The following is a 112,809-nucleotide window of genomic DNA, read 5'->3' as shown; positions in this document are numbered from 1 at the left end:
TCCAGTCTTCGGGCGTCATCTTCAGGAACATGCGGTCCCGCGTGATGCCGGCGTTGTTGACCAGCACGTCGATGGGACCGTGCGCAGCCTTGGCGGCCGAAAACGCCTCGACGGTGGATTGCCAGTCGCCGACATTGCCGACCGACGCATGGAACTCGAAGCCCAGGGCCTTCTGCTCGGCCAGCCATTTGGCATGGTCGCGCGTGGGGCCGCAGCCTGCGATGACGGTGAAGCCGTCCTTGTGCAGACGCTGGCAGATGGCAGTTCCGATGCCACCCATGCCTCCGGTGACATATGCAACTTTCTTGCTCATGAAATTTTCCTTGATGTGTACGAAGCAAAAGCCTGAACGGCCACCTTCACTCTAGCGAATTTCAAGCCACCCATCGCTGAGGAAAACACTGAGCCAAGCTGGCAAGCAGCTGTCAATGCAGGGCCGATGTGCAACCATATGCATGAGTCTGTACCTTCTTGCGCATCAAGGGCGCCTTCAAGGAGTTCGAAAGTATGAGTTTGCGGGCTCTCGATATGGCGCGCCGGTCACCCGGTCATGCTTGACGTACCGGCTCCCGATTTCCAGGAGACTCGAAGGGTTTTCGACCTGCAGCTCCATCGAATGAAGACCTGAACGCTTGGGTGCCCAGCACCGCCAGGTAAGGTAGATCGTCGCCACATCCGAGGTCAGGTCCACATGGATGCCGTCGAGCATCAACGCCAATGAGGCGGTGGTTCCGTCATGCCAATGCGCAGTGGTCGACAGTTGCACGCCAGGCAGCCAGACCTGGATGTGGGTATGGTCCGGGTGCATGTGGAGGAGCTGCAGTTCCTCGTCGCCAGCCAGGCGCTCCCGGTGGATGAGATCCGGCGCTGCGTACTGGTAGAAGCGGTAGTCGAAATCGTCGGGCAGCAGCGGATGCTTCTCTGCGAGCCAGGCATCGTCGTAGGTGCCTGCGTACTGCTGCCGGGAACGCCAGACCGGCGGAAGCGGAGCGAAGCCCTGCGGCACATGGTCATGGCGACGCCAGTCGAGCACAGGGTCGGCGGGGTCCTCGATGGAAGGCGCGGCGATGTCGGCGTCCGCGGGGCTGTGGTCGGCATCGACGATACCGCGACCGATGGGGTTGAAGCGGTGGACGTCGATGGGCGTTTCTTCGTCGCCCGTTCCAGGGATCGGGCCGCCGAAGGCCTGGCACCAGCCGAGCGAGACGGCCCTGGCGGGGTGGGCTGGCGAAAGCGTCCAGTCCTTGCCGGTCGATCCGCTCTTTTCGCCTTCGACCGCGACGGGTTGCCACGCCCTCGGGCCATGGACGCGCACGACCTTCTCGAGCCTGCCCAACCGCACGCCCGTGATCCATGACTGCGCCTGTGCGCCACGCGGTGCCCAGCTCGAGCCCAGGATCGTCAGGTCGGCGGCGGGCTTGAAGGGGACGAGGTCGCAGGTGCGCACCAGCAGCCCGCCGGCGGGATCGCCCTCGTAGCGATCGGCGAGCTCGACCTCGTCCTGCCGCGGCGCGAGCACCAGCGGCGCGTCGGGCACGACATGGAAGGTGCCGCGCACCGAGAGCACGGCCATGTCGGTGCCGTCGCGGTGGAACTGCGAGAAGGCAAGAGCAGAAAAGGGCGTGCGGTTCTCAAGCGTGGGGGCCATGCCGGGTCCTGGGCAGTGGAAGGCTGCAAGGCAATGCCGTCATTGGCGCAGCAGGGTGAAGATGACGCGATCGTCTTCGCGCCGGATGTCGAAGAGCTGGGCCGGGAGCGAGGCCACCGCCTCCTGCACATTGACGATCGCCGCGGGGTCGTCCGTCACGAGGACCACGACCTGCCCCGGCATGCTGCGGACCACGGCCTTGCGCAGCCGCAGGATGGGCACCGGGCAGCGCGTGCCGCAGGCATCGACATGAACGACGTCGCCGGCATCGGGCGCCTCCGGCACCGGCCGGGCCGGCAGGAAGGGCGTGCCCGGTGGATCCGCTGGCGTGTTCGTCACGCGACGCCCGCGCCCAGTGTGCGGAAATCGGGCATCGCAACGATGCGCTGCAGATGCAGGTGCTCGATGCCCGCCAGCGAGGCCTTGAAGCCGACGCCGACCACGCGGCCGTCGGGCAGGTAGTGAACGATGCGCCGATGACCGTCGCGCGGATCGCCCGGGCGGCCGAGGGCCGTGTCGTTCGAGAGCTTGCGCCTCGCGCCCTGGGGAGTCTCGCGGCCGGCATCGAGACCGAAGGGCAGCGGAAGCCTGGCCGCATCGATCTCGAGTTCGTAGAGCACCCACGCCTGCGCATCGGCGCCCGGGGCGCGAGCGGCGAAGGGGTAGTGAAGCGTCATCTTCACGCCGCGCGACAGGCTGGCGTAGTCGGCCTTGCGATTGGGCTTCGACGGTGGGCACTCGGCGGGCGTCAGTTCGGCCCAGGTCGCGAACTCCGGCAGCCATGCGGCCAGGCCGCAGCAGCCGATGCGCTGGGCCGCCTCGCCCACCCAGTCCACGTCGCGTTTCCACAAGGCCATCGGGCCTACGCGATCGGCGGGTTGCCCGGGAACGGAATGCGCTCCCACGCCTGGCCGTCGAAGCGTGCGATGTCCGCATAGCCAATGGACCACAGCACGCCGTCGACCACCTGCAGCACGTGGCCGTCGCGGTACTCGGGCACCAAGCCCGTCACGACGGGCTCGATGACTTCGTTCTCGCGGACGAACAATCCTTCGGGGGCCGCCAGGTAGACCTTGCCCGCGTAGATCTTCACGTCGCTGTAGTCACTGACGTTTTCGGTTCCGGAGACGTCGAGGAACCCTGTCTTCTGGTTTCCGCGCAGCAAGGTTCCGTCCTTACCGCAGACCCAGACGGTCTCGCGGTCTTCGACGCACAGGCCGTTGAGCTCGGCCGTTTCCACCTGGATCTTTTTCCAGGCGTCGCCCTCGCGAAAGAACAGCAGGCCCGCGTCGGTCTTCGAGTCCCAGCCCGCGGCATAGATTTCGCCCTCCCCTGCGCCGTCGACGGCGTTCATGAAGACGTTGTGCACGCCGTCCGGTTTCTGCAGAAGGCCATCGTCGATGTGCTGCCAGGTGCCGTCCTCCGCACGCCGGTAGATCTGACCCCCACCCCCGTAGACATGCAGGTGCTCGCCGATCTGGCGCGCACCCGTCAGATAGCCCCAACCTTCGGAATCGTCGTTCCACAGGCCGGAACCCACCACGCGCTCCATGACCGGACTTGCATCGAGCGGCAGGCGAAAGACATCGCCGTCCTCCGCGACCAGGGCCAGCGACGCGGCCGTTGCCGCGGAAGGGTGGAACGCCGCGCTGGCGCTGATGGTCAAGGGGAGATCGAAGTAATGCCATGGCACCTGCGCACCGGCATTGAACACGCAGACGCGGGCGAACCCCTCGAAGCGATCCTCCTTCTTCGAACAGGAAATGATCAGGAAGTCTTTCGTCGCCGCGACGCCGGTTTCGACCCTGAGTTCGGGTTTCTCGGGGGGGGAATCGAATTGCTCCATGGGTGATGCCTGGGTGGTGTGCCTATTTGGGCGGATTGAGGGGGCGGAGTTTTTCCCACGCCGATTCCAATGTCTGGAGTGCCTTGTCCTTGATCGCTTTCGGGGCCGTCTTGAAAGCGCGAGCCAACGCATCTTCGGGGACCTTCTTGAAGTATTCATCGGTCGCCGCTTCGAATTTTCCCTTGCAGTCCTTTTTCGCTGCTCCCAGCGCTTCGTAGGCGATCTGCTTGGCTTTTTCGAAGGACACCGTTCCGGCATCCCCGCCGGCGGCCTTGATTGCACCATCCATCAGTTGGTGCACGCGCGCATGCTCCTTCTCGGTCAGGCAGATCGCGGGGCCGTCGTCGAGCGAGGGAGCACCCGGCAGCCGCGCACCCGGCTCCCTGCGGGTTCCGAGCCGCATGATGTAGTCCGCAATGATGTGATGTGAATCCTGGCCGGGCGGGCAGTTGTTCTTGCCGTGCGCCCCGGGGTTGCAGGGGTCGGGCTGGCCTTCGACGCGTACGCCGGCCTCAGGAGCCGGATTCGCCTGGGGCTGCGAGGACTGCGAGGGCTGCTGCTGTTGCTGCTGCGCGCGCGTGCGCTCTTCGGCGATCTGGTCCTCGACGGCCTTGCGCACCTCCGCGTCGAACTTGTCGGAGCCCGTGGGCCACCACGAGTCGTACACGCTCGCCTTGTATTCGGCGAGATGGTCCACCGCCTGGTCGTAGATTGCCTGCTCCTGCGGCGTCTGCGGGTTGATGCCCTCCAGGACGCGCTTCGCCGCGGCCTTGCCGAGGATGAGGTTGTCGCCCGGCATCGGCGCACCCTGGACGATCCAGAGCAGGAACAGCATCTTGCCCGCCGCGCCGGCCGCCTTGCCGGCCATCCCCGTACTGCCACCGGGGCGGGGCATGCCCGCGGGCGGACGGAAGTTGTTGTCGTTGGCCGCTGGGCCAGGCTGGAAGGTCGGCGTCGGCGCCGGCCGCGTCTGCGGGATCGCGCCGGCGCGCGCGTCGCTGACCGTCGCGTTGGGCATCTGCTGCAACTGGGCCTGTGCCAGCAGGATCGGCTTTTCGCCCATCGTCGTGCGCACCAGGCTCGCATAGTCGGCCATGCTCGACGCGGGAATGAGGCGCGCCTTGCCGGTCTTTTCCTGGTCCGTCTCGTAGTAGTCGATGGCGGCGCCATCGGCCTGCGCCCGCGCCAGCAGCGCCTCGGCCTCGCTGTCGTCGATCGCGCTGGCGTCGGCGGCCGGCCAGTAGGTGCTGCGGTCCTTCTTGTAGTTCAGTTCGCCGACGGTGTTGCGCTTGTTCATCCAGAACGTGTCGCCGTCGCGCACCAACCACTGGCCGTTGACGCGGACGACGGTGGAGGCCGTCTTCGGCTCCGCGATGTCGCCGACCGTGCCCGACTTGATCCCCTTGGCCGCGCCCGGCTCGTCGCCCTTGACGTTCGTGACGACACTGTCGAACTTGAAGGCCTTGAGGCCCGTGAGAAACACGTTCTGCGAGGTGTTGGCATCGTCGCCGAGCTTGCCGGTGATCTGGTAGGGAATGGGCGGCGTCGAGGAGCCGATGGGCGTCTTGCAGACATCGGGCGCGGTGCACACCACGATCGCCTGGCCCACATCTCGCCCGCCCTCGGGCGGCGCTTCGCTCGCGGGCGTCTTCGGTGCGGGCTTGCCCACGATCACCGCGAGGCGCGCAATCCGGCCCGCGCCCAAGCCACCCGAGAGCGTGCCGCCCGGCGTTGCGAGCGAAGAAGCCGCCGATGCAGTGGCCTTGGGGTCCAGCGCCATGAACGGTGTCTTGTTCTTGAGGCCCGGGCCTCAGCAGAGGTCGATGACCTTGCCGTTGATCCGCACCGCGCCGGTGGCACGGAAGTCGAACTTGGCGCCGGTCAGCGTCACCTGTCCATCCTTCGTCATCTCGAGCCGGCTCTTGCCGACGGTGATGACAAGCTTCTCGCCCACGTCGAGCGAAAAGTCCTCGCCGATGGTTTCGTTCTTGCTCTTGCCCACGGCCACCGTCTGGGTGAGTCCGACCAGCGAGGTCTTCGCGATGCCGACCTCCTCCGACGAGGTGAGCGCCACGAAGCGATTCATGTTCTGCAGCACGGTCAACAGCTCGTTGGCCTTGATCGTCTCCATGCGGTTGTTGCCGATCGTGATGGTCTCGTCGTGGTCCACGGTCTCGGTGCGGTCATGTTTGACGTGAACCGTCTCGTCATGGTCGATGGTCTTGCTGCGGTCATGGCCCACCCAGTGCGTTTCGTCCTTCTCGACTTCGATGTCCTGGTTGCGCTCCGCATGTAGCCACACCTGCTCCTGCCCCTTCTTGTCCTCGAAGCGCAGCGCGTTGGCGTTGGCATCCGTCGCGCCTTCGGAGCTGCGCGTGAGCAGGCCGCTTTGCGTGGCGTTGTCCGGCAGCTTCCACGGCGGCATGTTGTCGGCGTTGTAGACGCGCCCGGTCACGATGGGACGGTCGGGATCGCCGTTCTCGAAATCGACGATCACCTCCTGGCCGATGCGCGGAATCTGGATCCCGCCGAAGTGGGTGCCGGCCCAGGGCGAGGACACGCGCACCCAGCACGAGCTGTTCTCGTCCTTGGTGCAGTAGCGGTTCCAGTGAAAGCTCAGCTTCACGCGGCCGTATTCGTCGGTCCAGATCTCACGGCCCGCGGGGCCGGTGACGATCGCTGTCTGCGGGCCCGTGGTGCGCGGCCTGGGCACCAGCGGTGCCGGCGCCCGGAACACCTTGCTGCTTGGAATCACCTCGAAATCCACGCGGCACTCGAACTCCTGCTGGTCGCTGGCATCGCCCACATCCTGCAGCCGCAAGTGGGCGCCGGTCACCAGGTACTGGCGGTTCGACTCGTTCTGGGGATGGCGCTCCAGCGTGAGCAGATACCCCGGCACCACCGCACGGAGATTGCCCGAGCCGCTGGCGCGCTCTCCCTGGCCACCGGTCTCTTCCATGCGCGTGCGCACGAGTTGCTCGCCTTCGGCCTCCACCACGTAGTCGCCCGGCCAGCCATAGCGTTCCCAGGTGTTCTGCGCGGTCTTGCGCGGCATGGCGCTGACCTGCTGCAACTCGGCCTTGGGGCGCTTGAAGTCGAAGTCGTCCGTGACCCAGCGGCCGCTTTGCAGCTCCTCGCAGGCATTGAAGCGGTCGCAACGTTCCTCGCGCACGGTGGCGTCGGCCGCATGGAAGGGAATGCGCTGGTAGCCCGCATGGGCGAAGGGCTGGTGCGACGCCATGTCGTCGACGATGACCAGCTTGTGATTGCCCTCTTCGTGCTCGAAGTAGAAATACAGGCCCCACTCGTGCAGCAGCCGCGCGACGAAGTCATGGTCGCTCTCGCCGTACTGCACCTGGAACTCGCGCGGCGGATAGCTGCGGGTGGCCCGCACGTCGAACGGAAAGCCGTACTTGCCGAGCACCTCCCGGGCGATGTCCAGCACGTTCTGGTTCTGGAAGATGCGGTAGTCGCTGGTGCGCATGGCCAGGGTGAGCCAGGGTTCGATCACGGCTTCGTACAGTGCGCGCCGGTTCTCCAGCCGCAGGAAGCGCACGCGCGTCACCAGGCCCGAGATGTGGCGCCGCTGCGGCCCCGCACCCGGACGCCCATCGAGCACGATGTGGGCGGTGAGGCCCTCGCCCACCAGTTGCTTGATGGCCACGTTGGCGGCCTGGCGCTCGTTGTAGCCGGGCTGCTCCGGCGTGGCCAGGGTCAGGGTGTAGCGAAACAGGCGGCTCAGCCCTTCATTGCCGTCGATGGCAATGGGCTCCAACGCCGGCTCGCCGCCCAGCGTCGGCATGGCGGACGACGAAATGCTGAGAACACGCGCAAGCTGCGCCGAGCCTGTTGGCATGAGATCTCCCTGAGTTGGCCCTACGGAAAGAGGCGTGGCCGGGATGCCCGGGACCTCATGCGCGATGAGGCCCTGGAGGCATCGAACGACGAGAGGCTCAGGCCTCCTTGTTTTCCTTGATGTTCCAGCCCAGCACGGTCTCGGCGCCCTTGCCGCCCTTGTCCGTCTGCTCCCAGTACTGCTGCTTGACCTTGGCGGCCTGGAACGCGAACTGCACCAGCACCGCATCGCTGCCCTGCTCGGCCGTGTACTGCACCGAGGTCACCAGCACTTCTTCCAGCGTGACGCGCGTGTATTCGATCTGCGAGCCCCCGGCCTTGCACACCGACACCTCGACCTTGCTCAGGTGCTTGCCGCTGGCGCAGTTCTTCATGACGGACGGGGCCGCCTTGTCGATGCGCGCAAGAACCTGCAGGTCGTTGAAGCTCGCCTTGCCCACACCGCCGCCACCGCCGCTGACCATGTTTCCAGGCTGCGTCGCTCCCCATGCAAACGACTTGATATCCGTCCAGTCCTTATGGTTCGAGTCCTTGGATTCGCCGTTTGCGCCCTCGACGCGCATGAACATGTCTACTGCCATGATGAATTCCTCCTGGAGTCCTTGAAAACGAGATTGCCCAAGGTGGGCAGTGCGATTCGACAGGCATGCAACTGGCTTTGCTGCAATGCCTCTCGGAATCCTTGGATTCAAAGTTAACTCTAGTTAGGAACAGTTACTTGTTTGTGACTTGAATCAGGGCAAATGATCTTTTAGCCTTTGTTCGCGAATTTTTTCCATAAGACATATGGCGTAATTTCGAGTCGGTATTTGCTTAAGGATTAATTTTCACGGGCTAATTGCGAATGTGCGAACGCCGCTCCGTCAATCGTTATTGCGTTCGCATTTGCGCGCGTTGACGAGACAGCCGGCATAGTCGGGGTCATGCTTCAGCAGGAACATGGCGCGCGCGGCAACGGCGGTGTCCGCGAAGTCGCTGAACAGGCCGTCCACGCCGGCCTCGTAGAACGCCAGGTACTCGTTGATCGGATTGCCTCCGAAGCTTCCAGTCAAGCGCTTCTGTTCGCTCCTGAAGGTGTAGGGGTGCACCAGCAACCCCAGCTTGTGCGCGTTCGCGATCACGTCGCTCGGCGGCAGCAGCACGCGGTCGCGCTCGTCCACCACGCCATCGCCCGTGACGTCGGCGCATGCGCCACCCTGGATCGACTTGCAGGCGCTGGAGATCAGATATGGCTTCCATGGCCCGATGCCGTCGGCATAGCCCCTTACTTCCTGCAGGCCGCGCGGCGTCAGCAGATCCTTGAATTGGCCGTCGCGGTTCGACACCACCCAGTCGTATGGCTTGTCGTAGGGCTTGCTGAAGTCCAGCGAACCATCGGGCTTGACGTCGTTCGCATCGACCAGCTGAATCAACCGCACGCTCGTCTTGCTGCGCAGGTAGCGAAGATTGGCGGTTTCGAAGGACTGGATGAAGACCGGGGCGTTGCGCTGGTTCCAACCCGCCGCACTCAGTACGCCCAGCAGCCGGTCTTCCAGCGGCAGGCCGATGCCCTGGTGGTAGGTCGGATGCTTGGTCTCCGGATAGATCCCGATGCGCCGCCCCTCCTCCCGGGATTTGCGCTTGGCGAGTTCGATCACTTCGACCAGCGTCGGAATCTGGAACCTGCCGTTGAAGCCCTGGTCGCGCTCCGGAAAAGACTGCACGGCGCGCAATTGCTTGATCTCGGCCAATGTGAAGTCGCTGGCGAAGAAGCCGTCGGTCGCAACACCGTCGAGCATGACCGTGCGCCGCCGATTGGCGAACTGCGGCAGGTCCTTGACGTTGGTGGTGTCGATCAGGTTGGGTTCGTGCCGTGCGATCAGATAGCCGTCCTTCGTGGCGACCAGGTCCGGCTCGATGTAGTCGGCGCCCAGCGAGATGCCCAGCGCATAAGCCTCCAGCGTGTGCTCGGGCAGGTAACCGTTGGCGCCGCCCCGGTGTCCGATCACCAGCGGTGCATTGTCGGCACGACGCCGCGCGTTCTCCTCATGCGCCGCGACCGGTGTTGCCGCGGCAAGCAACATGGCCAGGCCGAAAAGGGAATTGCAGACTTTTCTCAAGCTGTTCAAGGGAGTCTCCTCGTTGGTGAGTGAATGCAGTCAGGCGCCCCTGCATGGCAGACCTGCGCTATGTGGGCGCATGCTAGAAACCGACGATGACGCGGCGGTGACTCCCGTTCCGGGCGCGCGCAATCTCCGCGGCACTGCCACTGTTGTTGCGAAGGCGCTCTTCCTCTACCAAGGAGTTCGAAAGCATGAATTTCGGGATCATCATCTTCCCCGAGGTCGCCGGCACGGTCTACGCCAGCACGGCGAGCCGCGAGCGGGCGCCGGCGTACATGCGGCGGTTCAATGCCTGACATTTCCGGCCTCGAGCCGCTCTCCGTGCTCGCCGCCCGCGTCGGCGCCACGCTGCGCGAGCGGCGCCAGACGGTGGCCGTGGCCGAATCTTCGGCCGGCGGCCTCGTGTCGGCCGCCCTGCTAGCCATTCCCGGCGCATCGGCTTTCTTTTTGGGCGGCGCGGTCGTCTACTCGCGGCGCGCCGCCAAAGCGCTGCTGGGGCTGACCCCCGAAGACATGACCGACGGCATGCGCGCCGAGACCGAACCCTATGCCAGGTTCATCGCGGGCAGGATCCGCGACGGCCACCGCGCCACGTGGGGAATCGCCGAGAGCGGCGCGGCCGGCCCGTCCGGCAGCCCTTACGGCGACGCGCCGGGCCATGTGTGCGTGGCCATCGCGGGTGCGGCCACCGCAAGCAGGACCATCGAGACCGGCGACGCGGACCGCGTGTCGAACATGGACGTGTTCGCGCGGCAATTGCTCTTGCTGTTCGACGAGACGCTGCGGGCGCAATCCTCGGCAGGCTAATCCGCCTGCACGCCCGCCGCCCGGATCACCTTGCCCCACTTCTCGGTCTCGGCCGCCAGGTGCTTGCGCAGCGCCTCGGGCGTCACCTTGTCCATCGGCACGGCCTCGGTGCTCAGCTCGGCAAAGCGTTGCTTCACCATGTCGTCCTGCAGCGCGGCGCGCAGGGCCGTGTTGAGCTTTTCCATCACGGCTGGCGGCGTGCCCTTGGGTGCGTAGATGCCGTGCCACACCTTCACGTCGAAACCCTTCAGGCCCTGCTCGTCGAGCGTGGGAACGTTGGGCATGCTGGACAGGCGCTTGGGCGTGGTCACGCCGAACACCTTGACCCGGTTGCCGTCCTTGATGACCGGCGCGGTCTGTGTGGTCTGGTCGCACAGCAGATCGACCTGCCCGCCCATCAGGTCGTTGAGCGCGGGACCGGCGCCCTTGTAGGGCACGGTGGTGAGCTGCACGCCGATCTGGTGCGCGAAGAGCATGCCGCACAGTTGCGACACGGCACCGATGCCGGCGTTGGCGAGTGTCACCTTGTCCTTGTGGGTCTTCACGTAGGCCAGCAGCTCCTGGAAGTTGTTGGCCGGAAAGTCCTTGCGCGAGAGCAAGGTCATGGGCACGTCCATCACCTGGCCGACGTATTCGAAGTCTTTCAGCGGGTCGTAGTTGAGCTTCTTGTAGAGCGCGGGCGCGGTGGCCATGCCCATGTGATGGATGAGGATGGTGTAGCCGTTGGGCGCCGCCTTGGCCACGCGGCCGGGTGCGATGGTGCCGCCCGCGCCCACGGTGTTCTCGACGATCACGGTCTGCCCGAGCGACTTGCCCATGGGAATCGCGAGCATGCGCGCGACCACGTCGGTGGGGCCCCCGGCCGAATACGGCACGACCATGGTGATGGGCTTCTCGGGCCACGGGGCCTGCGCCGCCGCGGGCGATTGGACCGCCAGCAGGCAGGCGCCCAGCGCAGCCGCATGCATTGCCCGTGATTTCCAGTTGCTTGTTGCGTTCACTTCGTTGTCTCCTTTGTCTTGATGTAAATCTGCGGCGCTCGTCAGGGCACCGTTTACGTATCGAGCGCGAGCAGCCGCTCGGCCAGGCGCACCACGGGTGCGTCGACCATGCGCCCGTCGAGGCTCGCCACGCCGCCGCCGGCGGTGCGGGTCGCATCCATCACGCGGCGCGCCCATGCCAACTCATCGGCGCTCGGGCCGAGGGCGGCGTGCACCGGCGCCACCTGGTCGGGGTGAATGCAGAGCTTGGCGCCGAAGCCGCCGCGGCGTGCACGCGCGGCGTCGGCCGCGAGCCGCGGCGCATCGCGCCAATCGGGCGTGACGCCATCGATGGGTGCGGCCAGGCCGGCACGGCGCGAGGCCAGCACCAACGCCAGGCGCACCGGCACCAGTTCGGCCTCGTCCGCATCGCAGGCAAGGCCCAGGTCGGCCTGGAAGTCGAGGTTGCCGAACGCGAGCCGCAGCACCTGCGGCGCGGCCGCGAGTTCGGCGGCGGCTTCGAGGCCCGCGGCGGATTCGATCAAGGGCACGAGCAGGCCCTTGGGGCCGATGTCCGCGGCGAGCCGATGCAAGTCCGCAGCGCGTTCGGCCTTGGGCAGCACCACGCCGGCAATCAGGCCTTCGGCGGCAAGCTCACCCACCAGCGCGCGGTCGCCGTCGTGCCACGGTGTGCCATGGGCATTGATGCGCACCAGCAGGCGCCCTCTTTCCGCGGCCGACAATGCAGCGAAAGAAGATTTCAGCTGCTCGCGCGCCGCCACCTTGCGATCGGGCGCCACGGCATCTTCGAGATCGACGATGACGCCTCCCGCACCGGTGGCCAGCGCGCGCGCGTGGCGCTCGGGCCGGTCGGCGGGCACGAAGAGAAAAGTGCGTGCCAGGGCCAGCGGCGGATTCACAGCCGTGCTCACACCGCCCCCGCCTCGCGCAGCGCGGCAATCTCGGCATCGCCGCGCCCCAGGCTGCGCAGGATGGATTCGGTGTGCTCCCCAACAGCCGGTATCGCGTCCATGCGGTAGTCGAAGGCGCTCTGGCGCCCCGCCGGCAACAGGGCCGGAATGTCGCCTGCCGGCGAACCCACCTGCCGCCAGCGCTCGCGCGCCTGCAATTGCGGATGCGCCCAGAGGCCCGCCATGTCGTTCATGCGCGCATTGGCAATCTGCGCGGCATCGAGGCGCTCCACCACCTGCACAGTGCCGAGCGCGCTGAAAGTTTCCACGATGATCGCGCGCAGCGCATCGCGGTTTTCGTTGCGCCGCGCGTTGCTGTCGAAGCGCGCGTCGGTCGCGAGCCCCGGCTGCAGCAGCACCTTCTCGCAGAACACGCGCCATTCGCGCTCGTTCTGCAGGCCCAGCATCACCGTGCCGCCATCGCCCGCAGGAAACGGCCCGTACGGGTAGATGGTGGCGTGCGAGGCGGCGCTGCGCGGCGGCGGCGGCGCGCCCCCGTAGGCGTAGTACATCGGGTAGCCCATCCATTCGGCGAGCGACTCGAGCATCGACACGTCGATGTGCGAGCCCTTGCCGGTCTTGCCGCGCTGGAGCAGCGCCGCGAGGATGCCGGTGTAGGCGTACATGCCCGCCGCAATGTCGGCGATGGAATTGCCCGACTTGCACGGATCGTCCGGCGTGCCCGTGACCGACAGGAAACCCGCCTCGCTCTGGATCAGCAGGTCGTAGGCTTTCTTGTCGCGGTACGGACCGTCTTCGCCGTAGCCGGAGATGTCGCAGACGATGAGCCTGGGATGCTTCGCCTGCAGCGCTTCGGCGCCCAGGCCCATGCGGGCGGCCGCGCCGGGTGCGAGGTTCTGCACCAGCACGTCGGCCTCGGCCACCAGTTCTTGCAGCACCGCGAGCGCGGCGGGCTGCTTGAGGTCGAGCGTGAGGCTTTCCTTCGAGCGGTTGACCCACACGAAGTGCGAGGCCTCGCCGCCCACGCGTGCGTCGTAGGCGCGTGCAAAGTCGCCGACGCCGGGTCGCTCCACCTTGATGACGCGGGCGCCAAGATCGGCCAGCTGGCGGGTACAGAACGGTGCCGCAATCGCATGTTCGAGCGAAACCACCGTGATGCCGTCTAGAGGTCTGGTCATGGGCTTGTTCTTCCTGTTGTTCATGCGAGCACGGCCGTGGCCTGCATCGTGAGCCAGCCATCGGCGTCTTCGCCCCAGAGGCTGAAAGTCTTGCCGTCCGTGCTGCCTTCGGCCGGCTTGCCATGCACGCGGAACGGCGCGATGTCGAAGGTCGGCCGCACGGCGCGGAATTCAAAGCGCGCGAGCTGCGCGCCCGGCGCGTTCCGGCGCAGCAGGTCGACCAGCAGCGTGGCGATGAGCGGCCCGTGCACGATCAGGCCTGGATAGCCCTCGACCTGCGTCACGTAGCGGCGGTCGTAGTGGATGCGGTGGCCATTGAAGGTGAGCGCCGAGTAGCGAAACAGCAGCACGTCGTCGGGCACGATCTCGCGGCTGAAGGCGGCGTCCTTCGGTGCCGGCGTGGGCGGCGGGGTCTTCTCGCCGGGTGCGGCCGCGGCGCGGTAGACGATGTCGTGCTCTTCGGTGAGAGCAAGGCCGCGTTCATTGCGCACTTCATGGCGCACCAGCACGAACACCAGCTCGCCGCTGCGGCCCGCCTTGTGGGTGACCGAGGCGATGGTCGAGGTGCGCTCCACCTTGTCGCCCACTTGCAGCGGATTGCCTTGCTCCCATGCCAGCCGCCCGCCGGCCCACATGCGGCGCGGCAGCGGCACGGGCGGCAGGAAGCCGCCGCGCTTCGCATGCCCGTCGTCACCGATTTCGGACTGGCGATGGTGCGGCAGGAAGTAGAGCCAGTGCCAAAGCTCCGGCAGGCGCGTGCCGGCCACAGGCAGCGCATCGTCGCGATCCAGCGTGGCGGAGAGAGCACGCACGGGCGCGGCAGTGACCTCGTCGGCCAGCGTTTCGCTGCGGCCCTGCCACGCCTGGAGCCTGGCCAGCGCATCGCCGTCGATCAGCGCGGAAGAAGTTTCATGCATCGAATCGTTCATGGTTCTTTCAATCCACCGCAGCGCCGGATGCCTTGACGATGCGTGCCCACTTGGCAAGGTCGTCCTGCAGCAATTTCGAGAATTGATCGGGCGTGGTGGGCGCCGCGATTTCGACGCCCTGCTGGTCGAGCTTGTCGCGCAGGTCCTTGGCGGCCAGCGCCTTGCGCGTTGCATCCTGCAGCGTGGCCAGCACATCGGCCGGCACGCCCGCGGGCGCGAACAGGCCGATCCACAGCGTGCCGTTGTAGCCCGGCACCGCCTCGCCGATGGCGGGCACGTCGGGCAGCACGGGCGAGCGCTTGTCGCCGCTCACGGCCAGCGCCCGCAGCTTGCCCGCCTTGATGTGCGAGAGCGCCGACGGCAGGCTCGCGAACACGATCGGCAACTGCCCGCCGAGCACGTCGTTGATCGCAGGCGCCACGCCCTTGTACGGCACGTGCTGCAAAGAGATGCCGGCCATGCTGTTGAGCATTTCACCGAGCAGGTGGTTGAGCGTGCCGTTGCCGGCGGAGGCGTACTGGTAGTTGGCGCCCTTCTGCCGCGCGAGCTTCAGGAACTCGTTGAAGTCCTTGGCCGGAAACGAGGGGTTGACCAGCAGCACGTTGGGCACCGCGCCGATCAGGCCCACGGGCTTGAAGTCTTTCACCGGGTCGAAGCCCGGGTTCTTGTAGAGCGCCGGATTGATCGCCTGGCTGCTGCTGATGGTCATGAGCAGCGTGTAGCCGTCCTTCGGGCCCCTGGCGACCAGTTGCGTGCCGATGTTGCCGCCCGCGCCGGGCCGGTTGTCGACCACCACGCTGGCGTTGTTCATCACCTCGCCGAGCTTCTGCCCCACGAGACGCCCGACGATGTCGTTGGTGCCGCCCGCGGCCTGCGGCACGACCAGCGTGATGGGCCGGGAGGGATAAGGCTCTGCGCCCGCCGGGCTCATCGCAAGCACAAGCGCGGCCGCCAGCGAAAGCAGCGCGCCGACGCGGAATTTGAGGTTCATGTGTGTTGTCTCCATGCCCGCATGGTCGTTGGCCCCCCGCCTTCGCGCAATCTGCGATTTCGGAACCCAGCCTTCTGAAATCCCGAAGGCTTGGGTACGATGGCGCCATGCTTTTCGACCTGACCGACCTGCGCCTTTTCGTTGCCACGGCCGAACTCGGCAACCTCACGCGGGCGGCCGAGCGGCAGCATCTGTCGCTCGCGGCGGCCAGTGCGCGCATCAAGGCGCTCGAGACCCAAGCCGGGTTGCAGCTGCTGCAGCGGGAAGCCCGGGGCGTTCGCCTGCTGCCGCCGGGAGAAGCCTTCTTGCATCATGCGCGGCTGGTGCTGCACCAGACCGAACAGCTGCGCGCCGACCTGCTCGAATACGGCGGAGGCCTCCGCGGCCATCTGCGCGTATTTGCCAACACCACGGCGGTGACCGATTTCTTGCCTGAAATCCTGCCCGGCTTCCTTGCGCGCAATCCGCGCATCAACGTCGACCTTCAGGAAAAACCGAATGCTCAGATCCCGCGCGGCGTGCTCGACGGCCGCGCCGACATCGGCATCGTGGCGGGCCGCGTCGACACGCTGGGCCTGGAAGCCATCCACTTCAGCACCGACCGGCTGGTGCTTGTCACCTCGCGCAAGCACCGCTTCGCGAAGCGCCGCAAGATTTCATTCGCCGAGACGCTCGACGAAGACGCGATCGGCATGCAGCAGGGCAGCACCTTGCAGGCCTTTCTCGCGCAGATCACCGACAACCTGGGCAAGCGGCAGAAGCTGCGCATCCAGCTCGGCAGCTTCGACGCCATGTGCCGGATGATCGGTAGCGGCGTGGGCATTGGCGTGGTGCCGGAGTCGGCGGCACGGCGCAACCAGGAGAGCATGCAGCTCGCGCTGATCGATCTCAGCGATGCGTGGTGCGTACGGGAGCGGTATCTGCTGGTGCGGGACCGGGCGGCGCTGCCCATCTATGCGCAGGCGCTGGTCGAGACGCTATGCCGGCACTATGCCGGCGAGCAGGCGGCCATCGCCTGATGGCCGCTCCGTTCTACTGAAAACAAGGGCTTGCAACCGAATCGTGAAGAAGCGCTTGCCGTCCCCAATTTCCGTGGACAACTTTGGGGATAACTGATGTGCTTCCTTGTAAACGCGATTTAAGTCGTTGTTTTATATAAGAAATAATCAGTTTGCTCAAAATTTGGGCGGTGCACAAAGTGCGCCGCCCGATGAACGACCTATCGCTCGATCGTCAGCGCCACGCCCATGCCGCCGCCGATGCACAGCGAGGCAATGCCCTTCTTGGCGTTCTGGCGCTGCATTTCATGCAGCAGCGTCACCAGGATGCGGCAGCCCGACGCGCCGATGGGGTGGCCGATGGCGATGGCGCCGCCGTTCACGTTCACCTTGTTCACGTCCCAGCCCATTTCCTTGTTCACGGCGCAGGCCTGCGCGGCAAAGGCTTCGTTGATCTCGAGCAGGTCGAGGTCGGCGGCCTTCCAGCCGGCGCGCTGCAGCGCCTTGGTCGACGCGGGCACCGGGCCCATGCCCATGATGGCCGGGTCGAGGCCGGCGGTGGCATAGCTCGCGATACGGCCCAGCGGCTTGAGGCCGAGCGAGGCGGCCTTCTTGGCGGTCATCACCATCACGGCGGCAGCGCCGTCGTTCAGGCCCGAGGCATTGCCCGCGGTCACGCCACCGGCCTTGTCGAAGGCGGGACGCAGGCCGGCCAGGCCTTCGGCGTTGGTCTTGCGGTTGATGAACTCGTCCTTGTCGAAGACGATGGGATCGCCCTTCTTCTGCGGAATGCTCACACCGACGATCTCGTCCTTGAACTTGCCGGCATCCTGCGCGGCCGCGGCCTTGGTCTGGCTGCCGAGCGCGAGCTCGTCCTGCGCGCTGCGGTCGATGCCGAACTTCTTGGCCACGTTCTCGGCCGTGATGCCCATGTGGTACTGGTTGTAGACGTCCCACAGGCCGTCCACGATCATGGTGTCGACCAGCTTCCAGTCGCCCATACGCTGGCCGTTGCGCGAGTTGGGCAGCACGTGCGGCGCCATGCTCATGTTCTCTTGTCCGCCGGCAATCACGATTTCGCTGTCGCCCGTGGCCACGGACTGCGCCGCGAGCATCACGGCCTTCAAACCCGAGCCGCAGACGGCGTTGATGGTGAGCGCCGGGGTTTCCTTGGCGCCACCGCCCTTGAGCCATGCCTGGCGCGCGGGGTTCTGGCCCGCGCCGGCGGCCAGCACCTGCCCCATGATCGCTTCGCCGACCTGGTCGGCCGTGAGATTGGCACGCGCAATCACTTCCTTGATCACGAGGGCGCCCAGCTCCGTGGCCGCAATGCCGGCGAGCGAGCCGCCGAACTTGCCGACCGCCGTGCGTGCAGCCGAAACGATGACGATGTCTTCCATGAGGTTCTCCGTTGAAGTGATTTGAAGTGAGTGAACGAGTGCGTGTGCCGGCCAGTCAGGCCCTGGCCTTGACGTAGCGGCCCGGGGCCGGCTCGATGGCCTTGTATTTTTTTCCGTCGCCGTATGCCTTGGGCGCGGGGATCTGCTTGCCCGCATGGCCCTTGAGCCATTGTGCCCAGTCGGTCCACCAGCTGCCGGGATGCTCCTCTGCGCCGGTCAACCATTCGGCCTGCGTCTTCGGAAACTTGCCGTCGTCGCGGATCCAGTGGCTGCGCTTTTTCTTGGCGGGCGGATTGATCACCCCGGCGATGTGGCCCGAGGCGCCCATGACGAAGCGCTTCTTGCCCGGCAGCAGTTGCGTGGAGGCATAGGCGCCGCCGATGGGCACGATGTGGTCTTCGCGCGAGCCGTAGATGTAGGCCGGGATGTCGATCTTGCCGAGGTCGATCTTCTCGCCGCAGACGGTGAGCGCGTTCGGCTTCGCCAGCTTGTTCTCGTGGTACGTGTTGCGCAGGTACCAGGTGTAGAACGGGCCCGGCAGGTTGGTGGCGTCGCTGTTCCAGTAGAGCAGGTCGAAGGGAGGCGGCGTCTCGCCCTTCAGGTAGTTGCCCACCACGTAGTTCCACACCAGATCGTTCGGGCGCAAGAAGCTGAAGGTCGAGGCCAGGTCCATGCCCGGCAGCAGGCCGCCCTTGCCCAGTTGCATTTCGCGGTACGCCACCATGGCCTCGTCCACGAAGATGTCGAGAATGCCGGTGTCGCTGAAGTCGAGGAACGTGGTGAGCAGCGTGACCGACGCCGCCGGCTTTTCGCCGCGCGCCGCGAGCACGGCCAGCGCGGTGCTGAGGATGGTGCCGCCCACGCAGAACCCGAGCGCATTGACCTGCTTGCTTGCGCTGATCTCCTGCACCGTGTGGATCGCCTTGATGACGGCGTTCTCGATGTAGTCGTCCCAGGTGGCGTTGGCCAGCGATTCGTCAGGGTTGCGCCAGCTCACCACGAACACGCGGTGGCCTTGCTCGTTGGCATAGCGGATCAGCGAATTCTCGGGCTGCAGGTCGAGGATGTAGAACTTGTTGATGCAGGGCGGCACCAGCAGGAAGGGCCGCTCGTACACCTTGGCCGTGAGCGGCTTGTATTCGAGCAGCTGGAACAGCTCGTTCTCGAACACCACCGCGCCTTCGGTGGTCGCCACGTTGCGCCCTACTTCGAAGGCGCTCTCGTCGGTCATGCTGAGGTGGCCTTGCTTCACGTCGTGCAGCAGGTTCTGGATGCCCTTGGCGATGCTCTCGCCCTGCGTCTCGATGGCTTTTTTCTGCGCCTCGGCATTGAAGGCGAGCGAGTTGCTCGGCGACGAGGCGGCCATCCATTGTTCGATCGCAAAGCGCAGGCGCGCCTTGGTCTTTTCGTCGCCGTCGATGGCCTCGGCCATGTTCAGCAGCGTGCGGCCGTTGAGCAGGTAAACGGCCGCCGAAAAAGCCGCGAGCGGATTGCTGCCCCAGGCTTCGGACGCAAAGCGCCTGTCGCCTTCGGGCTTGGCGGCGGGGCCCTGGCGCCAGAGTTCGGCGGCCTCGGCCACGTACTGCTGCTGGATGGATTGGAGCTTTTCGGGGTCGATGGAGATCTTGGGCAGCTCGGGCATCCTGGCCGACGACGGAATCTGCCACAGGGGCGTGCCGCCGGTGACATTGAAGGCCGAAGCCCCCTGTGCGGCGGATTGCTGGAACGATTCCAGCGCCTTGTTCCATCCCTCTGAAAGTGCCTGCTGGAAGGGCGCGAACGCATCGGCCCCCGTCGCTTGTTGCTTCATCATGTCTCCTGGTCCTCGCCTGAGTCTGTACGGATGGCTGCTCGTGTTTTGAGTATGCTGCATTTCACGAGGCGCTCACAACGCCGCCCACTCACTTACCGACTGAAACTTGTTGTGTTCATCCACCTGATCGTGATCGGCTGGCTCTACGTCGCCGTGATGATGGCCGTGGCCGAAGCCACCAACACCACGGGCACCGTGCTGGGCGCCATCTTCACATTTCTTTTGTACGGATTGGCGCCGGTGGCGTTGGTGGTTTACCTGATGGGAACGCCGGGCCGGCGCCGCGCCATGAGGCAGCGCGAGGCCGAGGCGCAGGAAGCGGCACGCCAGGCCGCCGCCGCGGCCGCGGCCGCGGATGCAGCGGCAGCCAAAAATGATTCAAACCTTCCAGACCAGGGCAGCGAAGCGCCCGCTGACGCCGTCCCGCCGGTGCGAAAAGAACCGTGACGGGTTGGCGACGGTGCACCAGCCGTCGCTGCCGTCATTGCCGTACACGTCCTCCACGCCGGCCGCGCGCAAGCGCTGACGCGCGAGCGCTGGCAGGTCGGCGAGCCATTTGCCGGCGGCCGTGGCAGGTTGAAAGCAGCTTGCGGCCTCGGGCCCATGAGCCTCGAACGCCGCCTTGACCTCTGGCCCGACTTCGAAAGCCTTGGGCCCGATGCAGGGGCCGAGCCAAGCTATGACTTTGCTAGCGCCGTGCGGTGGACCGGTTTCAGGCTCGGGCGTGAAGCACCGGGCAGTGGCTTCGAGCACACCGCCGGCAAGGCCGCGCCAGCCGGCGTGTGCGGCTGCCACCCGTTCGCCCGATCCATCGGTGAAGAGCACGGGCAGGCAGTCGGCGACCATGATCGTGCAGGCCGACCCGACGGCGGTGGCGGTGCAGGCATCGGCCGCCGTGCCGTCGCGCACGACGCCCGCCGATTCGGCCTCATCGAGCGCCGCGACACCGATGCCGTGCACCTGCTGCAGGAAGACCGGGTGCGCGCCGATGGCTTGTTCGAGAAGGCGGCGGTTCTCGGCGACATGGTCGGCCAGGTCGCCCACGTGGTCGCCCAGGTTGAGGCTTTCATAGCGGCCCTGCGAAACACCGCCCTGCCGCGTGGTGCACACGGCCCGCACGTTCGGTGGCGCCGGCCAGTCGGGCACGAGCCAGTGCGCGTCCATCATGGCGGGCCCCGTCACTCGTTCAGGCTTCCGCGTCGGGCGCCTGCGAGGGCTGGGCGCGCTGGAAGGCGTCCAGTTCCATGCAGGCCTCGTAGGCCGCCATGGTGCGCGGCAGGCCGCTGAAGTCGCAGTCGAAGCGCTTGCCGTTGAAGATCTGCGGTACCAGGCAGCAGTCAGCCAGCGTGGGCGTATTGCCGTAGCAGAAGATGCCGCCGGGATGCAGCGCCAGCTGGCGCTCGAAGGCCAGCATGCCGTCGCGCACCCAGTGGCGATACCAGGCATTCTTGGCGGCGTCGTCGAGCTTGAGTTCTTTCACCAGGTACTTGAGCACCCGCAGGTTGTTCAGCGGATGGATCTCGCAGGCGATCGACTGGGCCAGCGCGCGCACATGCGCACGGCCGACCGGGTCGCTCGGCAGCAGCGGCGGCTCGGGGTTGGTCTCGTCGAGGTATTCGATGATGGCCATCGATTGCGAAAAGCGCTCGCCCTCGTCTTCGAGCAGCGGCACCAGCATGTCGGGCGAAATGGCCGAGTAAGGCCCGGTGCGATGGTCGCCACGGGCAATGTGCACCGGCACGTAGTCGAACTCCAGGCCCTTGAGGTTCAGCGCAATGCGCACCCGGAACGATGAAGAGGAGCGGAAGTAGTTGTGCAGCTTCATGATCCGGAGAGCATAGCGCTCACCGGCAGCCCCCGCCTGCCTCTGGCACACTGCCGTTTTTTCCAGTTTCGCTGAAAGGGACCGTCGCAATGGCTTCCGAGTTTGTTTTTGCCCCGCCCGCCACCGTTTCGGTTCCGGTGGTCGGCCAGCCGGCCCGCTTTCCGGTGCACCGCATCTACTGCGTGGGCCGCAACTACGAAGATCACGCCAAGGAAATGGGCTTCACCGGCCGTGAACCGCCCTTCTTCTTCATGAAGCCGGCGGACGCCGCGGTGGTGGTCGATGCGGGACAGACCGGCACCATTGCCTACCCCACCCTGACCAAGAACCTGCACCACGAGATCGAGCTCGTGGTGGCCATCGGCACCGGCGGCCGGAACATCCTGGCCGCCGATGCGCACAAGCACATCTTCGGCTACGCCGTGGGCCTGGACATGACGCGCCGCGACCTGCAGAACGACATGAAGAAGCAGGGCCGCCCCTGGGACATCGGCAAGAGCTTCGAGCAGAGCGCGCCCATCGGTCCGATCGTGCCCGTGGCCGCGGCCGGCGACGCCGAAAAAGCCGAGATCTCGCTGCAGGTGAACGGCACCGACCGCCAGCGCAGCACGGTCGCCAAGCTGATCTGGAACGTGGCCGAGACCATCGAGCATCTGTCGGCCGCCTGGGAGCTGCAGCCCGGCGACCTGATCTTCACCGGCACGCCCGAAGGCGTGGCCGCGGTGGTGGCGGGCGATACGCTGGTGGGCGAAGTGGCCGGACTGCCCAAGCTGACCGTCAAGGTCGTCTGAGCCCCCTCTCTTCATGATCCTCCGCGTACCCATCAAGCACTGCAAGAACTGCGGCACCGCAGTGGTCTACCGCGTTCCCGACGACGGCGACACCAAGGAGCGCGCGGTCTGCCCGGCCTGCAGCACCATCCACTACGAAAACCCGCTGAACGTGGTGGGCACCATCCCCGTTCTCGGCGACAAGGTGCTGCTGTGCAAGCGCAACATCGAGCCGCGCTGGGGCAAGTGGACACTGCCCGCGGGGTTCATGGAGCTCGGCGAAACCGCGGCCCAGGGCGCGGCCCGCGAGACCGACGAAGAGGCCGGTGCCCACTACGAGATGCAGGGCCTGTTCGCGGTGATCAGCGTGGTGCGCGTAGGCCAGGTGCATCTGTTCTATCGCGCCCGCCTGCTGGACGACCGCTTCGACCCCGGCCACGAGACCATCGAGGCCCGGCTTTTCACGGAGGAAGAAATTCCGTGGGAAGAAATTGCCTTTCGCACCGTGCGCGAGGCGTTGGAGCACTTCTTCGAAGACCGGCGGCGCGGCAGCTTCGACCGCGTGCATGAACTCAGCATCGTTTGAAACGCATGACCCAGGCACCCCTCACCACCGCCACCTCGACCATCTTGCTGCGTCGCGGCGCCCTCGCCTGCAGCCTTGCCCTCGGCGCGGGCCTGGCTGCAGTGGCGCACGCTGAAGTCGTGGGCGACGTCGACACCGCGTTCAAGCTCATCGGCCCCGACCACAAGATCGTGGTCGAGGCCTATGACGACCCCAAGGTCAACGGCGTGACCTGCTACGTCTCGCGTGCCAAGACGGGCGGACTGGCCGGCGCCTTCGGCGTGGCCGAAGACAAATCGGAGGCCTCCATTGCCTGCCGCCAGGTCGGCCCGGTCAGCGTCACGCAGCCCCTGCCCAAGCGCGAGGAGGTCTACACCGAGCGGCTGTCGATTCTCTTCAAGCGGCTGCGGGTGGTGCGCATGGTCGACCCCAAGCGCAACACGCTGGTCTACCTCACCTATTCCGACCTGCTGATCGACGGCTCGCCCAAGAACAGCGTCACGGCGGTACCCATCGACCGCGGCACCCCGATCCCGCTCAAGTAGTTTCACGTCCGGGCCCGGCGGTCCGGCCCCCTCGGGCAGCTTTCGAGAGTTTGCTAGCATGCCCCGCGGTGGCTCGCCCGGCGCGCCGACCCGAAGGAACCCTCCGCAACGAAATCGTTCCAACAGAGCCATGCACCTTCTAGATCTAGCTTTTCGTACCGGCGCCGCGGTTCTCGTGGCGGCCGGCCTCGCAGCCTGCACCACGCCGCAGCCGCCCGGGCGGCCGGGCCTGCACATACCGCCGCCGGTCCAGCAGCCGCAGGCCATGTTCATCCGGCCCGCCAGCGGCACCACCATTGCCCGGTTCGACGGCGTGCGCAACAAGGGGCTCGACATTGCCGGCAATGCCGGCGATCCCATCGTGGCCTCGGCCGACGGCCGAGTGGTGTACGTGGGCGGCGAGCTGCGCAGCTACGGCAACATGGTCATCATCAAGCACAACGAGACCTTCCTCACCGCCTACGCCCACGCGCAAACCATCCTCGTGAAGGAGAACGCGGTGGTCCGGCAGGGCCAGAAGATCGCCGAAATGGGCAAGAGCGACGCCGACCGCGTGAAGGTGCACTTCGAGATCCGCAAGAACGGCACCGCCGTCGATCCCGAGCCCTATCTGAGCGGGCGCCTGCAGCAGTAGCAGAGAACGCGCCTCAAAGCAGGCTCTCCGGCACCAGCGGGGCGAGCAGCTCCAGTTTCCAGCGCGACCAGAAATCCGTTTCCGGCTCCACGTGCAGGATGGTGTCGGCCGCGTCGCCCGACGCGGGGCTCACCCATTCGATGCCGCCGCGCGGCCCCAGCTGCAGTTGGTAGGCGCCGTCCAGGCGGATGAAACCGATCAGGCTGGTGAGCTGCTGCGCAATCTGCGGGCTGAAGATGAAGATGGCGATCTCGGTGTTGTGCAGCATCGAGCGCGGGTCGAAGTTCATCGAGCCGATGAAGACGATGTTGCTGTCGACCACGGCCGACTTTCCGTGCAGCCGGCCGCTGGCCGAGCCGTAGATGCCGAAGCGCCTGGTTTCTTCGACGCGCTTGGGGCTCAGCTCGTAGAGTTCCACGCCCAGGCCCAGCATCTCGGGCCGGTAGCGGCGGTAGCCGATGTGCACCAGCGATTCGTCCGTGGCCGCCAGCGAATTGGTGACGATGGTGTAGCTCACGCCCCGCTGCCGCACGAGGCGCATCGTCTCCATGCCGCCGCGGCCCGGAATCAGATAGGGCGTGGTCTGCAGGATGTTCTGCTGCGCGCCGCGCAGGTAGCGCCGCACGTTGTAGAGCACGCTGTCGGTCGATTCGTCGGCCGGCAGCCCGCGGGCCTCGTCCGTGGGCCCCAGTGCCTTGGCGGGCGCGTCGGCATACGCTTCGGCGCGCGCCCAGACGAGGGACAGCACGCCCTCGTCCAGGTCCTTGGCGAGCGCATTGTTTCCCAGCAGGTCGGTGGAAACAATGGGCTCGGGGTGCAGCGTGTCCGGCGTTCCGGTCAGCTGCTCGAAGCGCTCGCGCAGCTGCTGCGGCGTGGCGCCGCCGGTCGAGACCAGCGACTCGACGGGATACACATAGGGGCTGTTCCAGTACATGTCGAACAGCGACGAGAGCCGCGGCACGACGGTGCCGGCCACCAGCGTGTCGATGTCGATGAAGTTGGAGCCGCCATCGCGCAGAAAGTATTCGTTGGCGATGTTGCGCCCGCCCATCACCGCCATGGTGTTGTCCACCACGAACAGCTTGTTGTGCATGCGGCGGTGCACGCGGTCGAAGTCGAGCAGCGACGACGCCCATCGCGTTCCCAGCCGGTCGCGCCCGGCCGGGAACGGATTGAACATTCGCACCTCGACGTTCGGGTGCGCCGCGAATCCCGCGAACAACGGGTCGGCGCCGGCGGTGTAGAGGTCGTCCACCAGGAGCCGCACGCGCACGCCGCGCTCCGCCGCATCGCGCAGCGCACGCAGCAGGTAGCGACCGGTTTCGTCGTTCTGCACCAGGTAGTACTGCACGTCGATGGAGCGCTGGGCCCGGCGCGCGAGCTCGATGCGCGCATGCAGCGAATACTGCGGCATCGGCAGCAGCCGGAAGCCGCTCAGCCCCTGCCCCGGCGGCGATGCCGCGGCGACCATTCGGCCAAGCTCCGTGTCGGCGCCGTCCGTGATGGCCACCGACGGTTTGCGTTCCACCCCCGACGGCAGGCCTGCGCAGCCGCCCATGACCAGCAAGGCAAGGCCAAGCAGCAGCCACAGCGGCCACTGCGCCCAGGAGCGGCGCAAACCGGCGCTGCCGGCCGTCTCTGAAATTCGCGGGTTGAGGTGTTCTGACATCGGGTCGATGCGGTGCGCGACGCGCGCAGGGTGGCCGGTTTCTACCATGAAGCCGCGGCAAGCTGCGCGCATGGAGTCTTCCTACACCATTGGCAAAGCCAAGCTGACGCACCCGCCATTGCGGCGGCGCCACATTGGGGCTGAACCGAAGCAGGCACCGGCATTTCGGATGCCCGGCCGGTGCCACTCAGCGAGGTATGCGGATGACGACGAAGAAGAAGAACAACAACGAATTGCTGGCGCGCCTTGGCGGCAAGCTGACGATGATCGGCTTCGGCTCCATCGGCCAGGCGCTGCTGCCCGTGCTGCTGCGTCATTTCGATCTCAAGGCCTCGGACATCAAGATCGTGAAGGCCGGCGAAGACCGCAGCGGGCTGGCAAAAAAGCTGGGGGTCGAAGTCATTCCCACCCGGCTCGAAGAAGGCAATTTGGCCGCCGTGCTCGAGCCGTTGCTCGACAAGGGCGACTTCCTTGTCAACCTGTCGGTCGATGTCTCCAGCCTCGCGCTCATCAAGCTCTGCCGCGAACGCGGTGTCTTCTACCTCGACACCTGCAACGAACCCTGGGATGGCCGCTACGACAACCCCGGCCTTCCCCCTTCGCGCCGTTCGAACTACAGCCTGCGCGAGGAGCTGCTGGCCTGGCGCCTCGACAAGCGCAGCGGGCCCACGGCGGTCATCACGCAAGGCGCCAATCCCGGCGTGGTTTCGGCCCTTGTCAAGCAGGCGCTGCTGAACATCGCGGCCGACACGCACGCCGAAATCGAATCGATGCCCACCAGCTACGAAGGCTGGGCCGCGCTCGCGCAGCGGCTCGAGATCAAGGTGATTCACATTGCCGAACGCGACTCGCAGGTTGCCAGCCAGCGCAAGCAGAGAAACGAATTCGTCAACACCTGGTCGATACGTGGCTTCGTTGACGAAGGGCTTCAACCCGCCGAACTGGGATGGGGCACGCACGAGCGGCACTGGCCGGCCGACGCGGCGCGGCACGGCTTCGGCAGCGATGCGGCCATCTACCTCGAGCGCCCGGGCATCGGCACGCGGGTTCGCAGCTGGACGCCGCTCGAAGGCCCGTACCACGGCTTCCTGGTCACGCATGCCGAGTCGATCTCCATTGCCGACCACCTGACGCTGCGCAAGGACGGCGAGGTGGTTTACCGGCCCACGGTGCACTACGCCTATCACCCCTGCGACGACGCCGTGCTCTCGCTGCACGAATTGGCGGGAAAGAACTGGCAGCTGCAGCACCGCCAGAGAATCGTCCGCGACGAAATCGCCCAAGGCATGGACGAACTCGGCGTGCTGCTGATGGGCAACCCCAAGGGCGTCTACTGGTATGGCTCCCGGCTCACCATCGAACAGGCGCGCGAACTCGCGCCCGCCAACAGCGCCACCAGCCTGCAGGTGGTGGCCGGCATTTTGGGCGGAATGCTGTGGGCGCTGCAGAACCCTGATGCGGGCCTGGTGGAGCCGGACGACCTCGACCACCGCGTGGTGCTGGAGGCCGCCATGCCCTATCTCGGCGAAGTGGTGGGCGTGTATGGCGACTGGACGCCGCTGAAGGACCGCTGTCCGCTCTTCAAGGAGGAAATGGACAGGGAAGATCCGTGGCAGTTCCTCAACTTCCGGGTGACGTGATTGCTGCTGCGCAAGGAACTCGGCGTCGTCGAGAATTCATACTACGAAGCCAGCGTGCAGCGGGCGGCGCGGTTCGAGGCCACGCGCCCGCTCGAAGGCATTGCCACCGCCGACGTCTGCGTGGTGGGCGGCGGGCTCGCAGGGCTCTCGGCAGCGCTCGAACTTGCCTCGCGCGGCTTTGCCGTGGTGCTGCTCGAAGCCCAGCGCGTGGGCTGGGGCGCTTCGGGCCGCAACGGCGGACAGGTGATCGTCGGCTTCGGCTCGGACGGCGAAGAAGCGATTGAAAACCAGTTTCCGCCCGAGGACGTGCGCCGCGCCTGGAACATCTCGGTCGAAGGGCTGGATCTCATGCAGGACCGGATTGCGAGCTACGCGATCGACTGCGACTGGCAGCCCGGCTATCTCAACCTTTCGGTCAAGCCCTCCAAGTCGCGTGCGCTTCGCGAATGGATGGACCACGTGCACCGCGTGCACGGCTATCCGCTCCAATGGCTGGGCCCCAAAGACGTTGCGGAGTGCGTGGCCAGCGAGCGCTTCGACGCCGGCACCTTCGATGCGCGTTCGGGCCATCTGCATCCGTTGAAATATTCGCTGGGCCTTGCGAGCGCCGCGCGCGCCGCGGGTGCTCAGTTGCACGAGAACTCGGCGGCGCAAATGATCGAGCGCGGGCCCCACCCCGTCGTCAAGACCGCTCAGGGCGAGGTGCGGTGCAGCTACGTCGTGCTGGCGGGCAATGTCTACCTCGCCGAATACGGGGACGACGTGGCGCCCGAGGTGTCGTCGCGCATCATGCCCGTGGGCACCTACATGATCGCCACCGAACCGATGGACAAGGCGCGCGCGGATTCGCTCATGCGAGGCAGGCCGGCGGCATCGGACACGAACTTCGTCCTCGACTATTTCCGCCTGAGCGCTGACCATCGCCTGCTGTTCGGCTCGGGCGACAGCTACAGCGCGAGGACGCCGCGCAACCTCATCGAAAAAATCCGCAGGAGCATGCTCGCGGTGTTTCCCCAACTGTCGGACCTGGGCATCGACCACGCATGGGGCGGCTTCGTCGACATCACCATGAACCAGGCGCCGGATTTCGGGCGCATCGGAAGCAACATCTACTACCTGCAGGGCTTCTCCGGCCATGGCCTGGCGCTCACCGGCATGGCGGGCAAGCTGGCGGCCGAAGCCATTGCGGGACAGGCGGAACGCTTCGATCTCTTCGCCCGCATCGGGCACCACGCCTTTCCCGGCGGCACCATGCTGCGCACCCCCGCGCTCGTGCTGGGGATGATGTATTACCGCCTGCGGGATCTTCTGTAGCGCGCCTCTTTCTCCCCTTAGTCGTCGCCCGCCACCAGCACGCCGAGTTCGCGTGCCGGATGCCGATGCTTCGCGAGCGCCGCGACGAAGGCCTCGACCGCGGACTCGAAATTCTCCGCCCCGGCGCGCAGCACGCCCGGATCCGGATCGCCCGAAGGCAGGGTCTCGGGAATCTTCGCTTCGGCCAATAGGACGGCGGACGCGCCGAGCGCAAGAATCGTCTTGCCGTGCTGGAACTGATCCTTGATGAACGGCTCGGTGTGGGGATTGGCGGAGAGAAGCTCCACGCCGCCTGCTCCATCGGGCAGCACGAGCGCGTCGAACAGGAAGCCGGGCTCGTTCTCCATCGATGCATCGGCTTCCATCGTCTCGCCCTCGGCGGTGCGGAACGGGCCGATGCGCGGGCCCACCAATCGGCCCACGGCGCCTTCGGCCAACAGCGCCGCCTGGATGGTCGCGATCTGCTCGCCCTGTATGCCGTCCGCCACCAGCAATGCCACCTTGCGCGTTCGCACCGATCCGTCGCCGGGCCGCGCCATCAGCGAGAGCGAGGGCGAGCGCGTCACTTCCGGCTTCACGGGCTGCTCGAGTGCCTTGGGCAGCGCGGGCGGCAGCGGCATGCCCAGCCCATCGGCCACCTGCTGCGCCAGCAGCGGCGATGCGTTGACGAGGCTCGCCACCATGCGTTCGCGCACGGCAGGCACGGAGCACTTCGAGAGCTCGAAGCGAAACGCCGCCGCGATGTGAGCCTGCTCGGTGGGCGTCTGGCTGTCGAAGAAAAGCCTGGCCTGCGTGTAGTGATCGGCAAATTTCTCGGGCTTGCCGCGCACCTTGTCCTGCTCCACGCGCTGCGGAAAGGTCATGAAGCCCGCCGAAGCGCCGGCCTGGAACGGACAGCCGCCGCCCAGCGAGTTGGGCTCGTAGGCCGCGCGCCCGCGGTGGACGGCCTGGCGGTGCATTCCGTCGCGCTGGTTGTTGTGCACCTGCGCCATCGGCGCGTTGATCGGCAGCTCATGAAAGTTCGGTCCGCCCAGCCGCGTGATCTGCGTGTCGACATACGAGTGGATGCGCCCGGCCAGCAGGGGGTCGTTGGTGAAGTCGATGCCCGGCACCACGTGCGCGGCACAGAACGCCACCTGCTCCGTCTCGGCAAAGAAATTGTCGGGATTGCGGTTGAGCACCAGGCGGCCAACCGGCGTGAGCGGCACCAGTTCTTCCGGCACGATCTTCGTGGCGTCGAGCACGTCGAAACTGAAGGCATCGGCCTCTTCCTCGGTGAAGATCTGCAGGCCGAGTTCCCATTCCGGAAACTCCCCGGCCTCGATGGCCTCCCACAGGTCGCGGCGATGAAAGTCAGGGTCGGCGCCCGAGATCTTCACCGCCTCGTCCCACACCAGCGAATGGGTTCCGAGAACAGGTGTCCAGTGGAACTTGCAGAACACCGAATCGCCGGCTTCGTTCACAAGCCTGAAGGTGTGCACGCCAAAGCCCTGCATCATGCGAAAGCTGCGCGGAATGGCGCGGTCCGACATCGCCCACATCAGCATGTGGGTGGACTCGGGCATGAGCCCGACAAAATCCCAGAAGGTATCGTGCGCGCTCGCGGCCTGTGGCATCTGGTGATGCGGCTCGGGCTTCACGGCGTGAATGAGATCCGGGAATTTCATCGCGTCCTGGATGAAGAACACGGGCATGTTGTTGCCCACCAGGTCCCAGTTGCCTTCGTCCGTGTAGAACTTGACGGCGAAGCCGCGCACGTCGCGCGCGGTGTCCTTGGAGCCGCGCTCGCCCGCCACGGTGGAAAAACGCACGAAGACCGGTGTGATTTTTCCCGCTTCGCGCAAGGGGGCCGCCTTGGTGAACTGCGGAATGCCTTCGTAGCATTCGAAAAAGCCGTGGGCGCCCGAGCCGCGCGCGTGCACGATGCGCTCTGGAATGCGCTCGTGGTCGAAGTGGGTGATCTTCTCGCGAAGAATGAAGTCTTCCAGCAGCGCGGGGCCGCGCAGGCCGGCCTTCAGCGAGTTCTGGTTGTCCGCGATGGGCACACCCTGATTGGTGGTGAGCCGCTGGCCACCCGAGTCCACGCGCACCCGGTCGAGGGATTCGATGGTGGCGTTCAGGCCCGGCATGGCCATGCCGCCAGCCTTCTCCGAGCCGATCTCTTCCGAAAGCGTGCTGGCCGTTGCCGCGGACGACAACGGCTCGGCTGTCTGGCCGGCTTGGGGGTGAAGCGCGTTGTCGTGTCCATGCTCGAGCGGCTTGTTCGCGTTGAACGGTATCGAAGCCGCAAGCGCCTGCGTGTGCGCGGCCTTCTGCGATGGTGGGTCGGGCGGTATTCCGCCCGGCAGGTTCGCCGCGCCGCTGTCGGTGTTGCGGGCGGCTGCCGCAGCGCTGGTGGTGGCGCGGTCGGAACCGGGAGGCGTCTTGGAAGTTGGCATGAAAACTCCATTCAATGACTTGCGTCGCTGTCGCAGCAACAGAGTGCGTGCTCCGGCGTGCTCAGGCGCGCGCATGCCAGCGCCGGTGGCCGGAGCGCCGTGCCAGCAAGAGCCCGGCAGCGGCCAGCCCGACCATCGCGATGGCCGCGGTGTTGCCCGAAGCCGCGCGGCCCATGTCCAGGGCGATCTCGCCGGAGCGCGGCCCGGCAAGCTGCAGCCGGCGCTTGGTCATCTGCGCGCCCATTTCGCCGAGCTTGTCGGCCAGCAGTTTCTCGGCCGCGGGCAGCAGAATCGTTTCTTCGTCCGCGACGTGATGCATCACGTCGCGCATCAGCGACGACAGAGTCTCGTCGTAGTCGTGCGCTTCGGGCTCCATGGTGCGCAGCAGGCTGATGAGGCGGCGCATCTCCGAATGCTCGTCGAGCGCCTTCGTGATGCGCTCGTCCTCGCAGACCTTGCGCATCTCGGGATAGAAGATTTCTTCTTCGAGCTGCGCATGAATTTCGAGTGCAGTGCAGATGGTGTTGACCAGGCCCTTTTTCACGCGGGACGGCGCACTTGCCTTGTACTGGTGAAAGGTGGAAAGCACATGCGTGTGGTCCAGGCGAATCATGTTGGTCGCCGTGGGAAACAGCCGGGAGACGATGCTTGTCATGGTGAGCTCCAAGGCGAGAGGGAAAAAGCGGGGGCGCCCGGCCGATGCCGGCCGGGCGTCGGGATCGTCGGGATCAATGGCCAAAGGCCGGGTCGGACCGCCCGCTCAGGCGGCCACGCCCGTGAGCTCTTCCATCAATTCTTCCTTGCGCGTTGCAAGCTGCTCGCGCATGGCCATCAGGTCCAGGCCCTTGGCGGCGCGTGCCTTGACGAAGATCTCGTTGCGCTCTTCCTTCACGTGGTGGTCGATGTACTCGCCCAGCACGATGACCTTGGCGTCGAACTTGTCGTCCACGTCGGTGGCCGATTCGATCTGCGCGATCAGTTCCTTGGCAGTGCCGTGCTCGACTTCGGCCTCGTCCAGCAGATCGGTTTCGCTGATCGCCTTGCGCAACGCCGGGTAGAAAATTTCTTCCTCGATCTGCGCGTGAACGGTCAGCTCGGTGCAGATCTGGTTGGCAAGCTCGCGCTTCTTCTGCTGCGCATCGGCAGCTCGCGAATGGGTCAGTTCCTCGTACTCCTTGAACATCTTCTTGACGTTGCGGTGGTCGGTGTCGAGAAGGCTGCAGGCATCGGGTGCTGCACGCTTGGTGGAGGTGGGCATCGTGGGCTCCGGTTGGGTTGATGGAAGCTGAACGATGAAAGGACAGCAAACCCCGCCACGTAGGAAAGCTCCTTGAGTGCACGTAGCACGGCGCACTACCCGTGCGCTCCCGCCCCCATCAAGCCTGGTCGCGCCCGCGCTGCGCCAGCAGGCAGCCGGCCGCCAGCCCCACGGCGAAGAGGCCGTAAACGATGCCCATCGAACGTTTCGAAAGGTGATGCTCGAAACCCGGCGTGAGCCGGCGCGGGGTGATCGTGTAGTCGACCGCGCAGGCCACCGCCGTGGCGGCACCGGCACTGGCGAGCGCCGCGGGCACCGACTGCGCAGGGTGCCGACTCGCGTGCAGCCAGGCATAGAGCAGCGCCCAGAAGATGGCGCTCGCGTGATGCGTGGCGTATCCAATGGCCGTGTGCTTCAGCGTAGGTTGTCGCACCGCAAAGGCCTGGTCGCCCCACAGCCAGTGGCTGGTGGCATTGGTGGGCGCCACCATGCTGCCGGCCTCGCGGCGGCCGCACAGCATCAGCGCCCCGGTGGAGGCAAGGCTTGCCAAGGTGCCGGCCACCAGGCCGGTTCGCAACACCTGCAGCTGCCGCGGGCTTGCAGACTTCATGGGGTTCATAGGGCCTCCTACGCAGGACTCGCGGCCACGGGCCGCGTCATGGCGCCGGTCGCCCTGGCGCCGATGGTCATCTCGGTCATCCAGGACACGAGCAGTTGCCCGTAGGCCTGGCGGTGCGCCTGTTTGGAAAGCGCATGGTCGGCGCCCGAGAGAACCCGGTACGTCGCCGAGCGCACGCGCTTGAACGCACCCAGGTAGTTCTCGATCACCGGGTGCGGCACGATCTGGTCGTGCTCCGACTCGACAATGAGCACGTCGCCCACGAACGCCTCGCATGCCGCCAGCGCGCGGTTGTCGCGCGGGCCGACCAGCGTGCGCCGGTAGGCCACGAGGTCGGGCCTGCTCAATTGCCCCTTCGGGGCCAGCCATTCGCGGTCCCTGTAGAGCGCCGGCGCGCGCAGCGCGAGCCAGCGCACCGGCCGCATGGCGCTGACCAGTGCCGCCAGGTAGCCGCCGTAGCTGCTGCCGACGATGGCAATGGCGCCGGGGTCGACGGTCGGGTGGCTGATGAGCGTGTCGTAGGCCGCGAGCACGTCGCGCAGGTTGTCCTCGCGGGTGACCTCCTGGCGCAGCGAGGCGTGGCGCGCATGGCCGCGGAGGTCGAAGGTCAGGCACACGCAGCCGAGCGCGGCAATCTCGTGCGCGCGCGCGATGTACTGCTCCTGGCTGCCATCCCAGCCGTGGACCAGGAGAACGCCGGGCACCATGGTGGAGGCGGCAACCAGCGTTCCGGCAATGTGCTGACCGTCTACGGATATGTCTATGAAGTTATGTCGGGTCGCTGTCATACGGCTTTTGCAATGCGTATTTGGTGAGGTGTCCTGCCTGTTTGTCGATACCGCGGTAGTGCACCTTTGCATCGGCCGGGATCGGCGCTTCCGCACCATACGCCTCGAAACAGGAAACACGCACCCGGTCGAGCGTCGGGTCGCCCCAGAAGAGTTCGAGCGCGACCATTTCGGCGCCGGTCGCGCCGCCGACGCGCCACGACTGCTCCAGCACGCCCGAGCGCCAGGTGCCGCCCGCGCCCACGCCCTGCGCCACGTCGTAGTTCACGCGCGAGGCAAAGAAACCCGGGAAGCAGTCGATCACGGCCTGGTTATAGTGCCGCGCCTGCTCGATGGCCAGGCACAGCGCCGGTGGCGGGCTGGTCATCGCGAGCAGCGCATCGAAGTTGCCCCGCACGAGCGTCAGGTCGGAGCCGCCATAGACGCTCTGCCCATCGTTGCCGCGGGTCATGCGCTGGCGGCCGTAGTAGCTCATGATCAGGTGATCGACCAGCACCTGCCCCACGCTGTAGGTCTCGGGGTTCTCGAGGTTCTCTTCGAGCACCACGCCATGGAGCGCAATCTCGCTCTCTTCCATGGCGGCAAGGCAGCGGTCCAGCGCCTCGGCGTCGGTGACCATGGTCTGGCCCCGGCCACCGGTGGCGCACACGGGCTTGACGCGCACCGTGCCGTTTTCCAGCAGCTGGCGCCCGGCCCATCGCGCGTCCTCGAGCGAAAACACGGAGAAGCCGTCGAGCACCGCATCCGATACGCCGGAGGGAAAGGCCGGCGTCCACCCCTCGGGACAGGCGGCCGCGCGGCCGGCAAGCGGGTGCGTGATGGCCTTGGTGGCCACGAAGGGGTACGGAACCACGCCCCCGAACAGGTCGTGCAGCGTCGAGATGCCGAGCGAGCGCGCCAGTTGCGTGCTGGAGACGGTGTCGCTCGGCACGAAGTACAGCGGCGTGTTCTCGTGGGCGCGCGAGGCGTCGTATTCGCCGGCAAAGCGGTACTGCTTCAGCGCCGCCAGCCGCTGCGCAAAATTGCTGCGCGTGGCGCGTTCATGGTCGCTGGCATAGGCCTGTGGATCCGCGCTCCAGACCACGACGCTGCCGCCGGTGCTCTTGCGAACCGTGTCCACGACGGCGACTCCGGACCCGAAAAGGGTGTCCATGGGATCGGCCCGGGTTCAGCGGTGCTGCGCCGTGCCGGGCCCGGCCAACCAGCGGCGTCCCCATTCCGGGCCGATGCCGGACAACGCGCCGGCGACGATGGCAGAGGGCCGGCTGAGATCGGTCGTTTTCATCGGGGCAGCTCCTTGTGAACGGTGGCTGGGGCGCGCGGCGGTGATCCGTGCATGTCGATGGGTCCGGCTCCTACAAGAACTCTTCGTGCGCGGGTCTAGTTTTGAATTTACTGCAGCATGCAGAAACCGTCATCCTCCTCGCCGCCATGGTTGAACAGCTTTCGTCCCGGCAGGGCGGGATAACGCGCGTCGTCGTGAAAGCGGCCTCCTACGCGCCGCCAGCCCCCACCACTTTAGTGATATCCGGGCGCATACTTCATTGCGTTTGCAAACCAAGGACGAACATGGTCGCTCCAACCACCTCGGAGTCCCGCGCGCTCGCCAAGCTGGCGTGGGAGGCCGCTTGGGAACGGCTGGGCAATGCGCTGCAGCCGCCACCCGGCTATCCCGCGGCAACGGCCGAGCAGATTTCCGAGTGCTTTCACGTCGCGCAGGCGCGGCTCGACGAGATGCGCGCTGCGTTCGGCGTGCCCGACGACCGGTGAGCGGGCCTCCCGTACTTGCACCCGTTCCCGCGGCCGGCCATACGGCCCTGCTGATCATCGACATGATCGGCTGCTGGGATTTTCCCGACGCCGAGAAGCTCCTGCCCGGTGCGCACGCCATCGCCGGGCGGATTGCGGCGCTGAAGGCACGCTGCACGCGCGCCGGCGTGCCCACCATTTACGTTAACGACAACCGGGGGCGCTGGCGCTCGGACTTTCCAAGGCTGGTGGAACTGTCGCTGGCCGCGGGAGGTGCCGGCGCCGAGATCACTTCGGCGCTCCTGCCCGAGGAGACGGACTATTTCGTCCTCAAACCCAAGCAGTCGGCCTTCTTTGCCACGCCGCTCGAATTGCTGCTCGCCTACCTGAAGGCCAACCGGCTGATCGTGACCGGCGTGGCGAGCGACCAGTGCATCCTGGCCACCGTGGCCGATGCGGGCATGCGCGATCTGCAAGCCGTGGTTCCGCGCGACTGCGTGGCCTCGCAGACGCCCGCGCGCAACCAGCGCTTTCTGCGCCAGGCGGAGGAAGCGCTGCGGGTCTCCACCACGCCCGGCTCGCGCATCCGGCTGCCCGCGAAGCGCTGAAAAAACCGGCAAAGGCCTCGCTCAGGACGAGCCTCCACCCGCAGGCCCGCTTGCCGCGGATTGCTTCGAGCGGTCCGGTTCGGCCGGCTGAGAAATGATGTTGAGCGTATCGCCCGCTTTGCCGGCGTCGCCCTTCGCCGCCACGTCGCCGAGCGAGAGAATGCCCACCAGCCTGCGGTCGCCATCGACCACCGGCATCCGGCGAACCTGGTAGCCGGCCATCTCGTCCATCACCGTTTCGACGTTGTCGCTGTCTCTGCACCACTTGACGTCCTTCGACATCACGTCGGACAACGCGGTCTCCGGCGGAAGCTTTTGCGCCACCACGCGAAGAACGATGTCGCGGTCGGTCACCATGCCCATCAGCCGCTGGCCGTCGCACACGGGAACGGCGCCGATGTCCAGCTCGTCCATGGCCTGGGCGGCCAGTGCCACCGAGTCCGAGGGCGACAGGGTTCGAACGCCACGGGTCATCAGTTCAGATACGCGAGTCATGGGGAATCTCCTGGGTTCATCGGCTCAGCCGCTGCGATGCTCGGCGTTGCGCTTGCGGGTGGCGGCCGCTTTCTTGGCAGAGGCCGAGCGCTCGGCGGCGGTGCGCGATGCCGCCGCAGCGCCGCCCTTGTGCCCGCCCTTGCGCGAAGGCGCGTGGTTCTCGGCCTTGCCGCGCCCGCTGCCGCTCTTCTTGCCACCGCCGGTTTCGGCATTGACCGTGGCCCATGCGCGCTTCTCGGCTTCGGCCTTGCCCACGCCGCGGTGCTCGTAGCCTTCCTCGATGTGCTCGGCCTTGCGTTTCTGCTTGTCCGTATAGGACGACTTGTCACCTCTTGGCATGTTTGCTCTCCTGAAGTGTGATGGGATTGCATCGTGCGCCGCCCACTCGCGACGAGGGTCGGAAGATGCAGGACCTGTACGTCGGAGCAGTCTGGCGGGCACGCAAATGCCATGCGGCCCGCCGGCCCGATGTGGGATTGCGCCGACGGCCCCTGAAGCCGATTGCACGACACCCGGCACCCTCGCATGCGCGGAACATTTCGAGTGCAGGTGGCCGCCCTCGCCGCCGCCGAAGGGCGTATATGAACCTGTCCGATCTGTTCTCCCCCGACCAGCCGCTGCTCGAGATGGTGGTCCGCGGCAGCGTCATCTACTGGTTCCTGCTGATCGTCTTCCGGTTCGTGCTGCGGCGCGACGTGGGCTCGATGAGCATGGCCGACCTGCTGTTCATCGTGCTGGTGGCCGATGCGTCGAGCAATGCCATGCAGGGCGAATACAGGTCCGTCACCAACGGCATCGCCCTATTGGGCACGCTGATCGGATGGAACTACCTGCTGGACGTGCTTGCCTACCGCTTTGCAAAGGTCGCGGCCTTTCTGGAGCCGCCGGCCGAACCGCTGGTGAGGCACGGCAAGTTCGTGGCGCGCACGCTGCGCAAGGAGCGCATCACCGTCGAAGAGGTGCTGGCAAAGCTGCGCGAAGAAGGCATCGACGACCTGAGCGTGATCAAGATCGCGCGGCTTGAGGGCGACGGAAAGGTCAGCGTCATTCGCAACGACTAGCTTCCCGATGCCTTGATACCGGCGCGGGCCTTCGATTCTTCGGCGCTGGCGCGTGAAAGGCATTCGGCCTTGTCCCTGCCCTGGCGGTCGTTGCACTTCTCGACGGCAATCTCGTAGTTCACCGCCACTCTCATTTCCGCGAGCCGGCGGGCATTGGCGTCGCTCGGATTGCGCTGCTGATCGAGTTCAGCCAGGGCGATTTTTTCACGGCCCTGGGCTTCCTTGATGCAGACGATGCGGCCCGGCCCGGCCAATGCCTCGCACTGGCCCAAAGCCACCTTGGAAGTGGCGCCGATCCGTTCCCGGGCGGCGCTGTATTCGACGAGGGTGGGGTCGATCTCGGCCGGATGCGGCGGCGGGGTCTGCGCAGCCACTTGAACCACGGCCGCGCACATGACCCAGATGGCAACGAACAACGCGTGAAGCTTTTGCATGGCGATCTCCTGTGGATTCGCGTTCAGGCAGTGTGCGCCCCGCACCAGCCCGCCCGGTAGGACGGGGCGCATCGCCTGCGGCGGCGGGTGCCGACGACCTGCCCGCCAGACGACGCCATGCCCAAGCGTCGGCATGTGCTTACGGCCGCTCCGCGAAGCGTCCTACCGGCGCAGGGCCGCCGGCTTCTATATTGATTTCGACGCCGGAGCCTCCGTTGCAATAAAAACCCCCGCGCGTCCAGGAGATCACACCATGAAGAGACTGTTATTGATGTGTGCCGCAGCTTCCTGCCTGACCGTCGTTCAGGTGCATGCGCAAGTGAACCCCGCGCCTCCGGCCGATCCGGCAATTGCCGAATTCAAGGCTGCCCGCGACAAGATCGAGGCCGACTACAAGGCCGCCAAGGCTGCCTGCGATGCAATGAAGGACAACGCCAAGGACGTCTGCATCGAAGAAGCCAAGGGCAAGGAAAAGATTGCCAAGGCTGAACTCGACCAGAAGCAGAAGCCCAGCGACGGCAACACACGCAAGGTCGCCGAAGCCAAGGTGGAGGCCACCTACAAGGTCGCCAAGGAAAAGTGCGACGACCTGAAGGGTGATGCCAAGAACGCCTGCGTGAAGGAAGCCAAGGCCGAAGAGGCAAAGGGCAAGGCCGACATCAAGGCAATGAAGAAATAATGAATGGCGGAAAGAACCAGCGCTCCAAAGACGAAACGGTGAAGCCATTGCAGACGCTTGCCATTTCGGAAGCCCTGCGCGCCCAGTTGTCGGCGGAAAACCTCCTGGCCCTCAATTCGCACGGCCAGGAGGTTCTTCACGGCCTGGACTTTGAAGAGTCGCAGCTTCTCGTGGACTGCAGCGATCGGCCTTCGGCGGACGCATCCGTGCAGCGGCGATGCGCCGAGCTCGTCATCAAGCACGAGCGGGCCCGGCTGCGGATTGCCACGGTCGACGACGAGCGCATCACCGCCAAGTACTAGGGCCTGTTCACACTACTAACGGAGTCGCGAAGGCATGCCAAAGCGGACAAATCAAGGCGCACGACGATGCGTGTGCGTCGGCACACGCAAGGAGTGCAACGCGGAGTTGGCCGCTTTGGCATGCCTTCCCTTCGGGTTGTTCGGCAAAGGGGCCGTCTGCGGCGTTGCCCGCGCTTGCAAGGCACAAGCCTTGCTGCGCACGGGCGCCTTGCAGCCAGCCCCTTTGCCGAACAACGCGATCTCCGTTAGTAGTGTGAACAGGCCCTAGCCAGCATCACCGCAGCGTTGCCAGGTACGCGGCAATGTCGCGCGCGTCCTGCTCCGTCACGCCCATTTCCGGCATGGCCGTGAGGGGGTCGACCCCATGCGTCTGGCGCAGCCAGCGGACCATGTTGTCCGGCGTGTTGGCGAGTTTTCCCGCGATGAGCGAACGGCCGCCGATACCGGCGAGTGGCGGCCCCACGTTGGGAGACGAACTCGTGATGCCCGGAATCGTGTGGCAGGCGTTGCAGGCGTATTGAAAGAGCGCCCGCGCGCCACGCCGCACATCGCCCGCATGGACCGGCGCCGGGCCGGCCACGGCCCCGCATGCCGATGGGGTCGGCGCGCCCTCTGCGCCCGTCGCTTCCACGTGCGTGGCTTGCGCATACTGCTGCGGCGTGAGATCGGGCAGGCGCGCCAGGAACGCCACCACCGACCAGAGCTCTTCGTCGGACATCCTGAACTCCCACGCCGGCATGCCGCTCATCTTGATGCCGTGCCGGGTGATCCAGTAGAGCTCGCGCGGTTTCCAGTGGAGCCGCGCATCCACCAGCGGGCCTGGCAGGGGCTGCATGCTCTTGCCGATGTCGCCCTGCGCAACGCCCGGTGCGCCATGGCATTGCACGCACTTGTCGCGAAAGCAGGCCGCGCCGCGCATCACGAGCTGCTCGTCGTCGAGCCGCGGCGTTTTGATGTTGCGGGCGCGCAGCTTCACCGATTGGTGCATGGCCGTTTCGAGCAGCGAATGGACCGGCTGCGTGTGCTGCACCGTCGCGGCCACGTTGTACAAGCCGCCGTACACCACCAGCGCAGCCACCGCCGCGCCTCCTAGGCCCAGCACGGCAACGGTGAGAAGAACGGTCTTCGGCGCACCCATCGGCAGCAATCAATTGGCGGCATTGTCCGACGCGCACCGGCGCCGCCGTGTCGGCGCAAGCCGCGTTCCAGTCCGGAGAATCGCGGCATGGTGGCCGCCCCGTCGTACCGCGCTGTCTGCCCGCTCGCCGTGCTGGTGCTGGCAGTGCTTGCGGCCGGGTGCACGCCCGAGGAGCAACAGCTTCGCGCCCCCTCCTCCCAGCGCGAACGCGGGCGGCTGCTGCTGGCCCAGTACCAGTGCGGAAGCTGCCACACCATTCCTGACGTGCAGGCCGCGCGCGGACGCACGGGCCCCACGCTCGCGGCCTTCGGGCGCCGCAGCTACATTGCCGGGCAAGTGCCCAACGGGCCCGAGCATCTGGTGCGCTGGATCGTGGCGCCCGCCACGCTGGTGCCCGGCACCATCATGCCGGCCATGGGCGTGTCGCCGGAGGATGCGCGCGACATGGCGGCCTACCTGCTTGCGCTCGAATGACGGCGATGACTGCCGCGGGGCTGCCCCAATCCGCCCTGCGGGCCGCGGGCCCCGTCGCGGAAGCGCTGCTGGAAGTAAGCGGCGTGCTGGCCGTGGGCGGGACGCTGATCTTTGCCGCGGTGATGGGGCTGCTCGCCCTTGCGGTTCGCCGCCGCAGCGGCGGTACGGTCGACACCCGCTGGTGGATCATCGGCGGCGGCCTCGTGTTTCCGGCCGTGGTGCTTGCGGCGCTCTTCGCCTACAGCGAATGGCACCGGCCGCCGTGGAAGCCCGTTCCGCCGCCGAACGCGCTGATCGTCGGGATCACGGGCCACATGTGGTGGTGGGAGATTCGCTATCGCGACCCGGCCACCGGGGCCGAGGTGGTCACGGCCAATGAGATCCGCATCCCGGTCGGCCGGCCCGTGTACTTCGGCCTTGGCAGCGCGGATGTGATCCACAGTTTCTGGGTGCCGTCGCTCGGCGGCAAGATGGACATGCTGCCCGGCCACGTGCAGCACCTGCAACTGCAGGCCGACCGGCCCGGCACATGGCGTGGACAGTGCGCCGAGTATTGCGGCGAGCAGCATGCGCGCATGGCGCTGCACGTGGTGGCCGAAGCGCCGGCCGCATTCGATGCCTGGCTAGCAGCACAGGCGAGGCCCGCCGTTGCATCGGTGGCATCGCCCGAGATCGAGCGCGGCCGCCAAGCCTTTCTGGCGCACCGCTGCAACGCCTGCCACACCGTGCGCGGCGTGAGCGAAGAAAGCCGCCTCGGGCCCGACCTCACCCACGTGGGCAGCCGGCTGCACCTGGGCGCCGGCACCGTGCCCAACGAGCCGGCGCAACTCGCGGCATGGGTGGCCCACACGCAGCAGCTGAAGCCCGGCGCGCGCATGCCGTCGTCGGGCGAACGCATCGCGGACGCAGACCTGCAATCGATCGCCGCCTGGCTCACGCAGCTGAAGTAGATGACGCAAGCCCTCGACCACACTTCGAACCCGCAGCCGCGCCCCGCCGGAGAACGCGAGGCGCTCGAGCGTGCATGGCGCCCGCCCAGCGGGTGGCGGCAGCTCTCGGCGGTGAACAACACGCGCATTGGCGTTTTCTACATCGTGACGGCGATGCTCTTCTTCGTGCTGGCCGGCATCCTGGCGCTGATGATGCGCACGCAACTCGCCGTGCCCGACAACGGCCTGATCGACGCCCGCACCTACAACCAGCTCTTCACGATGCACGGCACCGTGATGATGTTCTTGTTTGCGGTTCCCATTGTCGAAGCGGTGGCCATCTATTTGCTGCCGGGCATGATCGGCGCACGCGACCTGCCGTTTCCGCTGCTTTCGGCCTACGCGTTCTGGGCCTATGCCATCGGCGGATTCGCTTTTTTCTGCACCATCTTCTTCGGCCAATCGCCCGACGGCGGCTGGTTCATGTACCCGCCGCTCACCGGCAAGGAGTTTTCGCCCGGACGCGGTGCCGACTGGTGGCTGCTGGGCATCGGGTTCATCGAGATCTCGGCCATTGCCGGCGCCATCGAGCTGATCGTGGGCATTCTCTTCACGCGCGCGCCCGGCATGACGCTCGCGCGCATGCCCATCTTCGCCTGGGCCATGCTGGTCACCGCGCTGATGATCGCCATCGCGTTCCCGGCCGTGATTGCCGCCACCATGCTGCTGGAGCTGGAGCGCGCATTCGACTGGCCATTTTTCATTCCCGCACGCGGCGGCGATCCGCTGCTGTGGCAGCACCTGTTCTGGTTCTTCGGCCACCCGGAGGTCTACATCATCTTCCTGCCCGCGGCGGGCATGGTCTCGATGATGGTGGCCACACTCGCGGGCACGCCGCTGGTGGGCCACCGCGCGGTGGTGCTGGCGCTCGTCGGCGTGGGCGCGGTGAGCTTTGCGCTGTGGGCGCACCACATGTTCACCGCCGGCCTCGGCAACCTGTCTTTGTTGGTGGTGTCCGCCGCGAGCTTCATCGTCGCCCTACCGAGCGGCGTGCAGGTGTTCGCGTGGATCGCGACCTTCTGGCGCGGCCGCGTGATGCTCAATGCGCCAACGCTGTTCCTGCTCGGCTTTCATTTCATCTTCGTGCTGGGCGGCCTCACGGGCGTGATGGTGGCGGTGCTGCCCTTCGACTGGCAGGCGCACGACAGCTACTTCGTGGTTGCGCACCTGCACTACGTGCTGATCGGCGGCATGGTGTTTCCGGTGTTCGCGGGGTTCTACTACTGGGCGCCGCTCTACAACGGCCACTGCCTTTCGGAGCGCTGGGGCCGCTGGGTGTTCGGGCTCATGTTCGGCGGCTTCAACCTTGCGTTCTTTCCCATGCACCTTGCCGGCATGCTCGGCATGCCGAGGCGCGTGTACACCTATGGCGGCGACCTGGGCTGGAACACGCTCAACATGCTGTCGACCGTCGGCGCCTACACGCTGGCGGCCGGCGTGCTGCTCTTCATGGTCGATGCGTTTCGCACGCTGCGCCGGCCCTCGCGCGACCACGGCGACCCGTGGCGCGCGGGCACGCTCGAATGGCTGCCGTCGCGCGAATACGGCGCGCGCAGCATCCCGCAGGTGGATTCGCGCTACCCGCTGTGGAAGCGCCCCACGCTGCCGCAAGAGGTCGATGCCGGCCGGCACTTGCTGCCGGGCACCGTCTTCGGCGGCCGCGAAACGCTGGTGACCAGCTGGCGCGATGCCCGCCCGATGCACCTGCTGCGCCTGCCGACGGACAGTTGGTGGCCGTTGGCTGCGGCGGCGAGCACGGCCGGGTTCTTTCTTCTTCTCACGGTGTCTCAAACCCTGCCGGCCTTTGCATGCGGGGTGATCGCGGTGGCGTGCATCATGCGCTGGCTCTGGGATTCCGACCGTCCGCCACCGACCGCCGTGGTCGACGTGGGCCATGGCCTGCGCCTGCCGGTCGGCGCGCAGGGCCGGGCATCGCATTCGTGGTGGGCCATGATCGTGTTGATTGCGGTGGACATGACGATCTTCGTGTCGCTGCTGTACACCCACGTGCACCTCGCCATGGCGAGCGACGTGTGCCCGCCACCCGGTGCCGCGCTGCCGGCTGCGCGCTGGCCGCTGGGCGCGGCGCTGCTGCTCGCGGCCGGCTCCGCCGCCATGGCACTGGCCACGCGCGCACTGCGCACGGCCGATGCGCGCGGGCAGCGCTTGTTGCGCCTCTTCATGGCGCTGGCCATGGCCTCTGCAGCCGCCTCGGCCGCGCTCGACATCGGCGGCCATCTGCTGGCCGGGCTCGAGCCGCGCGCGCAAGGCTGGAGCGCATCGGTCGGCATGCTGCTGGGCTACCAGGCGTTCCACATCGCCGTGCTGCTGCTGATGGGCGGCTACGTGCTGGTGCGCTCGTGGTCCGGCCGGCTGCAGCCCGCAGCACGCGCAACAATCGACAACACCGGGCCGATGTGGCACTGCGTGACCGCGCAAGGGATCTTGGCGGCGCTCACGGTGCAACTGGTGCCGCGGCTGCTGGGTTAGGCGCCGCTACGCGGAAGCTGCCTGGGCGCCGATCATCCAGCAGGCCGCCGTAAAGCGAACCTCGCTGCCGTGCATGTACGGGTCGAACGCGGCGCGCACCGTGTCGATGACCTGCGCGCGCGTGCGCTCGTCCGCCGCCTGCTCCTGAAGCATCAGGCCCAGCGGGCCGAGCCGGGTGAAATAGCCGCGCAGATCCTTCTCGGGCATCGTGCAGGCTACATCCACGGGCTGGATGTCGATGCCGCTCCAGCCGCTCTCCTCCAGAATGGAACGCACCCGATGCGGGTCGGCGAAGGCGAACTGTCCCGGCGCATCCGGCTGGCGGGCCGGCATGTTGGGCAGCAGCGGTGCGGCGGCCCGCTCGGCCGTCGTCATGAACGGATTTTCCGCGGGGCTGCGCCAGGCGAGGGCCCGAAGCGCCGCGCCGCCCCGCGCGGCGTGCCGCAGGTTTGCAAAGGCCTGCACCGGGCTGTCGAAAAACATGACGCCGAAGCGCGAAATGATCATGTCGAAGCTCGCAGGCTCGAAGGCGTGGCGCTGCGCATCGGCGCAGATGAAGCTTGCCGGCACGCCCTCTTGCTGCGCGCGTGCCCGGGCGGCGGCGATCATCGGCTGCGAGATGTCGACGCCGATGCAGCTGCCTTGCGCGCCGGCCAGCAGCCGCGCAACCGCCAGCGTGGTCGCGCCCGTGCCGCAACCCACGTCGAGCACCCGCTGCGCCGACCCGGCGCGCACCGCGTCGACGAGCCGGTCTTCGAACGGCTGCAGTATCGCGTCGAGCAACTCTTGCGCGTCGACCCAGGCATGACCGGCGCGGCCATTCCAGAGCGCGGTCTGTTCGGTTTCCTTTTGCTGTTGCTGTTGCTGTTGCTGTTGCGTGATGTCCATGATCGTTTCTCCTTTGGCTGGCCTCGAGAGGCGGAAGCTAGACTGTGCAACTTCAAGTCGACTTGAGGTCAAGAGGTGACAACAACAACAACGACACATCTGGACATTGCCCAAGTGGCGCAGCGATCCGGCGTTCCCGCATCGACGTTGCGGTTCTATGAGGAGAAGGGGCTCATCGCCTCCACCGGCCGGCGCGGCCTGCGCCGCCTGTTCGATTCTGGCGTGCTGGAACGGCTGGCGCTGATCGCCGTCGGGCGCGCCGCGGGCTTCTCGCTCGATGAGATTGCACTCATGTTCGCGCCGGAAGGCAAGCCGCGCATCGACCGGCAGATGCTCGCGTCCAAGGCGGACGAACTGGACCGGACGATCCGCAAACTGGGCGCCATGCGCGACGGCCTGCGGCATGCGGCCGCCTGCCCTGCTCCCAGCCACATGGAATGCCCGACGTTCCGCCGCATCCTGCGGGCGGCTGCGTCTGGAGCCATCAAGGCGCAAGGAAAGAAAGGCAAGCAACCGGGCGTTCCTTCTTGAACGCGGAGCGACGACACAGGAGCCACGTACCTGATTCAACACTATGATCCCCCCGCCCTGAACTCCGCCATCGGCCCCTGCATTGCCCATGACGCACTACCTGCGCCGCATCCTCTGTGTCTTGCTCTGCCTGCCGGCATTGGCCTTTGCGTCGGGGCCCACCGAATTCACCGCCGCCCTGCGCGAAACGACAGTGGGCGGCAATGCAGCCCAGGCCTTCTTTCTCATTCGCATGTTGCGCAGCGCCGACGCGCCCGCTGCCGAGGTGGAGGACTTGCGCCGCGACCTCCTGCATGCGTATGTGGCCCAGATCACTGGCCCGGCCGCTGCACCCGCGCCCCGGCCCGGCGTCTGGGAGTCATTGAAGCGCCAACTGCCCGGCATGGCACCCGCCCCGAAAGACACCGTGGCCGCCGCGATTGCCCGTGGCCACACGCGAAGCGACGTGCTCGACGCACCCTTTCGCGCCGCCTGGCAAGGCGCGCTCAACCAGGGGCTGGCCCCACGGTGGGAGACCGGGGCCGCGCGCACGCCCTTCTTCGCGATTGAGAGGCGCGACATGCAGCCCATCGCGCCCGGCCTGTGGGCTGCGCCGGCCGCCGACGGCAGGGTTCGCCTGATGCTGGCGCTGCGCCTGGCCAACACCTCCACGCAGCCGCTTCCCGTTTTTCGGCCCGACATCATTCTGGGCGGTGCGCCCGGCACCGGGCTCGGCGGCCTGGCCTTTGCCTGCGCGTGGGATCGACCGGAACACAACCTGAGCGTCATGCAGGCCAATGCGGTGACCATGGTGCAGCCCGGCGAGGCATCCGGGCCATTGGCGTGCGAGGCGCAGCCCGCCCCCGCGTATTGGCGCGAGCAATTGCCAGCGCTCATGGCGGCCGGCGCCACCGCAACAAAGCCGTTTCTGGTGCCGCACGATCTGGACAACGCACGGCGCCTGTATCACCTGGAACTGGCGCTGACGGAACTCGCGCCGCAAGCCGAAGACTGGGGCCGGCGGCTGTTGACGGCACGCCAAGAGCCTGCGCGGCAATGGGCGCCCGGCGCCCTCCCGCTGGAGCCGCCCGTGTCGAGCCGTTGGGCCGCGCGGCCCCACCAGGGCTGGAAGTCGTCTGCTGCGGCGCTGAAGTACTTCCTGGCCGCCACCGTGCTCGCGCTTGCCTTGTTTGCCGGCGGGCGCGGCCTGCTGCGCGTGGGCATGCCGAAGTTCGCCGTGGCGGCGGGCACGCTGCTGGCCGGCACGGGCCTTACGGTGCTGGCCACCGCGAGCCTGGGCGGTGGTGGCACCGGCTACGGCCATCCGCTGTACACCGGCATCGCCTTGTGGGGTGTCTACTTCGGGCCCATTCTGCTGTGCGTGCTGGCGCTGCACGGTCTGCAAAAGCTGCTGGACATAGAGCAGATCGACTGGTGGGACGCCGTGGCCAAAGGCTGGCGCAATGCGCTGGACCTGACCTCCACGACCAGCCGCGCAGAGTTCTGGGTCTTTCTCGCCCACTGCGCCTGGCTGTGGGCACTCGCACGCACCTGCCTCGTACCGCTGGACCGCTGGATCGGCCTCGCCCTTCTGCTGCCGCTGGTGACCCTGACCGCACGGCGGCTGCGCAGCATGTCGGGCAAGGAAATGTTGGAAGTGGGCTTGACCACTGCATGCCTGGTGTTGCTCGTCTTGCTTTGACGCCAACCTGTCGGCAAGGCACACACGCAGCAGCAGCAACAGCGGGCCGAAAAAGCCCGGTCCGAGTTCTGCCCCCGGTGCCAGACAGCCTCCTACAACACGACGATCTTTTGGCCGATGCGGCGGGAATTTTCCGGACCCAAAGTGGCATGTCTGGGCATTGCAACCAACGCCGTCATTCCCCAGAGATGGCGGCCGGAGACTTACTTCCATGGCAAGCGCCAATCCAGTTATTTCTTCAGAACGTGTCGAGGGAACATCCGTCTACAACGCGGCGGGAGACAAGCTCGGCAGCATCGACGATCTCATGATCGACAAGATCTCGGGCCAGGTCCGCTACGCCGTCTTGGAGTTCGGCGGCTTCCTCGGCATTGGCACCGACCGCTATCCCCTCCCCTGGTCCATGCTGAAGTACGACACTTCGCAGGACGGCTACGTAGTGCCGTTGACCAAGGAGCAGATCGACGGCGCGCCGCGCTATGCGAGCGACCGTGTGCCTGACTACGACGACAGGTACAGCGGGACCATCGACAAGTATTACGGGCTGTAGGAGGAAGCGGGCCGCAGGGTTGGGAGGACTGCGGCCGTCTTCTCTATACGCTGAAGCAGCCTGATCGTGCACTCCACCATCGCCCCCTTTTTAGGGTTGCACTTGCGACATGCCTATCCGGGAATTCAATTGTCCAAACGAGAAGCGGCCGCGACGATCTCTGTCTCGCTATCCGACAGGAACTGCTCAAACTCACGCACCCAACCGTCAAGGGCATGCTGAACACCCAGATCGTCCTCAGACAGTTGAATCTCGGCAAAGGGCCCGACCGCCAAGACCGTACCGTCGTCTTTGCAGGCATCTGACTCAATCTTCATCTGCTTGCCATCGCTCTGGACATCCACTGTGATAGCGACTTCTTCGTTACCGGCACCTCGTCGGAAGGCCAAGTAAGCTCTAAGTAGAAACGCATCGTTCTGGATACGCCCAAGATCGCAGATCAACGACGAGTCGATCTTCTCAAGTTTCTCCGAGAACGCTAACAGCGCCGCGTGAAGACGAAGCCACAAAGGTTCAACGATGGCCATCTTCATCCAATTCCTCATTTCTTAAAGATGCCAATCACGGCATCCATCAACCCTTGGGTCAACGGATGTACTTTCGTTTCGCCCCGGCTACTGATCCATCCTGGGCATCTGGCCGCCGATTTCTCTCATTGCTGCTGAGACGATTGCCGTTTGGCGCCATAGCATTCCGGTTCAACCGGTCAAATGGTCCTTTTCCTTGTGATTGAGAAGCGCCTTGATCGCTCTCGCATGCAAATTGAATACCACCGCCCCCAACAAGAAGCCCACAAAAAAATAGATGTGATAACTGTGCAATGGCATGTCGTGCGCCGACCAAATCCCGACCCCGATTGAGAACACCAGTGTTGGCAGTGCATATGCGCGCGTGGAAGTTCGCAGACTTCGGTACGCCAAGTACAGAAGCATTGCTCCACCTAGCAGTGCCGCGATGATGAATAGGTTTTCGCCACCCATGTATATCTGCTCCTTATCGCCTTACGGCCTTCGGAATTCGCTGATCGACCAAAGGCCAACCATGTTTTCCAAACCAATTATTAAAACCTCGCCACCCCCCCGTTCCTTCTCCGTACGTGCGCAAGATGACGTTGCCATTCGCATCGACGAACACATTCCGAAGGACGTACCCAGGTTCAAACATATGCCCCGGCATTGCGATGTTGAACACGCCATAGTTTTCCTCGTCCACGAAGTGCTCGACCTTATTGCCTCCGATGTCAGAGATGCCGCAACTGTTCACTCCGCCAGGAACAGGACCGGCAGGCGTCGGAAACTCTTTCACAGCCTTGAACACCGAGTCTCTTGTGCAGGTTGCCGAGAGCCTGCACACGACCATGTCAGTTTCATATTCGTGGTATCTAGGATTTGTCTTCCATGGGTTGTTAGGCCCGCTCATGCATGAGCTTGTATCTTTACCGCATAGCCCTAGTGGATCAGTATCACCCAGCGGGTTTTCGTTCACATATCCAAACCGGTTCCATCCTCCTTTAAGCCCGATCGGATCCGGCTGGCTGTACCGCCCGGTCCTCGCGTCGTAGCTGCGGAAGTAGTTGTAGAACAGCCCACTCTCCTCATCCGCATACTGCCCCGGATACCGAAGGTTGAACTTCACCTCCGACAGGCTGGTGGTGCCGGGGTTCGGCGTGATCTCGAGGTTGGCGAACCGATTCTTCGCAATCGTCGGCTTGTCCTCCCCGAACGCGCTGTAGCTCCACTGCCAGACGGGTTGTCCGTCGGCATTGCTGAGCTTGCGCGGCGTGTTCAGGTGGTCGCTGTGCACCGCATAGGTGGCGCCATTGATCACGGCCGCAATCGGCATCGGCCCGTTCGCCGTCGGCAGGTAGATGTAGCTGGCCTGCCCCGCGCTGTTGGCGCCTCCGCTGCCAGCCTCCGAGATCAGCGTGCCCTGCTCGTCGTAGACATAGGCATAGCCCAGCTGCTCGGCCTGGGTTGTGCTCGGGCTCCACAGCTTCGTGAAGAACGCGATCAGGCTCTGCATGAAGCCCGGGTCGGCCTCGTCGCCCTGGCTGGGCGGGTACAGCGGCTCGGTCTTGAACACCCGCTGGCCCAGCGCGTTGTGCGCGTAGCGCGTGGTCGGGCTCACGTCGGTGGCGCCGGTGGTGGCCGCGGCCAGGCGGCCCTCGGCGTCGTAGGTGTAGCTGCGCAGGCCGTCGCTCACGAGGTCGCCGTTGGCGTTGTAGCCGTAGGTGACGCTGGTGCTGCTGGCGCCGTTGATGTTCTGGGTGAAGCCGGTGAGCTGGTTGCTGGTGGCGCCCACGGTGTAGGTGCGGCTGGTGGTCTGGCCGTTGAGCACCCGAATGCTGGTAGCGCGGTTGCCATTGAAGTCGTAGGTGAACGCCGCTGTATCGCCGGAGGTATCGAATTGGCGTAAGCGACCGGTCGCACTGAAGAACGTGCTCCAACTGATGTTGCTGTTCGCAATGGTGCTGTGCGTCGGGTCACCATCACCAGGCCGATAAAGGTTTTGGGTCAGGCTACTGATTCGCCCTGCAGCATCGTAGACGTAGCTGCTGAACTCGGTGGCGGTCATGCGGCCCGCGGTGTCGTAGCTGCGGCTGGCCGCGAGGCCGGGGGAAGCAAAGGCCCAGCTCCAGGCGGTGGGCTGGCCCAGCGGGTTCCAGGCAATGCCGGTGACCAGCGGATTGCCGTTCAGGCTCAGGCCCGTGAGGCGGCCGGTGCTGTCGTAGCTGTGCGCGAGCAGCCCACCGCCGTTCGGGTAGCCGATGCTCGCCAGGGTGCCGTTAGGGTGGTAGCTGTAACTGACCTGCTGCACGCTGCCGTTCGCGAGAGTCTGCTTCTTCAGGGTGACCCGGCCGAAGGTGTCGCGGGTGTACTCGGTGGTGCCGCTGCGGTCGACGATCTCCGAGAGGTAGCCCTTGCTGTTGGCCGTGAGGTCGTAGCGCAGGGTGGTGGTCTTGCCGTCGGCGAAGACGAGGCCGGTGGGACGGCCCAGTGCATCGCGGGTGATGGTGGTCGCCTGACCCAAAGAATCGGTGGTCTGGCTGGGCAGGCCGAGGTTGTCGTACTGGGTACTGGTACTGCCGATGTCGGCGCTGGCCTCTGCGGTGGCATTGCCCTGGGCATCGCGTGCGTAGGTGGTGGCCACGCCCTTGAAGTCCTTGGCTTCGGTGACGGCGTCCAGGGCGTTGTACTTCACCGATGCGGTCGCACTATTGATCACATCGGTCACAGCCTTGACGCGGCGCAGGCCGTCCAGGCCGTACTGGGTGCTCTGGTTCAGGGCGTTGGTGGTGCGTGTGAGTTCGCCGTTGGCGTCGTAGCCGAAGGAACTCGCCTGGTTGGGGCCTTCGGTCTTCGCGGACAGCCGGTTGATGGTGTTGATGGTGCGCGCGGCGTTCCACGCGACATTGCCGGCGCTGTCCTTGATCTGCTCGGTGGTGCGGTTGCCCATGCCGTCCAGGGTGTAGAGCCCAGACTCGCCACGGTTGTTGCTCCAGCCGGTGAGGCGGTGGGCGGCGTCGTAGGTGTAGGTGAGCGCCAGGCCGGTGGGCAGCGTGATCGATTCGACGCTGCCGTAGGGCTTGTAGGTCAGGACCGTGGTCTGGCCGCCGGTGGTCTGGGTCAACAGGCGGTCGCGGGCATCGTAGGTGTAGGTGGTGGCCAGGCCATTGGGGGCCGTCGAACTCACGACGCGGTTGGCGCTGTCGTAGGTGTAGCTGGTGACGTGGCCCAGGGCGTTGGTCGATGTGAGGACGTTGCCCCGAGGGTCGTAGGTGTAGCTGGTGACGGCGCCGTTGGGCTCCGTCGCCGTGGCCACCAGTTGCTGGGCGTTGTAGGTCCACTGCCAGAGCTGGGCTTTGCTGGTGGCGGTGTCGGTGACCGTTCGCGTGAGCATGTTGCCCAAAGCGTCGTAGGTGTAGGCGGTGGTACGGCCGGACTCGGTGACCAACACCGGCAAAACGAAGGTCGCATGCCATTGGGTTGTGACGGTCTGCGCGTCGGGGGTGCCGGAGGCGTAGACCACGGTGGTCGGCAGGCGGCGCGTGACGTCCCAGGTGGTGGTCGTGACTACCCCCTTGAAGTCGGTCTGGGAGGTTATGAGGCCGTTGATGTCCTGCACGCGGCTGGCGGCATCGCTCTTGCCTTCGCCCGAGGGCAGCGAGCCTCCAGTGACGGCGAGCTTGCCCAGCGTGGTGCCATAGCTGTAGTTGCGGCTCGTGCCGAGCGGATCGACCACTGTGGCGGAACTTGAGGACGGATAGCTGACTTGATAACTGTCAACCGAGCCTGCGAGCTGGGTACTGATCGCACGGCCCGTGCTGTCATACGCGAACGTGCCCCAGCGGACACCGGCTTCATCAAAGATGCCGGTCAGCGCTTGGGGGAATGAAGCGTTCTCGTAGACGAAATTGCGGCCCTTGCCGTCGGGGTACACGACCGAGACCAGGCGACCGGTGCTGTCGTAGGCGTAGGCGATGACGCGCGCATCCGGGGTCGTGACGGTGGTCAACTGGCCCGCGCTGTTGTACGCAAGCGCGAGGGTGCGCCCGAATCCGTTTGTGACAGAGGCCAGTTGGCCGGCACCGTTGTAGGTGTAGACAGTGACCCAGCCGTTGCGATCCGCTACGGTCTGCAGCTTGCCGGAACCGTCGAAGCTGAGCGTGGTGTCGTCGTCGGCGCGGTGGTAGCTCCAGGTGCCCGAGGAGAGTTGCGTCAGGGTGTCGGCGCTGTTGCTGGCGATCCAGGTAGTGGCACCTGATGCTTTGCCGAAGGTGCGCACATACCCTTCGCCGGTGGTGATGGCGACGCCCAAGGGAGCAGTGCTGGGCGTAGCAACCAGCTTGGTGCTGAAGTTATGCGACCAGACTTGACCGAGTGGATTGCTGGTCCGGCTCGAATCACTGGCCCAGTTGCTGCGGTAGGTGCGCGTGAAGGACAAGGCCCCGGAGCTGGAGTCGGACCAGTCGGTTTCGAAGCGGTACTTCTCGGCCGTGGACGGCAAAATGGGGTTGCCTTCCAATCCGCCAGCCATGCACATGGCTGGCTGAGGAGCAGCCGGAAGGCAGGACGTTTGAGAGCCGTCCTCTTGAGTGCCATTTTTGCACTTGCAGCCACCAGTTACAGCGGTGCTATTTGCAGGGCATGCGCCACCACCGACCTTATAAAGCCCTACCTCCATCGGGCCTACATGGCTCACGTATTGTGTGTCTGCGTAGACAGTGCATTTGAAATCACCATAGTAATTCGGAGGTAGCGCGGCGGCACCTATGGACCCCGTGCCAAACACCCAACTGGGGAGCCGAGCTTGTTGCGCAGTCACATAGGCATCACAGGCAGCGCTAGCCGACGCAAAATTGTTCCCGACTGAATCAGGACTGCCATAGGCCCCGCCGTTATAGAACCAGACATCAGACGCCGGGATCAACGCCCAAGAGGACGCAGAAACCACACACAGCATCCACGCAGCGATCACGCGAAGAACATGAGCAATGCCGCCCAGTACCGCATTTGAAACCCTCATCGCCCGCTCCCTCATTTTTTTGCCTACATGTCAGAACATTGACGGTGGACTCTTTATGCGTACGTGATGGTCAATGTTTTGGCGTCCGGTCGATCACCCCTCAGGTGACATGCGCTGCCACGCAGCGCATTCCGTACAAGTTGTTTCAGATTAGCCGAAAGGCTGCAGCCAACCAACGACAGTTCAAAAGTCGTTCGCACTTCTCGGTCGAAATGAATATGAAAGTTCGCGGGTGCTGTTGTCGCGGCACGACTGTCCGGCCGTCCGCGCCTCTTCGATCAGCGCTCGAGCTACTGCTTTGACCAATCGCCGAGGGGTCTTCGAAGTTCCGATGTGAGCTTGACCGACGCGGTGGCCACCTTGTCGAGCGACACGCCGCTCAGGTCGGAGGCCAGCTTCAGCGACTCTCTCCTTGCCTCCCTTAAAGAGAGGCACCTTGTGATCAAGCTGGAAGCCTGCGGGGAAGTCGGTCAACGTGCGGCACATCGCGCATCGAAGATCTTTGCTCCACACCCTCAGGCGACGCTCCTGCGGCTTCCGGCCACGCATGCGGCTGTCGGTGTTGTCGTACCTAGCGGTCATGCCGAGCCTGGGCTTGAGGGTGGGAAGCTCATGGACTACCCGAGCCCAAACAACGTCAAAGCGTCGGCGCAAGTTGCCCACCGCTTCAGGTGATTACAAAACGTACAAACAGTGATAGGTTGTATGCACCCTTCACCACTGGCGCAAACACATGAAAACCATCCACCATCAGACACGCATAGCCTTTATCCTGGGTCTGGCTCTTTTCGTGGTCACTAATAGCCAAGCGAACACGAACTTCACAACAGACGCTGCGCTTCAAAGCTACAACAGCCGCACCTTCTTGCCTGACTCAGAAACCAGCGTATGGAGAAGTTCAATAGACTCGGTAATTGGCACATACGTCTACCAGAATGGGAGCGTACTCGATACCGCCGGTCGACCAACGGGATTGCCCACAACTGCAAAAAAGGTAGACCTAAAAAGCTCCTTCGTTTTTAAAAACAAGATCGAAGGTGAGTTTGAGTTGGAAGGCTCCATAGCTGGATTCCTGAAGGCCGGCAGAAGCAAATCCACTATGGATGAAATTATTGTTGAGGAAATCGTTTCGATCACTGATGACGCGGTGAATCTGGAATGGTGCCAACAAAATACACCCGCGTCATTTGGACCAACAACCCGCTATTGGTGTGTATCCGGAGTAACCCTCACCAAGGTTACCGTCAATCGATTCACCAAGGCAAAAAAGCTCGCCGAAGGCAATTATGGAATTGTCAACGCAAAAGGTACTTGGAAGAAAGATGACAGCGCCAGCGGCGAATACTATCGCGCGAACGTCTCACTTCGAGGGCCTTTTATGAACAAAATGCATGTGCCCGCAGTTCAGTTCTTGCCCCCAGCAGACGAAGTCACCATCAAAAATATGGTGTCGAGGGACAAATACTCTCTCCCAGGCTTTTCCTCAATAGCCGGGAAGAGGTCTACTGGGCGGGAATCTATTTCCACCGGACTGGAACGCGCAACCATTCCTATCAAATAACAACAGGTTTGATTGCCTTGACGCTAGAGTCTTTGACCTGGCGCGGCGCCCCGCCACTCTTCGGGTAGCCTCACACAGACGTGCTTTCTAAGCCTGTCCATTCCGCCCGCCGGTCCCGACGGACTTCCTGGTGGCCAACGGTTTGCCCACCGTCTGCTGGGGCCTGCACTACACGCAGCCAGGCGCACAACGTGCGCCAGCACGCCTTGATTCGGGAACGAGTCACAAAGAAATTCCAATGCCGGTGTTCGGACAGTTGCTCATTGGGCTTGCCTGTCAAAACGCGAAAAGCTCAAGCGATCAGTCTGCCCATGGAACACCTCAAAAATAAAGAAACCCGCCGAGTCCAAAGACTGGGCGGGTTCGCGTGGCGGGGAACGGTTTAGAGCAGATCTAATTGAGCGACCCTCGTCCCTTGAATCGTGATGGGCGGGCTTCCCGGCCTGGGCGACGGACCGGTGAACGAGAATTTCGTGTCGTCGATCTGCCCTGTCAGGCTGAGGTTGAACGAAGCGCCTGTGCCACCAAAGACATCCTTTGCGTTCGGAGTGTGCGCCTTCACTCGCAGTGTTGCCGTGGCACCGGCATCAGTGGCCGCGAATGTTCCAGAGTAGAGGTATTGGTTGTCGCCACCTCGGACTTTGCCATCCTCAACCGAAACTACGCCACCAGCTCCAGGCGCCAGAGCGCTGAACTGGACCTTGAAAAAACCAGAAACCGCCATGCTCTCTCCTCGGGTTGGGTGAAAACCTGAGGATAAGGGGTTCTACGGCCGGCAACAATTGCCGCACAGGCTGCGTCGCCTGTTGAGAATCTCTGGCGCTCTACTGCGCCCCTCTGCGCCACAAACTCAATATTTGCCTTGCGACAAGAAAGCGCGCCTCCAGCGGATTGACATTGAGACGAATCCGCAGCCGCCGCCTTCAACACTGGAGCCGCCAAAGAGCCAATGGCAATAAGTTCGCGAGCACTGTTGTCGCGGCACGACTGTCAAGCCGGCCGATGAACCAGGAACTCAGCTTTTGAATGCAGCCCAAGGCATGCGACAAAACGCCTCGTCGAGCGAAACGACATTGCCGTTGACCGTTAGCGACTCCCCGCTAAGCACGTTCTCCAATTCCGCACTTCCGAACCCCTCAGGCAGCACAACCTTCGTCCCCCGCCAAGCGCTCGCATCGGGAAGCATCGGTACCACACCATCCGCCCCAGTCGGCGCAATGCCGGCAAACAACCGCCCCGCCATCACCACCAGCGACCGCCCTTCGTGCCTCCGCGCAAAGGCCACCACATGCCGCGCCAGCGGCCCTTCGACCGCCAGTCCTTCATATCCGCCTTCACGAAAAAGCTCCGCGTTCTCGTGCCGCATCGACAGCATCCGCCAGATGAACCACAGCTTCGCGCCCCCGTCGTGCGGCGCCGCGGCGAGCGCCTGCACGCGCGCGGGAAGGTAGGTCTCGCCTGCCATCGCTTGAAGTTGGTCCAGCCGCCGGCTGCGCAGTTCATAGTCCACCGGCCGCCGGTTGTCGGGGTCGACCAGGCTCAGGTCGATAAGCTCGCTGCCTTGGTAGAGATCGGGCACGCCGGGCGAGGCGTACTTCAGCAGCGTGAGGGTCAAGCCGTTCCATGCGCCGAACCACGACAGGCGATCGGCCATGCGCTGGATGTTCGCAAGACACGCATCCGCTGAACGGCCCGAGAGAATCCTTTTCACCAGGTCTTCGAGCGCGGCTTCGTAGTTCGGGTCGGGCTGGGTCCAGCGCGTATGGAGCTTGGCTTCGCGCGCGGCCTTCTGCATGTACTGCCAGATGCGCGCGGCATACGCCGGCACTGCGGCCGCATCGAGGCCGCCGAAGGGCAAGGTGCCGAGCAGGGTCTGGTACAGCAGGTATTCGTCAGCGCGGGAAGGCGCAGCAGCCTCGTGCCCGCCATGGCAGAGCGCGTGCCAGCGCGCCAGCGCATCGCGCCACTCGCCGGGTATTTCGGAGAGCACGCCGATGCGGTTGCGCACGTCTTCCGAACGCTTGTTGTCGTGCGTCGAGGTCGCGAGCATGGTGTGCGGCCAGTGCAAAGCGCGGTCGGCGCTGAGCAGGTGAAACTCGGCAACGTCGAAGCCGAAATGGTCGGGCTCGCCGCCCACTTCGTTGAGCGAACTGAGTGGAAAGTAGCGATAGAACGAGGTGTCCTCCACACCCTTGGCCGCGACCGGCGCGCTGAACTGCTGAAAGCGCATGGCGAAGCGCCGCACGCGTTCGGCCAGCGCGGGTGTCGCATGCTCGGCCGCCTCGCCGCGCAACGCGCGTCGCACAAAGGCGAAGACGGAGCGGTCGGCATCGCGGCTCTGGTGCTCGGCCGACTCGGTGGCGGCGTCGATGAAATGCGCGTCTTGGGCGGACGGCGCCTCGACGATGTAAGTGCGGTACACGGGCATGCATGCCGCCACGCCCGTGAGCGCGCGGCGCAACGCATTGAGCGTGTAGTCGCGCGTGCTGCGGTCGGCCCTCGCAATCCTGAGCAGCTCGGTGGAGAGCACGTTCAGTTCCGACGACAGCGCATTGCGCATGACCTCGCGCTTGCTCGACCGGGCCACGGATTCGAAGTCCTGCGTCTCGCCCGTGAACTCATGCCACGTCTTCCGCAAGGCTGTGGCCGCGGCGGTGTCGACCAGCACGCCGTTGGCCACGTTGGCAAAGCGGTAGCCGGTGGTGCCGTGCACGTGCCATTCGACCGGCACTTCTTCTTCCGAGGCGGCGATCTTCTCGGCGACGACGTACAGCGGGCGCGGCGGCCGGCCGTCCGGGCCCATGGTGACCGGCAGCACGATGCCCGCGCGGCGCGCATACCCTTCCTGCAGTTGCCTGAAGTAGCGCGCGGGGTCGTACAGGCCATCGGGATGGTCGATGCGCAAGCCGTCCACCGCGCCAGCCGCCGCCAGGTCGAGCGCGAAGGATTGCGTGGCCTCGAACACCTCCTCGCGCTCCATGCGCACTGCCGCCAGGTCGTTGATGTCGAAGAAGCGCCGGTAGTTGATTTCGTCGGCCGCCACGCGCCAGTAGGCGAGCCGGTAGGCCTGCACGTCGATGAGCTTGTGCAGCTCGTCGCGTGCCTCCTGCGACGCAAGGTTGAGCTCGGCCACCGCAGCCAGCACGGCGCGCGCCAGCGACGGATGCGCCTCGGCCAGGTGCGCGAGGCGGGCCTTGAACAGTTCCTTGTCGCGCACGCGCTCCGTGCATTCGGAAGGCGTTTGTGCGTGGCGGCCGGGCAGGTGCCCGAAGGCGGTCGAGAGGCTCGCCAGTTGCGCGGTGAGCGCCGGGTCCTTCAGGTGCGGCAGCGCGCGCGCCAGCACCACGGGATAGGTTTCGGGCGCCAGCGGAAACCGGTGGTCGAAGTAGCGCAGCGCGAAGCTGCCCTCTGCCGTTTCGAAGTGCAGCACCAGCTCTCCGCTGGAAAGCACCTCACCGTAGTGGCCGCCAAGCACCGGCAGCAGCACCTTGCCGGCCAGCTCCTTGTTGAGCGGCTGCCAGTCGATGTCGAAGTGATGCGCGAACAGCGAGGCCGGGCCGTTCTCCAGCACGTCCATCCACCACGCGTTGTCGGCGCCGAGCACGCCCATGTGGTTGGGCACCATGTCGAGCAGCTGCCCCAGCCCGTTCGCTTGCAGCGCCTCGACGAAGCGCGCAAAGCCTTCGGCGCCGCCGAGCTCGGGGTTGATCTCGGCATGGGCCACCACGTCGTAGCCGTGCGTGCTGCCCGCGCGGGCCCGCTGGATCGGCGAGCAATACACGTGGCTCACGCCGAGTTGCGCCAGGTAAGGCAGCACGCGAATGGCGTCGTCGAAGCCAAAGCCCTTGTGAAACTGAAGTCGGTAGGTGGCCCGCGGCACGCGCGCCTGAAGCCGCAGCGGCGCCGGTTCCGCAGCCGCGCTGCGGCGCGGCCGTGCGGCGCGCAGGCGTTCGGTCAGGCCCCGCATGGTGTCGCCGGCCGCAAGTTCGTGCACGGTCGGCACCAGCTTGCGCCGCCAGTTGGGATGCGTGTCGGTGGTGCCGGGCATGTTGGCCTGCTCCACCTCGCCGGCCACGTCTTCGAGCTGGAACACCATCAGCGCCGACGGCGCCGCGGCAAGGTAGGCATGCGCGGCCTGCATGGTCCGCGGCGAAGGCGTGGCATGCGCGAGGGCCTGCGCGGCTTCGTCCTGCGACAGCAGGCCCGCCTCGCGCACGGCCAGCAGCAAGCGGATCCGCTCCTGGGCGCGGCCCAGCAGTTGCGCGTCGAACAGCCGCGGGTCGGGAAAGAGCCCGAGCGCCAGGCGCAGCCGAAGGTCATGGCCCGACCACCAGCCCGCCAGCGTGGCGAGATCGTGCGTGCTGATGGCGACCAGCGCGGCCGCCGGGTAGGTCTCGGGCGGCGTGAACCCGCCGTCGTGCTGCTTCTCGAAGTACAACAGGCGATAGGACAGCACATCGGCGCGCGCGAGCGCTTCGCGCATCGCGTCTTCCACCGTGCCCAGGTCTTCGCCCACCACCATGCAGCGATGGCGGTGGCTCTCGACCGCCACGATGGCCAGCATTTCTTCCACGGAGTAGCGCACGTAGGCACCGTCGTGCGCGGTGCGCCCCGGCGGAATCCAGAACAGGCGCATCAACCCCATCACGTGGTCGATGCGCAGCGCGCCCGCATGCCGCATGTTGGCGCGCAGCATCTGCACGAAGGGCTCGTAGTGATGGGAGCGAAGCCGGTCCGGGCGCAGCGGCGGCAGTCCCCAGTTCTGCCCGGCGGGGTTGAACTCGTCGGGCGGCGCGCCGATGCTGGCGCCGACCGCGAAGCAATGCTGCGCAGTCCACGCGTCCGACCCGCCGCGGTCCGCCGAGACGGCCAGGTCCAGGTAGAGCCCGATGCCCATGCCAAGTGCCGCGCAGCGTTCGCCAGCGCGCGCCAGCTGGCAATCGGCCACCCACTGCAGGTACTGGTGATATTGCAGGCGATCCGCGTGCTGCGCCTCGAAGGCCCGCACCTCGGGCGCATCGGCCTCGCGGTAGGCTTCGGGCCATGCGAGCCAGCCCCAGCACTGTGGATCGGCCGCGGCAAAGTGGGCCTGCAGCGCTTCGAAAAGCGCGTGCTGACGAAGCGGCTCGCCTTGCGCCGAGACGAAGGCGAGGAAGGCCTTGCCTCTTTCGTCGGGCGCACCGGCCTGCGGCAGATGGCGCGAGCGAAAGTGCTCGAACAGCAGCTCCAGCACTTCGAACTTTGCGGCTGCCACGCCGGCATGGTCGACCAGCGGCGCAGCCCGCAGCGCCGCGAGCCGGCCCTGGAACTCGGGCGACTCCACACGCCGGCGCGCGGCCTCGCAGTGCGCAAAATCGTCGGCCGCCTCGACGTCGATGTACAGCACGTTGAGCCACTGCCGCGACGACGGGCTGTAGGGGCTGGCACGCAGCGGGTCGGTCGGAAACAGCGCATGCAGCGGATTCAGCCCGACCACATCGGCGCCCTGCCCGGCCATGTCGTCGATCAACGCCTCCAGATCGCCAAAATCGCCCATGCCCCAGTTGCGCTGCGAACGCAGCGCGTACAGCTGCACCGCCGGCCCCCAGACGCGGCCGCCATCGCGCACCGCGGGCGGCCGGTAGCAGCGGCCGGGCGAAGCGACGACCAGGGTTCGGCCCACCAGTCCGTCGATGTGCAGCCAGTGATAGCCAGGCGCGAGCGGCTCCGCCAACTGCAGCGTGCAGCTGCCATGCGGCCACGGCTCTGCGTCGGCGTCGCCCTGGCGCGAGCGCCCGTCCTCGTCGCTCAACCGCCAGTGGAGCCTGCCGGAGAGATGCGGCAGCTGCAGCGACCAGTGCGGCGTGTGCGCCTCCACCACCAGCACCGGCGGCATGGCGGGCACGGGCGACGAGCCGGCTGCATCCGTTTCAACAGCACCCGCCTCCACGCCGAACTCGGCCAGCAGCGCGGCCAGGCTCTCGGGCGTGGCGTGGCGCTGCGTTCCAAACGCGTCGACGTAGGTTGGCGAAATGCCGTGGTGCCGACACAGGCGCTCCAGCACGTCGTGAGACCAATGACCCGGATCAGCCACCGGTGCTGCCCTCCATCTCCTCGATCTCCTCCATCTCCTCCAGCGTCGCACGCACCGCGCCGCGCTCGAGCCGCAGGCGCTCCCCGTCGGCTGCGGCACCCGCGCTGTAGATCACCGCGCCGGGCGGCACCGCGGCTTGCAGAGCTTGCTGCGCGCCAAAGTTGGCGATCAGATGAAGGCGCCTGCCCGCCAGCTCCCATTCGACTCGAATGACGCCCTCCTCGCAGCGATGGCTTCCCGCGCGGCGAGCGCCCGCGAAGTGCGGCACCAAAAGGCGCCGGCGCACGTCGAGCAATTTCTGCACCTCGCACAAGCGCGCGAAGTGCGGCTGCGTGCCGCGCTCGCGCCACCGGAGCTTCGAGGCAAGAAAGGTCTCGTTGGCATTGGGATCGGGAATGCGCGCGCGAGCCGCCTCATCGGCAAAGGCCGCAAAGCCACCGAACTCCGCGCGGCGCCCCTCGGCCACGGCCGACGCAAGCTCGGGACCGAAATCGCAAAAATAAAGAAACGGCGAGGAGGCCGCGAACTCGTCCCCCATGAAGAACATGGGCACGTGCGGCGACAAGAGCAGGCAGGCGAACGCGGCGCGCACCAGCACAGGGTCGCCCAGCGCATGAATGCGCTCGCCGAAGGCGCGGTTGCCGACCTGGTCGTGGGTCTGCAGGTAAGACACGAAGGCCGCAGGCGGCAGCTGCGTGCTGGGTTCGCCCCGCGGTTCTCCGCCGCGAAATGCCGACGGCTGCCCCTGGTAGATGAAGCCCTCGGCCAGCGCGCGCGCAAAGCCGGCCGGCGGGTCGTCGGCATAGTCCGCGTAGTAGCCGTCGTGCTCGCCGGTGGCCAGCGTGTGCACGGCATGGTGAAGGTCGTCGTTCCACTGCGCGGTGCCCGCAATGGGCAGGCCGCTGCCATCGCGCGCGAGCAACGAGGCCTGGTTGGCATCGTTCTCCAGCACCAGGTGCACATGCCTATCGCGCGCCGGCCCGGCGTTCAGCGCCTCGCGGATCTCCTGCACGATGTGCTTGGGAGACGTATCGCGAATGGCGTGGATGGCATCCATGCGCAGGCCGTCGAGGTGAAATTCTTCCACCCAGTAGAGCGCGTTGTGAATGAAGAAGTCGCGCACCGTGCGCGAACCGGGGCCGTCGAAGTTGATGGCCGAGCCCCAGGGCGTGCGCTCCGCCGCGTTGAAGAACTCAGGGCAGCACGCATGCAGGTAGTTGCCCTCCGGCCCGAAGTGGTTGTAGACCACGTCGAGCAGCACCATGAGCCCCAGCGCATGCGCGGCGGCGACCAGCGCCTTGAGATCGTCCGGCGTCCCATAGCTGGCATCGGGCGCAAACTGCAGCACACCGTCGTAGCCCCAGTTGCGCGCACCCGGAAAATCCGCGAGGGGCATGAGCTCGACGGCGGTGATGCCAAGCTCCGCCAGTTCGCCAAGCCGCTCGCGCGCGGCCTTGAAAGTGCCTTCCTCGGTGAAGGTGCCCACGTGCAGCTCATACACCACGGCCTCATGCCAGGGGCGGCCGCGCCAGGCCGCGTCGGTCCATTCGAAGCGGCCCGGATCGACGACCTGGCTCGGCTTGTGCACGTCTTGCGGATTGAAGCGCGAAGCCGGGTCGGGCATGGTGGTGCCGTCGGGCAGGCGGTAGGCATAGCTGTCGCCGTGGCGCGCATCGGCGAGCGTGAGGCGGTGCCAGCCATCGGCACTGCGCTGCATGGCGTGCGATGCGGTCGCCGCGCCGGCCGGCGTGTGCAGCAGCACGATGCTGTCGGCCGAGGGCGCCCAGAGCGCAAAGTCGACCCCGCCGCCGTGCACCGCGACACCGAAGGGCATCTCATGAACCCGGCTCATGGCCGCACGTCCGGCCGGCTCAGCACCACGAGCGAGCGGCATTGCAGCGGATAGGCGGGCTCCGACCAGGCGGGTGCGAGCGCGGCCACGTCCTCGATGGCAGGTGGCGGCGTGCCGCTGGCGGTGTCGAGCAGCAACCGCCACGCACCATATCGTGCGGCCGGCAGCGTGAATGAAATCTCGTCGTGGTGCGCGTTGAACAGCACCAGAAAATCGTCGTCGTGCTGCGACTCGCCCCGCGGCCCGCGGTCGGCAATGCCGCCGCCGGACATATACATCGCAATGCACCGGGCGTTGGTGTCGCTCCAGTCTTCGGGGCGCATCTCGGCACCGTCGGGCTTGAGCCAGACCACGTCGGTCACGCTCTCGGCCTCGGAGGGCTTGCCGGCAAAGAAGCTGCGCCGCCGGAACGAGGGGTGGGCACGGCGCAGCGCGATGGTGCGCTCCACGAAGGTGATCAGCGCCTGGCGCTCCGGGGTCGGCGTCCAGTCGATCCAGCTGATGTCGTTGTCCTGGCAATAGGCGTTGTTGTTGCCGTTTTGCGTATGGCCGCGCTCGTCGCCGGCCAGCAGCATCGGCACGCCTTGCGACAGCAGCAGCGTGGCCAGCAGGTTGCGCTTCTGGCGCTCGCGCAGGCCTTCTATCTCCGGGTCCGTGGTCGGCCCTTCGGCGCCGCAGTTCCAGGAGATGTTGTGGCTGTTTCCGTCGCGGTTGTCTTCGCCGTTGGCCTCGTTGTGCTTCTCGTTGTAGGAGACCAGGTCGTTGAGCGTGAAGCCGTCGTGCGCGGTGATGAAGTTGATGCTCGCGTTGGGCCGCTTGCCCGACCAGCCGTACAGGTCTTCCGAGCCGGAGATCCGCTTGCCGACCTCGCCGATCACGCCCGCATCGCCCTTCCAGAAACCGCGCATGCCGTCGCGGTAGCGGTCGTTCCACTCGGCCCAGCCAAGCGGAAAGTTGCCTACCTGATAGCCGCCGTGCCCCAGGTCCCAGGGCTCGGCGATGAGCTTGACGCGGTTGAGCGTCGGGTCCTGACGAATGGCGTCGAAGAAACCGCCCAGGTTCTCGACCTTGCCCGATTCGCGTGCGAGTGCCGAGGCCAGGTCGAAGCGGAAACCGTCGACGTGCATCTCCTCGGCCCAGTAGCGCAGCGAATCCATCACCAGCTGCAGGGCATGCGGATGCTCGAGATTCACGGTGTTGCCGCAGCCCGTGAAGTCGTCGTAGTAGCGACGGCGCTCGGCGTTGACGATGTAGTAGGAGGCGTTGTCCACGCCGCGCATCGAGAGCGTGGGCCCGAGCTGGTTGCCTTCGCAGGTGTGGTTGTAGACCACGTCGAGGATCACCTCGATGCCTGCCGAGTGCAGGGTCTTCACCATGGTCTTGAATTCCTTCACCTTGCCCGAGGCGCTGTAGCGTGTCTCGGGGGCAAAGTAGGCCAGCGAGTTGTAGCCCCAGTAGTTCTGCAGGCCCTTCTCGGCCAGGTGCCGGTCGTTCAAGAAGCTGTGCACCGGCAGCAGCTCGATGGTGGTCACGCCCAGGCGCTTCAGGTAGTCGACCACAGGCGCGCAGCACAGGCCGCCGTAGGTGCCGCGCAGCTCGGGCGGAACCTCGGGGTGGCGCATGGTGAAGCCGCGCACGTGCAGCTCGTAGATCACCATGTCCTGCCAGGGCACCGACGGCCGGTGGTCGTCGCCCCAGGTGAAGGCGGGCTCCAGCACGCGGCCCTTGGGCACCAGCGGCGCGCTGTCGCGGCGGTCGAACGACAGGTCTTCGCGCTTGCTGCCCACCGTGTAGCCGTAGAGCGCATCGCCCCAGCGCAGCTCGCCGACAAGGTCTTTGGCGTAGGGGTCGACCAGCAGCTTGTGCGCATTGAAGCGGTGACCCTCCTCCGGCTTGTAGGGGCCGTGCACGCGGTAGCCGTAGGCCTGCCCCGGTCGTGCCTCGGGCAGGTAGCAGTGCCACACGCCGTCGGTGCGCTCCCGGATCGGGATGCGCTGGATCTCATGGCGGCCCTTCTCGTCGAAAAGACACAGCTCCACGCCGTGTGCGTGCTGGGAAAAAAGCGCGAAATTCACGCCTTCCCCGTCCCAGTTGGCGCCGCGCGGATACGGCCGCCCCGGCCAGACGGCCGTGATCGAGTTGCGTGGGCTGCGTGTCATGAATATCAGCGCGGCGGGCGATCGTCGTGCGGGCTGCTCCTCGGCGGACTGTGATCCCTGGGCAGGCTGCTGTCCTTCGGCTGACGCGGCCACCAGCGTTCGATCTGCTCCGCCGCCCAGTCCTTGCCCGCCAGGCCGAAGGCCAGCGCCAACGCAAACACCACGCCGGCCAGCACCACCAGGAAGCTTTCGCGCACGATGTCGCCACCCACCTTGACCTGGTCGAGCGCAATCAGGATCACGAAGGCCATGACCGCATAACGCGCGACCTGCCCCAGCAGCACGGCATCGCGCAGCTGGGCGCCGCGAAAGTAGCTCGACACCGCCTCGCCCACGAAGCGGGCGAAGTACGAGCCGAAGGCCAGCACCAGCAAGGCCACGAAGAGATTCGGCACGAACCACACCACGCGCCCGAGCAGGTCGGCAATGTAGCTCAGGCCCAGGCCGTTGAACGCTATCAGCAGCGCCGCAAGAATGACCAGCCAGTAGGCCAGCACGCCGAACAGGCTGCTGGTGTCGCCGGGCCATCCGCCCTGGCGCAGGAAGTTGTCCAGCCCGGCGCGCTCGGTCAGCACGTTGAAATTGATGGCGCGCAGCGCCTTGGTCACCGCAAAACGCACCGTCTTGGCGATGAGCCAGCCGGCCAGCACCACGACCAGCGCAATGGCCAGGCGGGGCACGAAGGCTCCAACCTGGTAGAGCATTGCGTTCAGCGGCTCCAGGTGAATGCCAAATCTGTCCATGTTTCTCTCCGGTGCGTGATTGCGGTTGCGAGTGCGGTTGCGGTGGCGGACGAAAGCGGCAGATGCGATGCAAGCATCAACCGGGCCGCTCGGCCTGCAGGATCGCGAGCACGCCGTTCAAGGGCACCTGCGCCCAGTCGGCGCGGTTGTTGAGCTCGTAGCGAAGCTCGTACAGCGCCTTCTCGAGCTCGAACAGCGCGAGCAGTTCGGAGTCGATGCGCGCCGCGCCGCCCTCCGTGCCAAACGCTTCCGTGTAGCCGTCCATGAAGGCCTGGCGCGCGGCCTGCTCCCAGCCGGCGGCGGGGGGCGCCAGATAGGCGGCCTCTTCCGCGCTTTGCGCCACGCGCCTGAGGGCCGACCAGCGCGCGTAGTTGAACGAGCGCAGCATGCCGGCCACGTCGCGCAGCGGCGAGCCCTTGGCCCGGCGTTCGTCGAAGCCGCGGGCCGGCTCGCCCTCGAAATCGATGATGACGAAATCGTTGTCGCGCAGCAGCACCTGGCCCAGATGGAAATCGCCGTGGTAGCGGCTCTTGATGCCGCCCTGTGCTTGCGGCTTGCGCGCATCGACCGACGCCTGCAGCGCGTCTTCCATGGCAAGCAGGGCCTCGGCATCGGGTTGCGCCGCCGCGGGCAGCTGGCCCAGCCTTTCGCGCAGCAGCGCCAGCGTGGCGGTGGCATCGGCGCGGGCCTGCGCCGTGTAGCGCGCGATGTCGTCGGCCAGCAGCGGCTCGGGGTCGAACGCCGCCGCGCCGGTGCGTATTGCCAGCGCCTGGTGCAGCTCGGCGGTGCGCCGGCCCAGCGTGGCCATGAGCGCGAGGAAGCCGCCGTGGGCCGCGATGGGGTCCGGCAGCGCGCCGCTGGTGGTGGCAAAGTCGCGCAGGAAGCGCTCCAGGTAGCCCAGCGTGTGGTCCCAGCCGTCGCCCTGGTTGGACACATACGACTGCACCATCGCCAGCGTCATGGTGCGGCCGTCGTTGCCGGTGTATTCGAGCGCGCCCAGCACCGGCACGCAGTGCGGGTACCTTGCCACCTCGGTCAGGAAGCGGCCCATTTCGAGCTCGGGGTTGAGGCCTTCGCGCAGGTGCCGGTAGCCCTTGAGGAACAGGGTTTCGTCGAGCGTGACCACGGTGTTGCTGCTCACGCCGCTCGGCCGCCCGACCGGCAGGCTCGCGATGTCGGGGTCGATCGCGGCAAAGGCGGCCGTCGCGCGGAACCGCATCCGCCCGTTCGCGGTTTCCAGTTCCATGCCGCTGCGGATCGCCTGCAACAGCGCGCGGCAAAAAGCCTCGTCGTAGAACGCATCGCCCATCAGGCCGACCTGCGCCTGCTGCCGCACCTTGGCGAGCGCCGCCTGCGCGACACCGGCCATGCGCTCTTCGTCGCGCTCTTCCCAGGCCAGCGCCAGCGGCATGAAATAGGTGGCGCCGCCGGGCGGACCGTCGAGTTCGAGCAGGGGCAGCATCCAGCTCAGCGGGCCCGCTTCCCAGATCACGTGGTCGGCCAGCCGAGCGCGTTCGATGGTGGTGCCCTTCGATGCATACCAGCGCTGGATCTCGATGTGGCGCGGCAGCGTCTCCAGTTCGAACTGGTTGCGCATGCGCTCCGACATGCCGATGCGCCACGGCATCACGCGGTCGCGGAAGAAGCTGGTCCAGCCGTCGAACAGCACCAGCGTGGGCCACTCCTGGAGCGCCACGCCCTCCTGGTGCCAGCTGGGCATCTCGGCGTCGGACGTGAGCCGGAACCAGTAGAAGCCGTACGAGGCCAGCGTGAGCAGGTACGGCAGTTCGCCGATGGGCGGAAACGGCGCGCGGCCCAGCATCTCGATGGGCACGCGGCCCTTGAAGGCCGAGAGGTCGAGCTCCACCGGCTGCGCGGCGCGCGAGAGGTTGAACACCGTCAGGATGATGTCGTCGCCGTATTCGCTCAGGTAGGCCAGGATCTTGCGGTTGCCCGGCTTCAGGAAGCGGCGCTTGCCGCGGCCGAAGGCATGGCTGGTCTTGCGAACCGCCAGCATGCGCTTGGTCCAGTTGAGCAGCGAGCTGCTGTCGCGCGCCTGCGCCTCCACGTTGAGCGCCTCGTAGCCGAACATCGGGTCCATGATGGGCTGCAGGTACAGGCGCTGCGGGTCGGCGCGCGAGAAGCCGGCGTTGCGGTCGGGGCTCCACTGCATGGGCGTGCGCACGCCGTTGCGGTCGCCCACGAACACGTTGTCGCCCATGCCGATCTCGTCGCCGTAGTAGATGATGGGCGAGCCCGGCATCGACAGCAGCATGCCGTTCATGAGCTTCACGCGGTCGATGTCGTTTTCCATCAGCGGCGCCAGGCGCCGGCGGATGCCCAGGTTGATGCGCGCGCGCATGTCGGCGGCATACATGGTGTACATGTAGTCGCGCTCCTTGCTGGTCACCATCTCGAGCGTGAGCTCGTCGTGGTTGCGCAGAAAAATCGCCCACTGGCAGCCCTCGGGAATGTCCGGCGTCTGCTGCATGATCTCGACGATGGGGTGCCGGTCTTCCTGCGCAATGGCCATGTACATGCGCGGCATCAGCGGAAAGTGGTACGCCATGTGGCACTCGTCGCCATCGCCGAAGTATTCGCGCACGTCCTCCGGCCACATGTTGGCTTCGGCCAGCAGAAAGCGGTTCTTGTACTGCGCATCGATGGCGGCACGCACCTTCTTGATCACCGCGTGGGTCTCGGGCAGGTTCTCGTTGCTGGTGCCGTCGCGCTCCACCAGGTAGGGAATGGCGTCCAGGCGGAAGCCGTCCACGCCCATGTCGAGCCAGAAGCGCATCACCTTGAAGATGGCCTCCAGCACGGCCGGGTTGTCGAAGTTCAGGTCCGGCTGGTGGCTGAAGAAGCGGTGCCAGTAGTAGGCCTTGGCCACCGGGTCCCAGGCCCAGTTCGAGGTCTCCGTGTCGGTGAAGATGATGCGCGTGCCCTGGTAGATCTGGTCGGTGTCGCTCCACACGTAGAAGTCGCGCTCGGGCGAGCCCGCCGGCGCGCGGCGCGCAGCCTGGAACCAGGGGTGGTCGCTCGAGGTGTGGTTGATGACCAGCTCGGTGATCACGCGCAGCCCGCGCTCGTGCGCGGCGTCGAGCATCTCGCGAAAGTCGTCGAGCGTGCCGTACTGCGGGTTCACGTCTTCATAGGCCGCAATGTCGTAGCCGTCGTCGCGCAGCGGCGAGGGATAGAACGGCATCAGCCAGATGGTGTTGACGCCCAGTTCCTTCACGTAGTCGAGCTTGGCCGTCACGCCCTTGAAGTCGCCCATGCCGTCGTTGTTCGAGTCGAAGAACGCCTTGACGTTGAGCTGGTAGATGACCGCGTCGCGGTACCACAGCGGATCGTCGCTGATGTCGATCTCGACCGTTTCAAGCGCAATGTGGGATACGGGGGCGTTCATGGGCGCGGCCTCACAGGAAGTAGTCGAAGTCGCGTTCGTCGCCGTGGCGGCGCCTGACGACGAAGATGTGCGCGGGCACGCTGTGTGGGTCGAGCCGGATGTAGTGCCGCCCGCCTTCCCAGGTGAAGCGCTGCCCGCTCAGCAGGTCGTGCATCTGGAATGCACGCAGGGGGTCCACGCCCACGCTCTTGGGATCGAGCTCCACCCAGCCCGACTGCACGTTGTAGGGGTCGAGGTTGACCACCGTGACGATCACGTTGTCGCCGCCCTCCGAAGTCTTGGCGTAGGCCAGCAGCTGCTCGTTGTCGATGGGCAAAAAGCGCAGGCTGCGGTCCCATTGCAGTGCCGGGTTCTCGCGGCGGATGCGGTTCACGCGGGCGATGAACGGCGCCAGGCTGGCCGGGTCGTCGTGGTTCCAGTGGCGCAACTGGTATTTTTCAGAGTCCAGGTATTCCTCGCTGCCGGGCGAGCGTGGCAGGTGCTCGCGCAACTCGTAGGCCGGGCCGTAGATGCCGTAGTTGGCGGACAGCGTGGCGGCAAGCACCAGCCGCGACATGAACACAGAGGGCTCCCCGCCCTGCAGCTGCTCGTGCAGGATGTCGGGCGTGTTCGGCCACACGTTGGGCCTGAAATAGTCGACGCCGGGCGAGGTGGAAAGCTCGGTGAAATATTCGATGAGCTCCTGCTTGGTGTTGCGCCAGGTGAAGTAGGTGTAGGACTGCGAGAAGCCCAGCTTGGCCAGCCGGTGCATCACCTTGGGCCGCGTGAAGGCCTCGGCAAGAAAGATCGCCTCCGGGTGCTCGCGCCGGATTTCGCCGATGGCCCATTCCCAGAACGGAAAGGCCTTGGTGTGCGGGTTGTCGACCCGGAAGATGCGCACGCCCTCGCCTATCCAGTGCTCGATGACGCTGCGCAGCTCGGCCCACAGGCCGCGCCAGTCTTCGCTCTCGAAATTGAAGGGATAGATGTCCTGGTACTTCTTGGGCGGGTTCTCGGCGTACTGAACGCTGCCGTCGGGCCGCCAGCGGAACCAGTCGGGATGCGCCTTCACGTAGGGATGATCGGGCGCGCACTGGAACGCGATGTCCAGCGCGATCTCGAGCCCGTGCGCCGCGGCCTGCGCGTAGAGACGGCGAAAATCTTCTGCCGTGCCAAGTGCCGGAAGGATCGCCTTGTGCCCTCCTTCGGCCGCGCCGATGGCCCAGGGGCTCCCCACGTCGTCGGGTCCGCTGGCCAGTGCGTTGTTGGGCCCCTTGCGCTGCACGCGGCCAACGGGGTGGATCGGCGGAAAGTAGAGCACGTCGAAGCCCATGGCCGCGATGGCGGGCAGCCGCGTCTCCACGTCCTTGAAGGTGCCGTGTACGCCGGGCGTGGTGCCTGCCGAGCGAGGAAACAGCTCGTACCAGGTGCTGAAGCGCGCGCGCTCGCGCTCGGCCTCCAGCGGCAGCTCGACCGAAAAGCGCACCTCGTGCCGCCGGTCGGGATGGCGGCGCGCCAGCGTGGCCAGCTCTTCGTCGAGCGCCAGCGCCTTGAGGGTCGACACCTCCGATGACGGGTGGGCCGCCACGGCATCGAGCTCGGTGGCCCAGCGGGCCAGCGCCTGCCGGTCGGCGCCCTCTGCCCGCTCGGCGGCCGCGGCCACTTCCAATGCGCCCACCTGTGATGCAATGCGCACGTCGTCGGCCTCGACGCGGCGTGCCATCTCGGAGCGCCACGATTCGAAGGGATCGACCCACGCCACCGCGGTGTAGTAGTAGCGCCCGAGCGCGGGCGGCGAGAAGGCGCCCTCCCACACGTCGTTGACGAGCAGCTTCATCGGCACCTCGCGGAACTCGGCCTTGTCGTGCGGACGCCAGCACAGCTGCACGCGCAGCACATCGTGGCCGTCGGTGAAGCAATGCGCCTTCACACGCACCTGCTCTCCCACCACGCACTTGACCGGAAAGCGGCCGTTGTCCACCGAAGGCAGGATGGCGTCGATGACCGCGCGCCGGTTGCCGTCGCGCACGTCGGGCATTCTCGAAGCCGTGGGCGTCTCTGAATTTGCGAACAGTTTTTTCATGATGGCCGGTGTTCCAGGATCAGCGTGGAAAGAGGCGGCAGGGTCATGGACACCGACTGCATGCGGCCATGCGAACGCACGGGCGCGGACTCGACGCCGCCCAGGTTGCCCCAGCCCGAACCGCCAAACTCCACGGCATCGGTGTTGATGAGTTCGTGCCAGAAGCCGCCCTGCGGCACGCCCAAGAGGTAGTTGGTGCGCGGCACCGGCGTCATGTTGCTGACCACCAGCAGCGGCGGATGGCCGTCGCGCCCCTTGCGCACGAAGGCGAACACGCTGCGTTCGGCATCGTCCGCCGTGATCCACTCGAAGCCCGAGGCGGTGAAGTCCTGCTGGTAGAGCGCGGGCGCGCCGCGGTACACGCGGTTGAGCTGCGCCACCAGCCGCTGCAGGCCCGAGTGCCCTTCCAGGTCGCACACCCACCATTCGAGTTCGCCGTCGTGCGTCCACTCGCGCCGCTGCCCGAACTCGCCGCCCATGAAGAGCAGCTTCTTGCCCGGGTGCGCCCACATGAAACCGAACAGCGCGCGCAGGTTCGCGAACTGCTGCCAGGGGTCGCCGGGCATCTTGCCCAGCAGCGAGCCCTTGCCGTGGACCACCTCGTCGTGCGAGAGCGGCAGCACGAAGTTCTCGTGGAACGCATAGACCAGCGAGAACGTCATCTTGTGGTGGTGGTACTTGCGATGGATGGGCTCTTCCTCCATGTAGGCGAGCACGTCGTGCATCCAGCCCATGTTCCATTTCTCGCCGAAGCCCAGGCCGTCCATGTCGGTCGGCCGCGAGACGCGCGGCCACGCGGTCGACTCCTCGGCCACGGTGATGGTGTCGGGATGCTCGCGGTACACGGCGCGGTTCAGCGTCTGCAGGAAATCGATCGCCTCCAGGTTCTCGCGGCCGCCGTGGCGGTTGGGAATCCATTCGCCGTGGTTGCGGGCATAGTCCAGGTACAGCATCGACGCCACGGCATCGACGCGCAGGCCGTCCAGGTGGTACCGGTCGAGCCAGAACAGGCCCGACGACACGAGGAAGCTGCGCACCTCCGAACGGCCATAGTTGAAGATGCTCGAGTTCCACTCCGGGTGAAAGCCCTGGCGCGGATCGGCGTGCTCGTAGAGATGCGTGCCATCGAAATACGCCAGGCCGTGCTCGTCGGTCGGAAAGTGCGAAGGCACCCAGTCCAGCAGCACTCCGATGTCGTTCTGGTGCAGGTGGTCGACCAGGTACATGAAGTCCTGCGGCGAACCGAAGCGCGCGGTGGGCGCAAAGTAGCCGGTGGTCTGGTAGCCCCAGGAACCGTAGAACGGATGCTCGGTCACGGGCATGAGTTCGACATGCGTGAAGCCCATCTGCTTCACGTAGGCCGCGAGTTCGTGAGCGATCTCGCGGTAGCCCATGAACTGGCCATCGCGGCGGCGCCATGAGCCCAGGTGCACCTCGTAGACCGACGTGGGCGCGTCCAGCGCATTGCGCGCGCCGCGCGTGGCCATCCATTCGTGGTCCTGCCATTCGTAGGAAAGTTCGCAGATGCGCGAGCCCGTGGCGGGCGGCAGCTCGCTGCAGAACGCGAAGGGGTCGGCCTTGTCGACCACGTAGCCGCCCAGGCGGGATCGAATGCGGTATTTGTAGGCTTGGCCCAGCGCCGCTTGGGGAACATGGCCTTGCCAGATGCCCGTGCCGTCCGGCGACGGCGAAAGCGGGTCGGCTTCGCCCGACCAGTAGTTCCAGTCACCCACCACCGCCACCGACTCCGCATTCGGTGCCCAGACCGCGAAATGCGCGCCCCCTTCCTTCCCCGGGTGACAGCCGAGCAGGTCGTACAAGCGGGAATGGGTTCCCTCCCGGAACAGGTAGGCGTCTTGTGCTTCTGGCGTTCTTGGCGGCTGGTTCACTGGCACCGGTGTTCCTTGCTTGCATGAAGGCCAGCGAACCGGGTGCCCAACGGGGCACGCTTTCGGCTTTCACAAGACCTGACCGCCCAATTTGCAAAAAATCCGGGCCCGGCGGTTACGGCTGAAGCCGCCTTGCGGTGTCGGAGAGTTGCCCATCCCGCAACCTGGATCTGGAAGACCCACGCGCGAGGCGCAGCATTTCTACTTACGCGGCAACCGGCGCCCCCGACGTGGCGTCATGATCGTTGGCGGACTTTGGCAAGGCGCGCGGCGAGAAGTCGTCGATCGTCAGGCAGATGGGCGCTTTCGGGTCGGCCCGGTGGCGCCGGAGCGCGGCGACGCTGAGAGCCATGAAGTGCGTCTTGCATGTATCCAGCAGGCGGTCGCCCAGATCCCTGGTGCCGAACACATCGTGCAGGGTTTCCTCTGAAATCTGCGCGATGATCCGCGCGCCATCGCGGCCATCGGGGTAGATTGCAAAGCGGACGGTCGCCGTGTCAAAGCAGTAAATCCCTTCGAAGTCCATGGCTGTCTCCTGATCGTCTCCTGATCGTCTCCTGATCGTCTCCTGATCGTCTCCTGATCTCTTGAGCGCTTGCATTGCAGCTCGAATTCAGCGCGGACCCATCCACCCGGCGGCATGGATTTCCGCGCGTATTCAAGAGGATGCGCCTTGCGCGCCTCGAGAGGGGCGGGAATCGTGGCCGCGCGCACGTAAAAATTGCTGCAATCCATGTCCGGCATGCGCGCCTGTGGCATCGGGCTCCAAAAAAACCTCTTGAAAAAGCGCCGGCAGCGCCTATTTCGCTCATCGGAAGCGCTGGAGACGCCTCCGGCGCTCCGTTCAACTTTTGTCTTGAATGGAGGTTTTCGCCATGTACCGATCCCTGTTCCCGCGCGACATGCTCGCCGAAATGGATCGCCTGCAACGCGAGATGCAGCAGGCCTTCGATCTGTCACCCACCATCCGTGGCTTCGGCCAGAGCGGCTTTCCCGCCTTGAACATCGGCGGCACGCCGCAATCGGTGGAGATCTACGCGTTCGCGCCCGGTGTCGACCCGTCGAGCCTCGAAGTCAACCTGGAGCGCGGTCTTCTCACCATCGCCGGAAAGCGCGAAAACGCGCTCCCGCAAGAGGACGAGAAGGCGGCGGTCCACATCAACGAGCGCTTCGAGGGCCAGTTCCGCAGGGTGCTGACCCTGCCCGACGACGCCGACCCCGAGGCGGTGACGGCCAAGTGCCGCGACGGCGTGCTGCACATCTCGGTGCAGCGCCGCGCTTCGTCGCAGCCGCGCCGCATTGCCGTTCAGTGAAACGAAAAGAGCCGAGGCAAATTTGAAAGGAGAGACAACCATGACCACCAACACATCGCCTCGCGTTGCCGAACGGGCGCAGCTCGCCCGCAAGGAGGACGCCACGCGCTACAGCGACGCAGCGCTCACGCCCCCGGTGGACGTGATCGAGGACAGCGGCGGCATCACGCTCTATGCCGACCTGCCGGGCGTCTCGCGCGACAAGCTCGGCCTGCACGTGGCTTCGGACACGCTCACCATCGAGGCGGAGTCCGACCTGTCGGTGCCCGAGGGTCTCGAATCGAGCCACACTGAAGTGGGCCTGGGCCGCTTCCGCCGCGTGTTCACGCTGAGCAAGGAGCTGGACACGGGCGCCATCTCGGCGGAGCTCAAGCAGGGCGTGCTGAAGCTGCGCATTCCCAAGGCCCAGCACGCCCAGCCGCGGCGCATCGAGATCCAGGCGTCCTGATTGAAATGCACATGCGCTCCGGAGGTGAAAGATGAGCGGTACCGAACGCCTGGCGCGCTTGCGCGCCGACGCCGCAGCCCTGAGCCCGCGCGCCGCGCACATTGCGCTCGCGCTCCTGCCCGCCGTCGAACACCTGCCGGATGCGTGGAAGGCGGGCCTGCGCAAGACGCTGACGCACCGCGCCAGCGCGGCGGCACCGCTGTCGCCGGTTGAGTTCGATGCGATACGCGTCACCGCCGCCAGCCTTCCGCATGCGTATCCCGAATGGGTGGTGACCGACCCGGAGCACCCGAAGGCGCGCGCGCTGATCGTCGACGCATGGCGGGCCGGGCGGCACGCGTCGTCGGAACCCAGGCAATCCGGCGCCTGACGATCCGGCGCGCGCGGCGTGCTGCTCCCCGTGGCAGCGCATGCCTACGCCGATCTGCGCATCGGCCCCACAACGTCCGTGCGCCCGCAAAAATAAGGTGGGCGCAAGGACATCGAAATGGCTTTCGAATCTTTTCGCGATCGCAAGTACGCGGGTCGCGCGCTGGCCAGGCGGTTGGCCAGCCTGGCCGGCCGCCCAGACGTGACGGTGCTTGCCTTGCCGCGCGGCGGCATGCCGGTGGCGTACGAGGTGGCCAAGGCGCTCCACGCCCCGCTCGACGTGCTGGTGGTGCGCAAGCTCGGCGTGCCGTGGAATCCTGAATTTGCCATGGGCGCCATTGCCAGCGGCGGCGAGCGGCTCATCGACGACATGCTGGTGCGCGAGCTCGGCATCTCCACCAGGGACGTCGAGGAAGTCGCAAGCAACGAAGCGTACGAGCTCGAACGGCGCGAACACGTGTACCGCGGCGGGCGGCCCGCGCCCGATCTGCGCGGCCGCACCGTGATCCTGGTGGACGACGGACTCGCCACCGGTTCGACCATGCGCGTCGCCGTGCGCGCGGTGCGCCGGCAGGCGCCCGCCCGCGTCGTGGTGGCCGCACCCGTGGCGGCGCCCGAAGCCTGCGAGCTCCTGCGCAGCGAAGCCGACGAGGTCGTCTGCGCCGAGATGCCGGACCCCTTTCTGGGAGTGGGCCGCTGGTACCTGGATTTCTCGCAGACCAGCGACGAGGAAGTGTGCCGCCTGCTTCACAACGCGCGCCGCCACAGCCCGCTCTCTTGAGGACAACGAACGATGCAGCCATCACGCATTTCGAAGGAAACCGAGGCATTGCGCCTCGCGGCCCACCCGATGGACGGCTCCTCGGGCGACCACGACGCCCTGCTCGACCTGATCGGCGATGCGCACTACGTGCTGCTCGGCGAAGCCTCGCACGGCACGCACGAGTTCTATGCGGCGCGCGCAGACATCACGCGCCGCCTGCTGGCCGAAAAGGGATTCAACGCCGTGGCGATCGAGGGCGACTGGCCCGATACCTATCGCGTCAACCGCTACGTCCGCGGCGACAGCGAAGACGCCAGCGCGCGCGATGCGCTGGCGGGCTTCCGGCGCTTTCCGACCTGGATGTGGCGCAACGAAGACGTAGCGGGCTTCATCGAGTGGCAGCGCGCCTTCAACGAGGCCGGCCCGGCGCAGGGAAAGACCGGCTTCTACGGGCTGGACCTGTACAGCCTGCATGCCTCGATCGAGGCGGTGCTCGCCTACTTCGAGCGGACCGATCCGGACACCGCGCAGAGCGCGCGCGAACGCTACGCCTGCTTCGACCGCTTCGGCGATGGCGGGCAGGTCTACGGGCTCATGGCCGGGCTCGGCAACACGGCCTCCTGCCGGCAGGAAGTGATCGATATGCTGGTCGAGATGCGCCGCGCTTCGGCCACCGCATGGCGCGGCGGCATTGCGGCCGACGAGGAAGCCGCCTTCGACGCCGAGCAGAACGCGCGCCTGGTGAAGAACGCCGAGGCGTACTACCGCTCGATGTACCTCGACGACGTGTCGTCGTGGAACCTGCGCGACCGGCACATGGCCGAGACGCTGGGCGAGCTCGAGCGCCACCTGTGGCGTGGCAGCGAGCGCCCGAAGATCGTGGTGTGGGCGCACAACTCGCACCTGGGCGATGCGCGCGCCACCGACATGGGCGAGCAGCGCGGCGAGCTCAACGTGGGCCAGCTGGTGCGCGAGCGCCAGGGCCGCGACGCGGTGCTCGTGGGCTTCACCACCCACACCGGCACCGTGATGGCGGCTTCCGACTGGGGTGCGGCCGCCGAGCGCAAGCAGGTTCTTCCTTCGCGGCCCGACAGCTACGAAGGCCTCATGCACGAGACCGGACTCGAACGCTTCATACTGCCCCTGCGCGGCGAAGGAAGCCACTTCTTCGCGCTGCGGGAACGGCGGCTGGAGCGCGCCATCGGCGTCATCTACCGCCCCGAGACCGAACGGCAGAGCCACTATTTCTTCGCCCGCCTGCCGGTGCAGTTCGATGCGTTGCTGCATTTCGACCGGACCCGGGCGGTCGAGCCGCTGGAGCGCGACGCGGCGGCATCGGATGCCGAGGTTCCGGAAACCTATCCGTCCGGCAAGTAGCGGCAGCCTGAAAAAAAGAAAGCGGAAAGCCGGGCGATCGCGACGCCGTGGGCCAACCCACGAGTCATGGGGGATTGCGCGAGGTACCCTGCTCCTCGCTTCTGACACACTCGGTATGCAGCAGGCCGCATCGCGATGCTTTTTCCACCCCAATGAACTCATCAGGTCTCAGGAATATCCACATCAGCTTGAACACACGCCTCAGTCTCGGTGTGGCCGCTGTGGTCCTGGCGGCCACCTTCGCCATTGCCACCGTGGCATTGCAGCTGGTGAAGAAGAGCATGAAGGCCTCGATCGAAAACGAAGCCTTCGCGCGGCTGTCGGCCATTGCAAATACGGTAGATCAAAAGTTCGTCAGCCGGCGCATCCTGCTCGAAACCTTTGCCGACAGCGTGAAGACCAACGACTTCCCGGATGCGGCAACGCTGCAGGCTTTTGTCGAAAAGCACCCGTCGCTTCGGAAGGCCTTCAGCAACGTCGCATTCTTTACGGCCGACGGCGATCTGATCGCGAGCCTCAGCGGTGCGCAGCAGCCCGGCAGGGTGAACATCAAGGACCGGCCCTACTTCCAGCAGACGCTCGCCGCCAAGGCCAGCGTCATCTCCGAACCGTATCTGAACCGGCTCACCGGCCTGGCGCAGATCGCCCTGACCGCGCCGGTGCTCGACCCCGCGGGCGATGTGAAGTACGTGATCTCGGGTGCCATCAACCTGAAGGAACGGAACATCCTGGGCGAGCTTGCCGAAGTGAAATTCGGCCAGAGCGGCTACCTGTTCATCACCAGCACCGAAGGTGGCGTGATCGACCACCCGCGCACGGAACGCGTCATCAACCAGACGGGCCTGAAGGGTGTCGGCAACCCCGAGATCGAACGTCCGATGGAAGGCTACGAAGGCGCGGCCGAGGGCGTCAACCATGCGGGCGTGCACGGGCTGTATGCCTTCAAGCGGCTGCGCGAGACCAACTGGGTCATGGGGTCCATGTATCCCAGCAGGGAAGCCTTCGCCCGGGTCGACGCCATCGAGCGTTCGGCATGGATCGGGGCGGTGGTGCTCGCAATGGTCGCGGGCGCCGCCGCACTGGGCCTCGTGCGCCGGCAGCTCAGGCCGCTCACGCACCTGCACCGGCACATGCTCGACGTGGACAACCCGGCCCTCGAAACGGCGGGGCCGCGCACCTATCCGCGCGACGAGATCGGCGACATTGCGCGCACCTTCGACACGCTGATGTGGCAGCGCAAGTCGAGCGAGAAGTTCCTGCGCGACATCACCGACAACCTGCCCGCGATGGTGTCGCACGTCGATGCGCAAGGCCGCTACACCTTCGTGAACGCGCCGCTCTGCAAAAAGCTCGACCGCGGGGCGGCCCAGCTGATCGGGCGGGAGGCTCAAAGCTTCGGCGAAGACGACGCGGCCATGAAGGCCGCCGTCGAGCGCGTGCTGGCCGGCGAGGCCGTCAGTTTCGAGAGGCGAGGCGATGCGAGACGTGGCGAGCAAGACCGCTACTTCCAGACCGAACTCATTCCCGATCTCGACAAGGCCGGACAGGTTCGCGGCTACTACGCCATGACCTCCGACGTGACGGAGCGCAAGCGCATCGAATTCAGCCTGGCGCACAGCGAAGCGCAGGTGCGCATCATCGCGGACAACATTCCTGCGCTGGTGTCGCACGTCGATGCGTCGCTCAAATACACCTTCGTCAATGCACAGGTCATGGCGCTGCACAGAGAGCGCGCGATGGTCGGCCGGTCGATGCCCGAGGTGCGTGGCCCGGCCGATTTCGCGATCGTGGCTCCGGCCTACGAGCGCGCGCTGGCCGGCGAAACGGTGGTCATCGAGAAAGCCGGCGATGCGGCGCTGGGCATCGGCGAGCGGACCTTCAAGGCCCACTACATTCCCGACCAGGACGCGAACGGCGTGGTGCAGGGCGTGTTCGCCATGACCTTCGACGTCACCGACGAGGTGAACATACGCAAGGCCCTCACCGCGCAGGAAAAGCGGCTGCGCGACGTGACCGACAGCATTCCGGCGCTGGTGGGCTACTTCGACAGCAACGAGAACTGCCTGTTCGCCAACAGCCGCGCGCGGCGCATGGCGGGCCTGGGCGACGGCCCGCTCGACGGCGTGACCCTGCGCAAGGCGGTGGGCAAGGCGGTGTACCGGCAGCAGCGGCCCTACCTTCCGCTGGTGCGCGAGGGCAAGTCGGTGCGCTTTCCGGTCCAGGCGCCGCTCTACGGAAAGACCGGCTATTTCCAGGTCAACCTGATTCCAGACATGGACGCCGAGGGAAACTTCGTCGGCTTCTATCTCATGACCTTCAACATCACCGCGCTGAAGCAGGCGGAGCTGCGCCAGGCCGAAAGCGAGATGCGCCTGCGCACCATCACCGACAACCTGCCGGCACTCATCACCTACATCGACCGCGACGAAAAGATCACCTTTGCCAACGCCACGTACCGGGAGTGGATGGGCGTGGACCCCGCCCGGCTGCTGGGCCGCCATGTGAGCGAGGTGGCGGGCGAAGAACTGTATCTTTCGCGCAAGCCCATGATCGCGCGTGCGCTGGCCGGCGAGCGTGTTGAGTTCGAGGCCAAGACCCGGACGAAGGACTTCGACCGCACGACCCGCGTGAGCTACGTGCCCGACATCGGCCCCGACGGCGTCACGCGCGGAATCTTCTCGCTCAGCCTGGACATCAGCGCCTTGAAGGCGGTGGAGCGCCAGTTGATCGACCTGGCCCGGCTCGACCCGCTCACGGGCTTGTCGAACCGGCTCGCCTTCAACGAGTACCTGCCCAGCGCCCTGGCCCGCGCCCAGCGCTCGGGCAACGCGCTGGCGGTGCTGTTTCTGGACGTCGACCATTTCAAGACCATCAACGACACCTTCGGCCATGCGACCGGCGACGGCGTGTTGGTGGAATACGCAAAGCGCCTGCTGGCCAGCGTGCGAAGCACCGACATGGTCGCGCGCCTGGCCGGCGACGAGTTCGTGGTGGTGCTGGAAAACGTGCACACGCGCGAAGCCGCCGTGGCCGTGGCGCGGAAAATCGTCCAGCAGATCGGCACCTCGGCCTTCGAGCTCGACGGCCAGAGCCTCAGGGTCACGACCAGCATCGGCATTGCGTTCCACCAGCCCACCGAAGCCGCCGTCACCGACGCCGCCATCACCGACGCCGACCTGCTGGCGCGCGCCGACGCAGCGCTCTACCGCGCCAAGTCGGCGGGCCGCAACACCTTCGGGTTTTCGGATTGATGCGCCCGCATCGACCGGGCCATCTTCATTTGAGAACTTTCGTAGTGCCGAATTGCGCCCGCGCGGAGCCGGCGCCGTTCCTTTGCTGACAAGCCCCGCCGGCCCCAGCAGAATCACTCCACTGGAGATCCATTCATGTCCCCCACCGAAGTCGTCACGCCCGAGCAATTGCTGCATGCGCTGGAGGTTCAAAGCCACATGCCGATCCTGCGCATCGGCCAGGCACTGATGGCGCTCGGCGTCCTCACCGAAGAACAGTTGCGCGCGGGCCTGGAGCAGCAGAAGCTCGACCGCAGCGTGCCGCTCGGCGAAACGCTGGTGCGCATGGGCGTGGTCACCCGCGCCCAGCTGCAGTCGGCGCTGGTGCGCAAGATGGGCTATCCGCTCGTGAACCTGCATGTGTTCCCGGTGGCGGTGAACGCCTTGCGAACCATCACCCACGGCGCGGCGCGGCGCCTGCAGGTCATGCCGCTCATGATCCACGAGGGGCGCCTCATTCTTGCGCTCGACGATCCGGCCAGCCGGCATGCGGCCATCGACGAGGTGGAGTTCATCACGCAGTTGAAGGTGGTGCCGGTGATCGGGGAATGCCTGGTGCTGGACACCGTGCTCTACAAGGCCTACGGAAAGCTCGGCAGCGAGAGCACCGACCCCACCATCGTCCACGACCCCTCGCGGCCGCTCGAATTCGACACGGCAGGTACCAGCAGCGAACTGCTGGTGACCCTCGAGAAGGAAGAGCGCGTTCCCATGGTCGAAGAGGCGCCCATCGAACAGTCGGACAACTCGCTGGTGCGGATGATCAACAGCATGATCATCGACGCGCACCGCGAAGGCGCGTCGGACATCCACATCGAAAGCTATCCGGGCCAGGAGAAGACCCGCATCCGGTTCCGCCGCGACGGGCGGCTGCACACCCACCTGGAGCTGCCGGCCACCTACCGCAACGTGGTGGTGGCGCGCATCAAGATCATGTGCGACCTGGACATCAGCGAAAGGCGCAAGCCGCAGGACGGCAAGATCAATTTCGCCAAGTATTCGCCGCAGCACCGCATCGAGCTGCGCGTGGCCACCATTCCCACGGCCAACGGCCTCGAAGACGTGGTGATGCGGATCCTGGCCTCGGCGCAACCCATTGCGCTGGACAAGCTCGGGCTCTCGCAGCACAACCTCGCGCAGTTCACGAAGGCGGTCGAACGCCCCTACGGCATGGTGCTTTGCGTGGGCCCCACGGGCTCGGGCAAGACCACCACCCTGCACTCGGCGCTGATGCACATCAACACGCCCGAGCGAAAGATCTGGACGGCCGAGGACCCGGTCGAAATCACCCAGCCCGGCCTGCGCCAGGTCCAGGTCAATCCACGCATCGACTGGACCTTTGCCAAGGCGCTGCGGGCTTTCGTGCGCGCCGATCCCGACGTGATCATGGTCGGCGAAATCCGCGACGAGGAAACCGCCAAGACGGCCATCGAGGCCTCGCTCACCGGCCACCTCGTGCTGTCGACGCTGCACACCAACAGCGCGCCCGAAACCGTGACGCGGCTGCTGGACATGGGCATGGACCCGTTCAATTTTGCGGATTCGCTGCTGGCGGTATTGGCGCAGCGGCTGGTGCGCCGCCTCTGCACCCATTGCATCCAGAGCCGCCCCATGCGCCCCGACGAAGTCGAGGAACTGCTGGCCGACTACATGCATTCATTCGCCGCGCACGATGCCATGCAGGCCGAGCGCGAGACGGTACACAAGCACTGGCTCGGCCAGTATGGCCGCGACGGGCAGCTGCAAGCCTTCACGAGCACCGGATGCCCGCACTGCGACAGCACCGGTTTCAACGGGCGCGTCGGCATTCACGAACTGATGGTGATCTCCAGGACGCTGCGCCGCCTGGTCCAGAACGGCGCCCGCGCCGAGGAACTGCAAGACGCCGCCATGCAGGAGGGCATGCGCACCCTGCGCCAGGACGGCATCGACAAGGTTCTTGCGGGCAAGACCAGCATCGAAGAGGTCCGCGCGACCAGCAACATGTGAGTCGGCGCCCGAGGGCGCGGGTGCCTCCGCCTCAGGCGGCGTCCCACGCAACCGGCGGCAGCGTGGCGATGGCGGGCCGAGCGAACAGGAATCCCTGGAACAGTTCCACGCCCAGCGACTGGAGCGCGTGCACTTCGTCGGAAGACTCGACGCCTTCCGCCACGGCGCGGATGCCCAGCTCCAGACAGGTGCCGACAAAACCCCGCACGATGCTGAGCCGGACCGGGTCGTTGTGAATGTTGCGCACCAGGCCCATGTCGATCTTCACCACGTCGGGCTGGAATCCCGCAAGCAGTTCGAAGCCCGCATAGGCGGCGCCGAAGTCGTCGATGGCCGACGTGAAGCCGTAGCCCTTGTAGGTGCGAAAGGCGGCCGCCAATGCCGGCAGGTCGGCCACGCGTTCGCCTTCGGTGATCTCGAACATCAGGCGGTGGACCGGAAAGTTGCAGCGCTCGGCGGCCGCCATGGCCGTATGAAAGCACTCTGTCGGCCCGGCCACGTCGTTGGGCATGATGTTGAGGCTGAGCTTCGATTGCATGCCCAGCTCGGACGCCGTTTCAATGGCCTTGACGCGGCAAGCCTCATGAAACGCGAACCGGTGCTGCGGGTTCACGCGCGAGAAGACTTCCTGGGCGCCCTCTCCCGCAGCGCCCCGCACCAGCGCCTCGTGCGCAAAGACTTCCCGCCGCTCGAAGTCCACGATGGGCTGAAAAGCCATGACAAACCCGGCGTCGAAACCTCGGGAAAAGCTGGCATCGGCCGTTGCTCCGGTAATCACTGGAATGGATCCTCAGGAATAGGCCAAGTAATTGAATAGTGCACAGTCTTCAAATGTAACCTGTCTGTCACCACTCCGGTTAACCGTGGTTTTTCCGCCGCAGTTTCCAATTTTCCGCGCTCAAGCCCAGCCCGCGGGCAGCGCCAGTTCGACCCACGCCGGCGCGTGATCGCTTGCCCCGGGGCGGCCGCGCACCTCGCGGTCCACGTTCGCATCGACCAGCAGGGGCGCGAGTTCGTCGTTCAGCAGCAGATGGTCGATGCGCAACCCTGCGTTGCGCGGCCACCGGTTTCGCCAGTAATCCCAATAGGTGTAGACCGCCTCGCCCGGATGCCGGGCGCGGATGGCGTCGGTCCACCCCTGCTCGAGCAGCCGCGCGAAGGCGGCACGGCTTTCGGGCTGCAGCAACGCATCGTCGCGCCATGAGGCCGGGTTGTAAATATCGGCGTCGGTGGGCACCACGTTGAAGTCGCCGGCCAGCACGGCCGGCATGCCGCAATTGAAGAGGCGCCCTGCATGGGCGTTCAGCCGCTCGAACCACTCCAGCTTGTAGTCGAACTTGGGGCCGGGCTGCGGGTTGCCGTTGGGCAGGTACAGGCAACCGACGATCACGCCGTTGACCACGGCTTCGATATACCGGCTCTGGCTGTCTTCAGAATTGCCGTCGAGGCCGCGGCCGGTTTCGATCGGCTCGCTTCCGCGCGCCAGGATGGCCACGCCGTTCCAGGAGCGCTGCCCATGGAACACCACGCCGTAGCCCGCGTCGCGGATCGCGGCCGCGGGAAAGCCCATGTCGGGCGCCTTGAGTTCCTGCAGGCACGCGACGTCGGGGCGGGACTCGGCCAGCCACTCCAGGAGGCGCGGCAACCGGCCGTTGACGCCGTTGACGTTGAAGGTCGCGATCTTCATGAACCCTGCACCGAAGAAGAACCGGATTCCGGATCATGGCCCTGAAGCCGCCCCGGCCATGTCGGAGAACATGCACTGCGGGGAGCCCGGCGGCGCCCCCTGCCGATCACCTGCCCCCGTCGTCAGGCCGTCTTCGCGCCCTTTTCGTACCAGCCCTGCGACCGGTTGACCACCGCGACCACCAGCAGCATCACAGGCACTTCGATCAGCACTCCCACCACCGTGGCCAGCGCGGCGCCCGACTGGAAGCCGAACAGGCTGATGGCCGTGGCCACCGCAAGCTCGAAGAAGTTGCTGGCGCCGATGAGTGCCGACGGGCCGGCCACGCAATGCGCCACGCCCAGCTTGCGGTTGAGCACATAGGCCAGGCCCGAGTTCAGGAACACCTGGATCAGGATGGGCACCGCGAGCAGCGCAATCACCAGCGGCTGCCGCAGGATGGCCTCGCCCTGGAAGGCGAAGAGCAGCACCAGCGTGAGCAGCAGCGCAGAGATCGACCACGGCCCCAGCCGCGCCGCAACCGCCTGGAAGTGCGCCACGCCCTTCTTCAGCAGATGCTTGCGCAGCAACTGCGCAATGATCACCGGCACCACGATGTACAGGCCCACTGACGTCAGCAGCGTGTCCCACGGCACCGTGATCGACGAGAGTCCGAGCAGCAGCGCGACCACGGGCGCGAAGGCCACCACCATGATCGCGTCGTTGAGCGCCACCTGCGACAGCGTGAAGTACGGATCGCCCTTGCACAGCTGGCTCCAGACGAACACCATCGCCGTGCAAGGCGCGGCGGCCAGCAGGATGAGGCCCGCGATGTAGCTATCGAGCTGCGCCGGCGGCAGCATCGGAGCGAACACGTGGCGAATGAAAATCCAGCCCAGCAGCGCCATCGAGAAAGGCTTCACCGCCCAGTTGATGAAAAGCGTGACACCGATGCCGCGCCAATGCGCCTTGACCTGGCCGAGCGCCGCGAAGTCGATCTTCAGCAGCATCGGGATGATCATCACCCAGATGAGCACGCCCACCGGCACGTTGACCTTGGCCACCTCCAGCGACGCGATGCCGCGGAACAAGCCCGGCAGCCACTGGCCGAGCGCAATGCCGGCCACGATGCACAGCGCGACCCAGATCGTGAGGTAGCGTTCGAAGAAGCCGATGGCGGGGGGCGGCGCGATCGATGCGGCAGTGGCGGTATGGGAGCTCATGGATGGTTCAGCTTTCGGAAATCGCGGTCAGCGCCGCCTGGAGTTCGGTGTCGGGCATCGATTCGAGCGGCAGCGCCAGCAGCTGCACGAGGCGGTAGGCAATGGCCTGGCGCGTCAGCTCGAAAGCCACTCGCTTGCCCTCGTCGCCACCGGGTGCGTTCGAAGGATCGGGGTAGCCCCAATGCACCTTCACCGGGCTGCCGGGCCAATAGGGGCAGGTCTCTTGCGCCGCACTGTCGCAGACCGTGATGACGATACGCATCACCGGGCTTGTGTCGCCCGCGAATTCGTCCCAGCTCTTGCTGCGGTACGGCGACACGTCCACGCCGGCGCCGGCAAGCGCCTCGAGCGCGAAAGGATTCAGCCGCCCGCTCGGCGCGCTGCCGGCGCTGTAGGCCCGCACGTCCTTCCCCGCCTTTTGCGCCAGGTGATTGAGCATGCCTTCGGCCAGCACGCTGCGGGCCGAGTTGTGCGTGCACAGGATCAACACGTTGACGGTCATTGCGCGGTCTCCTGGACCTTGCCGATGTCGCGCATCTCGTGCTGGATGGCCATGGCGTCGAGCCGCTCCATCGGCAACGCCAGCATCAGCTCGATGCGGCGCTTCAAGGTCAGCGCCGTATCCATGAACTGCCGCTCGACGGCTTCTTCCGAGCCCTCGAAAGCCGCAGGATCGGCCACACCCCAATGGGCGGTCATGGGCTGGCCGGGCCATACCGGACACACCTCGCCGGCGGCCTTGTCGCACACTGTCAGCACAAAGTCCATGGCGAGAGCACCGGGCCTGGCGAACTCGTCCCAGTTCTTGCTGCGATAGCCCTCTGCGGAAAGCCGCAGTCTTTCGAGCGTGCGCAGCGCATGCGGACTGACCTTGCCCGACGGATGACTGCCCGCCGAATACGCCTTGAACCGGCCCGCGCCCATGTAGTTGAGCAGGCCTTCGGCCATGATCGACCGCGCGGAGTTGCCCGTGCACACGAAGAGCACGTTGTAGATTTTTTGAGCCATGGGGAGTTTGCCTAGAAGGGGGTTTGAACCGGCGCGGCCGGCTTTGCAACGAGCGGTATTCCGACGGCCCGGCCGCGAGGCGTCTTCGGTGCGCAGCAGGCGGCCTCCTCGCTGGCATCCGCCCGCTTCTCGCCATACACCGGCACGTCGCCCAGCGTATGGAAGTGCTCCCAGGCAATGCCCTGCGGATCGGTGATCCAGTGCTTTTCGCTGCGGGCGTAGCAACAGGTGGCGGCACCCTCGTCGAACACCTGGATGTCTGCGTCAGCAACGCGAGCCTTCAACTCCGCGAGTTCTTCCTCGTTCTCCGCCTGCAGGCCGAGATGGTCGATGCCCAGGGAGTTGGCGCGGGTCGACACCGCAAAGTTCACCGGCGGATCGGTGAGCATCCACTTGGCGTAGTCGCTCTCGACGCGCGCCGGCTCCGAGGCAAAAAGCCTGGAATAAAAGGCGATGCTCGCCGGCAGATCCTGGACGTTCAGATGCACATGGAATCGCTTCATGGTTGCTCCTTGTTCAGCAAGCACAGGCCTGCGCTGCCTGGGGCAGGCACGCCTCGCCCTGGCAGCAGTTTTCGGTCAGGTAGCCGATGAGCGCGTTCATCTGCCCGAACGCCGCGCGGTAGATCAGGTTGCGGCCGCTGCGCTCCTGCGTCACCAACCCCGAATGGGTCAGCTCCTTGAGGTGAAACGACAGGCTGGTGGCCTGCACACCAAGCGCATCGACCAGCGCGCCGGGCGTGAGCCCCGCGGGGCCCGCAACCACCAAGGCGCGAAACACCTGAAGGCGCATGGGTTGAGCCAGCGCTGCGAGCGACTTGACGATGTCTTGTTCTTCCATATTTCAATAATAGTTGCATAATCGCATGAATGCAATCACCGACCTCCTCCATCACCATCTTTCACAACCCGGCATGCGGCACTTCGCGCAACACGCTGGCGATGATCCGCAACAGCGGCGAAGAGCCGCAGGTCATCGAATATCTGAAGACGCCGCCCAGCAAGGAAACGCTGCGCGAACTGCTCGCCGCGATGGCCATGGCGCCGCGCGCACTACTGCGCAAGAAGGGCACGCCGTACGAAGAGCTCGGCCTGGACGATCCGAAATGGACGGACGAGCAGCTGATCGACTTCATGCTCGCGCACCCGATCCTCATCAACCGCCCGATCGTGGTGACGCCCATCGGCACGCGGCTGTGCCGCCCCTCCGAAGAGGTGCTCGACATCCTGCCGGCGCCGCAAAAAGGCGCGTTCACCAAGGAAGACGGCGAAGTCGTCATCGATGCGGAGGGCCGCCGTGTCGATCGCCCTGCTTGATCTCCCCAACATCGATGCCGAGCTGTTCGACCGGCCCTCGCCCGAGCGCCTTGCCAGCGCGGCGCCTTCGCGCCACGCGCCACGCTTTCTGCTGCTGTACGGCTCGCTGCGCGAGCGGTCCTACAGCCGCCTCTTGACCGAAGAGGCCGCGCGGCTGCTGCAGGCCATGGGCGGCGAAACGCGGATCTTCGATCCCGCCGGCCTGCCCTTGCCGGACAGCGCACCGGACGACCATCCCAAGGTGCAGGAACTGCGCACGCTCGCTCAATGGGCCGAGGGCATGGTGTGGTGCTCGCCCGAGCGCCACGGCGCCATGACCGGCATCATGAAGACGCAGATCGATTGGATTCCGCTCAGCGTGGGCGCCGTGCGGCCGACGCAGGGCAAGACGCTGGCAGTCATGCAGGTGTCCGGCGGGTCGCAATCGTTCAATGCGGTGAACCAGCTGCGCGTGCTCGGGCGCTGGATGCGCATGCTGACCATTCCCAACCAGTCGTCCGTCGCCAAGGCGTTTCTGGAGTTCGACGAAGCCGGCCGGATGAAGCCGTCTTCCTACTACGAGCGCGTGGTCGACGTGATGGAAGAACTCATGAAGTTCACCCTGCTCACGCGCGATGCGGCCGACTACCTCGTCGACCGCTACAGCGAGCGCAAGGAAAGCGCCGAGCAGCTTTCGAAGCGGGTGAAGCAGCGCGCCATCTGAGGCTTTGGCCCGACAATCGGCGCCCATGAACGCCAAGCCTCAGGCGGCCGCGCCGGCCCCGCCATCGTCCGTGCCGCGCCCCATTCGCACTGCAGCCAGTCTGATCCTCTTGCGCGACAGCGCCCAGGGCATGGAAGTGCTGCTGCTGCGCCGCGCCGAAAAAGCCAACGACCAGAACAGCGGCGCCAGCGTGTTTCCGGGCGGCGTGGTCGACACGCACGACCGCAGCCTGCACCTGATGTGCAAGGGACTGGACGACAGCGAGGCCAGCACGCACCTGGGCATGCCCGAAGGCGGCCTCGACTACTACGCCGCCGCGGTGCGCGAATGCTTCGAGGAGGCCGGCATCCTGTTCGCGAGCGACAGCGAAGACCGCCTGGTCGAACTCGACCGGCTGCCCACCGGCCGGCTCGAGGCCATGCGCCATGCGGCCGAGCAAGGCACCGATGCGCTGCTTGCCATGTGCGACGCACAGGGCTGGCGTCTCGCGATGGACCGGCTGGCCTATTTCAGCCACTGGCTGACGCCGCCCGGCATGCCGCGCCGGTTCGACACCCGCTTCTTCATCGCAGCGATGCCGCCCGCACAAGGCGTGAAGCCCGATGGCCGCGAGATCGTCGAGCACATGTGGCTGAAGCCGGCCGACGCGGTGGACCCTCGCCGCGGGCTCAAGCTGATGAACGTGACACGGCGCACGCTCGAGCAACTGGCACGCTTCGACAGCGCCGACCATTGCATGGCCCATGCGCACGCCCTCACCGAGATTCCGCTCAACATGCCGCGCCTGGCCGATGGGCCCGCAGGCCGCCGCGCCGTGAACATCGAAGAAGCCGCCTACGAGGAGATCGGCCGCCTCGACCCCGACGGCCAAGGCGATGCACGCTATGCGCTGGAGGCCGGCCTGGTCACGCAGCTCTCGGCGCGCATCCACCGCGTGGCCGGCGAGGACGGTTCGCCGCACAGCTATTTCGTCGGCGGCGAAGACGGCCAGTGGGCATTGATCGACCCAGCGGGGCGCGGTTCGGCGGAGGGCCAGGCGGCTCCCGGGTCCGTGCGCTGGCTGCTCTCGACAGCGGCACGCACGCAGGAATCGGCCGCAGCGCTCGGAGAACTCCGATCTTCATCATGGCCGGACGCCACGGTGCTGTGGCCGGAACCGGGCGACACCCTGGAACTGAGCGGCGCCACGTTGCGCGTCCTGCAGCCGGGGCCGGCGGCCGATGGCGCGGCCGCGCGGCAGTTTCTGCTGGCCGAGGAACGCACCCTCTTCACCGGCACGGCCGCCATGCCCGCGGTGCACGCGGATGACAAAGTCGAGTGGATCGCGCCGGCAAGCGGCTTCATCTTCCGGTGGATCGGCTGACCGCCCGCCGACGCCGGCCAGGCCTGCGGATTCACAGCCTGCCGATGGTCGCCTTGAGGTCCTCGAGCGAAGCAGGTTTGGGCAAATGCGCGTTGAAGCCTGCTTCGAGCGCGCGGCGCGCATCGGCGCGCCGGCCGAAGCCCGACATGGCAATGGAGCGCAGCTCGCGCGTGGCCGGCCGCCGCCGCACCTCCGCAATGAACTGGTAGCCGTCCATCTCGGGCATGCCCAGGTCCGACACCAACAGGTCGTAGCTGTTCGTCTCGAGCAGCTCCAGGCCCTTCTTTGCGCTTGGCGCCACGTCGACAATCGCGCCCTCGAGCCGCAGCACCTCGGCGAACGGGGCCAGCGCATCGGCGTAGTCGTCCACCGCGAGCACGCGCCATCCGCTCAGGTCGACTTCGGCCGGCGTCCTGTGCGCCGGGGGCTCCACATGTGCTCCCACCCGCGGCAGCCAGACGTCGAACTCCGCGCCCTTCCCCAGTCCCGCCGAATGCACCTCCACCCGGCCACCGTGGGCCCGCGTCAGTTCGTTGACCAGTGCCAAGCCGATGCCAAGGCCACCGTTGATGGGAGTGACTTCGCTGCTCGCCTGATTGAACATGCCGAACACGTACGGAAGAAATTCCGGTGCAATGCCGCAACCCGTGTCGCTCACCTTGAGCCAGCCAAAATTCTCGTCGCCCGCCACGCGCACTGAAATGCGCCCGCCATCGGGCGTGAACTTCACTGCGTTGCTCAACAGGTTCCACACGATCTGCTCGATCCGCACGCGGTCGCCATCGCAGATCACGCCGGCTTCGCAGTCCGCCTCCAGCGCGAGCTTCTTGCCAGTCGCGCCACTCACCGCGGCGTGCGCCGTGGCTTGCACCAGCTCGCCCAGGTCGACGGGCACGTGGCTCAGCCGCAGCTTGCCGGTGCGGATGCGCGACAGATCGAGCAGGTCGTTGATGATGCGCGTCTGGCTGGCCACGGCGCGCTTGATGGTTTCGCCAACGCGCCGCACGGACGGGCTCTCGGCGGTGGCCGGCATGTGCATCAGCAGCTCGGCGTTCATCTGGATCAGGTTGAGCGGCTGCTTCAGTTCGTGCGACATCACGGCCAGGAACTTGTCCTTGAGCTCGTTGGCCATCTGCGCGCTGAGGCTGGCCTTCTTTTCCTTGGAAAGCCGGTGCTCCTGCGCAAGCTCATGCTGCTTGGTGCCCGTCATGTCGCGCGCGATCTTGGCGAAGCCGCCGCCCGCGGCGAGCTCCAGCGGGGTCGTGACGCCACTGCAGAAAAAGCGGCTGCCGTCCTTGCGCAGGTGCCAGCGCTCGTCCTCGGAGCGGCCCGACGCCAGTGCGCGCTGCATTTCCTTTTCGGGCACGCCACTCGCCTGGTCCTCGGACGTGTAGATCGTCGCAAGCGGCTTGCGCAGCATTTCTTCTTCCGAGTAGCCGAAGATGCGCCGGGCACCCGCATTCCAGGTCGCGATCAAGCCCTGGTCGTCGGTCGTGATGATGGCGAAGTCGCGCGTGGTGGCTGCCACCAGCCGCAGCCTTTCTTCGCCTGCGCGCACCTGCTCCTCGGCGGCGGTCAGGTCGGTGATGTCGAAGAAGTTGAGGATCGCGCCTTCGATCTTGTCTTCCGCCGTGCGGTACGGGAGTATCCGCGCCAGGTAGTGCCGCCCGTCCGCGCTGGTTACGTGGCGTTCGGTGCTTCGCAGCTCCTTGAAGGCCGCGGCCGTGTCGTCCGCCAGCTCCGGATAGTCGAGCCGGCTGGTGATGTCGAACAGCGAACGCCCGAGGTCCGATGCAATCAGGTTGAACAGGTTGCTCGCATGCGGCGTGAAGCGCTTCACATGCATGCCGCGGTCCACGAACACGGTCGCAATCTCTGACGAGGTGATCAGGTTCTGCAGGTCGTCGTTGATGCGGCCGCGCTCTTCCACCTTCATCTTGAGCTCGAAGTTCACCGTCACGAGCTCCTCGTTCATCGACTGCAGCTCTTCCTTGCTGGTCTCGAGTTCTTCGGTGGCGGAGCGCAGCTCTTCATTGATCGCCTGCAGTTCCTCGTTGGAGGCCTTCAGCTCCTGGGTCGATGTTTCGGCGCCTTCAATGGTGTCCTGCAGATGCAGCTTGAGCTGGCGCATCTCGCCTTCCATCTGGCCGATGAGCAGCTCGCGCGCCGCGTCGGCCGGCTCGCCGCCTTCCGTGCGCATGCTGTCTTCCACCTCGTCGAACACCACGAGCGTGAGTTGTGGAGCGGCTTCCTTGTTGTCGTCGTCGTCCTTCTGCGGCTGCAGCGGACGCACCGTGATGTTGAGGAACACCTGCCGCCCGTCGTCCCGCCTGTGCACCAGGCGGGTCTCCACGCTGCGGGCCGTCTGCGCAGCCTTGAAGAGCGCGGTTCGCAGCTCCAGGCGCAAATCGGGCCGTACGTTGTTCAGCAGGTGGTTCGACGGCTCGCCGCTCGCCCGCTCGAGAAACCGCCCCACGCCGTTGGACAGGTGCAGCACCTCGTGCTCGCTGTTGATCAGCACGCTGGGCGGGGAGAACTGTTCCAGCGCGCGCTGGTGCAGCTCCGCAAAGCTCGGCCGTTCGGAGCGCTTGGGCGAGCGCAGCGCTTCCATCGGTCCGGCCCAGCCGGGCTTGAGCGGCGTATCGCTGATGAGCGGCAAGTGGCGCCCGGGCGGCAGCTCCGGGTTCACGCGGTAGATGCGGTTCTTCTTGTCGACCGAAGTAAACAGGCTGCCCACCGCATCGATCGATTCCGAAGTGCCCAGAAACAGATAGCCGCCCGGCCGCAGCGCGACGCGGAACATCTCCAGCACATGGGTCTGCGCCGCACGGTCGAGATAGATCAGCAGGTTGCGGCAGCAGATGATGTCCAGCCGCGAAAACGGCGGGTCGCGCAGCAGGTTGTGCAGCGCGAAGAGCACCGGCTCGCGCACCGATGTCGCGACGCGGTACCGGTCCTGCTCGGCCATGAAGAATTGCTGCAGCCGCGAAGGCGAGATGTCCTCGGCAATGCCCTGCGGATAGAGGCCCTTGCGTGCCGTGGCAATGGCGCGCTCGTCGATGTCGGTGGCAAAGATCTGGATGTCGAGCGGCTTGGACTGCAGGTGCACCTGCTCGCGCAGCAGCATGCTCAGCGAATAGGCCTCCTCGCCCGTGGCGCAGCCCGCCACCCAGGCGCGCACCTGCTCGCGGGGCTGCTTGCTCGCGACCAGCGGGACAAGCGCGTCGCGCTCGAACGCCCCGAAGGCCTCCGGGTCGCGAAAGAAGTTGGTCACGCTGATGAGCATGTCCTGCAGCAGCGGACTCGCCTCTTCCGGATGTTCGTGCAGGAAGTCGCGGTACGCCGGCAGGTCGACCAGGCGATTCACCTGGAGCCGGCGTTCGATGCGGCGCAGCACCGTGGCGCGCTTGTAGTGGACGAAGTCGTGCCGCGTGTAGGTGCGCAAGAGCGTCATGATCTCCTGCAGTGCCTTCTCGGCCTGCTTGGTGGCGTCGCCGCTGGGGGCCTCCGGGGCGAGTTCCGCCTGCTCGTCGCCGGGCATGCGAATGCGCTGGGCATTGCGCCAATGCTCGACCAGGCGCGGGCCCATCTCGGCCGCGGGCAGCACGATGTCCACCACGCCGGTGCCGATGGCCGCGCGCGGCATGCCGTCGTGCGCCGCGTCCTCGGGCGACTGCGCCATGGTGAGGCCGCCGCTCTCCTTCACGCGCGTGAGCCCCACAGCGCCGTCGCTGCCGGTGCCCGACATCACGATGCAGACAGCCCTCTCCTTGTGCACCTCGGCCATGGTGCGAAAGAACACGTCCACCGCCACCTGGGGGCGCTTGACGTGCTCGTTGGGAGTCACCCGCACGTAGCCATCGTCCATGGTCAGCTCGACGCCCGGCGGAATCACGTAGACATGGTTCGCTTCCACAGGCTCGGGCTGCGTGACCTGCCTCACGGACATTTGCGTCGAACGCTGCAAGATCTCCGCCGCGTTGCTCTCGTGCTGGGGCGAGAGATGCAGGATGACGACAAAGGCCATGCCCGGGTCGGCCGGCATTTGCTCGAAGAAACGGATCAATGCTTCCAGCCCGCCCGCGGAGGCACCGATACCGATGACCGGGAAGCTCAGCGTGCTGGGCGTGAGCTTGCGTTCATTGGTGGCGGCAGAAGGCGGAGGCGGATTCGATGTGGTGGGCATGGAATGTCGGTTGCGCAGCCAACGCCCTGGGGCTTGCCGCGCGCTCGTTCGATTCTCAAATTCTGCCCCTTGTCGGTGCCGGATTTCGGTTTTGCGGCTGTTTTTCCCCTCGATTTTGCCGAGGGCGCTTTCCTCCGCGTGTAGTCTGCCGAGCCGGCTCACACGAGAAAGGTTCCTACGCATTGCAGTCGCCCGCCATCCGAACCTTCGGACAGGCGAACATCCCATGACCGCACTGGACCTTCTGACCCTGGATGTACTGCTTGCGCGCAGCGTGCTGCTGCGTGCCGACTACATGCGGGTGCAGAACCGGATCGATGAATTGCTGCTGCATCGTGGGAGCGGCGATGCCCGCAATGGCCCCGCGGACGAGGATTTCAGCCAGCTCATCAGTGCCATGAGCCGTTCGTTTTCGGCGGATGCCCTCTATCTCTCGAATCTTTCGCACACGGTGCATGAAATCATCGAGCACGCCAAGGCCACGGCCTGATCAGGCGCCGCATTGTTCTGCTTTTTCGCGACAGCGAGCCGAGCCGCTGTCCGACATCTCGTTCTCGGGCGCCGGTGCAGCGTCGAAGAACTGCACTGAAGGGTGACCGAGATGACTCCTCAACAAGCCAGAAGCGACGAGCGCGACAACCAGCGCGTGTTCCGGTGGGGCATCGGCGCGGCAATCTTCATCTTCCTGCTCGCGCTTGCCTATAACTTCATGCCCCAGACGCGGGAAGAAGTGCCGGTCGCGCCGACGACCCAGAGCGCACCGCAGGTCGCTCCCTCGAATACCGCACCTTCGATCACCGCGCCCCAGGCCCCGCCTGCAACTACGCAGGGCAAGTAGCCCCGCACGAAGAGCCTCCTGCAACTCAGGAGGTTTCGTCCCAGTTCATGAGGCCCCACTGCGTGGCCGCGCAAACCGCCTGGGTGCGCGACTTGACGTTCAGCTTGCGGTAGATGCTCTTGAGCTGGGCTTCGATCGTGTTGATCGAACGATGGGCTTCTTCGGCGATCTGCCGGTTGCTCCGGCCCTGCGAGATGAGCCGAAGCACTTTCAGTTCACGGGGCGACAGCAGCCCCCTCGGTTCCGCGGGAGCCTTCTGCTCGGCGGACGCGGAAAGCGAACGGAGGATACGCCGCGCAATTTGCGATGCCGCGGGAGAGTCGCCCAATTCGACAGAGCGCATCAGGGAAGCGAGATCGGTTGCATTCGCCTTCGCGAAGAGATCGCGCAAAGCCCCCGCAGCCGCGGCGCAATTTACGCGCCGATCTTCGTTCGCGGCTGGGAACCTGCCGATCGTGAACTGGCCCGCCTGCTGCCAGGATGGGTGCCACGTTGTTCTTGTTACTGTGTTTGCGCTGTGCATTTGAAAAGCTCCCTGTCTCTGGCGTTCCACAAGACTTGGCAACTGAAGAAATTCCCGCTGCAAGCCTCGGAGAACATGGATGAAACAGACACCATGCTACGAACGAAACGCCTTGTAGCTCTGCTTTCGAACACCGGATGTGGCGCATGTCACAAATGTGAACTGGCGCCGAAAAGGAACGAGAACTAAGGTTTTCGCCGTCTCAGGCGCACGGCTGCAACGAAGCCGCTGCAGCCCCGCCCAAACCCGGTTCGGCCAGCGGCAGATCGAAATCGGTTGTCACGAAATCCGCGCGCACATGCACGCCGTGATCGTCGCGGTGCACCAGCCCACGGTTTTCCATGCCGCGCATGGTTTTGTTGACCACCTCGCGCGAGAGGCCCGAATAGGACGCGATGACCGACTGGGTGATGCGCTTGTCGTACCCACCCGTTTTTGCGGGCGCCAGCTGGGTCAGTTGATGAAGCACGCGGCCCACGAGATCTTCGGACGACAGCGCGGAAACCCTGCGAAGCTGCCCCCGCATCACGCCCACCCGCTTCATGGCGATCTCGAGCAGAGCCAAGGACAGCTGCGGATGGCGCTCGCACAGCTTGCGCATTGCGGCAATGGGGATGAGGTACACCGACGAAGGCAGCGCGGCAATCAGCGTCTGGGTGGCCTGGTGGCGGTCTTCGGTGAAAGAGGAACCGAGAAAAAAATCGTCCCGGCGGATGAATTCGGTGGTGACGTCGCCGCCGCTGCCGCGTCCGTGTTCGACCACGCGCAAAAGCCCGCTCCCCACGCAGTAGAAGCGATCCGTCCATTCGTCGACGGCAAGAACGGTTTCATTGCGGCGGTAGGAACGCAGTTCGCTGGCCTTGACCAATGCCACACGGTCTGCGGGCGGCAACACCGAGACCAAGGTATTCAGATACATATCGAGATGATGGGGGACGGCACCGCCTGACGCATACCCATGAATTGGGGAGGCAGCGCGAATGCAACTCTGGAGCCCACCCGGCGGGTGGTTACGAATTCGCCTCCGTCCCCGCTCCCCCCTGGAACTCGTCGGTCTCCGGCCCGCTTTCGTGCAAGCCACCGATGTCCGTCGACGCGAAATCGGCCGGCACATGAACCGCGTGTTCGTCGCGCCAGACGAGGCCGCGGCTCTCCATGTCGCGCATGATCTTGTTGACCACTTCGCGCGAGAGCCCCGTGTAAGACGCGATCACCGCCTGGGTAATGCGCTTGTCGAAGCCGCCGGTACTTGCCGGCGCGAGCTGGGTCAGCTGGTGGAGCACCCGGCTCACCAGGTCTTCGGACGACAGCGCCGAGATCTTGCGAAGCTGGCTGCGAAGCGACCGGATGCGCGTTGCCGCGTATTCGAACATTCCCATTGCAACCTCCGGATAGGCTTCGCAGAGCTTGCGAGCCGCCGGAATCGGGACCAGGTAGGCTGACGACGGCAGCGCGGCGACCAGCGTCTGCCGGGCCATGTAGCGGTCTTCGCGGAGAGTGGGTCCCAGGAAAAAATCGTTTCGGCGAATGAAGTCGGTCGTTACGTCCCCGGTGGGGTCGCTGCCATGCTCGACCACGCGCAACAAGCCGCTCGTCACACAAAAGATGCGGTCCGTCCACTCTTGCGCCGCCATCACCGTCTCGCTGCGCCGATAGGAGCGAAGCTCGCTGCACTTGATCAACGCCGCGCGCTCAGCCGGCGGCACGTTGGCGAAAAGAGGATGCAGGTACATGGGAACGACGTTTGTCTTCAGGCTTGGCGGCGGCCTCGGGGCCTCTCGCACAGGCACGAGATTGCGCGTTGTTGGCTCACGGGCTTGACCGTGCGTCTCAATCCTCGAAAAAAATCGGTGAGAACAGGACTTATTTCACGATTTTCCATGATTCGTTCCGCTGAACCCGGAGGGGTCACCGAATGACCCCGCGGCAGGCAACCTAAGCGGCCTTTCTCGACAGGGCCCGGAAATCCTGAGGCGACATGTCATAGGCACGGCGGAAGGCCCGCGAGAAGTCCGATGCGCTCTTGAAGCCGGCGCCATAGCCAACGTCCGCCACCATCGCGCTCGGGTGCCTTGCCAGTTCGTCGGCCGCATGGCGCAGCCTCAGGTGCCGAATGTAGGAACCCAGGCCGCCTTCATGCTGGAACAGCCGGTACACAGTCGGGCGTGAGAGCTGCAACGCCGCGATCACGTCGTCGGGCGAAAGGTCCGCACGGTGCAGATGGGCCTGGATGTAACGCCGGGCCTGGCCGAACACGGCGGCCCGGGCGCCCGCGCGGCCACTGTCGCCCAGGCGCGCCTGCCTGCCCAGGGCCGCGACCAGAAGCTGCGCGCCCGCACGCGCATCGGCTTGCACGGCGGCGGCGTTCATGCGCCCCACGCGGCTGGCCAGCGCGGCCACGTGTTCGACCGCCAGCCTGGCGACCGGCGTCTCGGCCTGCTCGATGGCAAGTCCGTGGATGGCTTCCGGATCGGGAAACACCTCTTCCACCACGGCGGCCGGCACAAACAGGGTGAGCACCCGGCAATCGGTGCGCCGCATGCGCACCGGCTGTCCCATGTCGAGCGCGAGCACCTTGGCGGCAAAGGGCGCGGCGGCACGCGAGAGCGATCGAACCGAGACGTCTCGGACCTCCCCCTCGACGAACACGTGCAAGGCAAAACTGCGCACGCTGTCGCGCGAGATGCGGGCCAGCGAGCGGTCCAGCGACATGGCGTCCGAGCGGCAATCGGTGAAGGCCAGGCCGTCCAGCTCATAGCGGTCGATCGACGCGTTGAACGGCTTCTCGAGGTCGGACCGCGAAGGCAGCACGTCGATCACGTGCCCGACGCGCTCCCTCCACGCCGTCAGCCGCCGCTGCGGCGGCTCCGCGGCCACGCTGAAACGGCTGTGGGCAATGCCGTTCTGCAGCGTGGAATGCACACCCGGTAAAGAGACGCCGCGGTTCATCGAGGAAATACCACCAAAGTGTTAACAATTGTTAATGGTCGCGATTCTCACAGCAAACGCGGGCAAGCGCAACGGTGCAGGCTGAGCAATGCCGGCGCACGGCTTCGCTCGCCGCATCACTTCATCCTGGCAGCGCGCCGCAGGCACTCGATGAGTTGCTGCGTGCTGGGCGTGCGCCTGCGGCCGCGCATGGTGATGAGGCCGACCGGCGGCAGGTCGATCGGCACCTTGAGCGACAGCACCTTCAGCAGCCCCTGCTGCTGGAAATGCCGCGCGACGGAGCGCGCCATGAAAGCTACGGCATCGCGCTGCTGCAGAAAGCTGATCTGCGCCAGAAAGGACGCCGATTCGATGATGTCGGCCGGCGGATGCACGCCGTCCTTGAAAAACATCTGGTCGAGCTTGACGCGCAGCGACGCCCAAGGGGGCGGCATCACGCAGCGCTCTTTGGCAAGGTCGGCCCAGCCCAGCCGGCGCTTGGCGACGAGCGCGTGCCCGGGCCGCACCACCGCGGTCATGGGCTCTGCGAGCAGCGGCTCGGTTTCCAGGTCCGGCGCGGCGTAGCCGGGTTCCAGGCGCCCGACGAACAAGTCGAGCTCGCCCAGGCGCAGCTTGGGCAGGAGGCGCGTGAGGTCGCCCTCCTCCACCAGCACCGTGGTTTGCGACGAGTGCGTCTTGAGCATCTCGACCGCGCGAGCCATCAGCACCGGCATGGCCACCACCATTGCGCCCACGCTGGTGCGGCCCGCGGCACCGCTGGCCACCGCGGCGATCTCGTCGCGCGTGCGGTCGTAGTCGGCGAGCACCGAGCGCGCAAAGCGCACCACGCTGTCGCCGTACGGTGTGGGCTCGGTGCCGCGCGTGGAGCGCTCGAACAACGCGAGGCCGAACATGCGCTCGATTTCTGCCAGCGACTTGGAAACCGCCGGCTGCGTCACCGACAGGAACTCGGCCGCGCGCCCCAGGTGGCGGAACTGGTCGAGCGCCACCAGCATTTGCAGGTGGCGCAGCTTGAGGTTGGAACGCAGGACGCGGTCGATCTGGCTCATCGTGGTTGTTGCGGCCCGTTCTTCGACTACATAACCTCCAGGCTATGAAGCGAGTCCGCTATTTCATTGGATTGCAATGATTGTCTACTGAAGAATCCGGTCTCGGCTTTCATCGAACTACAAATCGTCGGAGACAAGACACATGACCATCCATCGCTCCCTGCAGCGGCGTCAACTGATGCTGGGCGGCCTCGGCGCCGCCGCGCTGGCCACCGTACACGGCCGCGCATTGGCCGCCGACTATCCCGACCGCCCCATCACCTTCATCTGCCCGTGGCCCGCCGGCGGCACCGCGGACCGCTCGATGCGCGCCATCTGCCAGATCGCCGCGCGTGAACTCGGCCAGCCCATCGCGCTGGAAAACCGCGCCGGCGCTTCCGGAATGATTGGCACCAAGGCGCTGGCTTCGGCCCGCCCCGACGGCTACACGATCGGACAGATTCCCATCTCGGTGACGCGCTTTGCACAGATCGGCACCGTGCAGATCAATCCGCTCAAGGACCTGGCCTACCTCGCCCGCACCTCGGGCCAGACCTTCGGCATTGCGGTGCCCGCCAGCTCGCCGTACAAGTCGCTGAAAGAGCTGGTGGCGCAGGCCAAGGCCAAGCCGGGCGCGATCAGCTATGCCCACGCCGGCGTGGGCGGTGCCACGCACGTGGGCATGGAGCAGTTCGCGCAGGCTGCCGGCGTCAAGTTCAACGCCATTGCCTACAAGGGCGGCGCCGCGGCGCTGCAGGACGTGCTGGGCGAACAGGTCGACATGCTGGCCGACAGCAGCTCCTGGGCACCGCACGTGGAAAGCGGCAAGCTGCGCCTGCTCGCCACCTGGGGCGAAGCACGCACGCCGCGCTTCAAGGACACGCCCACGCTCAAGGAGCTGGGCTACGACGTGGTGGTGGAAGCACCCAACGGCATCGGCGCGCCGCGCGGGCTGCCGCCCGCGGTGGAAAAGAAACTGCGCGATGCGTTCCGCGTGGCGGTGAACAGCGAAGAATTCAAGAAGGTTGCCGACAGCATCGATGCGCCGGTCATGTACCAGGACGGCCCCGACTACCAGAAGTATGTCGAAGCCGTCTACAAGCAGGAGACCGAGCTGATCCGCAAGCTCAACCTCAAGGAACTGATGGAGAAGGGTTGATGAACGACAGCCCCCTGCTTCGCCTGCACCCGCACGACAACGTGCTGGTTGCCAAGAGCCCGATCGCCCTGGGCGAAACGATTGCCGAGTTCGGCGTGCGCGCGCGTGCGCAGATACCCGCGGGGCACAAGATCGCGTCGCGCGCCATTGCGGCCGGCGAGCAGGTGAAGAAGTACGACACCGTCATTGGCGTGGCCTCGCGCGACCTGGAGGCGGGCGACTACGTGCACAGCCACAACCTCACGCTGGTCGACTCCTACCGCGATCCGGCCTTTTGCCAGGACGTGCGGCCGGTGGCCTACGTGCCCGATGCGGAGCGCGCCACCTTCATGGGCTTTGTGCGTGCCGACGGCCGCGTGGGCACGCGCAACTTCATCGGCATCCTGTCGTCGGTCAACTGCTCGGCCACCGTCATCAAGCGCATTGCGGCGCACTTCACGCCCGAGCGGCTGGTGGCCTTTCCCAACGTGGACGGCGTGGCCGCCTTTGCGCAGACCAGCGGCTGCGGCATGTCTTCGCCGAGCGAGCATTTCGACGTGCTGCGCCGCACGCTGGCGGGCTATGCGCGCCACCCCAACCTGGCCGGCGTGCTCATCGTGGGCCTGGGCTGCGAGCGCAACCAGGTCGATGCGCTGGTCGACTCGCAAGGCCTCCAGCAAGGCCGCCTCATGCGCACGATGGTGATGCAGGACGTGGGCGGCACCCGCCAGACCATCGAGGCCGGCATTCGCGCCATCGAGGAAATGCTGCCCGACGCCAACGCCGCGCAGCGCACCCGCGTCGGCGCCAACCACCTGAAGATCGGCCTGGAGTGCGGTGGCTCGGACGGCTTCTCGGGCATCACGGCCAACCCCGCACTGGGCGCGGCCATGGACGTGCTGGTGCGCCACGGCGGCACGGCCATTCTTTCGGAAACCCCCGAAATCCACGGCGTGGAATTCATGCTCACGCGGCGCGCCGTCACGCCCGAGGTCGGCCAGAAACTGCTCGACCGGCTGGCCTGGTGGGAGCGCTATGCGGCCGGCCAGAACGCGCAGTTCAACGGCGTGGTCGGGCACGGCAACCAGGCGGGCGGGCTGGCCAACATCTTCGAAAAATCGCTCGGCTCGGCCATGAAGGGCGGAACCACGCCGCTGCAGGCCGTGTACGAGTACGCGGAGCCTATCGACCAGGCCGGCTTCGTCTTCATGGATTCGCCGGGCTACGACCCCGTGGCCGTCACCGGGCAGATTGCCAGCGGCGCGCAGCTGATCTGCTTCACCACCGGCCGCGGCTCGATGTTTGGCAGCAAGCCGGCGCCGACCATCAAGCTGGCCAGCAACACGCCGATGTTCAAGCGCCTCGAAGAGGACATGGACATCAACTGCGGCGTGGTGATCGACGGCGAACTCTCGGTGCCCGAGCTGGGGCAGCAGATCTTCGAGCAGATATTGCGCCATGCCTCCGGCGAGCGGACGCGCAGCGAAACGCTGGGCCTTGGCGATCATGAATTCGTCCCATGGCACCTGGGGATCGTGAGCTGACACCGCACGCACGCAACATCACCTACTGAAGAGACCTCTCCCATGCCCGCCAACAACCCTTTCAAGACGGCCCTGGCCGCGCACCGCCCGCAGATCGGCCTCTGGCTCTCGATGGCCGACCCGTACATGGCGGAGGTGAGCGCCACCGCGGGCTTCGAGTGGCTGCTGATCGACGGCGAACACGCACCCAACGACCTGCGCTCAACCCTGGCCGCGCTGCAGGCCGTGGCGCCCCATGCCGCGCAACCGGTGGTGCGCGCGGTGCAGGGCGACACGGCCCTCATCAAGCAACTGCTCGACATCGGCGCCAAGAACCTGCTGGTGCCGATGGTCGATACGGCCGAACAGGCACGGGCATTGGTGTCGGCCACGCGCTATCCGCCGCTGGGCATTCGCGGCGTCGGCAGCGCCGTGGGCCGCGCGTCGCAGTGGAGCGCGCGCACCGACTACCTCGACATCGCCGACGAGGAAGTCTGCCTGCTGGTGCAGGCGGAAACCGTGGCGGCCCTCGCCAACCTGGCGCAGATATGCGATGTGGATGGCGTGGACGGCGTTTTCATCGGCCCGGCCGACCTGGCCGCGTCGATGGGGCATCGGGGCCGGCCCGGCCACCCCGATGTGCAGGCCGCCATCGAAGCCGCAATTCGAACCATCGTGGCCTCCGGCAAGGCCGCGGGCACGCTGACCTCGGACCCGAAGCTGGCGCGGCGCTACCTGGAACTGGGCTGCACCTTTGTCGCGGTGGGTGTCGACGTGCTGCTGTACGCGGGCGCCGCCCGCAAGCTGGCCGCCGATTTCACCGGTGCGCCGCCTGCCGCGGAGCCTGCCTCGCGCGCGGCTTACTGAAGGCGCTCTGATATTCCGCTGCGCACGCAAGGAATAGTCCTCTTGCGTTTTCAGTCGCTCGCCGGCTTGCCGCAAGCTCGCGGGGATAGGCGGAGGCGCTGGGCAGCCCACCACTTCGGGCGGCTGCATCGAGGCGGGCGACATCAGAAACAAAAATGCCTCGGGAGGTCCGAGGCATCTAAGCTGTTGATTTAGCAGGGAATTTAGTGGAGGCGCGACCCGGAGTCGAACCGGGCTAGACGGATTTGCAATCGGAACTAATCCAATGAAATCAACAGTTTAGCAAGCCGCCGCCCAAAACACCCTCTGCGCCGCGTCAACCGATCCGTCTGGGTAATTCGCCTTGCAAGCTTCCATTATCGCTAATGCGTCTCCCACGAATTCCTCACTGGCTGGAGCCATTGGGCGACCGCAGGCGACAACGGGCACAAGCGCGCATCAGTGGCTAAATCAGCAGGAACTCCTTGGGCGTACCGTGCGCCACGGAAAAGAACTGCGTCTGGCGAAAGCGTCGCGCGAGGGTCTTCGGCAAATCCAGCGGGAACTCCGCGCTTAGACCGGTTGGTCCGCTCGACTGGAGTGCTACGCTTGCCCGGCTCGACCAGGCATTTCGCTGAGCAGGCCCGAACGAGGAGACACGGATGGCACACCCGTTGGACAGCAGCTTTCACCTTCTTGAACAGACGAGAGCAACTCTTGACGGGCTAAGGCAGTTGATCCATGCCTGGTACGCAAGTGAGCCATTCGAGTCAGTGGTCGCACCAGTCAAAGACACACCATACAGCGCGATCTCAATGCGCGTCAAGATACCTATACCCACGTCGATCCCGCTGGCCGTGAGAAGCGCCGCGCATGACTTGAGATCGGCGCTCGATCATGCTGGTTATGCCTGTGCCCAGGCCTCGGGGATTGCAGTGCCCAAGAAGACATACTTCCCTTTCGCCAAAACGAAAGCTGAGTTCGACAAGCTTCGCACAGGCAACAGCAAAGACATTCCAGAACCCGTTCTGACCTACATGCTGGATTGCAAGGCACATGACGAACTTGACGGCAACCGCTTGCTCTATGCGCTGGCGACCCTGAGAAATATCAACGAACATCGCTACTTGGTTCCATGTAGTCACGGGGCTAGCCTGCTGAATGTCAGATCCCGTATCGACGGCCAGATACTTTTGAAGTACCCGGAAGGGCTCAACGACTGCATGTTCGAGCCCGTCTTGATTCTTCCCCCTCGCTGGTCCGAGGAATCCCAAGAGCTGTTGTTTCTGTTGTTTGACCCAAGACTTGGAGCCCAACCGGAGGTCTCAATGAAGACCTACATTGGATTCGGTGAGGGAATTTTTCTGGAGCACCAAGAGATCGGTGGCTACCTTCACCCGATGACTGAGCTAGTCGACGAAATCTTGCGCAAGACGCTGGACCTCGCAGATCAAGGAGGGCTCTTTCCGAAGGCTGGATCGATTGCTCTTTCATGAGAAGCGCTGTCGAAGTGGGCACCGTACACGGTCGATGGCAGTGGGCTTCTTGAGGGTCTTGGCAAGCGCAGGTTGCCGCGCCTTCGCCGGCGTTGGCGAGGATGCTCACGCATGTCGCTTAACTGGGCTTTTGAATATCGATCAAAACCTGCGCGTTTTCAACAAGGGTCAGGAGGCGTCCGACACGCAACGCAGCCCTGGGCTCGGCCGGTGCGGCAAGTGTCAGCTGGCCAGAGGCGCCAAGATAGACCGGTTGCCAGAACGAACCGCGGGAGCCATTCACAGAGGTTGTGATTTGCGCTCCATCGACTGCGACCCAGCACGGCTGTGCCGCCGGTGCATCCGACGATGTGACGCCCACGGCCCTGTCGTAGTTCGCGCCGCTGACAGATGGAACCAGTGCCGAGACGTTCAACATGCCCCCGGGAACGCCGGCCACGGCGCCATGCCCGAGGGCATAGACGACTGTGAACGCCGGGCAAGCCTTGACCGCGCGCACCCTCGTTTGACTGACCATCTCGCCGGCAAAGAGGCCTCGAAGAGAGGGGTGAACGAGCGATAAATCATCGGTGCGAGAGTTAAATTCTGCGCCAGTGCCTGTTGGCCCAGAATCGTCTGTGCCAGGCACGATCAGGTACGGAAGCTCGAAGGAGGGGGGAGCGAACTTCTCGCCGCGGAAATCAAATCTTCGCGTGCGTGCTGCCATCAGAATCGGAGCTTTCTTCTTCGCAAACCTCCCACCGCTAAAGTGGTCGTTTGCCCAGCACTGTAGCCCTGCGATGGCATTCCCCGCCGGGAGCCCCGACTCCTCAGTGATCGCAATATCAAACTGCACTGGGGATCGTCCCGAGTACACCTCGGGGCCAAAACGATTCTTGAAAATGTTGATGTGGCGCGCGTTGGAAATCGGCGCGGCCCGACTGCGCACCTCGATCTCAGCAAGACCGCTGCCCAGCTCAAAATCGCTGTTGCTGATCAGCGCCGTCGGGCATTCGAGCAACAACGACCCGTTGTTGTTGGCTGAAAATAGAGACCTGTCGTCGATGGTGAACATGTCGCAGTACTCACCAACGTACATGGGCGCCTGGTTGAATCGAGAAGTGTGGTTTCTCAACGCGAGAAAGTAAACGGACACGCCGCAATTGATCGGTGGCCCCTGAATTCCAGACACTTCGCTGCCTTGAAATAGGATCGACAAGTTGGTGTTGGCCCCGATGCGAATGCCTTCTTTCGCTCGGTCCCCGCGCAGTGCGACGTTATGCCACTCGAAAACTCGGGTGTTTCCAGGCGCCCCCTGCAATGTCATTTGCTTTGAGTTCACCACCACAGCGATGTCTGAGCCGGTGTAGCGCAAGATCACGGAGCCCTTGGGGCCTTTGGCTGCAATCTTCACGTCGCCGTCGAATTCGAGTGTCGTGCCATAGTCGTAAACGCCCGGCTCGAGTTCAATAACTCTGCTGCCGTAACGCATCACCGACTGAGAAAGCGCAATGTTCAATCGAGATCGGACAGTGTTGAAGCCCTTCTGAATGGCGGCGGCCTTGTCCGCCCCCCCGGTATCAAAGTCATCGGGCGTCACGGGGAGGGAGCGCAGCTTCTTCTCTACCGAGCGCGCCACCGCGCCCTCCTCACCGCGAGAAAAACCGATCCGAGATGCGCCATCGGTCGCGGCCAATCCCCGCAATTGACTCCCGACCTCTTCGCCCACCCGCTTCGCGATACCTGGCGATGCGTTGCCTTCACTCACAGCTGGAGTCTGCTCGCCGGCGGCCCTTGCAGCGAAAGGAAGCAACAGGGCCGAAACCATCAACCCGCGGCGCGCCGGGGCGTCGCGAGAAGATACTTTTTTGAATCGCTGAACCCAATTCAACATGATTGACCCTGCACAGAGCAAAGGAAGCCATTTTGTCCCGGTGAGAGCTACCCAAAGGGCGACGTTACAGACCGTTAGGGTGTGCCTGTAGACTTCCTTCTGAATCACCAGACGCCGCCCGGCAAGGAGTAAGGTGGAAGATTGCATGGCACATGCACTAAGCCGCAACTGGCGCAGCTTCGAGCACTTCGACGGGCAGCAGCTTCAACAGCTTCTTGTAGGGTGGCCGCTTCGGATCGGGCTTTTTGCCTGCGGCTCATCAGAGGGTGCCCGTCAGCGTTGAGCGTCAGCAGTGTGTAGCTCTTGCGGATCTCGCCCGTGGTCTTGTCAATCCAGGTTTTCCACAGGCCTGCCAGCCCATGACGCGCCGTCCACACGTCCAGATTGCCACCAAACGTTCTTGCCCGATTCCAAGTGACCGGAAGTGCTCGGCGAGGCGCTGCGGCGCACATGGCATGCACCTTTTGCCGACAGCGATGAAACCGCCGCCGTGCTGTTCGACGTGGCCGACGCACCGCAGCTCGCAGCCATCGGCCAGGTGCTGTGGGCGCAGGCCCGCCGCGCCACGCTGCTGGCCGTCGGGCCTAGCAGCGTGGTCGATGCGCTGGCCACCGCACTCGGCGCCCGCAGCAACGCGGAGGCCGAACAACGCCCCGTCGCTCCTGCGCGCGGCCCCGTGCTGGTGCTCGCGGGGAGCTTGTCGCCCGTGACGGCGCGTCAGGTGGCGGCGGCACAGTCCTTCGACCTCGTGTGGCTCGACGCGCCAAAGCTCGCGCAACGGAACGCCGCCACGCTGGAGCGTCACGCGCAAGAAATCGCCCACGCGCTGATACGCGGCTGCAACGTGCTGGCCTGTACCCGCCCCGCCGGCCGGGACGTCACTGAATTCATGCTCGATGCCCAGGCGCTCGCGCGCGCCGGCGGCGACCTGCTGGCCAAGGTGCTGGCCAAGGTGCCACTGCAACGCGTCGGCATTGCCGGTGGCGACACCTCGAGCCACGCCGTGCGGGCGCTCGATGCCTGGGGGCTTTCTTACGTGGCCGACATGGGCGCGGGCGCGTCGCTATGCCGGGTTCACAGCGACAACCCGGCGCTCGACGGAGATCATGCTCAAGGGGGGGGTCAGATGGGATCGGAGGACGCGTTCGAGCGGCTGGTGCATGGCGCCGACGCAGTTGCGGAGCAGAAAACCCCTCAATTGAGCTTTGGTGCACGTGTAACAGAGTTACCCAACAAGTAGTGCTGAAGTTTTACCACCTTCAATTCGGCCCGGCGCGTTCAGATTTTAGTTTTCTACGAGCGAAAGCACTGCCGCTTCGACGCAACGCCACCTTCGCTGTTACCTACTTGCGCCTACCGCCGCCCTCTGTGCAGTGGTAACATGCAACCCGTTCACGGGTAACAACGCGCACTGCGTTACTACGATTTGTAGAACCCCGTTCACTTCCAAGTTCTGTTCGAAGGAAGATCCATGAAACACCGTCACCTGATCGCAGCTTTGGCCCTTGCAGCCGTGGCAACCGCGCCCGCACTGGCCCAAACGCTGCCCACGCCACCAGTGGACGCTGCTGCTGCCGTGCGCGCAGCCGGCGGCGGCGGCCTGACGACCCAACAGGTCGGCATCATCGCCGGTAGCGGCGTGCTGCTGGCGGCTGCCGCTGGTGGCGGCGGTGGCAATGGTGGCGGCGGCTTCCTCCTTCCTGGCGGCGGCACTGGCACCGGTACTGGCACTGGAACCACCGGCACCAGGTAATGACTGGAGCCCTCCGCAAGGGGGGGTTCCTAGCGAGAGTCGGATGCACCGCTGGCGCAGTGCAAAAACTAGGATGCTGCGTACTCGCATCATCCTTTTTTTTGGCCGGATGCTCGTCGGGCTCCTCGGCAATGCTAGCCACGGCCCGGCACCTTTATAACGACAACGCCTCGGCCTCGGACTCCCACACATTTCGACCGGAATTCAGCTATTTGCGCGCCACTTTCGAGGGCCGCACCGTCTTTCTCGTGCTCGGAAACGTCGATCCTCATCCCGAAGGTCCTACAGAGGTCTGGTACAGCGCCTCGGGTGAAGCGGTGCGCTTGCGCCATGGGCGCCTGGTGGGAACGGCCGGCCTCGCAACCGACTGGCGCGCCGTGCGTCTTTTCAATGCGCCTGCTTGGCCCTCTGCCACTGCTTCTAATCGCGCGACAGCACGCTTTCAGCGCGAGCGCGACCTGATGCCCGGCTACCGCTCGGCCATACGCGACGACGTCGAGCAGCGGCCCATCGAGCCCCCCACCGACACCGCGCTGGCCGGCAGGCCCGCCAGTTCGCTGCGCTGGATCGAGGAACGCAGCAGCACGCGCCCGGCTTCGGCCTCGCTGCCGCCAGCCCGCTTTGGCTTGGCCCCTGTTGGCGACAAGCTCGAGGTGGTCTATTCCGAGCAGTGCCTTTCCCGTGATCTGTGCTTGAGCTTTGAACGGTGGAATCCGTCTGCGCCGGCCAAAGTTGCTTCGTCAAGCGCCGGTTCATGACCTTGCCCCCGCCCGGCCCGGTCACCCACCCACTTCACCTCACCCTGCTGGCCGCAGCGAGCGTGCTGATGATGTCCCCCGCCCATGCCACCACCAGCGCCCCTGCGGACGCCGCGCAAGTGCGCCCGGGCGAGCGGCTCAGCGACTGGCTGCTGCGCCAGCCCGAGCAAGCAGCCGGCCCGGGCCTCGCATGGCAGGTGCCACAAGAAGTGCTGGCCCAGCAATACCTGAAGGACACGCTGCTGGTGCGCGTTGAAGCGTCTGTTCGATCGGCCCCCTCGCCCAAGGAACGTGCCACGCGCGAGCGGCTCCTTGCCATGCTGAACAGCCTGCCGGCCACCGGCCGCGTGGCGCTGGGCATCGTCGATGCGCGCTGGCTGCAGGCGAACCCGAGAGAAGACCCGGTGCTCAGCGAAGGCCAGCGGCTTGCCGTGCCGCCGGCTCCGCTGCGGTCTTTGACCGTGGTGCAGCCCGACGGCAGCTTTTGCCAGGTGCCACACGAAAGCGGACGCTCGGTGCTCGACTATCTCAGCGCCTGCGGACTCGGCGGCCAGGCCGACTGGGCCTGGATTGCGCAGCCCGACGGCCGCACCGCGCGCGCCGGCGTTGCAGGCTGGAACGCCGAGCCCGCCGATGAACCCTCGCCCGGCGCATGGATCTGGGCCCCGCCGAGCCGCATGGCCGACCTGGCGGGCCTGTCGGAAGGCATGATCAAGTTCCTGGCAGTGCAAGGCCCGTCGCCGCAGGAATTCAAGGCGCCCCCGGCTGCCAACGCGCCGGTGTTCGCAGCACCCACTGCGACCGCCACCGTCACCGGCACCCTCCCCGAGGCCGTGGCCTCGCAGCCGCGCCCGCTCGACATCAGCGGCAACGACTGGGGCGAAATCGGCCTGCTCCAAACGCCATCGGCCCGCATGGGACTGGCCGGCGACGTGCGCTCGTCGTTCACTTCGATCTGGCCCTACACGCGGCTGAACTTCATGTTCCAGCCGCTGGACTGGCTGGAAGCCGGCTTTCGCTACACGTCGATCTCTAATCGCGCGTATGAAGCCAGCACGACCGGCCAGTCGAACAAGGACAAGAGCATCGACATCAAGGTGCGGCTGCTCAAGGAAACCGCCCGCGTGCCCGAGCTTGCGCTGGGTTTTCGCGACCTTGGCGGTACCGGCCTTTTCTCCGGTGAGTACCTGGTGGCCAGCAAGCGCTGGCACGACTTCGATTTCAGCCTTGGCATTGGGTGGGGTTACCTGGGCGCGAGCGGCAACATCAGCAACCCCTTCAAGCTGCTGGGCAGCCGCTTCGACACTCGCGCCCGGTCGAGCACCAATGAAGCCAGATTCGGCTCCTACTTCCGTGGCCCGGCCGCCCTCTTTGGCGGCGTGCAGTGGCGCACGCCGTGGGAGCCGCTCACACTCAAGCTCGAGTACGACGGCAACGACTATCAAAGCGAGCCGCAGAGCAACAACCAGCGCCAGCGCTCGCCCTTCAACATCGGCCTTTCTTACCGCGTGTCGCCCAAGGTCACGCTGTCTGCCGGCTTCGAGCGTGGCGACAAGTTCATGATTGGCCTTACGCTGGCAAGCAACCTGGCGGCGTCGCAGTCGCCCAAGCCGGCCGACCGGCCGCTGCCGGAATTCAGGCCCCAGGCGGCCGAGCGCTCGCCCGGCTGGGCGGCAACCGCGGCAGAGATCGAGGCACTGACCGAGTGGACCGTCGAGCGCATTGCGCCCAAGGACGACGTGCTGCATGTGTGGGTGAGCGACAGCAACACCGTCTACCGCACCGCGCGCGTGGAAAAAGCCATTGCAGTGCTCCACCACGATGCGCCGGACACCATCAAGAGCTTTGTCTTTCATTACTCGGAACGCGGGCTCGCGGTGCATGCACAGGCCATCGATCGCGCCGAGTGGGTGGCCGTGCGCATACAGGCCCTGCCGCCGCATGCGGCGCGCGCCGTGTCCAAGCGCGACTACGAACCCGAACTGCCCCGGCCCAACGACAAGAGCAGCACCGCGCAAGGCAGCGTTGCCACCGAAGCCGCCGCCACCCAGACACAGGCCCCTTGGGTGCGCCCCCGCGACAAGTTCACCTTTGGAATTGCGCCGAGCTATGGCCAGATTGTTGGCGGGCCCGACGCGTTTCTTCTGTACCAGCTTGGCATCCAGGCCACGGCCGAATACCGCTTTACTCCGCGCACCTGGCTCAGCGGCGCGGTCAACCTGCGGCTGGCCGACAACTACGACAAGTTCACCTACACCGCGCCCAGCGACCTGCCGCGCGTGCGCACCTTCCAGCGCGAGTACGTCACCTCCAAGCGCTTTACCATTCCGTCGCTGCAGCTCACGCACGTGGGGCAGATGTCGAGCAACCACTACTACAGCATGTATGGCGGCCTGCTCGAATCCATGTTTGCCGGCGTGGGCGCCGAGTGGCTGTACCGGCCCGCACGCTCACCCGTGGCCTTTGGCGTGGACATCAACCGCGTGCGGCAGCGCGACTTCAACCAGGACTTTGGCCTGCGCGACTACAAGGTGACCACCGGCCACGCCACCCTGTATTGGGACACCGGCTGGAACGGCGTCATGGCCAAGATCAGCGCGGGCCAGTACCTGGCGGGCGACCGCGGCGTGACCCTTGAAGTGATTCGCCGCTTTGACAACGGCTTTGTGCTTGGCGCCTATGCCACCAAGACCAACGTGTCTGCCGCGCGCTTTGGCGAAGGCGATTTTGACAAGGGCATTTATCTTTCGATTCCGCTGGACGCACTGCTGCCCCGGTCGACCAAGTTTTCGCTGAGCTTTGGATGGTCACCGCTCACGCGCGACGGCGGCGCCCGCCTGGGCCGCAGCAACACACTTTATGAACTGACCTCTGTGCGGGACAAGGGTGCCTTCAACTTTGCGGCCCCGCAAGACAACAAGCCCCATGCCGGAGACAACATCTTGAATTTCGATCGAAGCCCATGAACTCCGTTCTTGTCGTTTGCATTGGCAATATCTGCCGCAGCCCGATGGCGCAAATACTGCTCGCCAAGGCCCTGCCGCAGCACACCGTAACTTCGGCCGGCACTGGTGCGTTGATAGGCCACCCAGCGGACCCTATTGCCCAGGCGCTGATGGCCGAGCGGGGGCTCGACCTTGGCTACCACCGTGCGCGCCAGGTCACCCAAGCCATGTGCGTTGGCGCCGACCTGATCCTGACCATGGACGATGGCCAGCGCCGCCACATTGAAAACAACTACCCGCTCGCGCGCGGCAGGGTCTTTCGGCTTGCCGAAACCGCCAAGCTGAATATTCCCGACCCCTACCGCCAGGGACAGGAAGCCTTCGAGCACGCGCTCCAACTCATCGACGCTGGCGTCAAGACCTGGGCCGAACGCATTCGGCAATTCAAATGAACACTCCTGCTGTCACTAATTCAAATGCCGTGCGCGTCGGTCAGCCTGCTGCTATTTCGACTGCAGCAACGGACGACGACGATATCAATCTGTCGGAATGGATCGACATCCTGATCGATCGAAAGTGGCTGGTTGCAGCCGTCACTGCGTTTGCGCTAGTACTCGGCGTGGCCTACGCGCTAATCTCCACCCCCATTTATCAGTCCAACTTGCTGGTCCAGGTCGAGGACGCCGCACCCGACGCCAAGGGCTTTCTTGGCGAGGCTTCTAGCCTCTTCGACGTAAAGACGCCCGCCAGCGGCGAGATACAAGTCATCCGCTCCCGTATGGTGCTCGGTGCCGCGGTAGAGAAGACACGCTTCTATATCGACGCTAGCCCGCGCTATCTGCCGGTGCTCGGCACCTGGTTGGCACGGCGGGCGGACGGGCTGTCGGATCCTGGTTTCCTCGGGATCGGTGGTTATGTCAATGGCAACGAAAGTATCGACGTCGCCCGCTTCGACGTGCCGCCCGAGTTTGAAGATGATGAGCCTTTCATGATCACCGCGCAAGGCGAAGGCAAATACACGCTGACGCACGAGGCACTGAATCGGCCACTGACCGGCACCGTCGGCCTGCCGCTGCATCAGGTGCTAGAAGATGGCGCCATTGACCTACTGATCGACACACTCGAAGGCAAGCCTGGTGCGCAATTCGTCGTGTCGCGCGCTTCGCAATTGCGCACCATTGAGGATCTGCAGAAACGCCTGCAGCTCGCCGAACAAGGTAAGCAATCGAACGTGATCA

General features: G+C 65.7%; 99 protein-coding genes (2 of these 99 only partly in view). 43 read left to right on the top strand and 56 right to left on the bottom strand.

Translation table 11 applies throughout. The annotated features are described in order from the left end of the window. The 9 genes from phbB to ACJ7Z0_RS25850 all read right to left on the bottom strand — a co-directional run. On the bottom strand, positions 1 to 313 hold the 5' portion of the coding sequence (phbB, locus tag ACJ7Z0_RS25890; RefSeq protein WP_431122525.1) for an acetoacetyl-CoA reductase. It extends 425 nt beyond the left edge of the window; only the first 313 of its 738 coding nucleotides appear in the window; the start codon lies at positions 311 to 313; its stop codon lies beyond the left edge, outside the window. Between the two features lie 177 nt (positions 314 to 490). After that, positions 491 to 1,648 (bottom strand): DUF2169 family type VI secretion system accessory protein, encoded by a 1,158-nt coding sequence (locus tag ACJ7Z0_RS25885; protein WP_434792122.1) that lies wholly within the window; start codon positions 1,646 to 1,648, stop codon positions 491 to 493. 39 nt (positions 1,649 to 1,687) lie between these two features. Then, positions 1,688 to 1,987: a sulfurtransferase TusA family protein gene (locus ACJ7Z0_RS25880; protein ID WP_434792121.1), complete on the bottom strand. Its 300-nt coding sequence runs from the start codon at positions 1,985 to 1,987 to the stop codon at positions 1,688 to 1,690. Further along, positions 1,984 to 2,505, bottom strand: a complete 522-nt coding sequence (locus tag ACJ7Z0_RS25875; RefSeq protein ID WP_434792120.1) for a hypothetical protein — start codon at positions 2,503 to 2,505, stop codon at positions 1,984 to 1,986. Before ACJ7Z0_RS25875 ends, ACJ7Z0_RS25880 begins: the two co-directional genes overlap by 4 nt. Positions 2,506 to 2,510: 5 nt before the next feature. Beyond that, positions 2,511 to 3,494 (bottom strand): beta propeller repeat protein, encoded by a 984-nt coding sequence (locus ACJ7Z0_RS25870; protein WP_434792119.1) that lies wholly within the window; start codon positions 3,492 to 3,494, stop codon positions 2,511 to 2,513. A 22-nt stretch (positions 3,495 to 3,516) separates the two neighbouring features. Then, on the bottom strand, positions 3,517 to 5,274 hold the full coding sequence (locus ACJ7Z0_RS25865) for a DUF4150 domain-containing protein (protein ID WP_434792118.1): 1,758 nt from the start codon (positions 5,272 to 5,274) through the stop codon (positions 3,517 to 3,519). Between the two features lie 30 nt (positions 5,275 to 5,304). Continuing rightward, positions 5,305 to 7,350: a type VI secretion system Vgr family protein gene (locus tag ACJ7Z0_RS25860; RefSeq protein ID WP_434792117.1), complete on the bottom strand. Its 2,046-nt coding sequence runs from the start codon at positions 7,348 to 7,350 to the stop codon at positions 5,305 to 5,307. Positions 7,351 to 7,447: 97 nt separating this feature from the next. Next, the gene (locus ACJ7Z0_RS25855; RefSeq protein ID WP_431122541.1) at positions 7,448 to 7,930 is read right to left on the bottom strand and encodes an Hcp family type VI secretion system effector; all 483 of its coding nucleotides are present in this window, start codon (positions 7,928 to 7,930) and stop codon (positions 7,448 to 7,450) included. A gap of 282 nt (positions 7,931 to 8,212) precedes the next feature. Beyond that, on the bottom strand, positions 8,213 to 9,457 hold the full coding sequence (locus ACJ7Z0_RS25850; protein WP_434792116.1) for a glycerophosphodiester phosphodiesterase: 1,245 nt from the start codon (positions 9,455 to 9,457) through the stop codon (positions 8,213 to 8,215). Between the two features lie 282 nt (positions 9,458 to 9,739). On the opposite strand from ACJ7Z0_RS25850, the gene ACJ7Z0_RS25845 reads away from it, so the two are divergent. Then, complete coding sequence (locus ACJ7Z0_RS25845) at positions 9,740 to 10,258, top strand: CinA family protein (protein ID WP_434792115.1); 519 nt, start codon at positions 9,740 to 9,742, stop codon at positions 10,256 to 10,258. Here ACJ7Z0_RS25845 and ACJ7Z0_RS25840 read toward each other — a convergent pair. From ACJ7Z0_RS25840 to ACJ7Z0_RS25820, 5 genes are all read right to left on the bottom strand, one after another. Beyond that, entirely contained in the window at positions 10,255 to 11,226 is a 972-nt protein-coding gene (locus tag ACJ7Z0_RS25840; RefSeq protein ID WP_431132260.1) for a tripartite tricarboxylate transporter substrate-binding protein, read from the bottom strand. The genes ACJ7Z0_RS25845 and ACJ7Z0_RS25840 overlap by 4 nt on opposite strands. Before the next feature lie 86 nt (positions 11,227 to 11,312). Further along, a complete protein-coding gene (locus ACJ7Z0_RS25835; RefSeq protein WP_434792114.1) occupies positions 11,313 to 12,170 on the bottom strand; it encodes an HpcH/HpaI aldolase/citrate lyase family protein in 858 nt (285 codons plus the stop codon). After that, complete coding sequence (locus ACJ7Z0_RS25830; protein ID WP_434792113.1) at positions 12,167 to 13,348, bottom strand: CaiB/BaiF CoA transferase family protein; 1,182 nt, start codon at positions 13,346 to 13,348, stop codon at positions 12,167 to 12,169. The genes ACJ7Z0_RS25835 and ACJ7Z0_RS25830 overlap by 4 nt, the downstream gene beginning before the upstream one ends. 20 nt (positions 13,349 to 13,368) lie before the next feature. Beyond that, positions 13,369 to 14,277, bottom strand: a complete 909-nt coding sequence (locus ACJ7Z0_RS25825) for an HTD2 family dehydratase (protein ID WP_434792112.1) — start codon at positions 14,275 to 14,277, stop codon at positions 13,369 to 13,371. A 7-nt stretch (positions 14,278 to 14,284) separates the two neighbouring features. After that, positions 14,285 to 15,268: a tripartite tricarboxylate transporter substrate binding protein gene (locus ACJ7Z0_RS25820; protein ID WP_434792111.1), complete on the bottom strand. Its 984-nt coding sequence runs from the start codon at positions 15,266 to 15,268 to the stop codon at positions 14,285 to 14,287. A gap of 107 nt (positions 15,269 to 15,375) precedes the next feature. Between ACJ7Z0_RS25820 and ACJ7Z0_RS25815 the strand changes: the two genes are divergently transcribed. Continuing rightward, on the top strand, positions 15,376 to 16,287 hold the full coding sequence (locus ACJ7Z0_RS25815; RefSeq protein ID WP_055804482.1) for a LysR family transcriptional regulator: 912 nt from the start codon (positions 15,376 to 15,378) through the stop codon (positions 16,285 to 16,287). Between the two features lie 200 nt (positions 16,288 to 16,487). Here the strand turns inward: ACJ7Z0_RS25815 and ACJ7Z0_RS25810 are convergent, their stop codons facing one another. Continuing rightward, positions 16,488 to 17,666, bottom strand: coding sequence for an acetyl-CoA C-acetyltransferase (locus ACJ7Z0_RS25810; protein WP_431122556.1), 1,179 nt, complete (start codon positions 17,664 to 17,666; stop codon positions 16,488 to 16,490). Between the two features lie 55 nt (positions 17,667 to 17,721). Next, positions 17,722 to 19,476: a class I poly(R)-hydroxyalkanoic acid synthase gene (gene phaC, locus ACJ7Z0_RS25805; RefSeq protein WP_434792110.1), complete on the bottom strand. Its 1,755-nt coding sequence runs from the start codon at positions 19,474 to 19,476 to the stop codon at positions 17,722 to 17,724. A gap of 114 nt (positions 19,477 to 19,590) precedes the next feature. Here phaC and ACJ7Z0_RS25800 point away from each other — a divergent pair, with 114 nt between their 5' ends. Then, positions 19,591 to 19,926 carry a hypothetical protein gene (locus ACJ7Z0_RS25800; protein ID WP_434792729.1) on the top strand — a complete coding sequence of 112 codons (336 nt, stop codon included), beginning with the start codon at positions 19,591 to 19,593 and terminating at the stop codon, positions 19,924 to 19,926. Here the strand turns inward: ACJ7Z0_RS25800 and pgeF are convergent. Further along, a complete protein-coding gene (gene pgeF / locus ACJ7Z0_RS25795) occupies positions 19,858 to 20,643 on the bottom strand; it encodes a peptidoglycan editing factor PgeF (RefSeq protein WP_434792728.1) in 786 nt (261 codons plus the stop codon). The genes ACJ7Z0_RS25800 and pgeF overlap by 69 nt on opposite strands. A gap of 22 nt (positions 20,644 to 20,665) precedes the next feature. Further along, a complete protein-coding gene (maiA, locus tag ACJ7Z0_RS25790) occupies positions 20,666 to 21,304 on the bottom strand; it encodes a maleylacetoacetate isomerase (RefSeq protein WP_434792109.1) in 639 nt (212 codons plus the stop codon). Between the two features lie 89 nt (positions 21,305 to 21,393). Here maiA and ACJ7Z0_RS25785 point away from each other — a divergent pair, with 89 nt between their 5' ends. The 4 genes from ACJ7Z0_RS25785 to ACJ7Z0_RS25770 all read left to right on the top strand — a co-directional run bounded on the left by ACJ7Z0_RS25785 (position 21,394) and on the right by ACJ7Z0_RS25770 (position 23,818). Further along, positions 21,394 to 22,095, top strand: coding sequence for a fumarylacetoacetate hydrolase family protein (locus ACJ7Z0_RS25785; protein WP_434792108.1), 702 nt, complete (start codon positions 21,394 to 21,396; stop codon positions 22,093 to 22,095). 13 nt (positions 22,096 to 22,108) lie between these two features. After that, positions 22,109 to 22,660: an NUDIX hydrolase gene (locus tag ACJ7Z0_RS25780; RefSeq protein WP_055804497.1), complete on the top strand. Its 552-nt coding sequence runs from the start codon at positions 22,109 to 22,111 to the stop codon at positions 22,658 to 22,660. Between the two features lie 5 nt (positions 22,661 to 22,665). Continuing rightward, the gene (locus tag ACJ7Z0_RS25775) at positions 22,666 to 23,184 is read left to right on the top strand and encodes a CreA family protein (RefSeq protein WP_434792107.1); all 519 of its coding nucleotides are present in this window, start codon (positions 22,666 to 22,668) and stop codon (positions 23,182 to 23,184) included. A 130-nt stretch (positions 23,185 to 23,314) separates the two neighbouring features. Next, positions 23,315 to 23,818: a murein hydrolase activator EnvC family protein gene (locus tag ACJ7Z0_RS25770; RefSeq protein WP_434792106.1), complete on the top strand. Its 504-nt coding sequence runs from the start codon at positions 23,315 to 23,317 to the stop codon at positions 23,816 to 23,818. Positions 23,819 to 23,831: 13 nt separating this feature from the next. Here ACJ7Z0_RS25770 and ACJ7Z0_RS25765 read toward each other — a convergent pair whose 3' ends face one another. Further along, positions 23,832 to 25,487 carry a phospholipase D family protein gene (locus tag ACJ7Z0_RS25765; RefSeq protein ID WP_434792727.1) on the bottom strand — a complete coding sequence of 552 codons (1,656 nt, stop codon included), beginning with the start codon at positions 25,485 to 25,487 and terminating at the stop codon, positions 23,832 to 23,834. A gap of 203 nt (positions 25,488 to 25,690) precedes the next feature. On the opposite strand from ACJ7Z0_RS25765, the gene ACJ7Z0_RS25760 reads away from it, so the two are divergent. Further along, entirely contained in the window at positions 25,691 to 27,127 is a 1,437-nt protein-coding gene (locus ACJ7Z0_RS25760; protein ID WP_434792105.1) for a homospermidine synthase, read from the top strand. Beyond that, a complete protein-coding gene (locus ACJ7Z0_RS25755) occupies positions 27,128 to 28,441 on the top strand; it encodes an NAD(P)/FAD-dependent oxidoreductase (RefSeq protein ID WP_434792104.1) in 1,314 nt (437 codons plus the stop codon). A 17-nt stretch (positions 28,442 to 28,458) separates the two neighbouring features. Here the strand turns inward: ACJ7Z0_RS25755 and ACJ7Z0_RS25750 are convergent, their stop codons facing one another. The 6 genes from ACJ7Z0_RS25750 to ACJ7Z0_RS25725 all read right to left on the bottom strand — a co-directional run bounded on the left by ACJ7Z0_RS25750 (position 28,459) and on the right by ACJ7Z0_RS25725 (position 34,697). After that, a complete protein-coding gene (locus tag ACJ7Z0_RS25750) occupies positions 28,459 to 30,879 on the bottom strand; it encodes a catalase (protein ID WP_434792103.1) in 2,421 nt (806 codons plus the stop codon). A gap of 61 nt (positions 30,880 to 30,940) precedes the next feature. Continuing rightward, positions 30,941 to 31,534: a hemerythrin domain-containing protein gene (locus tag ACJ7Z0_RS25745; protein ID WP_434792102.1), complete on the bottom strand. Its 594-nt coding sequence runs from the start codon at positions 31,532 to 31,534 to the stop codon at positions 30,941 to 30,943. A gap of 105 nt (positions 31,535 to 31,639) precedes the next feature. Beyond that, positions 31,640 to 32,137, bottom strand: coding sequence for a hemerythrin domain-containing protein (locus ACJ7Z0_RS25740; protein WP_434792101.1), 498 nt, complete (start codon positions 32,135 to 32,137; stop codon positions 31,640 to 31,642). Positions 32,138 to 32,255: 118 nt separating this feature from the next. Next, complete coding sequence (locus ACJ7Z0_RS25735) at positions 32,256 to 32,747, bottom strand: hypothetical protein (RefSeq protein WP_434792100.1); 492 nt, start codon at positions 32,745 to 32,747, stop codon at positions 32,256 to 32,258. Between the two features lie 17 nt (positions 32,748 to 32,764). Beyond that, the gene (locus tag ACJ7Z0_RS25730) at positions 32,765 to 33,544 is read right to left on the bottom strand and encodes an alpha/beta hydrolase family protein (RefSeq protein WP_431122590.1); all 780 of its coding nucleotides are present in this window, start codon (positions 33,542 to 33,544) and stop codon (positions 32,765 to 32,767) included. Continuing rightward, positions 33,525 to 34,697: a DUF3182 family protein gene (locus ACJ7Z0_RS25725; RefSeq protein WP_434792099.1), complete on the bottom strand. Its 1,173-nt coding sequence runs from the start codon at positions 34,695 to 34,697 to the stop codon at positions 33,525 to 33,527. The genes ACJ7Z0_RS25730 and ACJ7Z0_RS25725 overlap by 20 nt, the downstream gene beginning before the upstream one ends. Positions 34,698 to 35,113: 416 nt before the next feature. Here ACJ7Z0_RS25725 and ACJ7Z0_RS25720 point away from each other — a divergent pair, with 416 nt between their 5' ends. Together ACJ7Z0_RS25720 and ACJ7Z0_RS25715 are read left to right on the top strand one after the other, a co-directional pair. Beyond that, entirely contained in the window at positions 35,114 to 35,314 is a 201-nt protein-coding gene (locus ACJ7Z0_RS25720; protein ID WP_434792098.1) for a hypothetical protein, read from the top strand. Further along, positions 35,311 to 35,901, top strand: coding sequence for a cysteine hydrolase family protein (locus ACJ7Z0_RS25715; RefSeq protein ID WP_434792097.1), 591 nt, complete (start codon positions 35,311 to 35,313; stop codon positions 35,899 to 35,901). The genes ACJ7Z0_RS25720 and ACJ7Z0_RS25715 overlap by 4 nt, the downstream gene beginning before the upstream one ends. Before the next feature lie 21 nt (positions 35,902 to 35,922). Here the strand turns inward: ACJ7Z0_RS25715 and ACJ7Z0_RS25710 are convergent, their stop codons facing one another. Beyond that, on the bottom strand, positions 35,923 to 36,396 hold the full coding sequence (locus ACJ7Z0_RS25710; RefSeq protein WP_431122600.1) for a CBS domain-containing protein: 474 nt from the start codon (positions 36,394 to 36,396) through the stop codon (positions 35,923 to 35,925). Between the two features lie 24 nt (positions 36,397 to 36,420). Then, positions 36,421 to 36,735: a plasmid stabilization protein gene (locus ACJ7Z0_RS25705; RefSeq protein ID WP_093011506.1), complete on the bottom strand. Its 315-nt coding sequence runs from the start codon at positions 36,733 to 36,735 to the stop codon at positions 36,421 to 36,423. Between the two features lie 242 nt (positions 36,736 to 36,977). Between ACJ7Z0_RS25705 and ACJ7Z0_RS25700 the strand changes: the two genes are divergently transcribed. After that, positions 36,978 to 37,457 carry a DUF421 domain-containing protein gene (locus ACJ7Z0_RS25700; RefSeq protein WP_434792096.1) on the top strand — a complete coding sequence of 160 codons (480 nt, stop codon included), beginning with the start codon at positions 36,978 to 36,980 and terminating at the stop codon, positions 37,455 to 37,457. On the opposite strand, the gene ACJ7Z0_RS25695 is transcribed toward ACJ7Z0_RS25700, so the two are convergent. Then, positions 37,454 to 38,026, bottom strand: a complete 573-nt coding sequence (locus tag ACJ7Z0_RS25695; protein ID WP_434792095.1) for a hypothetical protein — start codon at positions 38,024 to 38,026, stop codon at positions 37,454 to 37,456. The two genes, ACJ7Z0_RS25700 and ACJ7Z0_RS25695, sit on opposite strands and share 4 nt — an antisense overlap. A gap of 118 nt (positions 38,027 to 38,144) precedes the next feature. Between ACJ7Z0_RS25695 and ACJ7Z0_RS25690 the strand changes: the two genes are divergently transcribed. Further along, complete coding sequence (locus ACJ7Z0_RS25690) at positions 38,145 to 38,570, top strand: hypothetical protein (protein ID WP_434792094.1); 426 nt, start codon at positions 38,145 to 38,147, stop codon at positions 38,568 to 38,570. Continuing rightward, the gene (locus ACJ7Z0_RS25685) at positions 38,570 to 38,872 is read left to right on the top strand and encodes a hypothetical protein (protein WP_434792093.1); all 303 of its coding nucleotides are present in this window, start codon (positions 38,570 to 38,572) and stop codon (positions 38,870 to 38,872) included. Before ACJ7Z0_RS25690 ends, ACJ7Z0_RS25685 begins: the two co-directional genes overlap by 1 nt. 274 nt (positions 38,873 to 39,146) lie before the next feature. Here ACJ7Z0_RS25685 and ACJ7Z0_RS25680 read toward each other — a convergent pair whose 3' ends face one another. Next, the gene (locus tag ACJ7Z0_RS25680) at positions 39,147 to 40,019 is read right to left on the bottom strand and encodes a c-type cytochrome (protein WP_434792092.1); all 873 of its coding nucleotides are present in this window, start codon (positions 40,017 to 40,019) and stop codon (positions 39,147 to 39,149) included. Between the two features lie 78 nt (positions 40,020 to 40,097). Here ACJ7Z0_RS25680 and ACJ7Z0_RS25675 point away from each other — a divergent pair, with 78 nt between their 5' ends. From ACJ7Z0_RS25675 to ACJ7Z0_RS25665, 3 genes are read left to right on the top strand one after another with little or no spacing between them, the layout of a single operon-like run. Next, entirely contained in the window at positions 40,098 to 40,484 is a 387-nt protein-coding gene (locus tag ACJ7Z0_RS25675) for a c-type cytochrome (protein ID WP_434792091.1), read from the top strand. 5 nt (positions 40,485 to 40,489) lie between these two features. Continuing rightward, positions 40,490 to 41,434 carry a cytochrome c oxidase subunit II gene (locus tag ACJ7Z0_RS25670; protein WP_434792726.1) on the top strand — a complete coding sequence of 315 codons (945 nt, stop codon included), beginning with the start codon at positions 40,490 to 40,492 and terminating at the stop codon, positions 41,432 to 41,434. Beyond that, positions 41,435 to 43,963: a cbb3-type cytochrome c oxidase subunit I gene (locus ACJ7Z0_RS25665; protein ID WP_434792090.1), complete on the top strand. Its 2,529-nt coding sequence runs from the start codon at positions 41,435 to 41,437 to the stop codon at positions 43,961 to 43,963. A 6-nt stretch (positions 43,964 to 43,969) separates the two neighbouring features. Here the strand turns inward: ACJ7Z0_RS25665 and ACJ7Z0_RS25660 are convergent, their stop codons facing one another. Beyond that, positions 43,970 to 44,851, bottom strand: a complete 882-nt coding sequence (locus ACJ7Z0_RS25660) for a class I SAM-dependent methyltransferase (protein WP_434792089.1) — start codon at positions 44,849 to 44,851, stop codon at positions 43,970 to 43,972. A 114-nt stretch (positions 44,852 to 44,965) separates the two neighbouring features. Between ACJ7Z0_RS25660 and ACJ7Z0_RS25655 the strand changes: the two genes are divergently transcribed. The 3 genes from ACJ7Z0_RS25655 (at position 44,966) to ACJ7Z0_RS25645 (ending at position 47,613) form a co-directional block, all read left to right on the top strand. Continuing rightward, positions 44,966 to 45,382, top strand: coding sequence for a helix-turn-helix domain-containing protein (locus ACJ7Z0_RS25655; protein ID WP_434792088.1), 417 nt, complete (start codon positions 44,966 to 44,968; stop codon positions 45,380 to 45,382). A gap of 88 nt (positions 45,383 to 45,470) precedes the next feature. Further along, entirely contained in the window at positions 45,471 to 47,063 is a 1,593-nt protein-coding gene (locus ACJ7Z0_RS25650) for a hypothetical protein (RefSeq protein WP_434792087.1), read from the top strand. A gap of 211 nt (positions 47,064 to 47,274) precedes the next feature. Beyond that, positions 47,275 to 47,613 carry a PRC-barrel domain-containing protein gene (locus ACJ7Z0_RS25645; protein WP_434792086.1) on the top strand — a complete coding sequence of 113 codons (339 nt, stop codon included), beginning with the start codon at positions 47,275 to 47,277 and terminating at the stop codon, positions 47,611 to 47,613. A 125-nt stretch (positions 47,614 to 47,738) separates the two neighbouring features. Here the strand turns inward: ACJ7Z0_RS25645 and ACJ7Z0_RS25640 are convergent, their stop codons facing one another. The 3 genes from ACJ7Z0_RS25640 to ACJ7Z0_RS25630 all read right to left on the bottom strand — a co-directional run bounded on the left by ACJ7Z0_RS25640 (position 47,739) and on the right by ACJ7Z0_RS25630 (position 52,650). Further along, positions 47,739 to 48,146 carry a hypothetical protein gene (locus tag ACJ7Z0_RS25640; RefSeq protein WP_434792085.1) on the bottom strand — a complete coding sequence of 136 codons (408 nt, stop codon included), beginning with the start codon at positions 48,144 to 48,146 and terminating at the stop codon, positions 47,739 to 47,741. Positions 48,147 to 48,311: 165 nt separating this feature from the next. Beyond that, positions 48,312 to 48,593, bottom strand: coding sequence for a hypothetical protein (locus ACJ7Z0_RS25635; RefSeq protein ID WP_434792084.1), 282 nt, complete (start codon positions 48,591 to 48,593; stop codon positions 48,312 to 48,314). 13 nt (positions 48,594 to 48,606) lie between these two features. Further along, positions 48,607 to 52,650, bottom strand: a complete 4,044-nt coding sequence (locus ACJ7Z0_RS25630) for an RHS repeat-associated core domain-containing protein (protein WP_434792083.1) — start codon at positions 52,648 to 52,650, stop codon at positions 48,607 to 48,609. A 1,222-nt stretch (positions 52,651 to 53,872) separates the two neighbouring features. Here ACJ7Z0_RS25630 and ACJ7Z0_RS25625 point away from each other — a divergent pair. Continuing rightward, positions 53,873 to 54,700 carry a hypothetical protein gene (locus tag ACJ7Z0_RS25625; RefSeq protein ID WP_434792082.1) on the top strand — a complete coding sequence of 276 codons (828 nt, stop codon included), beginning with the start codon at positions 53,873 to 53,875 and terminating at the stop codon, positions 54,698 to 54,700. A 382-nt stretch (positions 54,701 to 55,082) separates the two neighbouring features. Here ACJ7Z0_RS25625 and ACJ7Z0_RS25620 read toward each other — a convergent pair whose 3' ends face one another. From ACJ7Z0_RS25620 to ACJ7Z0_RS25580, 9 genes are all read right to left on the bottom strand, one after another. Next, positions 55,083 to 55,424: a GrlR family regulatory protein gene (locus ACJ7Z0_RS25620; protein ID WP_434792081.1), complete on the bottom strand. Its 342-nt coding sequence runs from the start codon at positions 55,422 to 55,424 to the stop codon at positions 55,083 to 55,085. Between the two features lie 291 nt (positions 55,425 to 55,715). Then, complete coding sequence (locus ACJ7Z0_RS25615; RefSeq protein WP_434792080.1) at positions 55,716 to 60,773, bottom strand: malto-oligosyltrehalose synthase; 5,058 nt, start codon at positions 60,771 to 60,773, stop codon at positions 55,716 to 55,718. Further along, positions 60,766 to 62,625 (bottom strand): malto-oligosyltrehalose trehalohydrolase, encoded by a 1,860-nt coding sequence (gene treZ / locus ACJ7Z0_RS25610; RefSeq protein WP_434792079.1) that lies wholly within the window; start codon positions 62,623 to 62,625, stop codon positions 60,766 to 60,768. Before treZ ends, ACJ7Z0_RS25615 begins: the two co-directional genes overlap by 8 nt. Continuing rightward, complete coding sequence (gene glgX / locus ACJ7Z0_RS25605) at positions 62,622 to 64,784, bottom strand: glycogen debranching protein GlgX (RefSeq protein ID WP_434792078.1); 2,163 nt, start codon at positions 64,782 to 64,784, stop codon at positions 62,622 to 62,624. Before glgX ends, treZ begins: the two co-directional genes overlap by 4 nt. A gap of 5 nt (positions 64,785 to 64,789) precedes the next feature. Further along, entirely contained in the window at positions 64,790 to 65,527 is a 738-nt protein-coding gene (locus ACJ7Z0_RS25600) for a mechanosensitive ion channel family protein (protein ID WP_434792077.1), read from the bottom strand. Between the two features lie 76 nt (positions 65,528 to 65,603). After that, a complete protein-coding gene (gene treS / locus ACJ7Z0_RS25595; protein ID WP_434792076.1) occupies positions 65,604 to 68,936 on the bottom strand; it encodes a maltose alpha-D-glucosyltransferase in 3,333 nt (1,110 codons plus the stop codon). Positions 68,937 to 68,946: 10 nt separating this feature from the next. Further along, positions 68,947 to 70,998 (bottom strand): alpha-1,4-glucan--maltose-1-phosphate maltosyltransferase, encoded by a 2,052-nt coding sequence (locus tag ACJ7Z0_RS25590; protein ID WP_434792075.1) that lies wholly within the window; start codon positions 70,996 to 70,998, stop codon positions 68,947 to 68,949. Continuing rightward, positions 70,995 to 72,893, bottom strand: coding sequence for a 1,4-alpha-glucan branching protein GlgB (gene glgB, locus ACJ7Z0_RS25585; RefSeq protein ID WP_434792074.1), 1,899 nt, complete (start codon positions 72,891 to 72,893; stop codon positions 70,995 to 70,997). Before glgB ends, ACJ7Z0_RS25590 begins: the two co-directional genes overlap by 4 nt. Before the next feature lie 199 nt (positions 72,894 to 73,092). After that, positions 73,093 to 73,413, bottom strand: coding sequence for a hypothetical protein (locus tag ACJ7Z0_RS25580; protein WP_434792073.1), 321 nt, complete (start codon positions 73,411 to 73,413; stop codon positions 73,093 to 73,095). Between the two features lie 349 nt (positions 73,414 to 73,762). Between ACJ7Z0_RS25580 and ACJ7Z0_RS25575 the strand changes: the two genes are divergently transcribed. The 7 genes from ACJ7Z0_RS25575 to ACJ7Z0_RS25545 all read left to right on the top strand — a co-directional run bounded on the left by ACJ7Z0_RS25575 (position 73,763) and on the right by ACJ7Z0_RS25545 (position 82,436). Beyond that, complete coding sequence (locus ACJ7Z0_RS25575) at positions 73,763 to 74,200, top strand: Hsp20/alpha crystallin family protein (protein WP_434792072.1); 438 nt, start codon at positions 73,763 to 73,765, stop codon at positions 74,198 to 74,200. A gap of 40 nt (positions 74,201 to 74,240) precedes the next feature. Continuing rightward, positions 74,241 to 74,648, top strand: coding sequence for an Hsp20/alpha crystallin family protein (locus ACJ7Z0_RS25570; RefSeq protein ID WP_431122649.1), 408 nt, complete (start codon positions 74,241 to 74,243; stop codon positions 74,646 to 74,648). 31 nt (positions 74,649 to 74,679) lie between these two features. Further along, positions 74,680 to 75,018: a hypothetical protein gene (locus tag ACJ7Z0_RS25565; protein ID WP_434792071.1), complete on the top strand. Its 339-nt coding sequence runs from the start codon at positions 74,680 to 74,682 to the stop codon at positions 75,016 to 75,018. Positions 75,019 to 75,135: 117 nt separating this feature from the next. After that, the gene (locus ACJ7Z0_RS25560) at positions 75,136 to 75,798 is read left to right on the top strand and encodes a phosphoribosyltransferase (RefSeq protein ID WP_434792070.1); all 663 of its coding nucleotides are present in this window, start codon (positions 75,136 to 75,138) and stop codon (positions 75,796 to 75,798) included. Between the two features lie 12 nt (positions 75,799 to 75,810). Further along, complete coding sequence (locus ACJ7Z0_RS25555) at positions 75,811 to 77,157, top strand: erythromycin esterase family protein (protein ID WP_434792069.1); 1,347 nt, start codon at positions 75,811 to 75,813, stop codon at positions 77,155 to 77,157. A gap of 188 nt (positions 77,158 to 77,345) precedes the next feature. After that, complete coding sequence (locus ACJ7Z0_RS25550; RefSeq protein WP_434792068.1) at positions 77,346 to 80,408, top strand: sensor domain-containing diguanylate cyclase; 3,063 nt, start codon at positions 77,346 to 77,348, stop codon at positions 80,406 to 80,408. 135 nt (positions 80,409 to 80,543) lie between these two features. Continuing rightward, a complete protein-coding gene (locus tag ACJ7Z0_RS25545) occupies positions 80,544 to 82,436 on the top strand; it encodes a GspE/PulE family protein (protein WP_434792067.1) in 1,893 nt (630 codons plus the stop codon). Between the two features lie 31 nt (positions 82,437 to 82,467). Here ACJ7Z0_RS25545 and ACJ7Z0_RS25540 read toward each other — a convergent pair whose 3' ends face one another. The 7 genes from ACJ7Z0_RS25540 to ACJ7Z0_RS25510 form a co-directional block, all read right to left on the bottom strand. Then, the gene (locus ACJ7Z0_RS25540; protein ID WP_434792066.1) at positions 82,468 to 83,154 is read right to left on the bottom strand and encodes an EAL domain-containing protein; all 687 of its coding nucleotides are present in this window, start codon (positions 83,152 to 83,154) and stop codon (positions 82,468 to 82,470) included. A 180-nt stretch (positions 83,155 to 83,334) separates the two neighbouring features. Continuing rightward, positions 83,335 to 84,123, bottom strand: coding sequence for an exodeoxyribonuclease III (locus tag ACJ7Z0_RS25535; RefSeq protein ID WP_434792065.1), 789 nt, complete (start codon positions 84,121 to 84,123; stop codon positions 83,335 to 83,337). A 122-nt stretch (positions 84,124 to 84,245) separates the two neighbouring features. Then, positions 84,246 to 85,325: an ACR3 family arsenite efflux transporter gene (arsB, locus tag ACJ7Z0_RS25530; RefSeq protein ID WP_434792064.1), complete on the bottom strand. Its 1,080-nt coding sequence runs from the start codon at positions 85,323 to 85,325 to the stop codon at positions 84,246 to 84,248. 7 nt (positions 85,326 to 85,332) lie between these two features. Then, positions 85,333 to 85,827: an arsenate reductase ArsC gene (locus ACJ7Z0_RS25525; RefSeq protein ID WP_434792063.1), complete on the bottom strand. Its 495-nt coding sequence runs from the start codon at positions 85,825 to 85,827 to the stop codon at positions 85,333 to 85,335. Then, a complete protein-coding gene (locus ACJ7Z0_RS25520) occupies positions 85,824 to 86,333 on the bottom strand; it encodes an arsenate reductase ArsC (RefSeq protein WP_434792062.1) in 510 nt (169 codons plus the stop codon). The genes ACJ7Z0_RS25525 and ACJ7Z0_RS25520 overlap by 4 nt, the downstream gene beginning before the upstream one ends. An 11-nt stretch (positions 86,334 to 86,344) precedes the next feature. Continuing rightward, a complete protein-coding gene (locus ACJ7Z0_RS25515; protein ID WP_434792061.1) occupies positions 86,345 to 86,836 on the bottom strand; it encodes an ArsI/CadI family heavy metal resistance metalloenzyme in 492 nt (163 codons plus the stop codon). A 13-nt stretch (positions 86,837 to 86,849) separates the two neighbouring features. Further along, on the bottom strand, positions 86,850 to 87,173 hold the full coding sequence (locus tag ACJ7Z0_RS25510) for an ArsR/SmtB family transcription factor (protein ID WP_369652403.1): 324 nt from the start codon (positions 87,171 to 87,173) through the stop codon (positions 86,850 to 86,852). 29 nt (positions 87,174 to 87,202) lie between these two features. Here ACJ7Z0_RS25510 and arsC point away from each other — a divergent pair, with 29 nt between their 5' ends. Genes arsC through ACJ7Z0_RS25495 form a run of 3 tightly spaced genes read left to right on the top strand, consistent with a single transcriptional unit; the run spans position 87,203 to position 89,715 of the window. Next, complete coding sequence (arsC, locus tag ACJ7Z0_RS25505) at positions 87,203 to 87,649, top strand: arsenate reductase (glutaredoxin) (RefSeq protein WP_434792060.1); 447 nt, start codon at positions 87,203 to 87,205, stop codon at positions 87,647 to 87,649. Beyond that, positions 87,615 to 88,352 carry an arsenical resistance protein ArsH gene (arsH, locus tag ACJ7Z0_RS25500; protein WP_434792059.1) on the top strand — a complete coding sequence of 246 codons (738 nt, stop codon included), beginning with the start codon at positions 87,615 to 87,617 and terminating at the stop codon, positions 88,350 to 88,352. The genes arsC and arsH overlap by 35 nt, the downstream gene beginning before the upstream one ends. A 25-nt stretch (positions 88,353 to 88,377) precedes the next feature. Then, complete coding sequence (locus ACJ7Z0_RS25495) at positions 88,378 to 89,715, top strand: NUDIX hydrolase (RefSeq protein ID WP_434792058.1); 1,338 nt, start codon at positions 88,378 to 88,380, stop codon at positions 89,713 to 89,715. 31 nt (positions 89,716 to 89,746) lie between these two features. On the opposite strand, the gene ACJ7Z0_RS25490 is transcribed toward ACJ7Z0_RS25495, so the two are convergent. After that, a complete protein-coding gene (locus ACJ7Z0_RS25490; protein ID WP_434792057.1) occupies positions 89,747 to 93,901 on the bottom strand; it encodes a chemotaxis protein CheB in 4,155 nt (1,384 codons plus the stop codon). Between the two features lie 226 nt (positions 93,902 to 94,127). On the opposite strand from ACJ7Z0_RS25490, the gene ACJ7Z0_RS25485 reads away from it, so the two are divergent. Together ACJ7Z0_RS25485 and ACJ7Z0_RS25480 are read left to right on the top strand one after the other, a co-directional pair. Beyond that, positions 94,128 to 94,391 (top strand): hypothetical protein, encoded by a 264-nt coding sequence (locus tag ACJ7Z0_RS25485; protein ID WP_434792056.1) that lies wholly within the window; start codon positions 94,128 to 94,130, stop codon positions 94,389 to 94,391. A gap of 111 nt (positions 94,392 to 94,502) precedes the next feature. Continuing rightward, positions 94,503 to 94,739, top strand: coding sequence for a hypothetical protein (locus ACJ7Z0_RS25480; RefSeq protein ID WP_434792055.1), 237 nt, complete (start codon positions 94,503 to 94,505; stop codon positions 94,737 to 94,739). 25 nt (positions 94,740 to 94,764) lie between these two features. Here ACJ7Z0_RS25480 and ACJ7Z0_RS25475 read toward each other — a convergent pair whose 3' ends face one another. The 5 genes from ACJ7Z0_RS25475 to ACJ7Z0_RS25455 form a co-directional block, all read right to left on the bottom strand. Next, on the bottom strand, positions 94,765 to 95,262 hold the full coding sequence (locus ACJ7Z0_RS25475) for a helix-turn-helix transcriptional regulator (protein WP_434792054.1): 498 nt from the start codon (positions 95,260 to 95,262) through the stop codon (positions 94,765 to 94,767). Positions 95,263 to 95,464: 202 nt separating this feature from the next. Then, positions 95,465 to 96,136 (bottom strand): Crp/Fnr family transcriptional regulator, encoded by a 672-nt coding sequence (locus ACJ7Z0_RS25470; RefSeq protein WP_434792053.1) that lies wholly within the window; start codon positions 96,134 to 96,136, stop codon positions 95,465 to 95,467. 136 nt (positions 96,137 to 96,272) lie between these two features. Continuing rightward, positions 96,273 to 96,995, bottom strand: coding sequence for a Crp/Fnr family transcriptional regulator (locus ACJ7Z0_RS25465; RefSeq protein ID WP_434792052.1), 723 nt, complete (start codon positions 96,993 to 96,995; stop codon positions 96,273 to 96,275). 202 nt (positions 96,996 to 97,197) lie between these two features. Beyond that, complete coding sequence (locus ACJ7Z0_RS25460) at positions 97,198 to 98,211, bottom strand: AraC family transcriptional regulator (protein ID WP_434792051.1); 1,014 nt, start codon at positions 98,209 to 98,211, stop codon at positions 97,198 to 97,200. Between the two features lie 116 nt (positions 98,212 to 98,327). After that, positions 98,328 to 99,260: a LysR substrate-binding domain-containing protein gene (locus ACJ7Z0_RS25455; RefSeq protein WP_434792050.1), complete on the bottom strand. Its 933-nt coding sequence runs from the start codon at positions 99,258 to 99,260 to the stop codon at positions 98,328 to 98,330. A gap of 142 nt (positions 99,261 to 99,402) precedes the next feature. On the opposite strand from ACJ7Z0_RS25455, the gene ACJ7Z0_RS25450 reads away from it, so the two are divergent. From ACJ7Z0_RS25450 to ACJ7Z0_RS25435, 4 genes are all read left to right on the top strand, one after another. Next, positions 99,403 to 100,398 carry a tripartite tricarboxylate transporter substrate binding protein gene (locus ACJ7Z0_RS25450; RefSeq protein WP_434792049.1) on the top strand — a complete coding sequence of 332 codons (996 nt, stop codon included), beginning with the start codon at positions 99,403 to 99,405 and terminating at the stop codon, positions 100,396 to 100,398. Beyond that, entirely contained in the window at positions 100,398 to 101,921 is a 1,524-nt protein-coding gene (locus ACJ7Z0_RS25445) for a UxaA family hydrolase (protein WP_434792048.1), read from the top strand. The genes ACJ7Z0_RS25450 and ACJ7Z0_RS25445 overlap by 1 nt, the downstream gene beginning before the upstream one ends. Before the next feature lie 42 nt (positions 101,922 to 101,963). Further along, positions 101,964 to 102,767 carry a 4-hydroxy-2-oxoheptanedioate aldolase gene (hpaI, locus tag ACJ7Z0_RS25440; protein WP_434792047.1) on the top strand — a complete coding sequence of 268 codons (804 nt, stop codon included), beginning with the start codon at positions 101,964 to 101,966 and terminating at the stop codon, positions 102,765 to 102,767. Between the two features lie 641 nt (positions 102,768 to 103,408). Beyond that, on the top strand, positions 103,409 to 104,242 hold the full coding sequence (locus ACJ7Z0_RS25435; RefSeq protein WP_434792046.1) for a hypothetical protein: 834 nt from the start codon (positions 103,409 to 103,411) through the stop codon (positions 104,240 to 104,242). A gap of 118 nt (positions 104,243 to 104,360) precedes the next feature. On the opposite strand, the gene ACJ7Z0_RS25430 is transcribed toward ACJ7Z0_RS25435, so the two are convergent. Beyond that, entirely contained in the window at positions 104,361 to 106,262 is a 1,902-nt protein-coding gene (locus ACJ7Z0_RS25430) for a hypothetical protein (RefSeq protein ID WP_434792045.1), read from the bottom strand. A gap of 277 nt (positions 106,263 to 106,539) precedes the next feature. Here ACJ7Z0_RS25430 and ACJ7Z0_RS25425 point away from each other — a divergent pair, with 277 nt between their 5' ends. The 6 genes from ACJ7Z0_RS25425 to ACJ7Z0_RS25400 form a co-directional block, all read left to right on the top strand. Next, positions 106,540 to 107,355, top strand: coding sequence for a nucleotide-binding domain containing protein (locus ACJ7Z0_RS25425; protein WP_434792044.1), 816 nt, complete (start codon positions 106,540 to 106,542; stop codon positions 107,353 to 107,355). 231 nt (positions 107,356 to 107,586) lie between these two features. Further along, positions 107,587 to 107,868 (top strand): hypothetical protein, encoded by a 282-nt coding sequence (locus tag ACJ7Z0_RS25420; RefSeq protein WP_434792043.1) that lies wholly within the window; start codon positions 107,587 to 107,589, stop codon positions 107,866 to 107,868. Between the two features lie 212 nt (positions 107,869 to 108,080). Then, entirely contained in the window at positions 108,081 to 108,626 is a 546-nt protein-coding gene (locus ACJ7Z0_RS25415) for a YjbF family lipoprotein (protein ID WP_434792042.1), read from the top strand. Continuing rightward, a complete protein-coding gene (locus ACJ7Z0_RS25410; protein ID WP_434792041.1) occupies positions 108,623 to 111,592 on the top strand; it encodes a YjbH domain-containing protein in 2,970 nt (989 codons plus the stop codon). Before ACJ7Z0_RS25415 ends, ACJ7Z0_RS25410 begins: the two co-directional genes overlap by 4 nt. Next, positions 111,589 to 112,023, top strand: coding sequence for a low molecular weight protein-tyrosine-phosphatase (locus tag ACJ7Z0_RS25405; protein ID WP_434792040.1), 435 nt, complete (start codon positions 111,589 to 111,591; stop codon positions 112,021 to 112,023). Before ACJ7Z0_RS25410 ends, ACJ7Z0_RS25405 begins: the two co-directional genes overlap by 4 nt. Continuing rightward, positions 112,020 to 112,809, top strand: partial view of a polysaccharide biosynthesis tyrosine autokinase gene (locus ACJ7Z0_RS25400; RefSeq protein ID WP_434792039.1) — the start only. It continues 1,475 nt past the right edge of the window; only the first 790 of its 2,265 coding nucleotides appear in the window; it begins with the start codon at positions 112,020 to 112,022; the stop codon falls past the right edge of the window. Before ACJ7Z0_RS25405 ends, ACJ7Z0_RS25400 begins: the two co-directional genes overlap by 4 nt.

This window comes from Variovorax palleresanus, from assembly GCF_051144945.1.
GTDB classification, from domain to species: domain Bacteria; phylum Pseudomonadota; class Gammaproteobacteria; order Burkholderiales; family Burkholderiaceae_C; genus Variovorax; species Variovorax paradoxus_S.
Note: the sequence above shows the minus strand (reverse complement) of the source record. Positions and strands in the feature narration are given on the sequence as shown.

Excerpts from the sequence above, each read along its gene's own strand:
- ACJ7Z0_RS25455 (WP_434792050.1), bottom strand. The coding sequence starts at position 99,260 with ATGAGCCAGATCGACCGCGTCCTGCGTTCCAACCTCAAGCTGCGCCAC.
- ACJ7Z0_RS25750 (WP_434792103.1), bottom strand. The coding sequence starts at position 30,879 with ATGCCAACTTCCAAGACGCCTCCCGGTTCCGACCGCGCCACCACCAGC.
- arsH (WP_434792059.1), top strand. The coding sequence starts at position 87,615 with ATGCGGAGGGCCGCCGTGTCGATCGCCCTGCTTGATCTCCCCAACATC.
- ACJ7Z0_RS25690 (WP_434792094.1), top strand. The coding sequence starts at position 38,145 with ATGAAGAGACTGTTATTGATGTGTGCCGCAGCTTCCTGCCTGACCGTC.
- ACJ7Z0_RS25460 (WP_434792051.1), bottom strand. The coding sequence starts at position 98,211 with ATGAACCGCGGCGTCTCTTTACCGGGTGTGCATTCCACGCTGCAGAAC.
- ACJ7Z0_RS25815 (WP_055804482.1), top strand. The coding sequence starts at position 15,376 with ATGCTTTTCGACCTGACCGACCTGCGCCTTTTCGTTGCCACGGCCGAA.
- ACJ7Z0_RS25545 (WP_434792067.1), top strand. The coding sequence starts at position 80,544 with ATGTCCCCCACCGAAGTCGTCACGCCCGAGCAATTGCTGCATGCGCTG.
- ACJ7Z0_RS25525 (WP_434792063.1), bottom strand. The coding sequence starts at position 85,827 with ATGACCGTCAACGTGTTGATCCTGTGCACGCACAACTCGGCCCGCAGC.
- hpaI (WP_434792047.1), top strand. The coding sequence starts at position 101,964 with ATGCCCGCCAACAACCCTTTCAAGACGGCCCTGGCCGCGCACCGCCCG.
- ACJ7Z0_RS25620 (WP_434792081.1), bottom strand. The coding sequence starts at position 55,424 with ATGGCGGTTTCTGGTTTTTTCAAGGTCCAGTTCAGCGCTCTGGCGCCT.
- ACJ7Z0_RS25685 (WP_434792093.1), top strand. The coding sequence starts at position 38,570 with ATGAATGGCGGAAAGAACCAGCGCTCCAAAGACGAAACGGTGAAGCCA.
- ACJ7Z0_RS25820 (WP_434792111.1), bottom strand. The coding sequence starts at position 15,268 with ATGAACCTCAAATTCCGCGTCGGCGCGCTGCTTTCGCTGGCGGCCGCG.
- ACJ7Z0_RS25660 (WP_434792089.1), bottom strand. The coding sequence starts at position 44,851 with ATGGACATCACGCAACAGCAACAGCAACAGCAACAGCAAAAGGAAACC.
- ACJ7Z0_RS25405 (WP_434792040.1), top strand. The coding sequence starts at position 111,589 with ATGAACTCCGTTCTTGTCGTTTGCATTGGCAATATCTGCCGCAGCCCG.
- ACJ7Z0_RS25495 (WP_434792058.1), top strand. The coding sequence starts at position 88,378 with ATGAACGCCAAGCCTCAGGCGGCCGCGCCGGCCCCGCCATCGTCCGTG.
- maiA (WP_434792109.1), bottom strand. The coding sequence starts at position 21,304 with ATGAAGCTGCACAACTACTTCCGCTCCTCTTCATCGTTCCGGGTGCGC.
- ACJ7Z0_RS25580 (WP_434792073.1), bottom strand. The coding sequence starts at position 73,413 with ATGGACTTCGAAGGGATTTACTGCTTTGACACGGCGACCGTCCGCTTT.
- ACJ7Z0_RS25480 (WP_434792055.1), top strand. The coding sequence starts at position 94,503 with ATGACTCCTCAACAAGCCAGAAGCGACGAGCGCGACAACCAGCGCGTG.
- ACJ7Z0_RS25775 (WP_434792107.1), top strand. The coding sequence starts at position 22,666 with ATGACCCAGGCACCCCTCACCACCGCCACCTCGACCATCTTGCTGCGT.
- ACJ7Z0_RS25445 (WP_434792048.1), top strand. The coding sequence starts at position 100,398 with ATGAACGACAGCCCCCTGCTTCGCCTGCACCCGCACGACAACGTGCTG.
- ACJ7Z0_RS25735 (WP_434792100.1), bottom strand. The coding sequence starts at position 32,747 with ATGAAGTCTGCAAGCCCGCGGCAGCTGCAGGTGTTGCGAACCGGCCTG.
- ACJ7Z0_RS25855 (WP_431122541.1), bottom strand. The coding sequence starts at position 7,930 with ATGGCAGTAGACATGTTCATGCGCGTCGAGGGCGCAAACGGCGAATCC.
- ACJ7Z0_RS25465 (WP_434792052.1), bottom strand. The coding sequence starts at position 96,995 with ATGTACCTGCATCCTCTTTTCGCCAACGTGCCGCCGGCTGAGCGCGCG.
- ACJ7Z0_RS25845 (WP_434792115.1), top strand. The coding sequence starts at position 9,740 with ATGCCTGACATTTCCGGCCTCGAGCCGCTCTCCGTGCTCGCCGCCCGC.
- ACJ7Z0_RS25410 (WP_434792041.1), top strand. The coding sequence starts at position 108,623 with ATGACCTTGCCCCCGCCCGGCCCGGTCACCCACCCACTTCACCTCACC.
- ACJ7Z0_RS25710 (WP_431122600.1), bottom strand. The coding sequence starts at position 36,396 with ATGACTCGCGTATCTGAACTGATGACCCGTGGCGTTCGAACCCTGTCG.
- ACJ7Z0_RS25540 (WP_434792066.1), bottom strand. The coding sequence starts at position 83,154 with ATGGCTTTTCAGCCCATCGTGGACTTCGAGCGGCGGGAAGTCTTTGCG.
- ACJ7Z0_RS25600 (WP_434792077.1), bottom strand. The coding sequence starts at position 65,527 with ATGGACAGATTTGGCATTCACCTGGAGCCGCTGAACGCAATGCTCTAC.
- ACJ7Z0_RS25560 (WP_434792070.1), top strand. The coding sequence starts at position 75,136 with ATGGCTTTCGAATCTTTTCGCGATCGCAAGTACGCGGGTCGCGCGCTG.
- ACJ7Z0_RS25570 (WP_431122649.1), top strand. The coding sequence starts at position 74,241 with ATGACCACCAACACATCGCCTCGCGTTGCCGAACGGGCGCAGCTCGCC.
- ACJ7Z0_RS25665 (WP_434792090.1), top strand. The coding sequence starts at position 41,435 with ATGACGCAAGCCCTCGACCACACTTCGAACCCGCAGCCGCGCCCCGCC.
- ACJ7Z0_RS25830 (WP_434792113.1), bottom strand. The coding sequence starts at position 13,348 with ATGACCAGACCTCTAGACGGCATCACGGTGGTTTCGCTCGAACATGCG.
- ACJ7Z0_RS25510 (WP_369652403.1), bottom strand. The coding sequence starts at position 87,173 with ATGGAAGAACAAGACATCGTCAAGTCGCTCGCAGCGCTGGCTCAACCC.
- ACJ7Z0_RS25740 (WP_434792101.1), bottom strand. The coding sequence starts at position 32,137 with ATGCCCACCTCCACCAAGCGTGCAGCACCCGATGCCTGCAGCCTTCTC.
- ACJ7Z0_RS25650 (WP_434792087.1), top strand. The coding sequence starts at position 45,471 with ATGACGCACTACCTGCGCCGCATCCTCTGTGTCTTGCTCTGCCTGCCG.
- ACJ7Z0_RS25810 (WP_431122556.1), bottom strand. The coding sequence starts at position 17,666 with ATGGAAGACATCGTCATCGTTTCGGCTGCACGCACGGCGGTCGGCAAG.
- ACJ7Z0_RS25695 (WP_434792095.1), bottom strand. The coding sequence starts at position 38,026 with ATGCCGACGCTTGGGCATGGCGTCGTCTGGCGGGCAGGTCGTCGGCAC.
- ACJ7Z0_RS25435 (WP_434792046.1), top strand. The coding sequence starts at position 103,409 with ATGGCACACCCGTTGGACAGCAGCTTTCACCTTCTTGAACAGACGAGA.
- ACJ7Z0_RS25670 (WP_434792726.1), top strand. The coding sequence starts at position 40,490 with ATGACTGCCGCGGGGCTGCCCCAATCCGCCCTGCGGGCCGCGGGCCCC.
- ACJ7Z0_RS25640 (WP_434792085.1), bottom strand. The coding sequence starts at position 48,146 with ATGAAGATGGCCATCGTTGAACCTTTGTGGCTTCGTCTTCACGCGGCG.
- ACJ7Z0_RS25485 (WP_434792056.1), top strand. The coding sequence starts at position 94,128 with ATGACCGCACTGGACCTTCTGACCCTGGATGTACTGCTTGCGCGCAGC.
- ACJ7Z0_RS25490 (WP_434792057.1), bottom strand. The coding sequence starts at position 93,901 with ATGCCCACCACATCGAATCCGCCTCCGCCTTCTGCCGCCACCAATGAA.
- ACJ7Z0_RS25865 (WP_434792118.1), bottom strand. The coding sequence starts at position 5,274 with ATGGCGCTGGACCCCAAGGCCACTGCATCGGCGGCTTCTTCGCTCGCA.
- ACJ7Z0_RS25565 (WP_434792071.1), top strand. The coding sequence starts at position 74,680 with ATGAGCGGTACCGAACGCCTGGCGCGCTTGCGCGCCGACGCCGCAGCC.
- ACJ7Z0_RS25645 (WP_434792086.1), top strand. The coding sequence starts at position 47,275 with ATGGCAAGCGCCAATCCAGTTATTTCTTCAGAACGTGTCGAGGGAACA.
- ACJ7Z0_RS25785 (WP_434792108.1), top strand. The coding sequence starts at position 21,394 with ATGGCTTCCGAGTTTGTTTTTGCCCCGCCCGCCACCGTTTCGGTTCCG.
- ACJ7Z0_RS25535 (WP_434792065.1), bottom strand. The coding sequence starts at position 84,123 with ATGAAGATCGCGACCTTCAACGTCAACGGCGTCAACGGCCGGTTGCCG.
- glgX (WP_434792078.1), bottom strand. The coding sequence starts at position 64,784 with ATGACACGCAGCCCACGCAACTCGATCACGGCCGTCTGGCCGGGGCGG.
- ACJ7Z0_RS25475 (WP_434792054.1), bottom strand. The coding sequence starts at position 95,262 with ATGCACAGCGCAAACACAGTAACAAGAACAACGTGGCACCCATCCTGG.
- ACJ7Z0_RS25705 (WP_093011506.1), bottom strand. The coding sequence starts at position 36,735 with ATGCCAAGAGGTGACAAGTCGTCCTATACGGACAAGCAGAAACGCAAG.
- ACJ7Z0_RS25860 (WP_434792117.1), bottom strand. The coding sequence starts at position 7,350 with ATGCCAACAGGCTCGGCGCAGCTTGCGCGTGTTCTCAGCATTTCGTCG.
- ACJ7Z0_RS25450 (WP_434792049.1), top strand. The coding sequence starts at position 99,403 with ATGACCATCCATCGCTCCCTGCAGCGGCGTCAACTGATGCTGGGCGGC.
- ACJ7Z0_RS25675 (WP_434792091.1), top strand. The coding sequence starts at position 40,098 with ATGGTGGCCGCCCCGTCGTACCGCGCTGTCTGCCCGCTCGCCGTGCTG.
- ACJ7Z0_RS25555 (WP_434792069.1), top strand. The coding sequence starts at position 75,811 with ATGCAGCCATCACGCATTTCGAAGGAAACCGAGGCATTGCGCCTCGCG.
- treS (WP_434792076.1), bottom strand. The coding sequence starts at position 68,936 with ATGAACGCCCCCGTATCCCACATTGCGCTTGAAACGGTCGAGATCGAC.
- ACJ7Z0_RS25745 (WP_434792102.1), bottom strand. The coding sequence starts at position 31,534 with ATGACAAGCATCGTCTCCCGGCTGTTTCCCACGGCGACCAACATGATT.
- ACJ7Z0_RS25700 (WP_434792096.1), top strand. The coding sequence starts at position 36,978 with ATGAACCTGTCCGATCTGTTCTCCCCCGACCAGCCGCTGCTCGAGATG.
- ACJ7Z0_RS25765 (WP_434792727.1), bottom strand. The coding sequence starts at position 25,487 with ATGTCAGAACACCTCAACCCGCGAATTTCAGAGACGGCCGGCAGCGCC.
- ACJ7Z0_RS25870 (WP_434792119.1), bottom strand. The coding sequence starts at position 3,494 with ATGGAGCAATTCGATTCCCCCCCCGAGAAACCCGAACTCAGGGTCGAA.
- ACJ7Z0_RS25770 (WP_434792106.1), top strand. The coding sequence starts at position 23,315 with ATGCACCTTCTAGATCTAGCTTTTCGTACCGGCGCCGCGGTTCTCGTG.
- ACJ7Z0_RS25575 (WP_434792072.1), top strand. The coding sequence starts at position 73,763 with ATGTACCGATCCCTGTTCCCGCGCGACATGCTCGCCGAAATGGATCGC.
- ACJ7Z0_RS25590 (WP_434792075.1), bottom strand. The coding sequence starts at position 70,998 with ATGAAAAAACTGTTCGCAAATTCAGAGACGCCCACGGCTTCGAGAATG.
- ACJ7Z0_RS25515 (WP_434792061.1), bottom strand. The coding sequence starts at position 86,836 with ATGAAGCGATTCCATGTGCATCTGAACGTCCAGGATCTGCCGGCGAGC.
- ACJ7Z0_RS25420 (WP_434792043.1), top strand. The coding sequence starts at position 107,587 with ATGAAACACCGTCACCTGATCGCAGCTTTGGCCCTTGCAGCCGTGGCA.
- ACJ7Z0_RS25625 (WP_434792082.1), top strand. The coding sequence starts at position 53,873 with ATGAAAACCATCCACCATCAGACACGCATAGCCTTTATCCTGGGTCTG.
- ACJ7Z0_RS25635 (WP_434792084.1), bottom strand. The coding sequence starts at position 48,593 with ATGGGTGGCGAAAACCTATTCATCATCGCGGCACTGCTAGGTGGAGCA.
- ACJ7Z0_RS25840 (WP_431132260.1), bottom strand. The coding sequence starts at position 11,226 with ATGCATGCGGCTGCGCTGGGCGCCTGCCTGCTGGCGGTCCAATCGCCC.
- ACJ7Z0_RS25885 (WP_434792122.1), bottom strand. The coding sequence starts at position 1,648 with ATGGCCCCCACGCTTGAGAACCGCACGCCCTTTTCTGCTCTTGCCTTC.
- ACJ7Z0_RS25520 (WP_434792062.1), bottom strand. The coding sequence starts at position 86,333 with ATGGCTCAAAAAATCTACAACGTGCTCTTCGTGTGCACGGGCAACTCC.
- ACJ7Z0_RS25720 (WP_434792098.1), top strand. The coding sequence starts at position 35,114 with ATGGTCGCTCCAACCACCTCGGAGTCCCGCGCGCTCGCCAAGCTGGCG.
- treZ (WP_434792079.1), bottom strand. The coding sequence starts at position 62,625 with ATGAGCCGGGTTCATGAGATGCCCTTCGGTGTCGCGGTGCACGGCGGC.
- ACJ7Z0_RS25780 (WP_055804497.1), top strand. The coding sequence starts at position 22,109 with ATGATCCTCCGCGTACCCATCAAGCACTGCAAGAACTGCGGCACCGCA.
- phaC (WP_434792110.1), bottom strand. The coding sequence starts at position 19,476 with ATGAAGCAACAAGCGACGGGGGCCGATGCGTTCGCGCCCTTCCAGCAG.
- ACJ7Z0_RS25725 (WP_434792099.1), bottom strand. The coding sequence starts at position 34,697 with ATGGACACCCTTTTCGGGTCCGGAGTCGCCGTCGTGGACACGGTTCGC.
- arsB (WP_434792064.1), bottom strand. The coding sequence starts at position 85,325 with ATGAGCTCCCATACCGCCACTGCCGCATCGATCGCGCCGCCCCCCGCC.
- ACJ7Z0_RS25430 (WP_434792045.1), bottom strand. The coding sequence starts at position 106,262 with ATGCAATCTTCCACCTTACTCCTTGCCGGGCGGCGTCTGGTGATTCAG.
- ACJ7Z0_RS25730 (WP_431122590.1), bottom strand. The coding sequence starts at position 33,544 with ATGACAGCGACCCGACATAACTTCATAGACATATCCGTAGACGGTCAG.
- ACJ7Z0_RS25875 (WP_434792120.1), bottom strand. The coding sequence starts at position 2,505 with ATGGCCTTGTGGAAACGCGACGTGGACTGGGTGGGCGAGGCGGCCCAG.
- arsC (WP_434792060.1), top strand. The coding sequence starts at position 87,203 with ATGCAATCACCGACCTCCTCCATCACCATCTTTCACAACCCGGCATGC.
- ACJ7Z0_RS25630 (WP_434792083.1), bottom strand. The coding sequence starts at position 52,650 with ATGGCTGGCGGATTGGAAGGCAACCCCATTTTGCCGTCCACGGCCGAG.
- ACJ7Z0_RS25760 (WP_434792105.1), top strand. The coding sequence starts at position 25,691 with ATGACGACGAAGAAGAAGAACAACAACGAATTGCTGGCGCGCCTTGGC.
- ACJ7Z0_RS25825 (WP_434792112.1), bottom strand. The coding sequence starts at position 14,277 with ATGAACGATTCGATGCATGAAACTTCTTCCGCGCTGATCGACGGCGAT.
- pgeF (WP_434792728.1), bottom strand. The coding sequence starts at position 20,643 with ATGGACGCGCACTGGCTCGTGCCCGACTGGCCGGCGCCACCGAACGTG.